Annotated in this window: 109 protein-coding genes (2 of these 109 running past the window's edge); 62 read left to right on the top strand and 47 right to left on the bottom strand. The window is 69.4% G+C overall.

The genetic code is table 11. The annotated features are described in order from the left end of the window. Positions 1-851 carry the 5' end (the start) of a glucans biosynthesis glucosyltransferase MdoH gene (gene mdoH / locus AL346_RS02775; protein WP_050996727.1) on the bottom strand. The gene continues 979 nt to the left of window position 1, outside the view, so 851 of the gene's 1,830 nt are visible here — the first part of the coding sequence; it begins with the start codon at positions 849-851; the stop codon falls past the left edge of the window. A 56-nt stretch (positions 852-907) separates the two neighbouring features. Between mdoH and AL346_RS02770 the strand changes: the two genes are divergently transcribed. From AL346_RS02770 to AL346_RS02755, 4 genes are read left to right on the top strand one after another with little or no spacing between them, the layout of a single operon-like run. Continuing rightward, a complete protein-coding gene (locus AL346_RS02770; RefSeq protein ID WP_026015439.1) occupies positions 908-1,906 on the top strand; it encodes a zinc-binding alcohol dehydrogenase in 999 nt (332 codons plus the stop codon). A gap of 24 nt (positions 1,907-1,930) precedes the next feature. Further along, positions 1,931-2,338 (top strand): 6-carboxytetrahydropterin synthase, encoded by a 408-nt coding sequence (locus AL346_RS02765; protein WP_019403953.1) that lies wholly within the window; start codon positions 1,931-1,933, stop codon positions 2,336-2,338. Further along, positions 2,331-3,392, top strand: a complete 1,062-nt coding sequence (locus AL346_RS02760; protein ID WP_019403954.1) for a glycosyltransferase family 4 protein — start codon at positions 2,331-2,333, stop codon at positions 3,390-3,392. The genes AL346_RS02765 and AL346_RS02760 overlap by 8 nt, the downstream gene beginning before the upstream one ends. Further along, positions 3,389-4,243: a class I SAM-dependent methyltransferase gene (locus tag AL346_RS02755; RefSeq protein WP_019403955.1), complete on the top strand. Its 855-nt coding sequence runs from the start codon at positions 3,389-3,391 to the stop codon at positions 4,241-4,243. Before AL346_RS02760 ends, AL346_RS02755 begins: the two co-directional genes overlap by 4 nt. On the opposite strand, the gene AL346_RS02750 is transcribed toward AL346_RS02755, so the two are convergent. Beyond that, positions 4,237-4,773 (bottom strand): cytochrome b, encoded by a 537-nt coding sequence (locus AL346_RS02750; RefSeq protein ID WP_019403956.1) that lies wholly within the window; start codon positions 4,771-4,773, stop codon positions 4,237-4,239. The two genes, AL346_RS02755 and AL346_RS02750, sit on opposite strands and share 7 nt — an antisense overlap. Then, complete coding sequence (locus AL346_RS02745) at positions 4,745-5,506, bottom strand: RibD family protein (RefSeq protein ID WP_026015440.1); 762 nt, start codon at positions 5,504-5,506, stop codon at positions 4,745-4,747. Before AL346_RS02745 ends, AL346_RS02750 begins: the two co-directional genes overlap by 29 nt. A gap of 273 nt (positions 5,507-5,779) precedes the next feature. Between AL346_RS02745 and ribA the strand changes: the two genes are divergently transcribed. From ribA to AL346_RS02695, 10 genes are all read left to right on the top strand, one after another. Next, on the top strand, positions 5,780-6,889 hold the full coding sequence (gene ribA, locus AL346_RS02740) for a GTP cyclohydrolase II RibA (RefSeq protein ID WP_019403958.1): 1,110 nt from the start codon (positions 5,780-5,782) through the stop codon (positions 6,887-6,889). Between the two features lie 155 nt (positions 6,890-7,044). Beyond that, positions 7,045-7,755 carry a fumarylacetoacetate hydrolase family protein gene (locus AL346_RS02735; protein ID WP_019403959.1) on the top strand — a complete coding sequence of 237 codons (711 nt, stop codon included), beginning with the start codon at positions 7,045-7,047 and terminating at the stop codon, positions 7,753-7,755. A gap of 196 nt (positions 7,756-7,951) precedes the next feature. Further along, positions 7,952-8,866 carry a branched-chain amino acid ABC transporter permease gene (locus AL346_RS02730; protein ID WP_053193228.1) on the top strand — a complete coding sequence of 305 codons (915 nt, stop codon included), beginning with the start codon at positions 7,952-7,954 and terminating at the stop codon, positions 8,864-8,866. A 60-nt stretch (positions 8,867-8,926) separates the two neighbouring features. After that, positions 8,927-10,030 carry an ABC transporter substrate-binding protein gene (locus tag AL346_RS02725; protein ID WP_019403961.1) on the top strand — a complete coding sequence of 368 codons (1,104 nt, stop codon included), beginning with the start codon at positions 8,927-8,929 and terminating at the stop codon, positions 10,028-10,030. Between the two features lie 83 nt (positions 10,031-10,113). Beyond that, positions 10,114-11,409, top strand: coding sequence for a high-affinity branched-chain amino acid ABC transporter permease LivM (livM, locus tag AL346_RS02720; protein WP_019403962.1), 1,296 nt, complete (start codon positions 10,114-10,116; stop codon positions 11,407-11,409). A 254-nt stretch (positions 11,410-11,663) separates the two neighbouring features. Next, entirely contained in the window at positions 11,664-12,722 is a 1,059-nt protein-coding gene (locus AL346_RS02715) for a Glu/Leu/Phe/Val dehydrogenase (protein WP_019403964.1), read from the top strand. Positions 12,723-12,751: 29 nt separating this feature from the next. Continuing rightward, the gene (locus AL346_RS02710) at positions 12,752-13,711 is read left to right on the top strand and encodes an ABC transporter substrate-binding protein (RefSeq protein ID WP_040405294.1); all 960 of its coding nucleotides are present in this window, start codon (positions 12,752-12,754) and stop codon (positions 13,709-13,711) included. Between the two features lie 176 nt (positions 13,712-13,887). Further along, positions 13,888-14,793 (top strand): ABC transporter permease, encoded by a 906-nt coding sequence (locus tag AL346_RS02705; protein WP_040405296.1) that lies wholly within the window; start codon positions 13,888-13,890, stop codon positions 14,791-14,793. After that, entirely contained in the window at positions 14,790-15,584 is a 795-nt protein-coding gene (locus tag AL346_RS02700; RefSeq protein ID WP_019403967.1) for an ABC transporter ATP-binding protein, read from the top strand. Before AL346_RS02705 ends, AL346_RS02700 begins: the two co-directional genes overlap by 4 nt. A 310-nt stretch (positions 15,585-15,894) precedes the next feature. Continuing rightward, entirely contained in the window at positions 15,895-16,641 is a 747-nt protein-coding gene (locus AL346_RS02695) for an SDR family oxidoreductase (RefSeq protein ID WP_019400306.1), read from the top strand. A 3-nt stretch (positions 16,642-16,644) separates the two neighbouring features. On the opposite strand, the gene AL346_RS02690 is transcribed toward AL346_RS02695, so the two are convergent. After that, entirely contained in the window at positions 16,645-17,133 is a 489-nt protein-coding gene (locus AL346_RS02690) for a YbaK/EbsC family protein (protein WP_019400307.1), read from the bottom strand. Between the two features lie 105 nt (positions 17,134-17,238). On the opposite strand from AL346_RS02690, the gene AL346_RS02685 reads away from it, so the two are divergent. Beyond that, the gene (locus AL346_RS02685; RefSeq protein ID WP_019400308.1) at positions 17,239-17,787 is read left to right on the top strand and encodes a hypothetical protein; all 549 of its coding nucleotides are present in this window, start codon (positions 17,239-17,241) and stop codon (positions 17,785-17,787) included. A gap of 31 nt (positions 17,788-17,818) precedes the next feature. On the opposite strand, the gene AL346_RS02680 is transcribed toward AL346_RS02685, so the two are convergent. Both AL346_RS02680 and AL346_RS02675 read right to left on the bottom strand, forming a co-directional pair. Then, a complete protein-coding gene (locus AL346_RS02680; RefSeq protein ID WP_019400309.1) occupies positions 17,819-18,865 on the bottom strand; it encodes a methyl-accepting chemotaxis protein in 1,047 nt (348 codons plus the stop codon). Positions 18,866-18,997: 132 nt separating this feature from the next. Continuing rightward, positions 18,998-19,891 carry a metallophosphoesterase gene (locus AL346_RS02675; protein ID WP_019400310.1) on the bottom strand — a complete coding sequence of 298 codons (894 nt, stop codon included), beginning with the start codon at positions 19,889-19,891 and terminating at the stop codon, positions 18,998-19,000. 362 nt (positions 19,892-20,253) lie between these two features. On the opposite strand from AL346_RS02675, the gene AL346_RS02670 reads away from it, so the two are divergent. Then, positions 20,254-20,742 carry an NUDIX domain-containing protein gene (locus tag AL346_RS02670; RefSeq protein ID WP_019400312.1) on the top strand — a complete coding sequence of 163 codons (489 nt, stop codon included), beginning with the start codon at positions 20,254-20,256 and terminating at the stop codon, positions 20,740-20,742. A gap of 3 nt (positions 20,743-20,745) precedes the next feature. On the opposite strand, the gene AL346_RS02665 is transcribed toward AL346_RS02670, so the two are convergent. Then, entirely contained in the window at positions 20,746-21,732 is a 987-nt protein-coding gene (locus AL346_RS02665; RefSeq protein WP_019400313.1) for a glutathione S-transferase family protein, read from the bottom strand. Positions 21,733-22,039: 307 nt separating this feature from the next. Between AL346_RS02665 and AL346_RS02660 the strand changes: the two genes are divergently transcribed. Then, positions 22,040-22,549: a GNAT family N-acetyltransferase gene (locus tag AL346_RS02660; protein WP_053193225.1), complete on the top strand. Its 510-nt coding sequence runs from the start codon at positions 22,040-22,042 to the stop codon at positions 22,547-22,549. Here AL346_RS02660 and AL346_RS02655 read toward each other — a convergent pair. Genes AL346_RS02655 through AL346_RS02640 form a run of 4 tightly spaced genes read right to left on the bottom strand, consistent with a single transcriptional unit; the run spans position 22,524 to position 29,462 of the window. Then, positions 22,524-24,626, bottom strand: coding sequence for a hypothetical protein (locus AL346_RS02655; protein ID WP_019400315.1), 2,103 nt, complete (start codon positions 24,624-24,626; stop codon positions 22,524-22,526). The genes AL346_RS02660 and AL346_RS02655 overlap by 26 nt on opposite strands. A 9-nt stretch (positions 24,627-24,635) precedes the next feature. Continuing rightward, positions 24,636-27,485: a DUF4159 domain-containing protein gene (locus AL346_RS02650; protein WP_053193222.1), complete on the bottom strand. Its 2,850-nt coding sequence runs from the start codon at positions 27,483-27,485 to the stop codon at positions 24,636-24,638. A 1-nt stretch (position 27,486) separates the two neighbouring features. Further along, on the bottom strand, positions 27,487-28,428 hold the full coding sequence (locus tag AL346_RS02645) for a DUF58 domain-containing protein (protein WP_019400317.1): 942 nt from the start codon (positions 28,426-28,428) through the stop codon (positions 27,487-27,489). Between the two features lie 8 nt (positions 28,429-28,436). Beyond that, positions 28,437-29,462, bottom strand: coding sequence for a MoxR family ATPase (locus AL346_RS02640; protein ID WP_019400318.1), 1,026 nt, complete (start codon positions 29,460-29,462; stop codon positions 28,437-28,439). A gap of 186 nt (positions 29,463-29,648) precedes the next feature. Between AL346_RS02640 and AL346_RS02635 the strand changes: the two genes are divergently transcribed. From AL346_RS02635 to AL346_RS24925, 7 genes are all read left to right on the top strand, one after another. Then, the gene (locus AL346_RS02635) at positions 29,649-30,290 is read left to right on the top strand and encodes a DUF1285 domain-containing protein (RefSeq protein ID WP_053193221.1); all 642 of its coding nucleotides are present in this window, start codon (positions 29,649-29,651) and stop codon (positions 30,288-30,290) included. 77 nt (positions 30,291-30,367) lie between these two features. Further along, on the top strand, positions 30,368-30,994 hold the full coding sequence (locus tag AL346_RS02630; RefSeq protein ID WP_019400320.1) for a CoA pyrophosphatase: 627 nt from the start codon (positions 30,368-30,370) through the stop codon (positions 30,992-30,994). Then, positions 30,991-31,248, top strand: coding sequence for a DUF6111 family protein (locus AL346_RS02625; RefSeq protein WP_019400321.1), 258 nt, complete (start codon positions 30,991-30,993; stop codon positions 31,246-31,248). The genes AL346_RS02630 and AL346_RS02625 overlap by 4 nt, the downstream gene beginning before the upstream one ends. After that, positions 31,245-32,498, top strand: a complete 1,254-nt coding sequence (locus AL346_RS02620) for a CCA tRNA nucleotidyltransferase (protein ID WP_053193220.1) — start codon at positions 31,245-31,247, stop codon at positions 32,496-32,498. The genes AL346_RS02625 and AL346_RS02620 overlap by 4 nt, the downstream gene beginning before the upstream one ends. 90 nt (positions 32,499-32,588) lie before the next feature. Next, positions 32,589-32,858: a hypothetical protein gene (locus AL346_RS02615; protein WP_026014796.1), complete on the top strand. Its 270-nt coding sequence runs from the start codon at positions 32,589-32,591 to the stop codon at positions 32,856-32,858. Between the two features lie 448 nt (positions 32,859-33,306). Further along, the gene (locus AL346_RS02610) at positions 33,307-34,266 is read left to right on the top strand and encodes a hypothetical protein (protein WP_019400324.1); all 960 of its coding nucleotides are present in this window, start codon (positions 33,307-33,309) and stop codon (positions 34,264-34,266) included. Next, positions 34,266-34,796 (top strand): hypothetical protein, encoded by a 531-nt coding sequence (locus tag AL346_RS24925; protein ID WP_156332662.1) that lies wholly within the window; start codon positions 34,266-34,268, stop codon positions 34,794-34,796. Before AL346_RS02610 ends, AL346_RS24925 begins: the two co-directional genes overlap by 1 nt. Positions 34,797-35,079: 283 nt before the next feature. Here the strand turns inward: AL346_RS24925 and AL346_RS02600 are convergent, their stop codons facing one another. From AL346_RS02600 to AL346_RS02590, 3 genes are all read right to left on the bottom strand, one after another. Next, on the bottom strand, positions 35,080-35,289 hold the full coding sequence (locus tag AL346_RS02600; protein WP_019400327.1) for a hypothetical protein: 210 nt from the start codon (positions 35,287-35,289) through the stop codon (positions 35,080-35,082). 103 nt (positions 35,290-35,392) lie between these two features. Further along, on the bottom strand, positions 35,393-36,304 hold the full coding sequence (gene hemF / locus AL346_RS02595) for an oxygen-dependent coproporphyrinogen oxidase (RefSeq protein WP_019400328.1): 912 nt from the start codon (positions 36,302-36,304) through the stop codon (positions 35,393-35,395). A gap of 54 nt (positions 36,305-36,358) precedes the next feature. Then, positions 36,359-36,856, bottom strand: coding sequence for a tRNA (cytidine(34)-2'-O)-methyltransferase (locus AL346_RS02590; protein ID WP_019400329.1), 498 nt, complete (start codon positions 36,854-36,856; stop codon positions 36,359-36,361). Between the two features lie 278 nt (positions 36,857-37,134). On the opposite strand from AL346_RS02590, the gene petA reads away from it, so the two are divergent. The 4 genes from petA (at position 37,135) to AL346_RS02570 (ending at position 40,582) form a co-directional block, all read left to right on the top strand. Beyond that, complete coding sequence (gene petA, locus AL346_RS02585; protein ID WP_019400330.1) at positions 37,135-37,662, top strand: ubiquinol-cytochrome c reductase iron-sulfur subunit; 528 nt, start codon at positions 37,135-37,137, stop codon at positions 37,660-37,662. 55 nt (positions 37,663-37,717) lie between these two features. Continuing rightward, the gene (locus AL346_RS02580; protein ID WP_026014797.1) at positions 37,718-39,001 is read left to right on the top strand and encodes a cytochrome b/b6; all 1,284 of its coding nucleotides are present in this window, start codon (positions 37,718-37,720) and stop codon (positions 38,999-39,001) included. Positions 39,002-39,044: 43 nt separating this feature from the next. Further along, positions 39,045-39,914 carry a cytochrome c1 gene (locus AL346_RS02575; protein ID WP_019400332.1) on the top strand — a complete coding sequence of 290 codons (870 nt, stop codon included), beginning with the start codon at positions 39,045-39,047 and terminating at the stop codon, positions 39,912-39,914. Between the two features lie 128 nt (positions 39,915-40,042). Continuing rightward, complete coding sequence (locus AL346_RS02570; RefSeq protein WP_019400333.1) at positions 40,043-40,582, top strand: adenine phosphoribosyltransferase; 540 nt, start codon at positions 40,043-40,045, stop codon at positions 40,580-40,582. Between the two features lie 3 nt (positions 40,583-40,585). Here the strand turns inward: AL346_RS02570 and AL346_RS02565 are convergent, their stop codons facing one another. From AL346_RS02565 to AL346_RS02535, 7 genes are all read right to left on the bottom strand, one after another. Beyond that, entirely contained in the window at positions 40,586-42,898 is a 2,313-nt protein-coding gene (locus AL346_RS02565) for a mechanosensitive ion channel domain-containing protein (RefSeq protein ID WP_019400334.1), read from the bottom strand. A 108-nt stretch (positions 42,899-43,006) separates the two neighbouring features. Next, entirely contained in the window at positions 43,007-44,026 is a 1,020-nt protein-coding gene (locus tag AL346_RS02560) for a MaoC family dehydratase (RefSeq protein ID WP_019400335.1), read from the bottom strand. A gap of 144 nt (positions 44,027-44,170) precedes the next feature. After that, entirely contained in the window at positions 44,171-44,833 is a 663-nt protein-coding gene (gene nfi / locus AL346_RS02555; protein WP_019400336.1) for a deoxyribonuclease V, read from the bottom strand. Between the two features lie 259 nt (positions 44,834-45,092). Further along, on the bottom strand, positions 45,093-46,190 hold the full coding sequence (ychF, locus tag AL346_RS02550) for a redox-regulated ATPase YchF (protein WP_019400337.1): 1,098 nt from the start codon (positions 46,188-46,190) through the stop codon (positions 45,093-45,095). Positions 46,191-46,193: 3 nt separating this feature from the next. Then, positions 46,194-46,808, bottom strand: coding sequence for an aminoacyl-tRNA hydrolase (gene pth, locus AL346_RS02545; protein ID WP_053193218.1), 615 nt, complete (start codon positions 46,806-46,808; stop codon positions 46,194-46,196). Positions 46,809-46,962: 154 nt separating this feature from the next. Further along, positions 46,963-47,583 (bottom strand): 50S ribosomal protein L25/general stress protein Ctc, encoded by a 621-nt coding sequence (locus AL346_RS02540; RefSeq protein WP_019400338.1) that lies wholly within the window; start codon positions 47,581-47,583, stop codon positions 46,963-46,965. 165 nt (positions 47,584-47,748) lie between these two features. Continuing rightward, a complete protein-coding gene (locus AL346_RS02535; RefSeq protein ID WP_157672204.1) occupies positions 47,749-49,842 on the bottom strand; it encodes a mechanosensitive ion channel family protein in 2,094 nt (697 codons plus the stop codon). Between the two features lie 162 nt (positions 49,843-50,004). Here AL346_RS02535 and AL346_RS02530 point away from each other — a divergent pair, with 162 nt between their 5' ends. From AL346_RS02530 to AL346_RS02495, 8 genes are all read left to right on the top strand, one after another. Further along, complete coding sequence (locus AL346_RS02530; protein ID WP_019400340.1) at positions 50,005-51,156, top strand: Xaa-Pro peptidase family protein; 1,152 nt, start codon at positions 50,005-50,007, stop codon at positions 51,154-51,156. Between the two features lie 536 nt (positions 51,157-51,692). Next, positions 51,693-52,637, top strand: a complete 945-nt coding sequence (locus tag AL346_RS02525; RefSeq protein ID WP_019400341.1) for a ribose-phosphate pyrophosphokinase — start codon at positions 51,693-51,695, stop codon at positions 52,635-52,637. Between the two features lie 7 nt (positions 52,638-52,644). Then, a complete protein-coding gene (queC, locus tag AL346_RS02520; protein ID WP_019400342.1) occupies positions 52,645-53,379 on the top strand; it encodes a 7-cyano-7-deazaguanine synthase QueC in 735 nt (244 codons plus the stop codon). Continuing rightward, positions 53,376-53,951: a VUT family protein gene (locus tag AL346_RS02515; protein WP_019400343.1), complete on the top strand. Its 576-nt coding sequence runs from the start codon at positions 53,376-53,378 to the stop codon at positions 53,949-53,951. Before queC ends, AL346_RS02515 begins: the two co-directional genes overlap by 4 nt. Before the next feature lie 57 nt (positions 53,952-54,008). After that, positions 54,009-56,276: an excinuclease ABC subunit UvrC gene (gene uvrC / locus AL346_RS02510; protein ID WP_050996432.1), complete on the top strand. Its 2,268-nt coding sequence runs from the start codon at positions 54,009-54,011 to the stop codon at positions 56,274-56,276. A 48-nt stretch (positions 56,277-56,324) separates the two neighbouring features. Next, on the top strand, positions 56,325-56,933 hold the full coding sequence (gene pgsA, locus AL346_RS02505) for a CDP-diacylglycerol--glycerol-3-phosphate 3-phosphatidyltransferase (RefSeq protein ID WP_019400345.1): 609 nt from the start codon (positions 56,325-56,327) through the stop codon (positions 56,931-56,933). After that, positions 56,930-57,181 (top strand): molybdopterin converting factor subunit 1, encoded by a 252-nt coding sequence (moaD, locus tag AL346_RS02500; protein ID WP_019400346.1) that lies wholly within the window; start codon positions 56,930-56,932, stop codon positions 57,179-57,181. The genes pgsA and moaD overlap by 4 nt, the downstream gene beginning before the upstream one ends. A 4-nt stretch (positions 57,182-57,185) precedes the next feature. Next, positions 57,186-57,665: a molybdenum cofactor biosynthesis protein MoaE gene (locus AL346_RS02495; protein ID WP_019400347.1), complete on the top strand. Its 480-nt coding sequence runs from the start codon at positions 57,186-57,188 to the stop codon at positions 57,663-57,665. A gap of 172 nt (positions 57,666-57,837) precedes the next feature. Here AL346_RS02495 and AL346_RS02490 read toward each other — a convergent pair whose 3' ends face one another. Next, on the bottom strand, positions 57,838-58,725 hold the full coding sequence (locus AL346_RS02490; RefSeq protein WP_019400348.1) for a branched-chain amino acid aminotransferase: 888 nt from the start codon (positions 58,723-58,725) through the stop codon (positions 57,838-57,840). Between the two features lie 158 nt (positions 58,726-58,883). On the opposite strand from AL346_RS02490, the gene AL346_RS02485 reads away from it, so the two are divergent. Genes AL346_RS02485 through AL346_RS02475 form a run of 3 tightly spaced genes read left to right on the top strand, consistent with a single transcriptional unit; the run spans position 58,884 to position 61,521 of the window. Next, positions 58,884-59,408: a MarR family winged helix-turn-helix transcriptional regulator gene (locus AL346_RS02485; protein WP_019400349.1), complete on the top strand. Its 525-nt coding sequence runs from the start codon at positions 58,884-58,886 to the stop codon at positions 59,406-59,408. A 31-nt stretch (positions 59,409-59,439) separates the two neighbouring features. Beyond that, the gene (locus tag AL346_RS02480) at positions 59,440-60,150 is read left to right on the top strand and encodes a response regulator (protein ID WP_019400350.1); all 711 of its coding nucleotides are present in this window, start codon (positions 59,440-59,442) and stop codon (positions 60,148-60,150) included. Between the two features lie 27 nt (positions 60,151-60,177). Continuing rightward, entirely contained in the window at positions 60,178-61,521 is a 1,344-nt protein-coding gene (locus AL346_RS02475; RefSeq protein ID WP_245258831.1) for an ATP-binding protein, read from the top strand. 6 nt (positions 61,522-61,527) lie between these two features. On the opposite strand, the gene AL346_RS02470 is transcribed toward AL346_RS02475, so the two are convergent. From AL346_RS02470 to AL346_RS02450, 5 genes are all read right to left on the bottom strand, one after another. After that, a complete protein-coding gene (locus AL346_RS02470; RefSeq protein WP_019400352.1) occupies positions 61,528-61,884 on the bottom strand; it encodes a tRNA-binding protein in 357 nt (118 codons plus the stop codon). A 177-nt stretch (positions 61,885-62,061) separates the two neighbouring features. Then, positions 62,062-62,808, bottom strand: coding sequence for a TetR family transcriptional regulator (locus tag AL346_RS02465; RefSeq protein WP_019400353.1), 747 nt, complete (start codon positions 62,806-62,808; stop codon positions 62,062-62,064). A 146-nt stretch (positions 62,809-62,954) separates the two neighbouring features. Next, positions 62,955-63,776, bottom strand: coding sequence for a pyrroline-5-carboxylate reductase (gene proC / locus AL346_RS02460; protein ID WP_019400354.1), 822 nt, complete (start codon positions 63,774-63,776; stop codon positions 62,955-62,957). Positions 63,777-63,884: 108 nt separating this feature from the next. Further along, the gene (locus AL346_RS02455) at positions 63,885-64,385 is read right to left on the bottom strand and encodes a YbjN domain-containing protein (protein ID WP_019400355.1); all 501 of its coding nucleotides are present in this window, start codon (positions 64,383-64,385) and stop codon (positions 63,885-63,887) included. A gap of 497 nt (positions 64,386-64,882) precedes the next feature. Beyond that, complete coding sequence (locus AL346_RS02450) at positions 64,883-65,338, bottom strand: helix-turn-helix domain-containing protein (protein WP_019400356.1); 456 nt, start codon at positions 65,336-65,338, stop codon at positions 64,883-64,885. A gap of 160 nt (positions 65,339-65,498) precedes the next feature. Between AL346_RS02450 and AL346_RS02445 the strand changes: the two genes are divergently transcribed. After that, complete coding sequence (locus AL346_RS02445; protein ID WP_053194011.1) at positions 65,499-66,683, top strand: MFS transporter; 1,185 nt, start codon at positions 65,499-65,501, stop codon at positions 66,681-66,683. 316 nt (positions 66,684-66,999) lie between these two features. Here AL346_RS02445 and AL346_RS02440 read toward each other — a convergent pair whose 3' ends face one another. Then, positions 67,000-67,278 (bottom strand): accessory factor UbiK family protein, encoded by a 279-nt coding sequence (locus AL346_RS02440; protein ID WP_019400358.1) that lies wholly within the window; start codon positions 67,276-67,278, stop codon positions 67,000-67,002. A 209-nt stretch (positions 67,279-67,487) separates the two neighbouring features. Between AL346_RS02440 and lgt the strand changes: the two genes are divergently transcribed. Genes lgt through pgeF form a run of 3 tightly spaced genes read left to right on the top strand, consistent with a single transcriptional unit; the run spans position 67,488 to position 70,278 of the window. After that, positions 67,488-68,360 (top strand): prolipoprotein diacylglyceryl transferase, encoded by an 873-nt coding sequence (gene lgt / locus AL346_RS02435; protein WP_019400359.1) that lies wholly within the window; start codon positions 67,488-67,490, stop codon positions 68,358-68,360. Further along, positions 68,357-69,469: a class I SAM-dependent methyltransferase gene (locus AL346_RS02430; RefSeq protein WP_019400360.1), complete on the top strand. Its 1,113-nt coding sequence runs from the start codon at positions 68,357-68,359 to the stop codon at positions 69,467-69,469. Before lgt ends, AL346_RS02430 begins: the two co-directional genes overlap by 4 nt. After that, on the top strand, positions 69,466-70,278 hold the full coding sequence (pgeF, locus tag AL346_RS02425) for a peptidoglycan editing factor PgeF (protein ID WP_019400361.1): 813 nt from the start codon (positions 69,466-69,468) through the stop codon (positions 70,276-70,278). The genes AL346_RS02430 and pgeF overlap by 4 nt, the downstream gene beginning before the upstream one ends. Here pgeF and AL346_RS02420 read toward each other — a convergent pair. Then, complete coding sequence (locus AL346_RS02420; protein ID WP_053193217.1) at positions 70,268-71,062, bottom strand: glycosyltransferase family 2 protein; 795 nt, start codon at positions 71,060-71,062, stop codon at positions 70,268-70,270. The genes pgeF and AL346_RS02420 overlap by 11 nt on opposite strands. Positions 71,063-71,652: 590 nt before the next feature. Between AL346_RS02420 and AL346_RS02415 the strand changes: the two genes are divergently transcribed. Then, positions 71,653-72,330, top strand: coding sequence for an outer membrane protein (locus tag AL346_RS02415; protein WP_026014801.1), 678 nt, complete (start codon positions 71,653-71,655; stop codon positions 72,328-72,330). A 134-nt stretch (positions 72,331-72,464) separates the two neighbouring features. On the opposite strand, the gene AL346_RS02410 is transcribed toward AL346_RS02415, so the two are convergent. The 8 genes from AL346_RS02410 to AL346_RS02375 all read right to left on the bottom strand — a co-directional run bounded on the left by AL346_RS02410 (position 72,465) and on the right by AL346_RS02375 (position 79,081). Further along, a complete protein-coding gene (locus tag AL346_RS02410; RefSeq protein ID WP_019400364.1) occupies positions 72,465-73,067 on the bottom strand; it encodes a glutathione S-transferase in 603 nt (200 codons plus the stop codon). A 146-nt stretch (positions 73,068-73,213) separates the two neighbouring features. After that, positions 73,214-74,059 (bottom strand): 23S rRNA (adenine(2030)-N(6))-methyltransferase RlmJ, encoded by an 846-nt coding sequence (locus tag AL346_RS02405; RefSeq protein ID WP_019400365.1) that lies wholly within the window; start codon positions 74,057-74,059, stop codon positions 73,214-73,216. 13 nt (positions 74,060-74,072) lie between these two features. Next, the gene (locus AL346_RS02400; protein ID WP_019400366.1) at positions 74,073-74,771 is read right to left on the bottom strand and encodes a ribonuclease T2; all 699 of its coding nucleotides are present in this window, start codon (positions 74,769-74,771) and stop codon (positions 74,073-74,075) included. A gap of 10 nt (positions 74,772-74,781) precedes the next feature. Further along, positions 74,782-75,225, bottom strand: a complete 444-nt coding sequence (locus AL346_RS02395) for a hypothetical protein (RefSeq protein ID WP_156332660.1) — start codon at positions 75,223-75,225, stop codon at positions 74,782-74,784. Positions 75,226-75,348: 123 nt separating this feature from the next. After that, positions 75,349-75,903: a winged helix DNA-binding protein gene (locus tag AL346_RS02390; RefSeq protein WP_019400368.1), complete on the bottom strand. Its 555-nt coding sequence runs from the start codon at positions 75,901-75,903 to the stop codon at positions 75,349-75,351. 18 nt (positions 75,904-75,921) lie between these two features. After that, positions 75,922-77,229 carry a TRAP transporter large permease gene (locus AL346_RS02385; RefSeq protein WP_019400369.1) on the bottom strand — a complete coding sequence of 436 codons (1,308 nt, stop codon included), beginning with the start codon at positions 77,227-77,229 and terminating at the stop codon, positions 75,922-75,924. 3 nt (positions 77,230-77,232) lie between these two features. Then, positions 77,233-77,790 carry a TRAP transporter small permease gene (locus tag AL346_RS02380; RefSeq protein WP_019400370.1) on the bottom strand — a complete coding sequence of 186 codons (558 nt, stop codon included), beginning with the start codon at positions 77,788-77,790 and terminating at the stop codon, positions 77,233-77,235. Between the two features lie 316 nt (positions 77,791-78,106). Then, complete coding sequence (locus AL346_RS02375) at positions 78,107-79,081, bottom strand: TRAP transporter substrate-binding protein (protein ID WP_019400371.1); 975 nt, start codon at positions 79,079-79,081, stop codon at positions 78,107-78,109. A gap of 224 nt (positions 79,082-79,305) precedes the next feature. Here AL346_RS02375 and AL346_RS02370 point away from each other — a divergent pair, with 224 nt between their 5' ends. After that, the gene (locus tag AL346_RS02370) at positions 79,306-82,902 is read left to right on the top strand and encodes a hydantoinase B/oxoprolinase family protein (RefSeq protein ID WP_053193215.1); all 3,597 of its coding nucleotides are present in this window, start codon (positions 79,306-79,308) and stop codon (positions 82,900-82,902) included. A 97-nt stretch (positions 82,903-82,999) separates the two neighbouring features. Beyond that, a complete protein-coding gene (gene dapB, locus AL346_RS02365) occupies positions 83,000-83,803 on the top strand; it encodes a 4-hydroxy-tetrahydrodipicolinate reductase (RefSeq protein ID WP_026014804.1) in 804 nt (267 codons plus the stop codon). Here the strand turns inward: dapB and AL346_RS02360 are convergent, their stop codons facing one another. Both AL346_RS02360 and AL346_RS24920 read right to left on the bottom strand, forming a co-directional pair. Beyond that, positions 83,804-84,835 carry an extensin family protein gene (locus tag AL346_RS02360; RefSeq protein ID WP_019400374.1) on the bottom strand — a complete coding sequence of 344 codons (1,032 nt, stop codon included), beginning with the start codon at positions 84,833-84,835 and terminating at the stop codon, positions 83,804-83,806. Between the two features lie 905 nt (positions 84,836-85,740). Then, positions 85,741-85,899 (bottom strand): hypothetical protein, encoded by a 159-nt coding sequence (locus AL346_RS24920; protein WP_019400376.1) that lies wholly within the window; start codon positions 85,897-85,899, stop codon positions 85,741-85,743. 378 nt (positions 85,900-86,277) lie between these two features. Here AL346_RS24920 and AL346_RS02355 point away from each other — a divergent pair, with 378 nt between their 5' ends. Together AL346_RS02355 and AL346_RS02350 are read left to right on the top strand one after the other, a co-directional pair. Further along, a complete protein-coding gene (locus AL346_RS02355) occupies positions 86,278-87,261 on the top strand; it encodes a TIM44-like domain-containing protein (RefSeq protein ID WP_026014805.1) in 984 nt (327 codons plus the stop codon). Positions 87,262-87,344: 83 nt separating this feature from the next. Beyond that, entirely contained in the window at positions 87,345-88,580 is a 1,236-nt protein-coding gene (locus AL346_RS02350) for a lytic murein transglycosylase (RefSeq protein WP_019400378.1), read from the top strand. A 3-nt stretch (positions 88,581-88,583) separates the two neighbouring features. Here the strand turns inward: AL346_RS02350 and AL346_RS02345 are convergent, their stop codons facing one another. Together AL346_RS02345 and AL346_RS02340 are read right to left on the bottom strand one after the other, a co-directional pair. Continuing rightward, positions 88,584-88,853, bottom strand: coding sequence for a hypothetical protein (locus tag AL346_RS02345; RefSeq protein ID WP_019400379.1), 270 nt, complete (start codon positions 88,851-88,853; stop codon positions 88,584-88,586). A 161-nt stretch (positions 88,854-89,014) separates the two neighbouring features. Further along, entirely contained in the window at positions 89,015-89,290 is a 276-nt protein-coding gene (locus AL346_RS02340; RefSeq protein WP_019400380.1) for a hypothetical protein, read from the bottom strand. A gap of 265 nt (positions 89,291-89,555) precedes the next feature. Here AL346_RS02340 and AL346_RS02335 point away from each other — a divergent pair, with 265 nt between their 5' ends. After that, the gene (locus tag AL346_RS02335) at positions 89,556-90,380 is read left to right on the top strand and encodes a sulfurtransferase/chromate resistance protein (protein ID WP_019400381.1); all 825 of its coding nucleotides are present in this window, start codon (positions 89,556-89,558) and stop codon (positions 90,378-90,380) included. Then, positions 90,377-91,783: a chromate efflux transporter gene (gene chrA / locus AL346_RS02330; protein WP_053193213.1), complete on the top strand. Its 1,407-nt coding sequence runs from the start codon at positions 90,377-90,379 to the stop codon at positions 91,781-91,783. The genes AL346_RS02335 and chrA overlap by 4 nt, the downstream gene beginning before the upstream one ends. A gap of 1 nt (position 91,784) precedes the next feature. On the opposite strand, the gene AL346_RS02325 is transcribed toward chrA, so the two are convergent. From AL346_RS02325 to uvrB, 3 genes are all read right to left on the bottom strand, one after another. Next, positions 91,785-92,345, bottom strand: coding sequence for an NADPH-dependent FMN reductase (locus AL346_RS02325; protein ID WP_026014807.1), 561 nt, complete (start codon positions 92,343-92,345; stop codon positions 91,785-91,787). 142 nt (positions 92,346-92,487) lie between these two features. Continuing rightward, positions 92,488-93,768, bottom strand: coding sequence for an adenylate/guanylate cyclase domain-containing protein (locus AL346_RS02320; protein ID WP_019400384.1), 1,281 nt, complete (start codon positions 93,766-93,768; stop codon positions 92,488-92,490). 107 nt (positions 93,769-93,875) lie between these two features. Beyond that, positions 93,876-96,467 carry an excinuclease ABC subunit UvrB gene (uvrB, locus tag AL346_RS02315; protein WP_019400385.1) on the bottom strand — a complete coding sequence of 864 codons (2,592 nt, stop codon included), beginning with the start codon at positions 96,465-96,467 and terminating at the stop codon, positions 93,876-93,878. A 258-nt stretch (positions 96,468-96,725) separates the two neighbouring features. Here uvrB and AL346_RS02310 point away from each other — a divergent pair, with 258 nt between their 5' ends. Further along, positions 96,726-97,424 carry a bifunctional 2-polyprenyl-6-hydroxyphenol methylase/3-demethylubiquinol 3-O-methyltransferase UbiG gene (locus AL346_RS02310; protein ID WP_019400386.1) on the top strand — a complete coding sequence of 233 codons (699 nt, stop codon included), beginning with the start codon at positions 96,726-96,728 and terminating at the stop codon, positions 97,422-97,424. A gap of 4 nt (positions 97,425-97,428) precedes the next feature. On the opposite strand, the gene AL346_RS02305 is transcribed toward AL346_RS02310, so the two are convergent. Continuing rightward, the gene (locus AL346_RS02305) at positions 97,429-97,863 is read right to left on the bottom strand and encodes a Dabb family protein (RefSeq protein WP_245258829.1); all 435 of its coding nucleotides are present in this window, start codon (positions 97,861-97,863) and stop codon (positions 97,429-97,431) included. Between the two features lie 191 nt (positions 97,864-98,054). Here AL346_RS02305 and AL346_RS02300 point away from each other — a divergent pair, with 191 nt between their 5' ends. The 3 genes from AL346_RS02300 (at position 98,055) to AL346_RS02290 (ending at position 99,811) form a co-directional block, all read left to right on the top strand. Then, the gene (locus AL346_RS02300; protein WP_019400388.1) at positions 98,055-98,330 is read left to right on the top strand and encodes a SemiSWEET family sugar transporter; all 276 of its coding nucleotides are present in this window, start codon (positions 98,055-98,057) and stop codon (positions 98,328-98,330) included. Between the two features lie 180 nt (positions 98,331-98,510). Then, a complete protein-coding gene (locus AL346_RS02295; RefSeq protein WP_019400389.1) occupies positions 98,511-99,374 on the top strand; it encodes a hypothetical protein in 864 nt (287 codons plus the stop codon). 74 nt (positions 99,375-99,448) lie between these two features. Beyond that, complete coding sequence (locus tag AL346_RS02290) at positions 99,449-99,811, top strand: DMT family protein (RefSeq protein ID WP_019400390.1); 363 nt, start codon at positions 99,449-99,451, stop codon at positions 99,809-99,811. Here AL346_RS02290 and AL346_RS02285 read toward each other — a convergent pair whose 3' ends face one another. Both AL346_RS02285 and AL346_RS02280 read right to left on the bottom strand, forming a co-directional pair. Next, positions 99,812-100,966, bottom strand: a complete 1,155-nt coding sequence (locus AL346_RS02285) for a PQQ-dependent sugar dehydrogenase (RefSeq protein WP_019400391.1) — start codon at positions 100,964-100,966, stop codon at positions 99,812-99,814. Between the two features lie 143 nt (positions 100,967-101,109). After that, complete coding sequence (locus tag AL346_RS02280) at positions 101,110-101,328, bottom strand: hypothetical protein (RefSeq protein WP_019400392.1); 219 nt, start codon at positions 101,326-101,328, stop codon at positions 101,110-101,112. Between the two features lie 302 nt (positions 101,329-101,630). Between AL346_RS02280 and AL346_RS02275 the strand changes: the two genes are divergently transcribed. The 8 genes from AL346_RS02275 to msrP form a co-directional block, all read left to right on the top strand. After that, entirely contained in the window at positions 101,631-102,833 is a 1,203-nt protein-coding gene (locus AL346_RS02275; protein WP_019400393.1) for a pyridoxal phosphate-dependent aminotransferase, read from the top strand. A gap of 152 nt (positions 102,834-102,985) precedes the next feature. Next, the gene (locus AL346_RS24465; RefSeq protein ID WP_026014809.1) at positions 102,986-103,498 is read left to right on the top strand and encodes a DUF992 domain-containing protein; all 513 of its coding nucleotides are present in this window, start codon (positions 102,986-102,988) and stop codon (positions 103,496-103,498) included. Between the two features lie 130 nt (positions 103,499-103,628). After that, positions 103,629-104,711, top strand: a complete 1,083-nt coding sequence (locus AL346_RS02265; protein ID WP_026014810.1) for an ABC transporter substrate-binding protein — start codon at positions 103,629-103,631, stop codon at positions 104,709-104,711. A gap of 259 nt (positions 104,712-104,970) precedes the next feature. Then, positions 104,971-105,765, top strand: coding sequence for an ABC transporter ATP-binding protein (locus AL346_RS02260; RefSeq protein ID WP_019400396.1), 795 nt, complete (start codon positions 104,971-104,973; stop codon positions 105,763-105,765). Further along, positions 105,758-106,582: an ABC transporter permease gene (locus tag AL346_RS02255; RefSeq protein ID WP_019400397.1), complete on the top strand. Its 825-nt coding sequence runs from the start codon at positions 105,758-105,760 to the stop codon at positions 106,580-106,582. The genes AL346_RS02260 and AL346_RS02255 overlap by 8 nt, the downstream gene beginning before the upstream one ends. A gap of 116 nt (positions 106,583-106,698) precedes the next feature. Beyond that, positions 106,699-108,753 (top strand): elongation factor G, encoded by a 2,055-nt coding sequence (locus AL346_RS02250; protein ID WP_026014811.1) that lies wholly within the window; start codon positions 106,699-106,701, stop codon positions 108,751-108,753. Between the two features lie 246 nt (positions 108,754-108,999). After that, positions 109,000-110,730 (top strand): AMP-binding protein, encoded by a 1,731-nt coding sequence (locus AL346_RS02245; RefSeq protein ID WP_019400399.1) that lies wholly within the window; start codon positions 109,000-109,002, stop codon positions 110,728-110,730. A 93-nt stretch (positions 110,731-110,823) separates the two neighbouring features. Beyond that, positions 110,824-111,191: the beginning of a protein-methionine-sulfoxide reductase catalytic subunit MsrP gene (msrP, locus tag AL346_RS02240; protein ID WP_026014813.1), read on the top strand. The gene runs 580 nt beyond the window's last position; only the first 368 of its 948 coding nucleotides appear in the window; the start codon lies at positions 110,824-110,826; its stop codon lies off the right edge, out of view.

The raw sequence follows: 111,191 nt of genomic DNA, 5'->3' as shown, positions 1-111,191 counted from the left end.
CAGGCGCTTCCAATGGTGTAGGGCCGCATGCCGTGGCGCATGCCGAACTGGAAGATGCGCGCGAAGCCGCTCGCGGCCGGCATGCCCGTGACGAGGCTCTGCAGGATGCCGAGGCGGGGATAGGCCTGCATCATACGCACCATGGCGACGATCGTCTCGCCCGCCATCAGGCTGTCGGCATCGAGCGGCAGCATCAGCTCGTACTCGCCGCCCCAGCGGGCGCAGAAATCGCGCAGGTTGCCGGCCTTGTAGCCGACATTGTCCTCACGTCGGCGATAGATGGCCCGGGCACCATCCGCGAGCGTTGCGCGGAAGGCCGCGAAGGCCTCCTCCTCGGCGGCGGCGATGTCGGGACGGGAGGTGTCGCTCAGGACGAAATAGGCGAAGTGGTGCCCGTGCCCGGTGCGGGCGATGCTCTCGGCGACGGCCGAGAGGCGCGAGAAGGCGCGCGCCGGATCCTCGTTGCGCAACGTCATCAGCACGGCGGTGCGCAGGAAGACGGCCTCGCCCGAGGTGCCGGCGCTGGCGAAGGGCGCGACTTCCGCAAGCGCCCCGCGCCGGCCATGCAGCAGCCACAGGCCGATGGCGGCATTCCAGAAGCCGAGCGCGGTCCAGGGCATGACGAGGAGAAAGCAGGCGAGGAGGAGGCCGTCGAGAAGGCTCCACCCGCCGGCGGAGAGGATCCATGCCATGGCCGCGGCGAGAGCGCCGCATGTGGCGAGGTTCAGCACGCCCACCAGGGTCCGGCGCCGCCGCAGCGCGGTGGTGGACTGCATTCCGCCCGGTGTCGTAGATGAGGAGGGTGACCCCTCGATGAGAGTCAGGGTCACAGGATCGAGCCGTTCCGTCATCTGGCACCGTCCGCTGTCGCGCCGCGGCGATATAGAGCAAAACGAAGAGAAGTGCGATGGGCATTAACGCAAGGAACCGCGAGGGTTCCGGCATTTTCGCACTGTGGTACGTGGAGCCGCGCCGCACCGAACTGCGTCCCGTCGCGCCGATCGAGCCCGGGCCCGGCGACGTCATGGTCCGCACCCTGTTCAGCGGCATCAGCCGCGGCACGGAGCGCCTCGTCTTCAACGGCCTGTGCCGCCGGAGCCATCGCCGGCGCATGTGCGCGCCGATGCAGGAGGGGACCTTTCCGTTCCCGGTGAAATACGGCTATTGCGCCGTCGGCTTGGTGGAGGCCGGGCCGGCGGACCTCGTCGGCCGCACGGTCTTCGCGCTGCACCCGCACCAGCAGATGTTCGCCGCGCCGGCCGCTGCCGTCGCCATGGTGCCGGAGAGCGTGCCCGCCCGCCGCGCCGTGCTCGCCGCCAACATGGAGACGGCGCTCAACGCCGTCTGGGACGCCGGGGCGGGACCGGGGGACAGGATTGCGGTGGTGGGGGCCGGCGTCGTCGGCCTCCTGGTCACGTTCCTGTGTGCCGGCCTGCCCGGCGCGGAGGTGACCGTCGTCGATACCGACCCGTCGCGCGCGGCGGTGGCGCGGCGTTTCGGCGCCGGTTTCGCCCTGCCGGGCGCGGCCCCGGGGGAGGCGGACGTCGTCTTCCATGCCAGCGGCACGCCGGCCGGCCTTGCGACAGCGCTGACGCTGTGCGGCGACGAGGCCATGCTCGTCGAGCTCAGCTGGTACGGGGACGAGGCGGTGCCGGTTCACCTCGGCGGCGAGTTCCACGCCCGCCGCCTCAGGCTCGTGTCCTCGCAGGTCGGGCAGGTCGCGGCCTCGCGCCGTCCGCGCTGGGAGGCGGGGCGGCGCCTCGCCAAGGCGCTCTCGCTGCTCGCCGACGCGCGGCTCGACGACCTGATCACCGGCGAAGTCGCCTTCACCGATCTGCCGGAGGCGCTGCCCGCTATCCTCGACGAGGAGGCGGGCGGGCTGATGACCGCGGTGCGCTATCAATGACAAGTCCGATCGAGGGAGGGTGCCATGTATGCCGTCGAGGTTCGTGACCACGTCATGATCGCCCACAGTTTCCGCGGTGACCTGTTCGGGCCGGCGCAGGCCCTGCACGGGGCGACCTTCATCGTCGATGTGGCTTTTTTCCGGAAGGAGCTGACGTCGGAGGGGGTGGTCGTCGACATCGACCGCGCCCACGAGGCGCTGAAGGCGGTGCTCTCGCCGCTCAACTACCGCAACCTCGACGACCTGCCGCAGTTCGCCGGCCGCAACACGACGACCGAGTTCCTGAGCCGCCACATCTTCGATGCCATGGCGGAGGCGGCGCGCAGCGGCGCGCTCGGGCCGGGCGGGGAGGGCATCGATCACATCCGCGTGACGCTGCACGAGAGCCACGTGGCCCGGGCGTGGTTCGAGGGGCCGGTGGCCCGTGCCTGACGTCGTCTTCGCCATTCCGGGCGACCTCGCCAGCCCGACGGGCGGCTACGCCTATGCGCGACGGATGCTCAACGACCTGCCTGCGCAGGGCGTCGACATCGTCCACCTGCCACTGGCGGCGGGCTTTCCCTTTCCGACCGAGGCCGAGCTTGCGGCAACCGCGGCGGCCTTCGCGGCTACGCCGCGCGACGCCGTGCTCCTGATCGACGGGCTCGCCTGCGGCGCCCTGCCGGCCTCCCTGCTGCGCGGCTGCGGCAGGCGGTGCGTGGCGCTGGTGCACCATCCGCTCGGCCATGAGACCGGCCTTTCCGACGCGGCGCGGCGGCAGCTCCTCGCCAGCGAGCGTGCGGCGCTTGCGGCGGTCGATGCCGTCGTCGCCACCAGCGTGCCGACGGGCCGGGTGCTCGCGAGCGAATTCTGTGTTGCCGCCGATCGGCTGACGATCGCGGAACCGGGCACCGATCGGGCCTCTCGCGCGCCGGCCGATGGCGAGCCGCCGCATCTCATCGCCGTCGGTGCCGTCTCGCCGCGCAAGGGCTATGACGTTCTTGTCGCGGCGCTCGCGCGCCTTTCCACGCTGCCGTGGCGCGCCACCATCGTCGGCAGCCTCGACCGGGCGCCGGAGGAGGCGGCGCGGCTGCGGGCGCTGATCGCCGGGGCGGGGCTCGCCGAGCGCATCGCGCTGGCCGGCGCCTGCGACGACGCGGCGCTGGAGCGCGCCTACGCGTCCGCCGACCTCTTCGTCATGGCCTCGCATTACGAGGGCTACGGCATGGTCCTGACGGAAGCGCTGGCGCGCGGCCTGCCCGTCGTGACGACGCGCGTCGGGGCGGCGGACGAGCGCGTGCCCGATGCCGCCGGGCTCAAGGTGCCGCCGGGCGATGCGGCTGCCCTTGCCGCAGCGCTGGAGACGGTCCTTGGCGACCGGGAGAGGCGTTCGGCCATGGCGGATGCCGCCTGGCGCGCCGGACAGGCGCTGCCGCGCTGGGACGATGCCGCGGCCGCGATCGCCGGCGTCATCCGCTCGCTGGCCGGACGGGGGAGGGCGGCGTGAGCGGCTTTTCCGCCGAATGGCTCGCCCTGCGCGAGCCGGCCGACCATGCGGCGCGCAACCGCGATCTGCTGACGGCGGCCGCCGCGGCGGTGGCGGACCGGCAGCCGGTGCATGTCCTCGATCTCGGCTGCGGCACGGGGTCCAACCTCCGGGCGACGGCGCCACAGCTCGGCCCGGAGCAGTACTGGCGGCTCGTCGATCACGATGTCCTCCTGCTCGCGAAAGCGCGCGAGGAACTGCGCCGCTGGGCCGATGCGACCCTCGCCGAGGATGCCGGTGCCCTGGTGCTGTCCGCCGCCGGGCGGCGCGTCGCGGTTTCCTTCATCGCGCACGACCTTTCCGGCGGTATCGGACCGCTCCTCGTGGTGCCCACCGATCTCGTGACGGCGGCCGCCTTGTTCGATCTCGTGTCGCCGGCGTGGATCGAGGCCTTCGTGCAGGCGGTCGCGGCGGCAAGGCTGCCCTTCTATACGGCGCTGACCTACGACGGCCGGGAGGCTTGGGAGCCGCCGCACCCGCACGACGAGGCGGTGCACGGCGCTTTCCTCGCCCACCAGCAGCGCGACAAGGGCTTCGGTCCGGCGGCCGGGCCGCGTGCAACCGGGCTTCTCGCGGACGGCTTTCGTGGTGCGGGCTATACCGTCAGCGAGGCGGCGAGCCCCTGGCGACTGACCGAGCGCGAACGGTCGCTCGTCGCGATGCTTGCCGACGGCACGGCTGCCGCGGTGGGCGAGACCGGACAGGTGGCGGCGGACCGGCTCGCCGCCTGGCGCGCTGCACGTGCTCAGGCATCGCGCTGCCTTGTCGGTCACGCCGATCTCCTCGCCGTGCCGACGTCAGGCGATCAGTAGCGGCGGGCGGGCAGCATCCGCTCCAGCACCCCGTCGCGGCGCACGAAGCCGTGCCAGAGGCCGGCGCCGATATGCAGGGTCGCGAGCGCCGCCAGCGTGAAGGCGGCGAGCTTGTGCAGGCCGAGCAGCGTCTCCGACAGGGCCTCGTCCTTGGGGAGGATCGGTGGCAGCACGAAGAGGCCGAAGACCGTGATCTGCGCCCCGAAGGCCGAAGTCCCGGCCCAGCCGAGCAGCGGTACCAGGAAGATGAGCACGTAGAGCGCCCGGTGCACCGTGAGGGACAGCGCCTGCAGCAGGCGGCCGAGCGAGGGATGGGGCGCCGGCGCTCCGCGCACGAGGCGGACCGAAAGGCGCACGGCCGCCAGCGTGAGCACCGTGACGCCGAAGGAGCGGTGCAGGTCGTAGAGGGTGTTCTGCGTCGGGCCCGGCGCCGCGTTGACCATGGCGATGCCGAGCGGGATCGTGGTCAGGATGGCGAGGGCGGTGAGCCAGTGCAGCCACTTAGCCGCCGGGCCGTAACCCTCGTGCATCGGTCTCGGCGACAAGGCTGGCCTCCACGTTGCGGCGCCTCATGTCACAGTCGAACAGAACGTCGCCATCGGCAAGCAGATAGATGTCGGTTGCCGGCCTGAGCGCCTCGCTCAGCGGGCCGATGGGCGCAAGCTCGAGCCCGGCCCGTCCCGAGCCGATGATGATGGGCGCGACGAGGAGGTGCAGCCGGTCGATGCAGCCGGCATCGAGGAAGGCCGAGATGGTGCGCGCGCCACCCTCGATCAGCAGGCGGCGCAGCCCGCGGGCGGCGAGCGCCGCGACGATGGCGTGCGGATCGAGCCGGCTGCCGGCAAGCGGCAGGACGACCTCCTCGACCCCGGCCGGGCGCGGGACGGAGGCGGCGCCCACCACGAGGCGCCGCGCGTCCGGGCTCGTCATGCAGCGGGCGTCCGGCGGCAGGCGCCCGCGCGGGTCGAGCACGACGCGGGCGGGGTTGCGGCCGGCAACGCGCCGGACGGTGAGCTGCGGATCATCCGCGATGACCGTGCCGACGCCGACGACGACCGCATCGACGGCCGCCCGCAGGCGATGGAGGTGGTCGAGCGCCGCAGCGCGGTTGATATAGCGGGAATCGCCCGTCGGCGTCGCGATGCGCCCGTCGAGCGACTGTCCGAGCTGTGCGACGACGAGGCTGGCGCCCTCCGGTACATCGGCTATGCGCGCAAGCGCGCGATGTGATAAGCAATCCACCGGCGTGGAACTCCCGTCCATCTCGTCGGGTGTGGTCACAGGGCCCTCTTGCTGCTGCATGGTTTCCCGCCGGGTGGGGCATCGTCGTTCGTCGAAGGCATGCCCTGTTCATACATCCGCAACGGCCGTGCCGCCATGGCATGGCCGGCGCCGCAGGAGACATATCAGCCGTCGCGCAGCAGGAAGAACCTTGCCGGACCTCGTTTCAATACACATGTGTCGCATGTTTTGCGGTTCGTGAGGACCGGCAGGTTTCACGGCCACAGAGCGACGGCCCACGAGAGTTCACCGCCGATGAGTTCAGATTTTATCAAGGATCGCGGCCAGATCAGCGTCGAACGGGCGCTGGCGGAGTTCCGTGCAGGCCGTCCCGTCCGCATCACCGGACGCGGCACCTCGGTGCTGGCTGTGGGGATCGAGGGCCTCGACGGGGAACTCGCGGCGGCGCTGGAGCGCAAGGCGGCCGATCGGGCCCGGCTCGTGCTGCCGACAGCGCGCCTGCGGCGTCTCGGGGCGGAACGGGCGAGCGCCGGCATCATCGCCCTGCCCGAGATCGACCTGCGGCGGGTGATGCATCTGTCGCTCGCGAGCGATGCGCGGCTCGATGCGCCCGTCGGCTGCCTGCAGCCGCTCGACGAGGCGGCGCTCGAGTTGGCGCGCCTGTCACTCGTCCTGCCGGCGGTCGTCACCGTGTCGGTCTCGCCGGAAGACCCGGCGCTGGCCGATGTGGTGGCCGTCTCTGAAGACGACATCGCCGCCTTCCGCCTCAGCCAGGTGCGCTCGCTGCGCATCGTCGGGCGCGCGCCGGTGCCGCTCGAGGGGGCCAGCGAGACGGAGTTCGTCGTCTTCCGCGGCGGCGAGGGGCTGCGCGACCAGGTGGCCATCGTCGTCGGCCGGCCGGACCTCGCGCAGACGGTGCCGGTGCGCCTGCACTCGGCCTGCCTCACCGGCGACCTCTTCGGCAGCCTCAAGTGCGACTGCGGCGACCAGTTGCGCAATACCGTGCAGTGGATGGCGGAGAACGGCGGCGGCATCCTGCTCTATCTCGACCAGGAAGGGCGCGGCAACGGCATCGCCAACAAGATGCGCGCCTACAAGCTGCAGGCGCAGGGCTTCGACACCTATGACGCGGACGAGATCCTCGGCTTCGGGCTCGACCAGCGCCGGTTCGACTTTGCCGCCGAGATGCTGCGCCAGCTCGGCGTCGCGAGCGTCAGCATCATGACCAACAACCCGGAGAAGATCGCGGCCCTGAAGGCGGCGGGCCTTGCCGTCGTCGACGAGCAGCGCGTGATCGGCCGGCCGACCAGCGAGAACATCCGCTATCTCGCGGCCAAGCGCGAGCGTGCCGGCCACTTCATTGACATCGACGCGCTGTCGGCGCATCTGCCGCCGCGCGACTGACCGGGCGAGGGCACCTCGCCTAGAGCAACGGCGCCGACAGACCTCACGGTCCGTCGGCGTTCTTCGTTCCGGCCCGGTCGGCCGCCGGCGGGCGTCGACGCGCCCTTGTCCATGGCCTATAGCAGGGGCGTTGCGACGATTCCGAGAGGCCGCCGATGAAGACGCTGTTCGCCCTGCCGCCGACGCCCGTCATTCCCGTGGTCGGCCGCGAGGCCGGCTTCCCGGTGCGCCGCGTGTTCTGCGTCGGGCGCAACTACGCCGAGCACGCACGCGAGATGGGGCGCGACCCGGACCGCGAGCCGCCCTTCTTCTTCACCAAATGGGCCGAGACGGTGGTGCCGGGGGGCGGCGAGATCGCCTATCCGCGGCAGACGAAGAACTATCACTTCGAGCTCGAGATGGTCGTCGCCATCGACGGGGCGGGGCAGGACCTCGACGAGGAAGCGGCGGCGAAGATCGTCTTCGGCTATGCCGTCGGCCTCGACATGACGCGGCGCGACCTGCAGGCGGCGGCGAAGGATCTGGCCCGGCCGTGGGACTTCGCCAAGAACGTCGAGCAGTCGGCGCCGGTCGGCGCCATCACGCCGGCCGCGGAGATGGGCCCCTTCGAGCGCGCGGCGATGGAGCTCAAGGTCAATGGCGCAACGCGCCAGCGCGGCGACATCGCCGACATGATCTGGCCGGTGGCGCCCATGCTGTCCATCCTCTCGCGCTTCTACCGGCTGGAGCCCGGCGACCTCGTCATGACGGGGACGCCGGCCGGCGTCGGGGCGGTGGTGCCGGGGGACGTCATCGAGGCGACGATTGCGGGCCTCACGCCGCTGACGGTGACGATCACGCAGCCGTCTTCGCCCGACGGAGCCTGAGAGCGATCGGCGAAGGCTGCGCCAGACACCTGCGCCCATTGCCTCGTGGCGGCGGGAATGCTCCTCTAGGCAGCCGGCTGGTGCCTTGCACATGCGGTGTTGGTCAGTTGCACTGACCCATCCCCTTGCAAAAGCGCGGGCCGCGAGTAGTCTCGTGGCAGCTCATAAGGCCGCATAATAAAAGGGGGGAAACGCCGTGGGCTATTTTGTGGACCAGCTCATCAACGGGCTGACCCTCGGCTCCGTCTATGGCCTCATCGCCATCGGCTACACGATGGTCTACGGCATCATCGGCATGATCAACTTCGCCCATGGCGAGGTGTTCATGATCGGCGCCTTCATCTCCCTCATCGTGCTGCTGCTGCTCGCCCAGCTCGGGGTCGCGGCGGTGCCCGTGGCCATCCTCGTGGCGCTCGTGCTCACGGCGGTCTTCACGGCCTTGTGGGGCTTCGTCGTCGAGCGAATCGCCTACCGGCCCCTGCGTGGCTCCTTCCGCCTCGCGCCGCTGATCTCGGCCATCGGCATGTCGATCTTCCTGCAGAACCTCGTGCAATTGCTGCAGGGCGCGCGGGTGAAACCGCTGCCGCCGGTGCTCACGGGGCGCATTTCGCTCGGCTCGATCGGCGATCATCAGCTTTCGGTGGCCGTGGTGCAGGTCGTCATCGTCGTCGTCACCGTGGTGCTGATGGCCGGCTTCAGCCTGCTCGTCTCCCGCACCGCGCTCGGCCGCGCCCAGCGCGCCTGCGAGCAGGACCGGCGCATGGCCGAGCTCGTCGGCGTCAATGTCGACCGCACCATCTCGCTGACCTTCGTCTTCGGGGCCGCGCTCGCCGCCGTCGCCGGGCTGCTCTACACGATCTACTACGGCTCCATCGACTTCTTCATCGGCTTCTTCGCCGGGCTCAAGGCCTTCACCGCCGCCGTCCTCGGCGGCATCGGCTCGCTGCCCGGCGCCATGCTCGGCGGGCTGCTCATTGGCCTCATCGAGGCGCTGTGGTCGGCCTATTCCGACATCCAGTACAAGGACGTGGCGGTGTTCGCCATCCTCGTCCTCATCCTCCTCTTCCGGCCGACGGGTCTGCTCGGCCGGCAGGAGGTGGAGAAGGTGTGAGCGCGCGAGACCTGCGCACCGCCGGCGCTGCCGGACGGGGCGGTTAAGGGAGGAAAGACCATGAATGCGATGACGAAACTGATGCTGTCCGCCTGTGCCGCCGCGCTTCTGGCGGCGGCGCCCGCGCGGGCGGACGTGACCTTCGCCCTCGGCATCCCCGCCACCGGCGGGCAGATCGCCGCCATCGGCGCCCAGGCGCGGCTCGGCGCCGAGGCTGCGGTGAAGGCCATCAACGACAAGGGCGGCATCAAGGGCGAGAAGCTGGTGCTCGAGATCGCCGACGACCAGTGCGACCCCAAGAGCGCGGTGAGCGCCGCCAACCAAGTGGTGTCGAAGGGCATCCGCTTCGTCGTCGGCCACCTGTGCTCCGGCGCTTCGATCGCCGCCTCCGGCGTCTATGACGAGGAAGGCATCCTGATGATGACCGCCTCGGCGACCTCGCCGGAGCTGACCGAGCGCGGCATGAAGCTCGTCTTCCGGGCCTGCGGGCGCGACGACCAGCAGGGTGTCGTCGCGGCCAAGTACATCGCCGAGAAGTTCAAGGACAAGAAGGTCGCCATCGTCCACGACAAGCAGGTCTATGGCCAGGGCCTTGCCGAGGCGGCCAAGAAGACGCTCGCCGAGGCCGGCGTGAAGCCCGCCTACGAAGGCTCCGTCAACGCGGGCGAGCGCGACTTCTCGGCGCTCGTCGCCCGCCTGAAGCAGGAGGGCATCGATGTCGTCTATTACGGCGGCTATCACACCGAGCTCGGCCTCATCGTGCGCCAGGCGCGCCAGGCCGGCCTCGAGACGCGCTTCGTCGGCGCGGACGGCCTCGCCACCAACGAGTTCTGGTCCATCGCCGGCGAGGGCGGGGCGGGCACGCTCTTCACCTTCAGCGCCGACGTGAAGGCGAAGCCTTCGGCCCAGAGCGTCTACGAGGAGTTGAAGAAGAGCGGCGAGCCGGACAACTTCGCCTTCTACTACTATGCCGCCGTGCAGGCGCTGGCCGATTCCGTCGCGCGGGCCGGCAAGGAGCCCGAGGCGGTGGCCGCGGACCTGCGCGCCAATGGCTTCGAGACGGTGGTCGGCACCTTCCGCTTCGACGCCAAGGGCGACCTCATCGACCCCGAATACGTCATCTTCGAGTGGCGCGACGGCGCCTATGCGCCGACGAAGCTCTGATCCTTTGCCGGAGCGGGCCGCCGGCCCGCTCCGTTCCCTTTCCCTGCCGCCTTCCTGAATTCCGTCGGCATCGAGAGCCCGCGATGCAAGCCTCCTCCGCTTCCCCGGTCACCGACAGGCTGCGCGCAGCGCTGCGCGAGGCGGCGATCGCCGGCATCATCATGATCGGCATCGCGCTTCCGCTCGTCGGCTTTCGCCTGCAGGAGACGCCGGGGCAGGGGCTCGGCATCGTCTATCGCTTCGACCAGGTGGTGATCGCCGGGCTCGTCGTGGCCATCGGCCGCTTCCTGCTCGCCCTGTTCAGGCCCGAGCTCAGGGAGCTGCGCGGGCGCCTCGCCCAGGGCGGCGCGCGCACGGTGCGCGGCGGGCTCGTGTCGCAGACGGCCATCGGGGTCGCGGCCTGCCTTCTTGCCTTCGCGCTGCCCTTCCTGCCGATCGCCGACCGCTACATCGTCGACACGGCGACGACGGTGCTCATCTATACGATGCTCGGCCTCGGGCTGAACATCGTCGTCGGCCTCGCCGGGCTGCTCGATCTCGGCTACGTCGCCTTCTACGCCATCGGCGCCTATTCCTTCGCGCTCCTTGCGGCGCACTACGACTTCTCGTTCTGGATGTGCCTGCCGATCGCCGGCATCATGGCCGCCTTCCTCGGCGTCATCCTCGGCTTTCCGGTGCTGCGCCTGCGCGGCGACTATCTCGCCATCGTGACGCTCGGCTTCGGCGAGATCATCCGCATCATCCTCATCAACTGGGGTGCGCTGACCGGCGGGCCGAACGGCATCACCAACATCCCGCGGCCGAGCTTCTTCGGCGCGCCCTTCGCGCGTACGGCCCCCGAGGGCGAGGTGCCCTTCCACGAGCTCTTCGGCCTCTCTTTCTCCTCCATGCACCGGGTGCTGTTTCTCTACTACCTCATCCTGGTGCTCGTGGTGCTGACGGCGGTGATCGCGGCGCGCCTGCGGCGCCTGCCCATCGGCCGCGCCTGGGAGGCGCTGCGCGAGGACGAGGTGGCCTGCCGGGCGCTCGGGGTGAACGCGACGCGCGTCAAGCTCTCCGCCTTCGCCATTGGGGCGATGTTCGGCGGCTTCGCGGGCACCTTCTTCGCCACGCGCCAGGGCTTCATCAGCCCCGAGAGCTTCACCTTCATCGAATCCGCCCTGGTGCTCGCGATCGTCGTCCTCGGCGGCATGGGCAGCCAGCTCGGCGTCGCGCTCGCCGCCATCATCGTCGTCGCCCTGCCGGAGATGACGCGCGAATTCGCCGAACTGCGCATGCTGCTCTTCGGCGCCGCCATGGTGCTCGTCATGGTGTGGCGCCCGCGCGGGCTCATCGGCACGCGCCGGCCGAGCGTGACGCTGGCGCGCTTCACCGGCTGAGCCGGCGTCCCCGGTCACTCATCAATTGTCGTGATGTTGTGAAGTGCCGTGCGGCCCGGCATGTCATAAAATTGCCCGGACAAGAGCGTGCCGGCAGCGATGAAGTCGGGCCAGGTGGCTTCCAAGTACGATCGTTGCGCGGTCGCGGTTTCCTGTAAATTATTGAGATATAAAGGCTTTATTTCTTCTTTTTGTGTGCTTCCGCGCCGTCGCGCGCTATTATTCCGACCAATCGGGAGGAAAATATCGTGCTGATGACATCGACCGCATTTCGGGATCACGAGGAGGTCGCGTTCTTTCGCGACCCGCACAGCGGGCTCAAGGCGATCATAGCAGTGCATTCGACGGCGCTCGGGCCGGCGTGCGGCGGCGTGCGCTTCCATGCCTATGGGGACGAGCAGGAGGCGATCGACGATGTCCTGCGCCTCAGCGCCGCCATGAGCCTCAAGAGCGCGCTTGCCGGCCTGCCGCTGGGCGGCGGCAAGTCCGTCATCATCGGCGATCCGGACAAGGACAAGACGCCGGCGCTGCTCGCCGCCTTCGGCCGCGCGGTCGAGCGCCTCGGCGGGCGCTACATCGCCGCCGAGGACGTGGGCATGAGCCCGTCCGACATTGCCGTCGTCGGCGGCGAGACGCGCCATGTGGCGGGGCTCGACCAGGGCCCGGCGGCGAGCGGCGATCCCTCGCCGGTCACGGCGCGAGGGGTGTGGCGCGGCATCGAGGTGGCGGTGCGCCACCGCCTCGGCCGCAACAGGCTCGAGGGGATCACTGTCGGCGTGCTCGGCCTCGGCCATGTGGGCGGGGCGCTGGCCGGCCTCCTCAGCGACGCCGGCGCCCGGCTCGTCGTGGCGGACATCGCCGAGGAGCGGTGCCGGACCGTTGCGGACCGGTGTGGCGCGCGCATCGTCGATGTCGATGCGATCGCCGGCGAGCGGCTCGACGTCTTCGCCCCCTGTGCGCTCGGCGGCATCCTCAATGCCGAGACCGTCGGGCGGCTCGAGGCGCCGGTGGTCGCCGGCGCGGCGAACAACCAGCTGGCCGACGAGGTGATCGCCGATGCGCTCCACGCGCGTGGCATCCTCTATGCGCCGGATTTCGCCATCAATGCGGGCGGCATCGTCAATGTCTCCGCCGAGATCGCCGGCAATTACGACCGGGCTCAGGTGATGCAGCGGGTGGACCAGATCGGCGACACGCTCGACGAGATCTTCGTGCGCGCGGCGCGGGAGGGGCGCTCGCCGCATTTCGTCGCTGTCGATCTGGCGCAGGAGCGTCTTGACGCGGCACGCACGGCGCGGCAGCAAACGCGGTGAGGAACATTTCTGAACCGGGAGGGGTGAGGATGCATAAGGGAACAATCGTCGGCGCATTGGCCGGCTTGCTGCTGGGGGCCGGTCTGGCCCAGGCCCAGACGCCGAAGGTCGCCATCACGGCGATCGTCGACCATCCCGCCCTCGAGGCGGTGCGCGACGGGGTGAAGGAAGGCCTCGCCAAGGCCGGCTACGCCGAGGGCAAGGACGTCACCTTCGTCTACGAGAGCGCCCAGGGCCAGGCCCCGACGGCGGTGCAGATCGCGCGCCAGTTCGTGGGCGACAAGGCCTCCGTCATCGTCGCCATCTCGACCCCGTCGGCCCAGGCCGTGGCGTCGGCGACGAAGTCGATCCCGGTGATCTTCAGCGCCGTCACCGACCCAGTGGGCGCGCAGCTCGTGAAATCCGCCGAGAAGCCGGGCGGCAACGTCACCGGCGTGTCGGACATGGCGCCGTTTGCCGACCAGCTCGCCCTCGTCAAGGAGATCACGCCGAACGTGAAGACCATCGGCGTGCTCTTCAACCCGGGTGAAGCCAATTCCGTCACCTCGCTCGCCATGATCAAGGTAGCCGCCGAGAAGCTCGGCCTTGCCGTCGTCGAGGGGCCGGCGACGAAATCTGCCGAGGTGCAGGCCGCGGCGCGCGGGCTCATCGGCAAGGCCGACGCCCTCTTCGTGCCGACCGACAACACCATCGTCTCGGCTTTCGAGGCGGCGGTGGGCGCGGCCCAGCAGGGCAAGATCCCGGTCTATGCCGCCGATACGGACAGCGTGGCCCGCGGGGCGCTCGCCTCCGTCGGCTTCAATTACAAGCAGATCGGCCTCGAGACGGCGGAGCTCGTCGCGAAGGTGCTGAAGGGCGAGAACCCCGGCGACTTGCCGGTGGTCTTCGCCCAGGGCACCGACCTCTACCTGAACAAGGGGATGGCGGCCAAGCTCGGCATCACGCTGCCGGAGGCGCTCGTCGCCCGGGCCACCAAGGTCGTCGACTGACGAAGCGGACCGTCGGCCAAATTTCACGGGGGCGCACGCCGCGGCTGTGGCGTGCGCCCCGATTTGCGAGAAAGCGTTGCGGGGCGGCGCCCGGCACGCCACAGTCAGGAGCCCTGCAGCGGGCGAGAGGCCGGGGGCGGTCCCGGCGCGCCGGTGCAGGTTGAACAGGTCATCGCATGAGTCAAATCGCCCTTGTGGGTGCCGTCGAGCTGGGGCTCGTCTATGCGCTCGTCGCCCTCGGCGTCTATCTCTCCTTCCGCGTGCTCGATTTTCCCGATCTGACGGTCGACGGTTCGTTCCCGCTCGGCGCGGCCGTGGCGGCGACGATGATCGTGTCCGGCTTCGATCCTTGGCTCGCGACCTTCGTCGCCATCATCGCCGGGGGGCTCGCGGGCTTTGCCACCGCCTTCGTCAGCGTGCGCTTCGGCGTGCTGCACCTGCTCGCCTCGATCCTCACTATGATCGCGCTGTTCTCGGTGAACCTGCGCATCATGGGCCGGCCGAACGTGGCGCTCCTGACGCAGGAGACGGTGCTGACGCCCTTCCTCGACCTCGGGCTCGACGACCTGTGGGTGCGCCCGTTGTTCCTCGCCGTCATCGTTCTCGTCGCGCTCATCGGCCTTGCCTGGTTCCTGCGCAGCGAGACGGGTCTCGCCATGCGCGCCACCGGCGCCAATCCGCGCATGGCGCGGGCGCAGGGCGTGCGCGTCGGCGCGCAGGTCATCGCCGGCGTCATGCTGTCGAACGCGCTCGTCAGCCTCGCCGGGGCGCTCTTCGCGCAGACCAACGGCTTTGCCGACGTCACGTCCGGCGTCGGCACCATCGTCGTCGGCCTCGCCGCAGTCATCGTCGGCGAGACGGTGATGCCGTCGCGGCGCCTGTGGGTGGCGCTCGTCTCCTGCATCGCCGGCGCGGTCATCTATCGCCTTGCGGTGCAGCTTGCGCTCAGCGCCGATTTCCTCGGCCTGCAGGCTTCCGACCTCAACCTCGCGACCGCCCTCCTGGTGCTCGTCGCGCTGGTGCTGCCGAAGCTGCGCGGCCGCGCGCTTGGCCGGACCCTTGGCCGGAGGGCGCGGGCATGATCGCCGTCGAGAATCTCTCCGTCGTCTTCAACGCAGGCACGCCGCTGGAGCGGCGGGCCCTGCGCGGCGTGTCGCTCGCCCTCGCCGATGGCGAGTTCGTCTGCGTCATCGGCTCCAACGGCGCCGGCAAGTCGACGCTCCTCGGTGCCATCGCCGGCGACGTGTCGGCGGCTTCGGGCCGCATCCTCGTCGCCGGCCAGGACGTGACGCGCCAGCCGGCGGAGGCGCGGGCGCAGCACGTCGCCCGCGTGTTCCAGGATCCGCTGGCCGGCAGCTGCGGCAATCTCTCGATCGCGGAGAACCTCGCCCTCGCCGCGGGCCGCGGCAGCCGGCGCGGCTTCGGCAACGCCCTGCGCCGCGAACGGGCCGAGATGCTGCACGCGCGCATCAAGGAGCTGGCGCTCGGCCTCGAGGACAGGCTCGACCAGCCGATGGGCTCGCTCTCGGGCGGGCAGCGGCAGGCATTGTCGCTCGTCATGGCGACGCTCGCTCCCTCGAGCGTGCTGCTGCTCGACGAGCACACGGCCGCGCTCGACCCGCGCAACGCCGATTTCGTGCTCGACCTCACGCGCACGCTCGCCGCGCGCTTCGGGCTCACCGTGCTCATGGTGACCCATTCCATGCGCCAGGCGCTCGACCTCGGCACGCGCACCATCATGCTGCACGAGGGCCAGATCCTGCTCGACGTCTCCGGCGAGCACCGCAGCAAGCTGACCGTGGAGGACCTCATCGACGCCTTCCGCAAGGCGCGGGGCGAGGAGCTGGCCGAGGACCGGCTGCTGACGAGCTGAGCGGGAAAAGACATCTCGTGGGACTGCGAGCGGGCTTGATCCTCCCCCGTATGGGGGAGGTGGCGCTGCGAAGCAGCGACGGAGGGGGCCATCGGCTGAAAACTCGCGCGTCGTTCCCAGCCTTGACCCCACCCGTCTCGCGCCTTCGGCGCGATCCACCCTCCCCTGAAGGGGAGGGATCAACGGCGCTTGTCTTCGTTGTGACTGTCCAGCGGCACGCCGCTCGAGCGGCGCTCCACCGCTGCGGCGAGACAAGCCGGTCGCAAAATGCTAGCCAGCAGCGATTCATTCGCACTCAAACGGAGGCGTCATGAGACTGAACGGCAAGGCGGCGCTGGTGACGGGCGCCGCGTCGGGTTTCGGCAAGGGCATTGCGGCCACCTTCGCGCGTGAGGGCGCGCGCGTCGCCGTGCTCGACCTCAACCTGGCGGCGGCCGAGGCGACGGCGGCCGAGATCGGCGGCGGGGCCATCGCCGTCGCCGCCGACGTGTCGCGGTGGGACGAGGTCGAGGCCGCGGCAAAGACGGTCCTTGCCGCCTTCGGCCGGCTCGACATCCTCGTCAACAACGCCGGCGTCAGCCACCGCAACCAGCCGATGCTCGATGTGAGCGAGGCGGAGTTCGACAAGGTCTTCGCCGTCAACGTCAAGTCGATCTACCTGATGGCGAAGGCCTTCGTGCCGCAGTTCCGGGCCCAGGGCGGCGGCGCCATCCTCAACATCGGCTCGACGGCGGGCATCCGGCCGCGGCCGGGCCTTGCCTGGTACAACGCCTCCAAGGGCGCCGTGAACCTCCTGTCGAAGTCGATGGCCGTCGAGCTCGCGCCCGAGGGCATCCGCGTCAATGCGCTCGCGCCCGTCGCCGGCGAGACGCCGCTGCTCGCCACCTTCATGGGCGAGGACACGCCCGAGAAGCGGGCGGCCTTCCGCGCCTCGATCCCGCTCGGGCGGCTGTCGACGCCGCAGGACATCGCCAATGCGGCGCTGTTCCTGTGCTCGGACGAGGCGTCGATGATCACCGGTTCGGTGCTCGAGGTCGACGGCGGGCGCTGCGTCTGAGGATCAGGCGACCGTGATGGCGGTGGCGCCGGTCGCTTCGGCGAGGCGCCGCGGATCGACGGGGAAGACGGTCGTCGGCGTGCCGGCGGCCGCCCAGACGATGTCATGGGCGAGGAGATCCGCGTCGATGAAGGTCTGCAGCGTCTCGGCATGGCCAAACGGCGGGATGCCGCCGATGGCGTAGCCTGTCAGCGCCCGCACCTTGCCGGCATCCGGCCGGCGCAGCGCCTCGCCGAGGGTCGCGGCCGCCTTCTTCTCGTCGACACGGTTGTTGCCGGCGACGAGGAGGAGATACGGCCGGCCGCTGTCGGCGCCCTCGAAGACGAGCGACTTGATGATGCGCTCGACGCCTGTGCCGCAGGCCTCCGCCGCCTCTTCCGCCGTGCGGGTCGGCCGGTCGTGCACGGCGATGGTAATGGCGAGGCCGAGCCTGCGCGCCGCCTCGGCCACGCGTGCCGAACTCGCCGGCAGTTCCTGTGTCGTCTCGCTCATTCCCTTCGCCTCCTTTGCCTCGTCCCGGCTTTCTGCCGCATTCGCAGCGGCTAGGTGATGGTCTACCATGGCCGCCGGGCGGCCGACGCCGTGCATGGAAGAGAGATGAACGAGCACCCTCCGTCAACGCAAGGGGAGAAGGGCGACCTCAGGGAGGCCGTGCGCCGGGCACGCCTCGAGGACGCCGAGCGCTCCGACGTGGTCGCGGAGCTGAGAAGCGGGGCGCTGGCACGTCTCGAACTCGTCGCGGCGGCGCTCGCGCCCGTGCTGGCTGACCTGCCGGAGGGCATCGACCTCTTCGACCACGGCCTCGTCGCGGGCGAGCAGCCGCGCTTCTATGTCGACGTGCTCGCCTTCGTCGAGGTCGACCGCGACCGGCGCACCTACCGCTTCCTCGTCGATACGCGCCACGGCCGCCGGGTGCTGGCCGCCAGCGAGGATGTCGACACCATCCGGCGGGCGGTGACGGATTATGTGGCACGGCGGCTCGTCGAGCGCGAGAAGGCGCTGGCCGCCGACGGCGGCCTCGCGGCAACACCGCAGCCGCAGGCGGCCGGCGGCCATGGCGGCGACCTTCTCTTCGCCTTCGTCATGGGGGCGATCGTCGGGGCGACGCTGTTCTACCTGGCGCTGTGGTGGAAGGTTCTGGGATAGCCGCCCGTGATGAAGCCGGATCAGGGCGAGCTTAGGGTTCTTGGCGGATGACGCCATGCCAGCCGAGGCCGGCATAGGTCTCGTAGCCGGGGGTCTTGTGGAAGGCGACGGTGGCGCCGCCGGCCTCCGTGTAGAAGCCGGATTCACGATCGCCGGTGACGAGGTTGAAGCGCTCGCTCAGCACGCCCTTGCCGTCGCTTGCCGCGATCACCCTGTTGTGCGCATCGAGGAGCAGGACGCGCGAGCGCTGGCGCTCCTCCGGGCGCAGGCGCACGCCCTCGACGATGGTGCGTGCCTGGGGTTCCCAGTCGAAATGGATGGCGAGGAGGCCGAGCGGCCGGCCGTTTGCCGTGCCGCCCTCGCGCACGCTCGCGGCATAGGTCGCGGTGCGGGCGCCGCCGAGCAGAGGCTCCACGGCGATGTCGCCGGCGTAATAGTCGTCGCCGCTGGCGAGCGCCTTGCCGCGGACGAACCAGTCGCGGTCGCGCACCTCACGGCCGGCGACGGCGAAGCGGTCCGGCCGGCCGGAGGCGAGGATGCGCCCGTCGAGGTCGCAGAGCCACAGGTCGAGATAGACGGTGTAGGCCGAGAGGATCACGCCCATGCGCTTGCCGGCGTGGCGGCAGCCCGCATCGGTCGGCTGCCCGGCGGCATCGACGATGGCGGAATCGGTCGCCCACCAGCGCACGTCGCAGGTGCGCTCATAGAGATTGCGGTCGATGATCTCGATGGCGTTGAGGGCGAGATCGACGAGGCGCTGGCCCTGGGCCTCGCCCGCCATCAGCCGCGTCAGCTGCTCCAGGGCCGCGATCTCGCCGGCGAGTTCCCGTTCGAGCGAGCTGGCGATGCCTTCGACCTGCGAGGAGGTGCCGCGCACCTCCTGCGCCACCACGGAGAAGCCGCGTCCGGCATCACCCGCCCGGGCGCTCTCGACGAGCGCGTTGAGGGCGAGGATGCGCAGGCGCTGCGTTACGGAGCGGATCTGCCCCACCTTGGCATTGGTGAGGTCGCGCGCGGTCGCCGTGCGCGCCGCGATGTCGCTGAGCCGGATGGAGCTGTCGCCGTTGACTTCCGCCATGACGTGTTCCCGTTGAGCGACCGGCCCGCCGGATGACCGGCTGGACAGCCGGAGGCGTGACGGCCGGTAAAACGGACGGAATCTAGGCCGCCGCGCTTGTGCAGGGCTGTCGGCGCGGGAGGGTGGCCTGCGTCAGGGGGCCGGCGTGAAGTCGAGCCTGCCGATTTCCTCGATGGCGCCTTCGCGCGTCAGGCCGCGGGTGAGGCCGGTGATGCGCGAGCGTGCTCCGTCCGGCTCGATGGTGAGGAGATGATAGCCGGCCCGGTGCGTCCACGTGCCCTTGATGGCCGAGCAGGACGGCACGCCGAGGATCGGCACCGGCCCGTGCTTGCCCTTGATATGGGTGAGGGAGGTGCGGTGATTGTGGCCGTGCAGCACCAGCTCCGCGCCGACGCGGGCGATGACCTTCTCGAAGGCGGCGGCGTCGGTGAGGCTGCGCCCAACGGCGGTGCCGCCGCGCAGGGGCGGGTGGTGCAGCATGACGATCCGGCACAGGCCCTCGCGGTCGAGGTCGTCCATCATCGCCTCGAAGGCGGCGAGCTGCGGCTTGCCCAGCGTGCCGCTGGCGACGAAGGGCATGGTCGGCACGGCGGAGGACAGGCCGACGAAGGCGATGCCGTCGCGGCGGCGCAGATAGGGGAAGGCGCTGGAGGAGGCGCCGTCGCTCGCCATCCACGGCCACAGGGCATTGGCCAGCGGCTTCAGCGAGCCGCGCACATAGGCATCGTGGTTGCCGGGGACGAAGGAGACGAAATCCGGTGCGCCGAGCCGCTCGAGGAAGGCGCGGGCGATGGGGAATTCCGAGGCGAGGCCGATGTTGGCGATGTCGCCGGTGAAGGCGATGTGGTCCGGCCGGTGCTCCCGCATGTCCTCGATCAGCCGCTCCAGCACCGTCATGTCGTGCGCGACCTTGCGGCCGCGGCGCCAGTTGACATAGCCCGTCATGCGCTTGCCGACGAGCTCGCGCAGCCTGGGCTGTGGAATGGGGCCGATATGCGGATCGGAAAGGTGGGCGATGAGATACATTGGCAATCCAGGTGGACTGCCAAGGCATCGCCGCTCAGAGCCCGCGCGTCAAGCCGCAGGCGCTGACAAAGCGCGGTTGTGACGCGCTGTCAGTGCTGCGCGTCGGGAATGAGGGTCGAAATGATCTGCGGATCGTCGAGCTGGACCGCAGGCTGCCACGCATAGCTGCGGAGCCGCGAGAGCCGCGAGAGAATGAAGGTGAGAAGCATTGGCCCTGTCCTTGCCGTATGGTTTCCCGTCTCATATGGCGATTCTCTTTCGTGTCTGCACGTCATATCGTCGGGCAAAGAGGCAATTGAGATATGCGCTGGGCGCATGGGGATAGCGGGCGGCGTTAACGACTTGTTCAGGAGATCTTCCCGATGGGCGGCATCGCGCTTCCGCACCGGATGAACGGGCTGGAACCCGTGACCCGACGCATGATGCACACCTGGTGGCGCTTCTCGCGGCCGATGACGCTCGGCGTCCGCGCCGCCGTCATCGACGAGGACGAGCGCGTCTTCCTGGTGCGCCACAGCTACACGCCGGGCTGGCACCTGCCCGGCGGCGGGGTGGAAGCCGGCGAGAGCATGCTCGAGGCGCTCTACCGCGAGCTTGCGGAGGAGGGCAACATCGTGCCCGGCGGCGAAATCGCGCTGCACGGCATCTTCTTCAACCGCAAGGTGTCGCGGCGCGACCACGTCGCCATCTATGTCGTGCGCGAGTTCGAGGCGGGGCCGCGCCCGCCCGACAAGGAGATCGTCGAGACGGGCTTCTTCCCCGTGACGGCGCTGCCGGAGGGCGTGACGCCCGGCACGCGCGCCCGCATTGTCGAGATCGTCGAGGAGCGGCCGCCCTCGCCCGACTGGTGAGGCTCAGCCCGTCCCGAGCCGCTCGCGGCCGTGCGGGGCGTCGAGGTCGAGCGCCGGGCCGCGCGGCACGATGCCCGTCGGGTTGATGGTCCTGTGGCTCTCATAATAGTGCCGCTTGATGTGCTCCATGTTCACCGTCCCGGCGATGCCGGGCACCTGGTAGAGGTCGCGCAGGTAGGGGCCGAGGTTGGGATAGTCGGCGATGCGGCGCAGGTTGCACTTGAAGTGGCCGACATAGACGGCATCGAAGCGCACCTGCGTCGTGAACAGCCGCCAGTCGGCTTCGGTGAGGCGGTTGCCGAGGAGGTAGCGGCGCGTGGCCAGCCGGGCATCGAGCTCGTCGAGCGCGGCGAAGAGAGCGTCGAAGGCCTCTTCATAGGCGGCCTGCGTGGTGGCGAAGCCGGCCTTGTACACGCCGTTGTTGACGGCGTGGTAGATGCGCTCGTTGATGCGGTCGATCGCCTCGCGCAGCGGCTCGGGATAATAGTCGTCCGCGACGTCGGTGAAGGCGGCGAAGGCCGCGTTGAACATGCGGATGATCTCGCTCGATTCGTTGTTGACGATCGTTCCGCGCTCCTTGTCCCACAGCACCGGCACGGTGACGCGGCCGCTGTAGTGCGGGTCGGCCTTCAGATAGACCTCGTAGAGGCGCCTTGCGCCATTGACGGTGTCCGGCACCGTGCCCTGGCTGTCGCCGAAGACCCAGCCTTCCGAGCCCATGTAGGGATCGACGACCGAGACGGAGACGATGTCCTCGAGTTTCTTCAGCTTGCGGAAGATGAGCGTGCGGTGCGCCCAGGGGCAGGCGAGCGAGACATAGAGATGGTAGCGCCCGGCTTGGGCCCTGAAGCCGCCTTCGCCGCTTGGCCCCGGCGCGCCGTCCGGCGTCACCCAGTTGCGGAAGGCCGAATCCTTGCGCACGAAGCGCCCGCCGGTGCTCTTCGTGTCGTACCATTCGTCGTGCCACACCCCATCGACGAGCAGACCCATGACGTCATCCTTTCGCGTGTCCTTCGCTTCAACCATGACATAGGCGGCGCCGGGCGGGAGGGGCAGGCGTGCAAGACCGGTCTTGCACGGATGGGAAGAAGCAGAGCGGCCCTACCAAGGCCATGGACGGTGCGGCGAGGTGTGTGGTAGAGCGGCAATCCTCACGAGAGCGGATGGCGACGTGCGCATCTTTGCTGCCCAGCGACGACGATAACGACACGGCCGCGCCGAGCGGCCGCAGCATCATGCGCGCCGCCGCTCCCTCCTGGAGCGGCACCGATGGAAACATCCTTCCGCAAGACCCGTCATGACCGATCTCAAGCTCACCATCCGGCGTGAGTTGCCCGCCGATGCCGAGGCCGTGGAAAAGCTGCACGAACGCGCCTTCGGGCCGGGGCGCTTCTCCCGCACCGCCTTTCGCCTGCGCGAAGGCGTGCCGCCGCTCGCGGAGCTCTCCTTCACGGCCCTCGTCGGCACGCTCATCGTCGGCTCCGTGCGCGTCTCGCCGGTGATGGCGGGCGAGGAGCCGGCGCTCGTGCTCGGCCCGCTCACGGTCGATCCCGCCTTCGAGAACCGCGGCATCGGCGCGGCGCTGATGAACGCCTCGCTCGACGCGGCCCGCAAGGCCGGCCACAGCCTCGTCCTTCTCGTCGGGGATGCGCCCTATTATGCGCGCTTCGGCTTCGCGCCGGTGCCGCCGGGCCAGTTCACGCTGCCGGGGCCGGTCGATCCGCGCCGTTTCCTCGCCTGCCCCTTGCAGGAGGGAGTGATGGAGCGGGCGCGGGGACCTGTCAGCGCACTGCGTCGGGATCGTTGAGGCCGCGGCGCCGGCCCTCGACGAGCCAGACGACGAGCACGGCGCCGAGCAGCAGCGCAAGGCCGAGGAAGCCGTAGCCGAGCGGCATCACCGAGACGCCGCGCACCACGGCGCTGCCGCTGGCCCGAAGGCCGATCCAGTCGCCGCCGGCAAAGCGCGAGCCGCTGGAAACCAGCGTCAGGCGCGGCAGGTCGACGGCGCCCGTCGTGCCGGACGCGATGCGGCGCACGGAGCCGCGCGTCGCCTCCGCCAGCGGGCGCAGGCGCTCGGTGTCGCTGAACACGTCGGTGAGCTCGCGCGGGTTCTCTGGCCCGACATTGACGAAGGCCGCGAGATCGCCGCTCGCGAGCCGGTAGAGCCCGAGCTGTTCGGCGGGGGCGACGGCGTTGAACAGGCCCGGCTCGCCGCCGGTGAGCGTGACCTCGCGCGTTGTGCCGTCCGGGCTCGTCACGACGACCGGGCCGGGCGCGTCCGACATGGTCTGGCGCTCGATGAGGATCTCGCCGCCGCGGGCGTTGGCCCTGAGCGCCTCCTCCTCGAGAGCAGGCTCCTTCATCAGCCAGTGGGCGAGGCGGCGCAGCAGGTCGAGATGCGGGCCGCCGTTGCGGTAGCCGCGCGCCCACAGCCAGGCGTGGTCCGACAGCAGCATGCCGACGCGGCCCTCGCCCTCGCGCAACAGCACGAGGAGGGGACGCTCCTCCGAGCCGGACATCAGCACAGAGCCCGTGTCGACATGGGCGCCCACGAGGCGCAGCCATTCGCCCCAGGTCGGCGGCGTGGTCTCGCTGCCCGGCAGGGCACGCGTGACGGGGTGGCGGTTGCCCGTATCGGTCACCTCGGCCTTGTAGGGGGCCTCGAGCACCCGCCCGTCCGGCGCCGCGGGCAGGACCGGGCCGAGCGCGGTGCGGGCGATGCTGCCGGCCGTGGCGAACTCGGGGCCCGCGGCAACGAGCAGCGCGCCGCCCTCGCGCACATAGCGGGCGATATTGTCGTAATAGATGTTCGGCAGGATGCTCTGGTTGGCGTAGCGGTCGAAGATGATCAGGTCGAACTCGCTGATCTTCTGCTGGAAGAGTTCGCGCGTCGGGAAGGCGATGAGCGACAGTTCGTTGATCGGCGTGCCGTCCTGCTTCTCCGGCGGGCGCAGGATGGTGAAGTGGACGAGATCGACATTGGCGTCCGACTTCAGGAGGTTCCGCCAGGTGCGTTCGCCCGCGTGCGGCTCGCCCGAGATCAGCAGCACGCGCAACTTCTCGCGGATGCCCTCGATGGTGAGGACGGCGCGGTTGTTGGCGCTCGTCAGCTCGCCGTCGAGGCCGTCGACCTCGAGCTCGACGACGTTCGGCCCGCCGTGGTCGATGGTGATCGGCAAGGCGAAGGGGCGGCCGGTCGCGACGGTGAGGGTGCGCAGCAGCTGGCCGTCGCGGCGCACGGTGAGCGTCGCATTGCCGGTGCCGCCGCGCTCCTCCACCATCAGGCGGATGGTCTGGTCCTTGCCGACGAGGCCGAAGCGCGGCGCCTCCAATAGGGCGATGCGGCGGTCGCGCTCGCCCTCGTGGCCGGTGACGAGGGCGTGCAGCGGCGCATTGAAGCCGAGGAGGGCGGTCGAGCCCGGAATGTCGTGCACCACGCCGTCGGTGACGAGCAGGGCGCCGGCGATGCGCTCGCTCGGCACGTCGGCCAGCAGGTCGGAGAGGGCGGAGAAGAGACGGGTCCCGTCGCCGCCGCCGACATTGTCGGTCACCGTGGCGAAGCGCGCCTCGATCTCCCGGTCCATCGCGCCGAGGCGGCTCTGCAGTTCTTCCACCGCCGCGCTCGTCTGGGCGGCGCGGGGCCCGAGCGTCTGCGAGGTGGAGCGGTCGACGACGACGGCGACGATGTCCTTCACCGGCTCGCGCTCCTCGCGCACGAGCGAGGGATTGGCGAGGGCGATGACGAGGCAGGCGAGCGCCAGGGCGCGCACGATGCCGGCGAGGCCGCGGGTCAGGACGGAGACGAGGGCCGCCACCGCCGCGAGCACGGCGACGGCCGCGAGCACGAGGGTCGGAACGAGCGGGGTGAAGGAGAGGCTCAGCATGCCGTGACCCTATTGCCCCAGCCGCTCGAGCAGCGCCGGGACATGCACCTGGTCGGCCTTGTAGTTGCCGGTCAGCGCATACATCGTGATGTTGATGCCGACGCGATAGGCGATCTCGCGCTGGCGCGGATCGGGGCCGACGACGGGAAACAGCGGCTCGCCCCGGCCGCCGACGGCCCAGGCCGCGGCCAGGTCGTTGCTGGTGATGATGAGCGGGCTCACGCCGTCGCCGGCGCGTGCCGGGCGGCGGCTCGCCTCGTCCTCCGGCGGCAGCGCCTCCACCCAGGTCTCGCCCGTGGCGTAGCGGCCCGGGAAATAGTCGAGGATGTAGAAGGCCCGGCTCAGCACATGGTCGCGCGGCACCGGCTCGAGCTCGGGAATGTCGAGCGTCGCGAGCATGCGGCGCAGCTGCTGCCCCTCCGGCGTCACCGCGCCGTCGAAGCGCAGCGCCATGGCGTCGCGGGTGTCGAAGATGACCGTGCCGCCGCCCTTCATGTAGGCGTCGAGCCGGCGCAGCGCCGCCGGCGAAGGCAGCGCATTGCCCGCCACCACGGGCCAGTAGAGCAGGGGATAGAAGGCGAGCTCGTCGCGCTCCACGTCGACGCCCACGGGCTCACCCGGCTCCAGCGCGGTGCGCATGACGAGGGCGCGCGTCAGGCCGTCGAGCCCGGAGCGGCTCGTGCCGTCGATGTCGGCATTGCCGGTGACGACGTAGGCGAGGCGGGTGATCGCCGCGCGCTCCACCTCTTCGGCCGAGATCGGCGGCAGCTCGCGTGCGGTCTCCTGCGGCGCTTCTCCCGTCGCCCCCTGGGCGCGCACCTGTCCGACGGGCACGGCGATGGCGGCGAGGGTGGCGAGGGCAAGGATCGCCGCGGCGGCGCCGCGCGGCCTCGGGCGCCGGCGCAAGCCGCCGAGTCCCCCGAGATGCCCCCCGAGGAGGAGCGAGGCGATGGTGTCGGCGATGAGGAGGAGGGCCGCGATGAGGAGAAGAGATGGCCTCAGGTCGACGGTCGCGGCCCGCTCGATGGGAACGAGGCTGCCGGCGAGCGGCCCGTAGTCGAGCGCCGTCGGCCGGTCGTCGGGCAGGAGCGTGTTGAGCGCGATACTCGCCTCGCTCGGCCCGTAGAAGCCGGGCGGGTGGTCGAGCGTGGCGCGGCCGGTGTGGCTGCGGAGGATGGGCTTGGCCGTCGCCGGCGGCGAGCGCCAGATGCCGAAGCCGTCGAGCGTGCGCTGGGGCGCGGCCATGTCGGCGCCGTTGTTCCCCTCGCCGTTGGCCGCGACGCTCCGGCCGGCGAGCGCGATCGTGCGCCGCATCATGTCGACGAAGACGCCGGAGAGCGGCAAGCTCGACCAGCCCGGATCGGCGGTGACGTGGAAGAGCACGATCAATCCCTCGCCCCGCTCGGCGGCGGTGACGACCGGCGTGCCATCGGCCAGCGCCGCCCAGGTGCGGCGCGAGAGCTCGCCGTCCGGCTCGGCCAGGATCTGGCGCGAGACGGTGATCTCGTCGGGCACCGGCAGGCCGGCGAAGGGGCTCGCCTCCGGGAAGGGGGCGAAGGTCTTCGGCGCATCCCAGGAGAGGGAGCCGCCGAGGCTGCGCCCGCCGCGCCTGAGGCGCACGGGCACCAGCTCATCGTTGCCCGCGGCGAGGCGCGTGCCGGCGAAGCGGATGAGCAGGCCGCCCTCCTCGACGAAGCGGGCGAGCTTCGCCTCCGTCTCGCTGTCGAGCGAGCCGACATCCGCGAGCACGAGGACGTTGACGCCCTGGTCGACGAGATCGCCGACGGGATCGGGGATGCCGCGCCGCGCCTCGCGCAGCTCGGCATAGGGGGCGAGGGCGCGCGAGACGTAATAGGTCGGCGCCAGGAGCGGCTGGGCCGTGTCGACCGTGCCGCCGGAGACGAGGCCGACCCGCCGGCGCTTGCCGCTCTCGTCGATGAGGCCGACGGCGCCGGCGGAAGTCTCGCCCGCGATCTCCAGCCGCGCCGCGGCATTGTTGAGCTCGACCGGCAGGTCGAAGCGCGCCGTCGTCTCGCTGGCGCCGGCAGGGAAGCTGAAGGGCATCTCGGCGAGGAGCAGGCCCTTGGTGTCGAGGGCGCGCAATGTGCCGGTGTCGCGGCCGTTCGGCCCCGCGCGCACCAGCCGTACCTCGATGCCGCTCGGGCCGTTGTGGGCGCCGGCGATCATCAGCGGCTCGGCCACGCGGTTGCGATAGATGGTGACGGCGCCCGTACGTCCGGCGAGCGCCTCGCCGAGGTCGGCCGCAAAGCCGTCCGCGCCGAAGGCGATGCCGTCGCTGATCCAGGCGATCTCGGCGTCACCATGCTGCGAGAGGAAGGCGCCGAGCGTGGCGAGATGGCTCGCGCGGTCGGGCACGTGCGGCTGGGGCGCGAGCGCGCGCAGCCGGTCCATGGCGGCGCCGGGGGCGAGCGCCTCGACGGTGTCCGGCCGGTCGGCGAGGCCGACGACGGCCACGGGCCGGTTCTGGCGCTCGGCCGACATGATGCGCTCTTCGGCGAGCGCCGTGCGCTCGTCCCAGTCCCGCGCGGCGGCGAAGCCGTTATCGATGGCGAGCACGAGCGGGCCCGAGGCGGGCACGCCGCCGGAGATCGGGTTCCACACGGGGCCCGCGACGGCGAGGATGAGGGCCGCGGCGAGCGCCAGGCGCAGGGCGAGCAGCCACCAGGGCGTGCGCGCCGGCGTTTCGCGCCGGGGCATCAGGTCGGCGATGACGCGCAGCGGCGGGAAGGGAATGCGGCGCGGCTGCGGCGGCGTGATGCGCAGGATGAGCCAGATCGCCGGCAGGGCGGCGAGGGCGATGAGGACGAGGGGGGCTCCGAAGCCGAGGCCGGCGAACATGTCAGCCTCCCCGTGCCGCGATGAGGCCGCTGCGGCCGCCGCGCGCGGCCGAGAGCTGGGTGAGCACCCGCAGCGCCGCTTCGCTCGCCGGGCGATCGGTGTGGTGGAGGGTCAGCGTCCAGCCGCGCCGCTTGAGCGCCGCGCCGATGGCGTCGCGGTGGATGGCGATGCGGCGGCGGTAGTCCTCCCCCCACAGGGCGGCATCGCCGATGCGCAGGCGCAGGCCCGCCTCAGGATCCTCCAGCTCCGCCTGGCCCGTGAACGGGAAGGTCTCCTCGACGGGATCGATGATCATGATCGCATGGCCCCGGGCGCCGCGGGCGGCAAGTTGACCCACAACGGCATCGAAGGCGGGCGGTTCCACGAGAAAGTCGCTGACGAGCACGGCTTCGCTCAGCGGCGGCAGCGCCTCGGCGGCCGGCAGGTCGGCGCCGTGCCCGGTGGTGTCCTTGGCCATGAGCTCGGCGAAGCGCTCGACGATGTTGCGGCTGGCGCGCGGCGGCACGAGGCCCATGAGGCCCACGCGCTCGCCGGCATCGACGAGGGTCTCGGACAGGGCGAGGGTGAGGACGAGGGCGCGCTCCACCTTCGACTGCGCGGCGAGCGAGGAGATAAAGCCCATGGAGGCCGAGCGGTCGGCCCACAGATAGATGCTGTGCGCCGCCTCCCATTCGCGCTCGCGCACGTAGAGCCGCCCGTCGCGCGCCGAGCGTCGCCAGTCGACCCGCGACGCCGATTCACCCGACATGAAAGGGCGGAACTGCCAGAAGCTCTCGCCGGGGCCGGCACGCCGGCGGCCGTGGATGCCGTGGCTGACGGAGGCGGCGACGCGCCTTGCCTCCAGCACGAGATGCGGCAGCCGGGCCGTCAGCTCGTGGGCCGCCAGGGCATGCGGAACACCGGGGGAGCGCTCGGCCTCGGAGAGGGTGTGGACGCGGGCCATGGACGCTCCTAGCCGAGCCGCTCCACGAGGCGGGCGATGACCTCGGGCATGGTGCGGCCGTCCGCGCGCGCCGTGAAGGTCAGCGCCATGCGGTGCTTCAGCACCGGTTCGGCGAGGGCCGCCACGTCGTCGAGCGAGGGCGCGAGGCGCCCCTCGATGAGGGCCCGGGCGCGCACGGCGAGCGCCAGCGCCTGGCTGGCGCGCGGGCCGGGGCCCCACGACAGGTCCCGCGTCAGCTCGTCCGGCCCCTCGCCGGGGCGGCCCGAGCGCACGAGCGAGACGATGGCCTCGAGGACGCTCTCGCCCATCGGCAGGCGGCGCACGAGGCGCTGGATGCCCATGAGCGCCTCGGCGTTCATCGCCGCCGTCGGGCGATGCTCCTCGAGGCCCGTCGTCTCGAGGACGATGCGGCGCTCCGCGTCGCGGTCGGGATAGCCGATGTCGATCTCGAGGAGGAAACGGTCGAGCTGCGCCTCGGGCAGCGGATAGGTGCCCTCCTGCTCGATGGGGTTCTGGGTCGCGAGCACATGGAAGGGGCGCGGCAGGTCGTAGCGCACGCCGGCCACCGTCACGTGATATTCCTGCATCGCCTGCAGGAGGGCAGACTGGGTGCGCGGGCTCGCGCGGTTGATCTCGTCCGCCATCAGCAGCTGGGCGAAGATCGGCCCCTTGATGAAGCGGAAGCTGCGCTGCCGGTCGGCGCTCTCGTCGAGGATCTCGGTGCCGAGAATGTCCGAGGGCATCAGGTCGGGCGTGAACTGGATGCGTTGGCCGTCGAGGCCGAGCACCGTGCCCATCGCCTCGACGAGCTTGGTCTTGGCGAGGCCCGGCACGCCCACGAGCAGGCCGTGCCCGCCGGCGAGCACCGTGACGAGGGCGAGCTCGACGACGTGCTCCTGACCGAAGATGACGGAGCCGATGGCGCTGCGCGCCTTGGCCACATGGTCGAGGGCCGCCTCGGCCGCCTGGATGACGGCATCGTCGATGGTCGTCGGCGTCTGGGCCACAGCGGTACGGTCGGTGCCGCTCGTCATCGGCAACTCTCCTTCTGTGCCCCCGTCGGAGCAGTCTGCATCGGTGATCATGTCTTATTCAAGCCGCTTGAAGGGCGGACGCCTTCGGTTCCCTGGCGCGCCCATTCTTGCGATAGTAGTGCCGCGAACCAGATTACAAGCGGTGCGCGCCGAAATCGGCTGCCAAGGTTGCGAGGACACAAACACGTGAGCGGCGAGCGGGGCAAAACGGGCAGAACGGCCGGCGTCGGGGCCCAGGCTGCGCCCGAGGGCCTGCCGTCCGGCCTCGCCGGGCTCTTCGCCTCCGCCGGCCCGGCGGCGAAGGCGCGGCCGGTGGAGAAGTGGAACCCGCCGCATTGCGGCATGATCGACATGCGAATCACGGCCGACGGCGCCTGGCACTATCGCGGCTCGCCCATCGGCCGGCCGGCCCTCGTGAAGCTGTTCGCCTCCATCCTGCGGCGCGACCCGGAGGGCTACGTGCTGGTGACGCCGGTGGAGCGTGTCGGCATCACGGTCGAGGACGTGCCCTTTCTCGCCGTCGAGATGGCGGTGAGCGAGACGGCGGGCGGGCGCGTGCTCACCTTCCGCACCAATGTCGACGACGTCGTGCAGGCGGGGCCGGATCATCCCCTGCGGTTCGAGACGGATGCGAAAGGTGGGATGAAGCCCTATGTCCATATACGCGGCGGCCTGTGGGCGCGGCTGACGCGCACCCTGGCGCTCGACATCGCCGATCTCGTCGAGGTGCGCCCGGATGCCGCGGGCGGAGAGATCATGGGCGTCGCCTCGGCCGGCGCCTTCTTCGCCATCGCGGCCGCAGACGATGGAGAGGACGGCGGGACGTGACGGCGACGATCGACGAGGCTCGCGTGGACCGAGAGACATTGGTGGATCAAGAGACATTCGTGGATCAAGAGACATTCGTGGACGAAGAGACGTTTCTCGACCGGGCGCGCCGGCGCCTCTATCCGCAGCCGCACGGGGCCGTTGGCGTGGTGCGGCTGCGTGGCGACCACGACATTGCCGGCGTCCGTCCCGACGTTGCCGCGGAAGTCGCGCGCCCGGCGGCGGTGCTGGTGCCCATCGTCACCCGCTCCACGGGCGTCAACCTGCTCCTCACCCAGCGGGCGGCGCACCTGCGCCAGCATTCGGCGCAGATCGCCTTTCCCGGCGGCAAGATGGACCCGGAGGATGCGACGCCGCTGACGACGGCGCTGCGCGAGGCGCAGGAGGAGATCGGCCTCGACCGGGGCCACGTGCGCCCGCTCGGCTATCTCGACGAATATCTGTCCGCGACCGGCTATCGCATCGTGCCGGTGGTCGGGCAGGTGACGGCCGGCTTCACCCTCACCGTCAACCGGGAGGAGGTGGACGAGGCCTTCGAGGTGCCACTCGACTTCCTCATGGATGCCGCCAACCATCAGCGTCATTCGCGCGAGTGGCGCGGCACGCTGCGCCACTATTACGCCATGCCCTTCGGCGAGCGCTACATCTGGGGCGTGACGGCCGGCATCATCCGCAACCTCTACGAGAGGCTCTACGGTCCATGACGCGGGCGATCCTCCAGCAACTGGTCCTCTTCTTCGTTCCCTTCCTCCTGTTCGGGGTCTATTTGCTGCTGCGCAGGCGCAATCCCTTCACCCGGCACGAGTGGGACGGGCATGTGCCGTGGCTCGTCATCGCGGGGCTGCTGCTGGCGATCGGTGCCTTCGTCTATCTCGGCATCACGGCCGAGCGGCACTCGGGCGCCTATGTGCCGACGCATCTGGAAGACGGGCGCCTGGTGCCGGGACAGTTCCAATGACGGTCGACCGGGCGGCCGTTGCCGCGCTCGTCGCGCGGCCCGCGCTGCAGCGGCTGCTCGCCGTGCTCGACGGCGACGGCGAGACGACCTGGATCGTCGGCGGGGCCGTGCGCGACGTGCTCATCGGCCGGCGGGTCAGCGACGTCGACTGCGCGACGACCGCGACCCCCGAGGAGACCATGCGGCGGGCGGGCGAGGCGGGGTTCCGCGTGGTGCCGACGGGCATCGACCACGGCACCGTGACCGTCATCGTCGAGGGCACGCCCTTCGAGGTGACGAGCCTGCGCGAGGACGTGGAGACGGACGGGCGGCGGGCGAAGGTCGCCTTCGGCCGCGACTTCGCGGCCGATGCGCGCCGGCGCGACTTCACCATGAACGCGCTCTATGCCGACCGCACGGGGCAGGTGCACGACTTCGTCGGCGGGCTCGCGGACCTTGCGGCGCGGCACGTGCGCTTCATCGGCGATCCCGGCCAGCGCATCGCCGAGGACTACCTGCGCATCCTGCGCTTCTTCCGCTTCCACGCCGCCTACGGCGCGGGCGACATCGATGCGGCCGGCTTCACGGCGTCGGTCAGGGCGCGGGCCGGGCTCGACCTTCTGTCGCACGAGCGGCTGCGGACGGAGATCGCCAAGCTGCTCGGCGCCGCCCGGGCGCTCGAGACCTGCCGCATCATGATCGACGCCGGCCTCCTGCAGCGCATCTTCGCCGGCGTGACGCACGACATGCGCCTTGCGCGGCTCGTCGCCTGGGAGGCCGCCTTCGGCCGCAGGCCGGACCCGGTGCTGCGGCTCGCGGCGCTCGGCACCGACATCCCGGAGGATGCGGCCCGCCTGCGCGACCGCCTGCGGCTGTCCAATGCCGAGACGCGGCGCATCCACGCCTTCGCCGCGCTGGTCGCACGCCTCAACGGCACCGCCGGCCCCTGGAACCTGCGCGATCTCAGGGCGCTCGCCCTGTCCTTCGCGCCCGAGATCGTCGCCGCCGCCTTCGCGGCGGCCGCGCCGCAGGCGGATATCGACGCACGCGGGCGCGACTTCCTCGCCGCCGTGGCGCGCGGCGAGGCCATCGTGCCGGTCTTCCCGCTGTCGGGCGAAGAAGTCGTCGCCGCCGGCGTGCCGAAGGGGCCGCGGGTCGGCGCCGTGCTTGCGGCCGCGCGGGAGCGCTGGCTCGACGAGGACTGCCCGGCGGATGCGGCAGCGCTAAAGCGCATCCTGCAACAGGCGGTTGCCGCTGGGCGAGGCGGCTGACCGTTCCCTCGCCCGCCTTCCTGCTCTAGCATCGACCCGCTGGCATCACTTGCCGGCATCGCTTGCCGACGCTCTCTGAGAGGGATCGCGATGGCACGGGCAGGGCGGGGACCGGCGGATGTGGCCGAGCGCCTGGCGCAACGGCGCGACAAGGCGCAGTCCGGCCGCGCGCGCGACGACACCGGCGCCACCTGGCGGCGCGAGACCTTCGTGCTGGAGCGCGAGGCCGCCCGGGCCAAGGCGCGCGAATGGTTCCGCCGCTTCCCGAAGGCGGCCTACATGACCGAGGTCGAGAGCTGGCGCGACCTCGGCGACGGCCGCATCGAATTTACGATGCGCCGGCTGCCGAGCGCGGATTGAAGGGGTACGGGACGGTCGATGGGCGTTGGCGGGTAGTGGATCAGTCCGAATTCGGCTTTTAGCCTGAAGGTGAGTTACTGGGCCAAGGTATCGACGACTGCTTTGCGCCGCAAATCGGCCAGCAAAGTGGTTGTTTCAAGAGCCCGAAAGCGGCCGCTCGGGAAGGTAGCCATCGATGTCCAAAATAGGGTGGGAAGCGGAATGGCGGGTTCTAAGCGTCCTCTTCGAGAAAGCTGCCCCTGGCCTGGTCAAACATCTTCGATTGGAAAATGCCCCATGCCCGCTATTCAGGCCATCGGCCTCCGCTTAGAAATGGACATCCTCGGATAAGCATCTGAGGGTCCGGCGAACGTCGGAAACCCATCGCCGCAATGAAGATTAAACAGTTTCCGCACTGGTGAGCCAGACATAGGGATCGACGCGGAATCGGTAAAGCAGCGGGACGCTGATGGACATTTTCGACAATGCAGTAGCATCGATCACTCTCGGGATTGAGGATTTCCGCGAGGGCACGGATGCCCGCATGCTAAGTGCAGTGAGAAACTACTATGCTGGGCTTCTCCTGCTGGGCAAGGAATGTCTGGTGCGTGCCGCGCCCGACGCTGATCCGATGCAAGTGATTGGCGCGAAGTTCGAGCCAGTCCCCGATGGCGACGGCGGAGTCGACCATGAGGTCGTTGGCTTCACGACAATTGACCTTGATCAGTTGAAGGGCCGTTTCAAGAAGTTCGGTCTGTCATGGCCGGATGTCGATATCCGCAAGCTTCAGCGTCTTCGCAACAGCCTTGAACATTTCCATCTGCAAGAGCCGGTAGGGGCACTGAAAGAGGCGATCGCATCATCCTTCCCGATGGTGATCGAGTTTTTTGAAATCCTGGCTGAGAACCCACAAGACGTTCTCAGCAATGTCTGGGAAACAATCCTTGAGGAGACCGACGCCTTCAACAAGGTTCAGAAGAACTGCATCGCCAGCATCGAACGCCTGAATTGGCCAGGACACGTCAGTCGACTGGATCGCATGGCTTGCAGCAACTGCGGATCGTCCCTGATTGGCCAAGCTGATCGTGACAATGACGAGTCCGAATCGGCCGTTGGGAAGTGCTTTCAGTGCGGGGAGGAGTTCGATCAGCAACAGCTCGCCGAAATGGTGGTCGAAGCCAGCTATGGGATTGACGCATACTATGCCATGAAAAATGGGGAGTTCTCGCCGGTTGCTACCTGCCCCGAATGCGGTGCTGAGGCGTATGTAGAGAATGGCGAGATCAGCGTCTGCTTTGCCTGCAAGGAAACTGTAGGTGGAGAATGCAGTCGCTGCAGCACAGACATCATCGTGCATGAATACAACCCCGACTACCCCGATCTTTGCAGCTATTGCGTCCATACCTGGGAAAAGGTGATGCGGGAATAATGGCGCGAGAGGAACTAATCGTCCGGGCCGTTGGGGAGGCCGATCATCTACTGGCTGCCCTCCGCGCGTCGGCGGCCCGTGCGCAAGCATGGATCGCTTCGCAGTCGGGTGACCCGCTCGACCTTCTTCGCCGGATGAAATTTGAGCAAGTTGGGTTCCATCCGCTCGAGGATCGCCCGCTGAATATCATCGAGCAGATCAATCAGACTTGGACCTTCGCCGTCGCGATTGCCGCTGCGCGGCAACTGCTTGAACTTCATCCTGATGCCGGTGGAATGCGTCTGGCTCCCGGCGCGCACGCTTCACTCGATCTCGACATTATGAGCGAGGTCGAAGGCTATGTCGGTGCCGAAACCTTCGCAGCCGTCAGTCCGCGAAACAACGGCAAGCTGGCAGCCGACCTGTCGAAGCTGGCACAGCGTCATGAACGATATCGCTACGTCTTCTTCATGTCGCCGCTCTTTCCCGGAAACGAACGAAGGCAGCAATTCGAGCGCGATGGTGTCGAGGTTTGGTCAATCGACTTCTGAACTCGTGATTGAGCGAACGCGGGGGATGAACGCGGAGTTCTGCTCAACCTGACCTCGTGGAAAGTCGCTAGGCGAGCAAAGCAGCTGCCTCAGAGAGGTGCTCTTCGCCAGAGCCGGCATAAACGTCAAAAAGCGGCAGCTTCTGGCAGCGACGGTAGGTCGGGGAACGTCCATCCCGAGGTCGAAAGTGGTCGTGCACAGCGCTTTCCAACTAACGGCAGCCATTCACTGCAATTCGCCGAAGCCAGACTATCCGCTCCCGGCCCAAACGCGACATTGCGTATTACCCCACGCCGCCAAATCCTTCCTCATCCTCATCATCCACCTCATGCGCGGTCGTGACGAGGCAGTCGGCTGGCAGGATGGCGGAGTGGAAGGTTTCCTCGGTGTCGGCGTACCAGGTGAGGGCGATGCCCTCCTCGGTGGCGCGGACGACGGTGAGCGGCACGCTGCCGGACTTGAGCATCACGACATCGCCGGGCGAGAACTTCATGGCAGGCTCCTTCGATATGGGATCCTGCGAGGCTAGCCCGCGTGCGTGACAGGCGTGATGATTGCCGGCTCCGGATGTCGGGCAGACCGGCCGTTTTTCCGGCTCAGGGCCAGCGCACCGTCGGCGGCATCGAGGACAGGATGGAGGCGACGTTGCCGCCGGTCTTCAGGCCGAAGATGGTGCCGCGGTCGTAGAGCAGGTTGAACTCGACATAGCGGCCGCGGCGCACCTGCTGCTCGTGCCGGTCCTCCTCGGTCCAGGGCGTCGCCCAGTTGGCGCGCACGATGCGGCCGTAGACCTCGCGAAATGCCTCGCCCACGGCGCGGGTGAAGGCGAGGTCCGCGTCCGGGTCTCCCGACCAGTGATAATCGTAGAAGATGCCGCCGATGCCGCGCGGCTCGTTGCGGTGCTTGAGGAAGAAGTACTCGTCGCACCAGGCCTTGTATTTCTCGTAAGGCGCGACGGCGGCATGGGCCTCGCAGGCGCCGCGCATGGCGCCATGGAAGGCTACCGCGTCCCTATCCTCCTGGTGGCGCCGGCGCTCCAGCACCGGCGTCAGGTCCGCCCCGCCGCCGAACCACGGTTTCGTGGTGACGACGAAGCGCGTGTTCATGTGCACCGTCGGCACGTTCGGATTCCACGGATGGGCGATGAGCGAGATGCCGGCGGCGAAGAAGCGCGGGTCCTCGGCCGAGCCGGGGATCTGGCCGCGGAACTCGGGCGCGAACTCGCCGAAGACGCTCGAGACGTGCACGCCGACCTTTTCGAAGACGCGGCCGCGCATCATCGCCATGGTGCCGCCGCCGCCCGGCGCGCCGCTGTGGTCGGTGCGCTGCCAGGGCGTGCGCTCGAAGCGCCCCGGCCCGCCCGCCTCAGGGAAGAACGGGCCCGGCGCCTCGTCCTCGATCGCCTCGAAATCGGCGCAGATGGCATCGCGCAGGGCCGCGAACCAGCTGCCCGCCTCGTCCTTGAGGCGTGCGATCAGGGCGGGGTCGATGGGCGGGGCGTCGGTCATGGCTTGTCCTTCCTCGGCTCCTGGCGGGCGCTGCGGCATCCGGCGGGAACCCGTTCAGCTGTCCGCCGGTGTAGAAGTCTCCCCGCCGGCGGGGAAGGCGTCCAACTGGCGCAGGGCCTCGCCGAGGATCATGGCCGCCGTGACGGCGACGTTGAGCGAGCGCAGGCCGGGCCGCATCGGCACGAGGATGCGCGCATCGGCGGCCTCGTGCACCTCTTCCGGAACGCCGGCCGATTCCCGCCCCATCAGGACGATGTCGCCGGGCGCGAAGGAGAAGGCGTGATAGGGCAGGGCCGCCCGCGTGGTGGCGAGCACGAGACGCGCGCCGGCGGCGGCGCGTCCGGCCGCGAAGGCGCGCCAGCTCGCATGGCGGACGATCTCGACCGCATCGAGATAATCCATGCCCGCCCTGCGGAAGGCCCTGTCGGACACGGGAAAGCCCGCCGGCTCGATGATGTCGACGGCGACGCCGAGGCAGGCCGAGAGGCGGACCATCGTGCCGGTGTTCTGCGGAATGTCGGGCTGGTAGAGGGCAAGGCGCAGCGGGGGCATGGGGGCGTCAGGTTCGAGGGCATGAGGCCGGATGGCCGGGCAATGCACGTAGCGCACGGCTTTGTCTGCCGAAAGTATGGACATGGTTCTGGAACCATGCCAAACAGCCGCCGCGCGGCGACTCCCGGTCGCATTGCGGGGCTGTCGCGTCCGTGCTTTGAAGTCGGCGCGCCGCCATGATCGACGGTTTTTCGCTGGACCCTGCCTCGTGCGGGGGGCGGCGGGGACCATCGCGGCGGCGAAACGTCGAGCCAGGATTGTGAGACTGGGGAGCCAACGTGGCTGAGACCGCTACCGCCGAACCGACCCGGCGAGACTTTCTCTTCATCGCGACCGGCGCCGTGGGCGCCGTGGGTGTTGCCGCGGTGGCATGGCCCTTCATCGCGCAGATGAACCCGGATGCGGCGACCGTCGCCGCCGGCGCGCCGGTCGAGGTCGACCTCACGCCGATCGCCGAGGGGCAGATCGTCAAGCTCTTCTGGCGCGGCAAGCTCATCTTCGTCCGCCACCGGACGGCCGAGGAGATCAAGGAGGCGGAGGACGTCAACGTCGCTTCGCTGCCGGATCCGGAAGCCGATTCGGCCCGCGTCAAGGAAGGCCACGCCCAGTGGCTCGTGGTCTACGGCAACTGCACCCACCTCGGCTGCGTCCCGCTCGGCAATGCGGGCGCCTATGACGGCTGGCTGTGTCCGTGCCACGGCTCGGTGTTCGACACCTCCGGGCGTATCCGGCAGGGGCCGGCGCCGACCAATCTGCCGATCCCGCCCTATGCCTTCGTGGACGACACGAAGATCCAGATCGGCTGACGCGCCCACCAGCATCACGCCCGCGATACCGAGCAACATCAGGCGACCCAAGACCATGAGCGGACATTCCACCTACGTTCCGAAGAGCGCAGTGGCGAAATGGTTCGAGAGCCGGCTTCCCCTCGTCGGCCTCGTCCATTCGTCCTTCGTCGCCTACCCGACGCCGCGCAACCTGAACTACTTCTGGACGTTCGGGGCGATCCTGTCCTTCATGCTCGTGGCGCAGATCGTGACGGGCATCGTGCTCGTCATGCACTACACGCCGCATGCGACGCTGGCCTTCTCGTCCATCGAGCACATCATGCGCGATGTGAACTACGGCTGGCTGCTGCGCTACCTGCACGCCAACGGCGCCTCGATGTTCTTCATCGCGGTGTACATCCACATCTTCCGCGGCCTCTACTACGGCTCCTACAAGGCCCCGCGCGAGATCCTGTGGATCCTCGGCGTCATCATCTTCCTCCTGATGATGGCCACCGCCTTCATGGGCTACGTGCTGCCGTGGGGGCAGATGAGCTTCTGGGGCGCCACCGTCATCACGAACCTCTTCTCGGCGCTGCCCATCGTCGGCGAGCCGATCGTGACCTGGCTGTGGGGCGGCTACTCGGTCGACAACCCGACGCTGAACCGCTTCTTCTCGCTGCACTACCTGCTGCCCTTCATGATCGTCGGCGTCGTGGCGCTGCACATCTGGGCCCTGCACGTCGTGGGGCAGAACAACCCGGCGGGCCTCGACGTCAAGAACCTGAAGAAGGATACGGTGCCCTTCACGCCGTATGCGACGATCAAGGACTTCTTCGCCGTCATCTGCTTCTTCGTCTTCTTCGCCTGGTTCGTGTTCTACATCCCGAACTATCTCGGCCATGCGGACAACTACATCGAGGCGAACCCGGCGGTGACGCCCGCGCATATCGTGCCGGAGTGGTACTTCCTGCCGTTCTACGCGATCCTGCGCGCCATCCCGGACAAGCTCGCCGGCGTCATCGCCATGTTCGCGGCGATCGCGGTGCTCGCCTTCCTGCCGTGGCTCGACACCTCGCGGGTGCGCTCGGCGACCTACCGGCCGCTCTACAAGCAGCTGTTCTGGGTCTTCGTGCTGTGCTGCATCGGCCTCGGCTATCTCGGCGCCAAGCCGCCGGAGGGTGGCTATGTCATCGCCTCGCGCGTGCTGACCGCCTACTACTTCCTGCACTTCATCGTGATCCTGCCCATCCTCGGCCTCATCGAGAAGCCGCGTGCCATGCCGGGCAGCATCGCCGAGGACGTGCTGCGCAAGCACGGCGGTGCGCCGGTCGGCCTCGCCTCGGGCGCCAGTGCCGAGCCGAATTCCAAGGGCTGAGATTGGGGCTGATCGCGCCTTGCGGCGCGGGGGAAATGACGACATGAAAAAGACGACCCTTCTCATCGCCGGCTTCCTCGCAGCCGCCGTCGTTGCGGCGGTGCCGGCCTCCGCGGCCGAGCAGGTGAAGCCGCCGCGCGAGAGCTGGAGCTTCGCCGGTCCCTTCGGCACCTTCGACCGGGCGCAGCTGCAGCGCGGCTTCAAGGTCTATCGCGAGGTCTGCGCCAGCTGCCACGGCCTCAGCCGCGTCGCCTTCCGCAACCTTTCCGAGCCGGGCGGGCCCGAGTTCACCGAGGGCCAGGTCAAGGCGCTCGCCGCCGAGTACCAGATCCAGGACGGGCCGAACGACTCGGGCGACATGTTCGAGCGTCCCGGCCGTCCGGCCGACCATTTCCCGTCGCCGTTCCCGAACGAGAATGCGGCGCGCGCGGCCAACGGCGGCGCCTATCCGCCGGATTTCTCGCTGCTCGCCAAGGCGCGCACCTATGAGCGCGGCTTCCCGCTGTTCATCGTCGATGCCATCCCGTTCTTCGAATATGCCGAGCACGGCGTGGACTACATCCACGCGCTGCTGACCGGCTATCGCGAGGCGCCGGCGGGCACCAACCTGCAGCCGGGGCAGTACTGGAACGAGTACATGCCGGGCCATGCCATCGCCATGCCGCCGCCGCTCAGCGACGGGCAGGTGGAATACCCGAAGGACGAGGCCGGCAACCCGGTGGTGCCGGAGACGATCGACCAGTACTCGCGTGACGTCTCGGCCTTCATGATGTGGGCGGCCGAGCCGCATCTCGAGGCCCGCAAGGCCATGGGCTTCAAGGTCATCATCTTCCTCATCGTCTTCGCGGCGCTGCTCTATTTCACCAAGAAGAAGATCTGGGCCCGCGCCCATGCCGAGGAAGCGCACGGCTGATCTGCCGGCTTCCCGCACGGAAAGGCGCCTTCGGGCGCCTTTTTCATTGGCCGGTGGGCCCTGGCGCTGCTTGACGCGCGGGGCGGCCGGGTTGATGACTTGACCGAACCGGACGGTGGAACAGCGACATGGACGAGCGCAGCGATCTCAGGGCGGCGGTGCGGACGATCCCGGACTATCCAAGGCCCGGCATCCTCTTTCGCGACATCACGACCCTGCTCGGCGATGCGCGCGCCTTCCGGCGCGCCGTGGACGAGCTGGTGCAGCCGTGGCCCGGCTCCAAGATCGACAAGGTCGCGGGCATCGAGGCGCGTGGCTTCATCCTCGGCGGGGCGGTGGCGCACCAGCTCGCGTCCGGCTTCGTGCCCATCCGCAAGAAGGGCAAGCTGCCGCACGAGACGGTGACGATCGCCTATTCGCTCGAATACGGCATCGACGAGATGGAGATGCACCGCGACGCGATCGCGCCCGGCGAGCGCGTCATCCTCGTCGACGACCTCATCGCCACCGGCGGCACGGCGACGGCGGCCGTCGAACTGCTGCGCAAGATGGGGGCGGAGGTGGTCGCGGCCGTCTTCGTCATCGACCTGCCGGATCTCGGTGGCGCCAAGCGCCTGCGCGACATGGGCGTCACCGTGCGCACGCTCATGTCCTTCGAGGGCCACTGAGCCTCACAGCCTGCCGGTGTCGTCTCCATTGCCGGATGCCGGCATGTCCGGCCCGTACGGGGGGCGTTCGGGGCGGCGGCGGGCCGGTCTCGGCCGCCGCGGCTTCTTCGCCCGGGCTGCGGCCGCGTCCGTTCCGGCGGCCTCGTCGCGCGGCCCGTCGTTCACGAGGTGCAGGGGCGGGGCGTTGCCCTTCTTGTCGCGTCCCATGTAGACGGTGATGTGCGGGTAGGGGATCTCGATGTCCCGCTCGTCGAAGACGGCCTTGAGGATCTCGTTGTAGGCCCGGCCGACGTTCCACTGCTGGCCGGCGAGGGTACGGATGCGGGCCCGCACCTTCACGGCCGAATCGTCGAAGCCCGTGACGCCCTGCATGTCGAGCGGCCCGATGATGGCGTTGCCGTGCTCGGTCTTGGCCAGCCTGTCGAAGGCCTCCTGCATCGCTTCCTTCACCTGCGGGATGTTCTCGCGGTAGGCGACGCCGATCTCGGCGACGTGGAAGGCGAAGCCGCGCATGAAGTTCGATACCGTGGTCACGGCGCTGAACGGCACGAGGTGGTAGATGCCGTCGAGGTCGCGGATGCCGACGGAGCGGATGGTGAGCTTCTCCACCACGCCCGAGACCGAGCCCAGATTGACCACGTCGCCCTCGTTCATGGCGTTCTCGATCTGGATGAAGGCGCCGGTGATGATGTCCTGCACCAGCTTCTGCGAGCCGAAGCTGACGGCGAGGCCGATGACGCCGGCGCCGGCGAGCAGGGGGCCGATGTTCACCCCGAGCTCCGACAGGGCGAGGAGGCCGACGAGCACGAGGAGCACGATGGTGAAGGCGTTGCGGAAGAGGGAGAGCAGGGTGCGCTCGCGCGCGCTCGGCACGCGGCCGAAGTCGTTCGACAGCCTGTATTCCACCCAGCTCGACACGGCGACGTAGACGAGCCAGCCGATGACGAGAACCAGCGAGGTGGAGATCAGGGCGCCCACGAGGTTGCGGCCCGTCTCGCTCGCGAGCCATGCACCGAGGTCGAGGACGGCCCAGGCGTCGGCGATCGCCAGCAGCACGATGAGGAGCACCACCGTCCGGGCAACGCGCAGCACTGAGGGAATGAAGGCGTTGAGCCTTGCCTCGAGCAGGGGCAGGCGCGCCTTCACGTCGTCCGGCAGGGACATGCCGCCCCGCAGGGCACGCGTGATGAAGGCCGTGACGAGGCTGCCCACGAGCACCGCGATGCCCGTCTCCACCGTCGCCTTTAGCATGAAGGGCAGGACGGTGAAGGGGTTCGACAGCCAGGCCGCGAAGAGGGCGGTGAGATAGACGATGGCGAGGACGTGCCAGATGCGGCTGAGGACGATGAGGACCTGCCGCGTCGCGTGGCCCCATTCACGGCCGGTCGTCGACAGGCGGGCACGCACGGCGTCGCGGTTCTGCAGGATGATGGCGATGCCGATGAAGAGTGCCGCCAAAAGCACGATGACGCGCACGGACCGGGCGGCGGCGAAGGTGGTGGTCGCCGCGACGAGCGGCGCGATGAACAGGAAGGTGTAGCCGATGAGGCTGACGAGGCGGCTCAGCCAGAAGTACCAGTAGTTGGCGTCGGTGTCGTCGAGCGGCAGCGGGCGCAGGGCCGGATGGCGGGGCGCCAGGAGAAAGCGCAGGCCGACCTTGCCGAGCTCGAGCACGATGAGCGCATTGAGGAACAGCGTCTCGCCGAAGCTGAGCGCCGCCTCGCTGCCGAGCTGGAGCGCGATGAGATAGCCGGCGCCCCAGGCGACGACGACGGCGAGCGCATCGATCAGCGCTGCGACGACCGCGAGGGCGAGGCGCGTCACGAGCGGGGCGCCCTCGGCCCGCAGCGCCGTCCTGTCGAGGAAGCGGTTGGTGATCAGCCGCGCGGCGAAGAGCAGCAGGAAGGCGACGAGCATCACGGAGCCGAGGCTCGCGATGACATCCCACAGCCGGGGCAGGTCGAGCGAGGCCGTCCCCGCCAGCACCTCGCCGAGGCGCTCGGTGAAGGCCCAGGCGGAGGCGAGCGCCTCCTTGAGGGCGGTCGTCGCCTGGGTCGTGTGCTCGGCCAGCCAGCGGGCGAAGGTCGGCGCCTCGGCCGGCGGCGCGGGCTCCGCGGCTGCGCTCCGCAGCCGGTCGATCAGCGCCTGGCGGGCGGCATCATCCTCCAGGATCTTGATGAGCGCATCGACGCTCGTGTTCGCCGGAGCCTCGCCCGTGCTTGCCGCCGGCGCGGGGGTCGTCTGGGCGGACGACGGGCCGGCTGCAGTGAGGAAGGACGCGAGGCAGAGACAGACGAGCGCGATGAAATGTTTCATGAATCCCGGAGAAGGTCCCCTGTTGAAAGGCTGATGCGCAGCCGGCTGCGCCGCCTTAAGGGGACCACATCGGGGGCCGGCTTTCAACGCCGGCCATGGCGATCAGCGTCAGGCGGCAGGCGCTCGCTGCCACATCACGGTGCCGGTGAAGGCGAAAACCGGCTCGCCGTGCTGGTTCACGGCCGTGCTGTGCTGGGTCACGAGGCCCCAGCCGGGGCGGGATGCGGAAGGCCGCGCCTCCACGATGCGCACCGCATAGGTCAGCGCGTCGCCGGCGAAGACCGGCTTCAGCCATTTGAGGTCGCGAAAGCCGGGGGAGGGGCCGAGGCTGGGGACGGGCAAGCGCAGGGAGAGGGCGGCCTGCCGCTGCCGCTCCCAGTGCGCCACCATCAGCTTCATCCACACGGCGGCCGTGTGCCAGCCCGAGGCGCACAGCCCGCCGAACAGGGAGCGCCGGGCCGCCTCCGCATCGACATGGAACGGCTGCGGGTCGTAAGCGCGCGCGAAGGTGACGATCTCCTCGGGGGTGAACCGATAGGTGCCGAGCGAAGCCGTCTCGCCGGGCACGAGATCGTCCAGGAAACGCGCATGGTCCGGGGAGGGGCGGGCTTCGGGCAGATCCGGCGTCGCGCCCTGGTGGCCCCGCGCGGCGGTCGAAGCAGGGACCTCGGCCTCCCGGCCGGGATCGCGGCGCCGGAACATGACCCAGTTGGTCTGCTGCAGCAGGTCCTCGCCCGCCCCGTTGGCAAGCACCATGCGGAAGCGGACCATGCCGATCTCCGGCCTGCTGCGCAGGGGCCGGCGCTCCAGCACCTCGACGGTGAGCGTGAGATCGTCGCCCGGCCGCACCGGCCGCAGCCAGCGCACTTCCTCGATGCCCGGCGCGCCCTGGCCCGTGGAGGCGAGGATGAAGCCGTCGGCGATCATGCGCATGACGATGCCGCAGCTGTGCCAGCCCGAGGCAATCAGCCCGCCGGCGAGGCTCTCCTTCGCCGCCTCGGGGTCCGTGTGCATCGGCTGCGGGTCGTATTGCCGCGCGAAGGCGACGATCTCGTCCATGGTGATGCGGCGGGGGCCGAGGGACAGGCGGATGCCGGGTTCGAAATCCTCGTAATGGGTGAGCGCCATGAACACCTCGCCGATCGTAAAGCCCGGCGGACGAGGTCGCGCCGGGCAGCGGGCCCCAACTTGGGCTATAGCGGAAAGGCCGCGCCTCGACGACGGGCGCCGGAGCAATTCTGCCCTTGGCCAAATGCACGCGCCCGCGCTAGCTCACAGCGTGCCGGCGGCGGCATGGGCGAGGCGGATCGGCTCAGGCAGCCGGAAGCGTGTCGTCGCGGCGAGCGTCACGGCGACGGCGCTCGCAAGGTCGATGCGGTGGCCCGGGGAGATGAAGACGGGGCTGACGCGCTCGCGCGTGCGCAGGGCGACGCCGATCGTCTCCCCCTTGTCGACGAGCGGTGCGGCGGCGCCCTTCTCCGGCTCGAGCGCCTCGAAGCGGCCGACGAGCAGCGTCTTGCCGCAGCCGATGGTCGGCTTCTCGAGCCACAGGCCCATGTGGCTGGCGATGCCGATGCGCCGCGGATGGGCGATGCCCATGCCGTCGAAGATGAAGACGTCCGGCTCGGTGCCGAGCTTGTGGAAGGCTTCTTCCAGCACCGGCCCCTCGCGGAAGCTGAGGAGGCCGGGCACATAGGGGAAGGGTGTCGGCCGCGTGGCGAGCACCGTCTCGACGACGGCGAAGTCCGGCAGGCGGGTGACGACGACGGCGGCGCGCGAGAGGCCGTTCTTGACGCTAACGTCGACACCGGCGACGAGCCGGACATCGGGCAGGGCGAGCGGGCGGCCGGTGTCGATCTCACCCTTGAGGTCCTGCTGCAGGGCAATCGCCTCGCGCGGCGTCACGGCCCAGGCATGGCGGGGATGGAGTTGCATGGCCCCTTCATGGCAGGCGGGGACGTGCGCTGCAACGGGGGCGGGACGAGCCGGCCATGTCCTCCCCGATGGACCTCGTGCCCCGGATGCACTGCAGCATGAAACGCTGCGGTGCTGATCCGGGGCCTATTCACTTGGTGCCTTCGGCCGATTCATGGGCTGGTACCCGGCGCGCATTCCGCTTCGCTGCATGCGTCCGGGAAACGAGGTTGTGCCTGGCGGCGGCGGTCTGCAATTCCGCCGACCGCCGACCAAGACCTCAGTTCGCGAAGCGGAAGTGCAGGACGTCGCCATCGGCGACCTGGTAGTCCTTGCCTTCGAGGCGCAGCTTGCCGGCGTCGCGGGCGCCGGCCTCGCCCTTCAGCGTCACATAGTCGCCATAGGCGATGGTCTCGGCCCGGATGAAGCCCTTCTCGAAGTCGGTATGGATGACGCCGGCGGCCTGCGGCGCCCTGGTGCCGCGGGTAATGGTCCAGGCGCGCGCCTCCTTGGGGCCCACCGTGAAATAGGTGATGAGGCCGAGCAATTCATAGCCGGCGCGGATCACGCGGTTGAGGCCGGGCTCCTCGAGCTCGATGGCGGCGAGATATTCCGCCTGTTCCTCGGCCGGCAGAACCGCGATCTCGCTCTCGATCTTGGCCGAGACGACGACGGCCTTGGCCCCTTCCTCCGCGGCGCGGGCGAAAACGCGGGCGGAGAACTCGTTGCCTTCGTGGGCCGAGCCCTCGTCGACGTTGCACACGTAGAGGACGGGCTTCGAGGTCAGGAGGCCGAGCATGTCGAAGGCGCGCTCTTCCTCCGGCTTGCGCTCGACGAGCCGGGCCGGCTTGCCGTCGCGCAGCAGGGTGAGGGCGCGCGCGACGAGGTCGAGCGCCTCCTTCGATTCCTTGTCGCCGCCGCGGGCCTTCTTCTCGAGGGCGGTGACGCGCTTCTCGAGGCTGTCGAGATCGGCGAGCATCAGCTCGGTCTCGATCGTCTCGATGTCGGCGATGGGGTCGACCTTGCCCTCGACATGGGTGACGTCACCGTCCTCGAAGCAGCGCACCACATGGGCGATGGCGTCGACCTCACGGATGTTGGCGAGGAACTGGTTGCCGAGGCCTTCGCCCTTGGAGGCGCCGCGCACCAGGCCGGCGATGTCGACGAAGGTGAGCCGCGTCGGGATGATCTGCGCCGAGCCGGCGATCCCGGCGAGGGCCGTAAGGCGCGGGTCGGGAACCGCGACCTCGCCGACGTTCGGCTCGATGGTGCAGAAGGGATAGTTGGCCGCCTGGGCCGCCGCCGTCTGCGTGAGCGCGTTGAAGAGCGTCGACTTGCCCACGTTCGGCAGGCCGACGATGCCGCATTTGAAACCCATCACCTATCCTCCGGCGCGTTCGCCCGGGCGCTTCACGTCGCCCCAACCCCGCGCATCCATGGCCAGATGCACCTTGTTCTGGAAACTGGCGTCCTCGCCCCTGGCAAGGAACGTCGCGAATTCAGCCACCGCGCCCGTGAGATCCTCGACCCAGGGCTCCTCCGCCTTGGCGAAGTCGTTGAGCACATAGGTGTGCACGAGCGCCTTGTCGCCGGGATGGCCGATGCCGAGGCGCACCCGGCGGTAGTCGTTGCCGACGTGGGCGGAGATCGACCGCAGGCCGTTGTGCCCGGCGATGCCGCCGCCCGTCTTGATGCGCAGCTTGGCCGGCGCGAGGTCGAGCTCGTCGTGGAACACGACGATGTCCTGAAGGGCGACCTTGAAGAAGCGCTGCGCCTCGCCGACCGCGCGGCCCGATTCGTTCATGTAGGTCTGGGGCTTCATGAGCAGGAGGCGCTCGCCGCCGACGACGGCCTCGGCCACCTCGCTCTGGAAGCGACGGCGCCACGGGCCGGCATTGTGCCGGCGGGCGATCTCGTGGACGGCCATGAAGCCGATGTTGTGGCGGTTGCGCGCATAGCGCGCGCCCGGATTGCCGAGCCCGACGAACAGCAGCATGGCGAAGCCCCGTGAGCGAAGGGAGCACATGATGCTCCCGGAACCCGGCGCGGCCGGCAAGGCGCGGCCGTCATGCGCCGGATTCGAACCCCGGGCCGCGGCGCGGGGAAAGGCAGCCGGGGCGGACGAACAGGCCCGCCCCCGCGTGGGAGAATTACTTCTCCTCGGCCTCGCCGGCGGCCGCTTCCTCGGCCGCCTCGGCGGCGAGCTTCGACGGCGCGACCAGGGTCGCGATGGTGAAGTCGCGGTCCTGGATGACGGGCGAAGCGCCGGCCGGCAGCTTGACGGCCGAGATGTGGATGGAATCGCCGATCTCACGGCCGGTGAGGTCGATGTCGATCGCATCCGGGATGGCATCGACCGGCACGACGAGCTCGACCGTGTGGCGCACGACGTTGAGCGTGCCGCCGCGCTTCAGGCCGGGCGAAGCTTCCTGGTTGAGGAAGTGCACCGGCACCTCGACGTTGACGGTGGCGTCGCGCGTCACGCGCAGGAAGTCGACGTGGAGGGGCGTGTCCTTCACCGGGTCGAGCTGGAAGTCGCGCGGGATGGCGCGGGTCTTGCTGCCGTCGACGTCGATCTCGAACAGGGTCGTGAGGAAACCGCCGGAGAAGATCAGGCGCTTCGTCTCGTTGAAGTCGAGCGCGATCGGCTGCGGCGCTTCGCCGAGACCGTAGATGACTGCGGGAACACGGCCTTCACGGCGAACGGCACGGGCGGCCCCCTTGCCGACCCGCTCGCGAGCCGAGGCCTTGAGCTGCTTGACAGCGGACATGGCTTCGATCCTTTGTGGTCACGGAACAGAAACGGCCGTGCTCGCGCACGGCCATTCACGTTCATCCGAACATGTGTGGCGCACCCGTGCCTCCAGGGGTGTCTGGCGGGCGCGCGTTGCCTTTAGCAGCAAGTCCTCGATTTTGCAACGCTGCGTGGCCGGGCGTCAGCCCTGCGCCTGTGCCCGTTCCTCGGCGAGATGGCGCGACAGGTCGGCCGCCGCGGCGGCGGAGGTGTCGCCCCGGCCGTCACCGCCCTGCACGACGACCGCATTGGAGGCGAAGCGGATGCCGGCGTCGGTGAAGCTCTTGAACAGGCGCTTGACGGCCTCGCGCTGGATGAGGGCCTGCCGGCCGGGCTTCACGGTGAACTTGAAGCGGCAGACGAGGGCGTTCTCCTGCACGTCGGCGACGCCCTGCATCTTCACGGGTCCGATGAAGTCCTTGCCGTATTCCTCGTGGGCCAGGAGGTCCTGGCCGATCTTCTTGGCGATCTTGCGCGCCTGCTCGACGTCGGCATCACGGGCGAGGCGCAGGTTGAACTTCACCGTCGCCCAGTCGCGGCTGAAGTTGGTGACGGCGCCGAGCTGGCCATAGGGAATGGTGTGGAACTGCCCGTTCTGGTGGCGGATGCGCAGTGAGCGTACGGAGATGCGCTCGACCATGCCCTTGTGGCTGCCGGCCTGGATGTATTCGCCGACGCGGAAGGCGTCGTCCGCGAGATAGAAGATGCCGGAGACGATGTCGCGCACCAGGGCCTGCGAGCCGAAGCTGAAGGCGAGGCCGAAGATGCCGGCGCCGGCGAGGATCGGGCCGATGTTCACGCCGAGATGCGACAAGGCGACGAGGATGGCGGTGGCGACGATGAGCGCGCCGACGAAGCCCTCGAGCAGCGGCAGGACCGAGGCGAGCCGCCCCGCCGGCCGCGGCAGGCCGGCGGCATCATGATCGTCCGCCGATCCGTGCGTCCGCGGGGCGAACTTGAGGCGTGCCCAGCCGCGCAGCAGCTCGAACAGGATGTAGCCGACGACGAGGATGCCGACCGCCGTCAGGAGCGCCTCGCGCCAGGCGTACCAGAGCTCCTGGCTGACGAGCGCGAGGATCTCGACCACCCAGAGCCGGACGAAAAAGGTCGCGAATACGGTGATGGTGACGGCGAGCACGATACGCCGCGCCGTGACCAGGATCTGCATGAGATGCGGCGAACCGGGATCGGGCACGGCGGCCTCCGCCTCGGCTGCATCCGCCGCCTCCGCATCCGCCACGAGGGCGAGTTCGGCCGAGGGCTCCTCGGCCGCGGCCGTCTGCGGAGCTTCCCGTGGGCGGCAGCAGGCGATGGCATAGGCGAGGAAGCGGTCGAGCGCCGCCACGACAAGGGCGAGCAGCGCCGAGAAGGCAGCGGCGTGATAGAGGTCGAAGTCGAGCGCGACGATGCCGTAGATCCACGCCACCCAGACGAGGACGACGATCGCATCGGTGCCGAGGACGACGGGACGCGGCACCTCGGCGGCGTGGGCGAAGAAACGGGCGAGCGTCGCGCCGGCGGCCGCGGCGGCGAGCGTGCCGACGAGCACGCCGAGGGCCTGTGCCGGCGGAGGGGCCATCCCGGCGCGGACGAAGACCGGCATGAGCGTGTAGAAGGCGAGCAGGATGGCGAGCGTCGCGCCGGCGCCGACGAGCACGGCGCGCACCCGCTCCTCTCCGACGGCCACGAGGCGCAGCTGCGGCTCCCGAGGGCGCAGGAGGATGAGCGGCAGCAGCATCGCCAGCCGCCAGCGAGCGGCCGTGCCGACAATGGCGACGGCAAGTGCATGCACCGGTGTGTCGCCACGCAGGAACAGCCGGGCGAGCAAGGCGGCGGCCGCGACCATGGCGATGAGGCCGGCGGCGTCGACGACGAGCCGGCGCACGGCCTTCTTCAGCCGCGCCCGCCCGTCGTCATCCGCATGAACCTCCACCCCTCCGGCGAGGCGCCACACCAGGGTGGGAACGAAGAGCACCGCGGCACCGATGAGGACGGCGAGGGCGAGGAGCGTGCCGGCGTCGGGGACGCCGGCCGCCATGGCGCGCCAGATGTCGGCAAAGGCGGAAGGGATCTGCGGCGTCGCAACGAGCACGTCCCACAGGGCGCGCCCCGCCTGGCCGATGTGCATGGCAAGTGCGTCGATGAAGCCTTCGCCGCCACCGGCAAGGGGGCCGGCATGCGCATCGGCGGTGTTGCCGGCGATCAACCCCGATCCGAGCCCTGCCGCTGCACGCATTCCCGTCCCCGAAACATCAGTTGCCACAGGATGATGCCTGTAGCGTGCAGAAGACAAGGAATTCTTACTGCTGAAAGCGCCATGCGGCCTCGACGGGGCGGGGCCGAAGCTGGCATTGATGAGTGGATCGCATCCGCCCGGTCCACCCCGCGAGGAACCCGTATGGCCCTGCATTTCTCGCCAGCCGAATTCGCCCGCCGCAAGGAGAGCCTGCTTGCCGCGATGGAACGGGAGAAGCTCGACGCGCTCCTCCTGTTCCAGCAGGAATCGATGTACTGGCTGACCGGCTACGACACCTTCGGCTTCTGCTTCTTCCAGAGCCTTCTCGTCACGGCCGGCGGCGACATCGTCCTCCTCACGCGTTCCGCCGACCTGCGGCAGGCGGAGCTGACCTCGAATATCGAGGACATCCGCATCTGGAAGGACGGCCGGGATGCCGACCCGGCGGGCGAGCTCAGCGCCATCGCGGCCGAGAAGGGCCTCGCCGGCAAGCGCATCGGCGTCGAATACGAATCCTACGGCCTCGTCGCCGCCAACGGCCGCAGGCTCGACGTGGCCTTCGATGGCGTTGCGCAGCTCACGGATGCCTCGCTCGTCGTCACGCGCCTGAGGGCGGTGAAGTCGCAGGAGGAGCTCGCCTATGTACACCGGGCGGCGGCGCTCGCGGATGAGGCCGACCGGGCGGCCATCGCCCTGACGCGGGCCGGGGCCGACGAGGGCGAGATCCTCGCCGCGCAGCACGCGGCGATCTTCCGCGGCGGCGGCGACTATCCCGCCAACGAATTCATCATCGGCTCCGGGCGCGAGGCCCTGCTGTGCCGCTACAAGAGCGGCCGCCGCGTGCTCGATGCGCGCGACCAGCTGACGCTCGAATTCGCCGGCGTCTACCGGCACTACCATGTCGCCGCCATGCGCACGCTCGTCATCGGCGACCCGCGGCCCGAGCATCTCACCTATCACCGGGCGGCGCAGGAGGCGCTGCTCGCCTGCGAGGCGGCCATGCGGCCGGGCAAGACGGCCGGGGACGTCTTCACCGCCCATGCGAAGGCGCTGGACGCGGCGGGGCTCGCCCGCCACCGCCTCAACGCCTGCGGCTATTCGCTGGGCGCCAAGTTCACCCCGTCGTGGATGGACTGGCCGATGTTCTACGAGGACAACGACTGGCCGCTCATGCCGGGCATGGTGATGTTCGCGCACATGATCCTGATGGATTCGCAAAGCGGGACTGCCATGTGCCTCGGCCGCACCTATCTTGTCACCGATGGCGCCCCCGAGGCGCTGAACCTGCCCTCGCTCGACCTCGTGCTGCGCTGAGAGCGGGTGTTGCTCCATCTGCTGGAGCAACTGCAAATGACGCGAGCGGCGGTGATCCCTCCCCTTCGCAAGTCGGGTGTTCCCGACTTGCGCATACAAGTGCGGAACTCGGGCAAGCCCGAGTCCCGGCAGAGGGTGGATCGGTCCGAAGGACCGAGACGGGTGGGGTCGAGGACGGGAACGACGCGCACAATGCGGTTGCGTGTCCCCCTCCGTCGCTGCTTCGCAGCGCCACCTCCCCCTCGAGGGGGAGGATCGCCGCAGCTCTCCTGCCTAACGTGGGCGCCTCCCGCACGCGGGGAGAGTAACGTGCTGTGGTCCATGTCCCGCCGGCCTTGCCATCCACCGATAGCCCCGCGCGTGCCGAGCATGGCCGCCATCCAGATGCCGCGCCGCAGCACAAGTGCTATTGTTCACCCGCGCCATCGCTGATAAGAGCCGCGCAGACCAATATGTCCGGGTTGTGACAGCGCGACCCGTGGCAGACGGCCAGGCTCTAGTTCCACAGCTCCGCTCAAACTACGGGAACGCGCTGGATGAAACCCTCGATCAAGCTCGTCGCGGGCAACTCGAACCGTCCGCTCGCCGAGTCCATCTCGAACTATCTCGAGGTGCCGCTCGCGACCTGCCAGGTCAAGCGCTTCGCCGACATGGAGGTGTTCGTCGAGATCCAGGAGAACGTGCGCGGCGAGGATGTCTTCGTCATCCAGTCGACCTCGTTCCCGGCCAACGACCACCTGATGGAGCTGCTCATCATCATCGATGCGCTGCGCCGCTCCTCCGCCCGCCGCATCACGGCGGTGCTGCCCTATTTCGGCTACGCCCGGCAGGACCGCAAGCCCGGCCCGCGCACGCCGATCTCGGCCAAGCTCGTCGCCAACCTCATCACCCGCGCCGGCGCCGACCGCGTGCTGACGCTCGACCTGCATGCCGGGCAGATCCAGGGCTTCTTCGACATCCCGACCGACAACCTCTACGGCGCGCCGGTGATGGTGCGCGACATCCGCGAGCACATGGACCTCGCCAATGTCATGGTGGTCTCGCCGGACGTTGGCGGCGTGGTGCGCGCCCGTGCGCTCGCCAAGCGCATCGACGCGCCGCTCGCCATCGTCGACAAGCGCCGCGAGCGGCCGGGCGAGTCGGAGGTGATGAACATCATCGGTAATGTCGAGGGCCGCTCCTGCATCCTCGTCGACGACATCATCGATTCCGGCGGCACGCTGTGCAACGCCGCCGATGCGCTGCTCGCCAAGGGCGCGCGCGAGGTCTACGCCTATTGCACGCACGGCGTGCTCTCCGGCGGCGCCGTGTCGCGCATCTCCTCCTCGCGCCTCAAGCAGCTCGTCATCACCGATTCCATCCAGCCGACCGAGGCCGTGAAGGTGGCGCCGAACATCCGCGTCATCACCATCGCCCCGCTCATCGGCGAGGCCATCGGCCGCACGGCGACGGAATCGAGCGTCTCCAGCCTGTTCGACTGATCGTTCGATGCCGGGGCTCGCCGACGACAAGGCCCTCGTCCTCTTTTCCGGCGGGCAGGATTCCACCGTCTGCCTCGGCTGGGCGCTTCAGCGCTTCGCCCATGTGGAAACGATCGGCTTCGACTACGGCCAGCGCCATGCGGTGGAGCTGAGCTGTCGCGGGGTGATCCGCGAGCGCCTCGCCCGGCCGGGCGCGATGGGGGAGGGGCGGCTCGGCCCCGACCATCTCGTGCCGCTTGCGGCGCTCGGCGCCATCTCCGACACGGCGATGACGCGCGAGGTCGCGATCGCGACGGGCGAGAACGGCCTGCCGACGACCTTCGTCCCCGGCCGCAACCTCATCTTCCTCACTTTTGCCGCGGCGCTCGCCTATCGGCGCGGGACGCGCCATATCGTGCTCGGCGTGTGCGAGACGGATTATTCCGGCTATCCCGACTGCCGCGACGATACGATCAAGGCCATGCAGGTCGCCATCAATCTCGGCACCGACAGCCGCTTCGTGCTGCACACGCCGCTGATGTGGCGCGACAAGGCGGAGACCTTCGCGCTCGCCGAGAGGCTCGGCGGCGCGGACTTCCTCGACCTCGTCGTCGAGGAGACGCACACGTGCTACCTTGGCGAGCGCTCGCGCCGCCACGACTGGGGCTATGGCTGCGGCACCTGCCCGGCCTGCGAATTGCGCGCCGCCGGCTGGGCGAAATGGCGCGCCGGGCGCAACGCGGAAGACAACGACGGACCATGAACCCGACGACCGACAGGATCCGGCAGAAGCATTTCGAGGGCATCATCGCCCTCCTCCTCTTCGGCCTCACCATCCCCGCCGCCAACTGGCTCATCGGCAATGCCGGCACGGTCTGCGTGCCGGAGGGGCCGTGCCTCATCCCGGTCGCGCCGGGCATCATGGCGCCGAGCGGCGTGCTGATGATCGGCCTCGCGCTCGTCGCGCGCGACATCGTGCAGCGGCGCCTCGGCGCCAAGGCGGCGCTCGGGGCGATCGTCGTCGGCACGGCGCTCTCGGCGCTGCTCGCGCCGCAGGCCATCGTCATGGCCTCGGCCGCGGCCTTCCTCCTGTCGGAACTGGCCGATTTCGCCGTCTACACGCCGCTGCAGCGCAAGCGCTTCGTCACGGCGGTGGTGCTGTCGAGCGTGGTCGGCCTCGTCGTCGACAGTGCCGTCTTCCTGCAGCTCGCCTTCGGCAGCCTCGACTTCTTCGCCGGCCAGGTCATCGGCAAGGCGTGGATGGTGCTTCTCGCCGTACCCTTCATCCACTGGCTGCGCCAGCGCGACGCCCGCATCGGCCTCGCGCCGGCGTGATGCCGCATTCCCCGGCGGCCTCTTGACCTTCCGTCCGCGCGGCGTCACCTCATCGCTATGACGGCGGACGACTCGAAGAGTGGAAGGGGGCCCGCGCCGCAGGACGAGGCTGTCCTGGTGGAGGTGGGCGAGAACGGGGGCGAACTGCGCGAGATCGAGCATCTCGTCGCCGATGCGCCCGCCTCCGTGCGCGCCGGCGCCGAGGTCATCCGCGATTTCTGGAAGACATTGCCCAACAGCCCCGGCGTCTATCGCATGATCGACGCCGCCGGCGACGTGCTCTATGTCGGCAAGGCGCGCAGCCTCAAGAAGCGCGTCGCCAACTACATGCGCGGCATCGGCCACGGCGGCCACCGCACCATGCGGATGATCGCCGAGACGGCGGCCATGGAATTCGTCACCACGCAGACGGAGACCGAGGCGCTGCTGCTCGAGGCCAACCTCATCAAGCAGTTGCGGCCGCGCTACAACGTGCTGCTGCGCGACGACAAGTCCTTCCCCTATATCCTCATCACCGGCGACCACGCGGCGCCGCAGCTCGTCAAGCACCGGGGCGCACGCACGCGCAAGGGCAACTACTACGGCCCCTTCGCCAATGCCGGGGCCGTGACGCGCACCGTCAACGCCCTGCAGCGCGCCTTCCTCCTGCGCACCTGCACCGACAGCTATTACGAGAACCGCACGCGCCCCTGCCTGCTGTTCCAGATCAAGCGCTGTGCGGCGCCGTGCACCGGGGAGATATCGCTCGCGGATTACGGCCATCTCGTCGAGGAGGCGCGCGGCTTCCTCTCCGGCCGCTCCAGCGCGGTGAAGGAGATGCTGGCGGGCGAGATGCAGGCGGCCTCCGAGGCGCTCGAATTCGAGCGCGCGGCCCGCTACCGCGACCGTCTCGCGGCGCTGTCGGCCGTGCAGACGAGCCAGGACATCAACCCCCAGGGCGTCGAGGAGGCGGACGTCTTCGCGCTCGACGAGCAGGCCGGGCAGTTCTGCGTGCAGGTATTCTTCTTCCGCAATCACCAGAACTGGGGCAACCGCGCCTATTTCCCGAAGGCCGACAAGAGCCTGCCGCCGGAGGAGGTGCTGACCTCCTTCATCGCCCAGTTCTACGACGACAAGCCGTGCCCGCGGCTCGTGCTCGTCTCGCACGAGCCGGCCGAGCGCGACCTGCTCGTGGACGCCCTGTCGGCCCGCGCCGGCCAGCGCGTCGAGATCGCGGCGCCGAAGCGCGGCGAGAAGCGCGACCTTGTGGCGCATGCGGCGCAGAACGCACGCGAGGCCCTCGGCCGGCGCCTGGCCGACACGAGCTCGCAGCGCAAGCTGCTCGCCGCGGTGGGCGAGGCGCTCGGCCTTGCCGAGGCGCCGCGGCGCATCGAGGTCTACGACAACTCGCACATCTCCGGCACAAACGCAGTCGGCGCCATGATCGTCGCGGGCGCGGACGGGTTCATGAAGAGCCACTACCGCACCTTCAACATCCGCTCGCAGGACCTCACGCCCGGCGACGACTACGGCATGATGCGCGAGGTGATGCAGCGGCGGTTCGCGCGGTTGCTGAAGGAAGCGCCGCGGGGGGAGGCGGGCGAGCCGGGCATTTTCGAGCAGACAGGTGCCGGTGCCGATCCCTCCCCTTCGCAAGTCGGGTATTCCCGACTTGCGCATACAAGTGCGGAACTCGGGCAAGCCCGAGTTCCGGCGGAGGGTGGATCGGTCCGAAGGACCGAGACGGGTGGGGTGCTCTCTGCGGCGCCCGCGGCCCCCTCCGTCGGCCTGCGGCCGCCACCTTCCCCTGTGGGGGAGGATCAGGTCGCGCCCGGCCTTCCGGACCTCCCGCCGGAAACGGACGGGGATGAGGACGAAGCCTTTCCCGCCTGGCCGGACCTCGTGCTCATCGACGGCGGCAAGGGCCAGCTCGAGGCCGCGCGCCAGGTGCTCGCCGAGCTCGGCATCACGGACGTGCCGCTCGTCGGCGTCGCCAAGGGAGCGGATCGTGATGCCGGGCGCGAGACCTTCGTCATCCCCGGGCGCGAGCCCTTCCGCCTGCCGCCGCGCGATCCGGCGCTCTATTTCATCCAGCGCCTGCGCGACGAGGCACACCGCTTCGCCATCGGCACCCACCGGGCCAAGCGCAAGCGCGACATCGGCCGCAATCCGCTCGACGAGATCGCCGGCGTCGGCCCCGCGCGCAAGCGGGCGCTGCTGCACCACTTCGGCACGGCGAAGGCCGTCTCGCGCGCCTCGCTCGACGACCTGCAGCGCGTGCCCGGGATCAATGCCGCCACCGCGCGACTCGTCTATGATTTCTTCCACGAGACGGACGGGCGATAAGCTGCCCGAGGTTGACGCACCGCAACAGAAAAGGTTTGCTCGCCCCCGATGAGTGAGACCACCACCACGCGCCGGAATGGCGCGCTGAGCCTGCCGAATCTCCTGACCTATGGCCGGATCGCGGCCGTGCCGGCGGTGGTCGTCTGCCTTTTCTGGCCGGAGGACGTGTGGACGCGCTGGATCGCGCTCGGCCTCTATATCGCAGCGGCGGTGACGGATTATCTCGACGGCTGGCTGGCGCGTGCCTGGTCGCAGCAATCGGCGCTCGGGCGCATGCTCGACCCCATCGCCGACAAGCTCCTCGTGGCGGCGTGCCTCCTCATGCTCGCCTCCGACGGGACCATCCGCGGCTGGAGCATGTGGGCGGCCATCATCATCCTGTGCCGCGAGATCCTGGTCTCGGGCCTGCGCGAATTCCTGGCCGAGCTGCGCGTCAGCGTGCCGGTGACGCGCGTCGCCAAGTGGAAGACGGCCTTCCAGCTCCTCGCCATCGGCTTTCTCGTCGCCGGCCCGGCCGGCGAGCGGGTGCTGCCCGGCACGGTCACGGTGGGCATCGTGCTCCTGTGGCTCGCCGCGATGCTGACGCTCTACACCGGGTGGGACTATATGAAGGCCGGGATCAAGCATCTCCTCGAGGAGGACGCGCGGCGGTCATGAAAATCGTCTATTTCGCCTGGGTGCGCGAGCGGGTCGGCAAGACCGAGGAGATCGTGACGCCGCCCGACGACGTGCGCACGGTGGCCGAGCTTGCCGGCTGGCTCAAGGGCAGGGGCGAGGAATATGCCCATGCCTTCGCCGAGCCGGATATCGTGCGCGCGGCCATCGACCGGCGCCACGTCAAGCCCGATGCGCCGATCGCGGGGGCGGGCGAGATCGCCTTCTTCCCGCCGATGACGGGCGGCTGACGCCATGGCCGATATCCGCGTCCAGTCGGCCGATTTCGATGTCGCGGCGGAAGTGGCGGCGGTGCAGGCCGGCGGGGATGCGGGTGCCCGGGAGACCGGCCCTCATGACATTGGCGCCATCGTCACCTTCACCGGCGTGTGCCGGAACGACGGCGGGCGCCTCGCGGCGCTCGAGCTCGAGCATTATCCCGGCATGGCGGAGGAGGAGATCGCGCGCGTGGCCGCGGAGGCGGAGCGGCGCTGGCCGCTGAAGGGCCTTTGCGTCATCCACCGCTACGGCCTCATCCGCCCCGGCGAGAACATCGTGCTCGTCGTCACCGCCTCGGCTCACCGGCAGACGGCCTTCGAGGCGGCGTCGTTCCTTATGGACTACCTGAAGACCCGCGCGCCCTTCTGGAAGAAGGAGCATCTCGCCGACGGCACCAGCGGCGGCTGGGTGGCGCCGCGGCAGGAGGACGACGAGGCGACGACGCGCTGGGATTGAGGGAACGGCGTAACCCGCTCGTCATGCCCCTCGCTCGTCGCGGGCATTCGCGTCTTCAGCAGGCCGTGCCGGGTTAAAAAACGTGGATGGCCGGGACAAGCCCGGCCATGACGCTGGATATATCGTTCATCGCAGAGGCGGGCGGGCGTCCGGAGGCGCCCGCTGCAATTTCTTACGCCGCCTTGGCCTTCGGCTGCACCTCGGCCATATAGTCCTCGAGCAGCGCCTTGGTGATGGCGCCGGGCACGAAGTTGTAGGGGCCGATCTCGGCGACCGGCGTCACCTCGGCGGCCGTGCCGGTGATGAAGCACTCCGAGAAGCCCTCGAGCTCGCCCGGCAGGATGGCGCGCTCGACGACCTCGAAGCCGCGGCGCTTGGCGAGGTCGATGACCGTGCGGCGGGTGATGCCGTCGAGGAAGCAGTCCGGCGTCGGCGTGTGCAGCGCGCCGTCCTTCACGAAGAAGACGTTGGCGCCCGTGCACTCGGCCACCTGGCCGCGCCAGTCGAGCATCAGGGCGTCGGCATAGCCCTTGCGCTCGGCCTTGTGCTTGGAGATCGTGCAGATCATGTACAGGCCGGCGGCCTTGGACTTGCACGGGATCGTCGCCGGATCCGGGCGGCGGAACTCGGCCATGTCGAGCCGGATGCCCTTGAGGCGCTGGGCCGGGTCGAAATAGCTCGGCCATTCCCAGGTGGCGATGGCGAGGTGGATCTTGTTGTGCTGGGCCGAGACGCCCATCATCTCCGAGCCGCGCCAGGCGACCGGGCGCACATAGGCGTCGACCTGGCCGTTCTTCTCCAGCACCAGGCGCTTGGCGGCGTCGATCTCCTCGACCGAGAACGGGATCTCGAAATCGAGGTATTCCGCCGACTTCTTCAGGCGCTGCGAGTGCTCGGTGGATTTGAAGATGGCGCCGCCGTAGGCGCGCTCGCCCTCGAACACGCAGGAGGCATAGTGCAGGCCGTGGGAGAGTACGTGCAGCGTCGCGTCCTGCCAGGGGACGAGCTTGCCATCGAACCAGATGACACCTTCACGCTGATCGAACGGAATGACTGACATTGGGAGATTCTCCTCACGACCTCGTCCGCTTTCAGTGCCGGAGGGTCAGAATGCTACCCAAAAAAGCCCGGCAAAGTTCATTCGTTTCGCGGATCGCGCTTGACGAGTAACAATCAGCTTGAGATATGTCAATAAGGCTGACGTAACGGAGTGACGCATTGTCTGGAGCCCTTGCCGAGGCGCCGCCCGCGGCTGCGACCGACCCCGCCGAGACGCAGTCGTGTTTCGACGTCATCGAGCTTCTGTTCTTCGCCTATCGCGACTTCGTCAGCGATCCCGACCGCATCCTGACGGACTACGGCTTCGGCCGGGCCCATCACCGGGTGCTGCATTTCGTCAACCGCCAGCCGGGCCTGACCATCGCCGAGCTGCTCGACATCCTGCGCATCACCAAGCAGAGCCTCAACCGCGTGCTCAAGGAGCTGGTCGAGAAGGGCTTCGTCGAACAGCGCACCGGCGTGCAGGACCGGCGCCAGCGCCTCCTGTTCCCCACCGTCAAGGGCCGCGACCTGGCGCTCGCGCTCTCCCGGATGCAGGGCGAGCGCATCCGCCGGGCGATCGACCGGTGCGGCGAGGATGACAGGCAGGCGGCGCTGCGCTTTCTTTTCGCCATGATCGACGAAAACGATCGCGACCACGTGGCGCGCCTCGTGTACGGTGCGGGCGAACGGAAGGGGCAGTGACGGGCGGGTGCCGCCTGTCGGGGATTGACGGATGCGAAGGGCGATTTCGCTGGCGGACGATGCGCCGCACATTCTCGTGGTCGATGACGACAGGCGCCTGCGCGATCTCCTCACACGCTTCCTCAGCGAGAACGGCTACCGCGTGACGCCGGCCGCCAATGCGGCCGAGGCCGAGACGCGGCTCGGCCACATGGTGTTCGACCTGATGGTGCTCGACATCATGATGCCCGGCGAGAACGGCTTCGACTTCGCCAAGCGCCTGCGGCTGCTGTCGGGCATGCCGATCCTGATGCTGACGGCGCGGGCGGATGCGGGCGACCGGGTGAAGGGGCTCGAGATCGGGGCGGACGACTATCTGTCGAAGCCCTTCGAGCCGCGCGAGCTCCTGCTGCGCGTCGGCAACATCCTCAGGCGGGCGGGCAACGGCGAAGGCGCCCAGGCGCCGGCCGATGCCATCCGCTTCGGCGAGTTCACCTTCCGCCTCGACCGCGGCGAGCTGCGCCGCGGCGACGAGATCATCCGCATCACGGACCGGGAGCGGGAGATCCTGAGCATCCTCGGCTCGCGCCCCGGCCAGCAGGTGCCGCGCGAGGCGCTCGCCGGGCTCGGGGCCGGTGCCAGCGAGCGCACCGTGGACGTGCAGATCAACCGGCTGCGCCGCAAGATCGAGCGTGACCCGGCCAACCCGGTGCATCTGCAGACCGTCCGCGGCATAGGCTACCGGCTGCTCGTGGACGAATGACGTGACCTCATGAGCCTGATCAGTGCGATGGGTCGACCGTCGGCCTTCTTCCACCGGGCCTTGCGCTGGGTCGGCTCGATGATGCCGAAGGGCCTCTATGCCCGCTCGCTCATCATCATCATCGCGCCGGTCGTCATCCTGCAGTCGGTCGTCGCCTATGTCTTCATGGAGCGGCACTGGCAGCTCGTCACGCGGCGGCTGTCGTCCGCCGTGTCGGGCGACGTCGCGGCGCTCATCCACGTCTACGAGAGCTATCCGCAGGATGCGGAGGCGACGATCCTCACGCGCATCGCGGCCCAGGACCTCGGGCTCGACGTCGACATCCTGCCGGGCGAGGAGCTGCCGCCGCCGGGGCCGAAGCCCTTCTTCTCCATCCTCGACAGCGTGCTCTCCGACGAGATCCGCAAGCAGGTGGCGCGCCCGTTCTGGATCGACACCGTCGGGCGCTCCAACCTCATCGAGATCCGCATCAAGCTCGACAAGGTGGTGATGCGCATCATCGCACGGCGCAGCCTCGCCTATGCGTCGAACTCCCACATCTTCCTCGTGTGGATGGTGACGGCATCGCTCGTGCTGCTCGCCGTCGCCATCCTCTTCCTGCGCAACCAGATCAAGCCCATCCTGCGCCTCGCCGACGCCTCCGAGGCCTTCGGCAAGGGCCGCGAGGTCGAGTTCCACCCGCGCGGGGCGCGCGAGGTGCGCCGGGCCGGCCAGGCCTTCCTCGAGATGAAGCAGCGCGTCGAGCGGGCCATCGACCAGCGCACGACCATGCTGAACGGCGTCAGCCACGACCTGCGCACCATCCTGACGCGGTTCAAGCTGTCGCTCGCCATGCTGGAGGACACGCCCGACGTCGAGGCCCTGCGCAAGGACGTCGACGAGATGACGCGCATGCTCGAGGCCTATCTCGCCTTCGCGCGCGGCGATGCCGGCGAGCAGCCGGCGCCGACCGACATGCGGGACCTGCTCGAGGACCTGCAGGCCGATCTCGAGCGCCAGGGCCATGCGACGAGCGTGACCGTGGCCGACGACCTCGTCGTCACCGTACGGCCGGACGCCTTCCGGCGCCTCCTCGTCAACCTGGTCGCCAATGCGGCGCGACACGGCGAGAACATCGCCATCAATGCCCTGCGCGACCTGCGCTGGCTCATCATCACGGTGGACGACGACGGCCCCGGCGTGCCGAAGGAGCTGCGCGAGGAGGTGTTCAAGCCCTTCGTGCGCCTCGACGAGGCGCGCAACGTCGACGACGGCGGCACCGGCCTCGGCCTTGCCATCGCCCGCGACATCGCCCGCTCGCACGGCGGCGACGTGACGCTGATGGACAGCCCGCTGGGCGGCCTCCGGGCGATGGTGCGCATACCCGTCTAGCAGGCCTCAGTACAGCCGCCCGCCGTTCGGCACAGCGCGGTCCGGGCCGATGAGCATGACGTTGCCGGCCGCGTCCGGCACGCCGAGCGTCAGCACCTCGGACATGAAGGGGCCGATCTGGCGCGGCGGGAAGTTGACGACCGCCAGCACCTGCCGGCCGACGAGATCCTCGGGCCCGTGGTTCTGGGTGATCTGGGCCGACGACTTCCTGCGCCCGATGTCACCGCCGAAATCGATCACGAGCTTGAATGCCGGCTTGCGGGCCTCCGGGAAGGGGGCGACCTCGACGATGGTGCCGACGCGGATGTCGATCTTGAGGAAATCGTCGAAGGTGATGCGTTCGCTTGCGAGGGCAGTCGACATCGGCAGGAATTCTCCATCGGTTGCGGGCGTCGCCGCATGTGCCGCCGGCGACGCTCCAATGCAAGAGCATCGCGCAACGCATCCCAACGTCGGCGTGGAGAAACGGCCGATGGTGACAGAAGATGCCGCATCCGGGCCCGCCGCAGCAGATCCTGCGGCGGGCCCGAATGATGCGGGTCAGATGGCCGGGGCGAAGGATTCGTTGTCGTCGCCGTCGATGTCGCGGCGGCTGCGCGCCCGCTCGCGCCAATAGCGGCGATTGCGGGCGCGGCCCTCGCAGAAAACGCGTGCGGCGGCCCGGAACGGGGCGGCGAGACGGTAGGCATCCTCGGCGCAGCGCAGCATGCGCTCCCCGCGCGTCAGCTCCCGGTCGAGGCGCGCCATGGTCGCGGCGAGCGCCGGATCGTCGTCGTCGTACCAGGTGTCGAGCACGCGCGCGTAGACGAGGACGGCGCCCTGCAGGCGCACCTGCCCCATAGAGCCTTCCGTGTCGATGCCCGCAGCCTCCAGCATGAAGCGCTGGGAATTGAGCGTCAGCCGCGCCAGCTCCGGCAGGGCCGTCAGTTCGCGCCGGAGACTGCGGGACAGGCGCTTGAGGGCGGCCCGGTAGGGGGTCAGCGCATCGAGCCGGCGCATCATGACGTCGAAGACGCGCTCGCGGGCCGGCTGGTCCGCCATGCTGTCGGGCGCATCGGGCGCCGGCATGGCCTCAAGCACCGCCTTGTCGATGCGGCGGCTGAACTCGGCGAGGACGGCGCCCTTGGAGCCGAAGGCGCCGCGGAACTCGGCGAGCGTCACGCCCGCCTCGGCGGCGATGTCGGAGAGGCGGATCGCGTCCCAGTCCCGCTCGGCGGCGAGGCGCATGAGGGCCTCGACGATGTCACCGCGGATGTCGCGCGCCTTTTCGGTGGCCTTGGCTGCCATGTCGTCCTCCTCGATGCACGGTCTATCTTCAAGATAGGCATTGCTGCCGGCATCGGAAGGGGAATCGTGCCTGCAGGGCGCGATTGCGCGCCCCGACAGCCCGTCGACTGCCGGCGATGGCGGCCGGCAGCGTTCTCATATCTCTGTCAGCCGGACAGTTCGCCGGCGCGTTTCCTGGCTGCCGCGACGGCCTTCGTCAGCAGCGGCTGCAGCCCGTCCTTGGCCATCAGCACGTCGAGGGCGGCGGCCGTGGTGCCGCCGGGGGAGGTGACGTTCTGGCGCAGCTTGGCCGGGGCGAGCTCCGTCTGGCGCAGCATCTCGCCGGCGCCGACCACCGTGGCGCGGGCGAGCCGGGCGGCGAGGTCCGGCGGCAGGCCGGCGGCCGCGCCCGCCTCGGCGAGGCATTCGGCGAGATGGAAGACATAGGCCGGGCCGGAGCCGGACACGGCCGTGACCGCGTCGATCAGGCTCTCGTCGTCGAGCCATTCCACGGTGCCGACGCCCTTGAGCAGGCTGTCGGCAATGATGCGCCGCTCGCGGCTGGTCTCGCGGCCGGTGACGGCGGCGGTGACGCCGCGGCGCACGGCGGCCGGCAGGTTCGGCATGGCGCGCACGATGGCGCCGGCCGCGGGCAGGCGCGCACGCAGGTTGGCGATGGTCTTGCCGGCGAGAATGGAGACGACGAGCGTCCCGGCGTCGGCGAGCCGCGCGATGGTGTCGGCGCTCGCATCGAGCGACTGCGGCTTGATGGCGAGGACGAGGGCGGCCGGTGGATCAACCTCGGCGAGCGGCGGGTTGAGCCTGAGGCCCTTCTCGCGCGCGAGCGCCGTCATCTCCGGCGCGGGGTGCGGGTCGAGAATGGTCACGGCCTCCGGCGCAAGGCCGTTGGCGAGCCAGCCGTCGAGCATGGCGCCGCCCATCTTGCCGGCGCCGACGAGAACCAGGGTTTCGGGAAATACGAGAGACATCGGGCCCCTATCCGAAGAAGATCGACCTGCGCCGAGGGCGCGGCCTGATGCCCGCTGTTGTAGGCCGCGGCGGCGCAACTTGCCACCGCGACCTGTCCGGCTGCGGCGTCAGGCCTCGCCTTCGGTTTCGAACAGGACGCTCTCCAGCGCCTCGCGGGCGCTCTTGCCGGCCCAGAGCACGAACTGGAAGGCCTGGTAGTGGCGCTCGCAGGCCTCGAGGGCGGTGCGCAGCATGCTTTCGCACTGGCTGCGCGTCGGCTCCGCACCGCCGCTCAAGAGCAGGGCGTGACGGAACATGACGACGTTCTGCGCGCTCCACAGGTCGAAATGGCCGACCCAGAGCTGCTCGTTGATGAGCGAGACGAGCTGCAGCAGCTCCGCCTTGCGCCGCTCGGGCACCTTGAGGTCGAAGGCGCAGGCGACATGCACCGCCTCGACGGCCTCGATCCAGGTGAAGGCGATATGATACTCGGCCCAGACGCCGGCCACCGAGATCGACATTTCGTCGTCCTCGGCCCGGTCGAAGGCCCAGTCGTTGATGGAGGCGAGCCGCTCGACGACATCGAGCGGGTGTTCGCTGCGTTCGTAATCAAACTCGACGTGGGTCATTGCCGATACCTCGGCTCGCTCGGACGGTTCGGGCAACCGGCCATGAGCCCGGCTGCCGTGAAGCAACGCAGTACACGGGCGACGCGACCACGCCGTTGCCGCTATATTTCGAAGAGATATCGCGCCAACGACGTATTCGTTACAGGCACTGATCCGAATAGACCGAACGCCTGCGACGAATCACCTTTCTCTTCGACTATAGCGCGCTGGAGTCCCGACGCACAGAACACGTTTGAACGCTCGGAGATTCGGGCCCGGGCCACAACCGGTGCCGCCGGCCTGTCCACAACGGATGAGGGGGCGGCCGGGCGGTGGTATGCACGCGCTCGGCGATTGGTGGCAGTGCAGCGTAAATGCCGCAGCGCAAGGCGGGGCGCCGGCGTGTGCAGTCCGCCTTCACCCTGCGCTGGGGGCCGGTTCACGTTCCGCTCGCCTTGCGCAGGCCGGAAAGCGGAACCGCGACCTGCGACAGCTGGCGAAACCGTCAAGCCCGGACGTCAGGGCTGGCCTGCTTCCGGGACCTTGATGATGACGGCTTCATCCGGGCCGATCGGGCGCCCGTCCTCGGTGCGGATGTCGAGCCGCACCGCCTGGCCGGTGGCGCGTTCGACGAGCTGCGAATGCTTTTCGCCCGGCGCGAAGAGGTGCCGCTCGCCGAACTGCCGCAAGGCGACCATGACGGGGAAGAGATCGCGCCCCCTTTCGGTCAGCCGGTATTCCTGGCGGGTGCCCTCGGCGGCGGGCACGGTCTCGAGAATGCCCCGCTCCGTGAGGGCGCGCAGGCGGGTCGCCAGGATATTCCTGGCGATGCCGAGGCTCCTCTGGAATTCGCTGAAGCGTGTCAGCCCGTCGAAGGCGTCACGGACGATCAGCAGCGACCACCAGTCGCCGATCACGTCGAGCGAGCGGGCGCTCGGACAATAATCGCCCTTGTGACTCTTGCGTTTGACCATGGCACTGCGCGGGCTCTCGTGACTGCCGTCATGATGATGGTTGCATAATAAAACCGATCTTGGTATCGATCAATCGGTTTCATATTGAAACTCATCCTGCACGGAGCTCGACATGCAACCGGATCCCGCAGCGGCGCACTCCGGCGCCGCCGGCGCTTGCATGCGCCTCGATGGAATCGCAACAGACGGGACTGCCGGCGCGCCGCTCTCCCGCGCCCTCGCCCTGCTCTTTGCGGCGGCGAGCGGGCTCGCCGTCGCCAACGCCTATTTCGCCCATCCGCTTCTCGATGTGATGGCTGACGACCTCGACCTGCCGCGCGCGACCGTCGGCCTCGTCGTGGGTGCGACGCAGGTCGGTTACGGGCTTGGACTGATCCTCCTCGTGCCGGTCGGCGATCTCGTCGATCGCCGCAAGCTGGTGATCATCCAGTCCCTCCTGATGGTCCTCGCGCTTCTTTCGGTCGGCTTCGCCCCGACCGGAGCCGCGCTGCTCGCCGCGATGGCGGCCATGGGCTTCTTCGCCGTGATCACGCAGGCTTTCGTCGCCTATGCGGCGAGCCTCGCCCGGCCCGACGAGCGCGGCACGGTGACGAGCGGCATCGTCATCGGCATCCTGCTTGCCCGCACCGTCGCAGGCGCTCTTGCCGACGTCTCCGGATGGCGCACCGTCTATCTCCTGTCGGCGGCCCTTACGCTCGTCATCACCGCAATCCTCGTTCGCGTCCTCCCGGCACAGCCGAAGCAGGGCGCCCACGTCCCGTATCCGCGGCTCATCGCCTCGCTCGCCACGCTCTTCCGCGAGGAACCGGTACTGCGCGTCCGCGCTATTCTCGCCATGTTGATCTTCGCGGATATCACGACGCTGCTGACGCCCTTGGTTCTGCCGCTGAGCGCGCCGCCCTATTCGCTCTCCCACACGATGATTGGCCTCTTCGGGCTCGCCGGGGTCGCGGGCGCGCTCGGCGCCGCGCGGGCCGGGCACTGGACGGACCGGGGGCTCGGACAGCGCGTCACCGGGATCGCGCTCGCGCTCATGCTCGTCTCGTGGCTGCCGATCGCGCTTCTCCCTTACTCCATCCTGTGGCTGGTCCTCGGCGTCATCGTCCTCGACTTCGGCCTGCAGGCGGTGCACGTGACCAACCAGGGCCTCATCTATCGTGTGCGGCCGGAGGCGCAGAGCCGGCTCACCGCCGCCTACATGGTCTTCTATTCGATCGGCAGCGCACTGGGCTCCTCGTCCTCGACGGCCATATACGCCTATGCGGGCTGGACCGGCGTCTGCCTGCTAGGAGCCGGCATCGCGGCGGTGGCCCTCCTCCTCTGGGCCTTCACGCTGCAGCGGTGACGGAAGCGGCTGTGTCTCGCCCGTTCCTTGCCTGCTTGCCGCGCCCCTTGCCAGGGCGGGCCCCGCCGGCTCAAGCGGGACTGGCCAGAGCGTGTGGCCCGCCTTTACCTCCAGGCACGCGCTCGTTCCCCGGATGCACCGCGGCATGAAATGCTGCGGTGCTGATCCGGGGCCCATCCTAAGGTGCCTTCGGCAGATTCTTGTGCTGGGTCCCGGGTCCCATTCCGCTTGCGCTGCATGCGCCCGGGACACGAGGTTGCTCTTGGAAGCGACGGCGTGCGATCGGCTCGACTGCCGACTGCCGACTGCCGACTGCCTATTCCCGCTCCGCCGCGTCCTGCTCGTCGCGGGCGAGGCGCGCCTCGAGCTCGGCGATCCGGGCGGCGAGGCGGTCGTTCTCGTCGCGGGCGGCGGCGGCCATGTCGCGCACGGCGTCGAACTCCTCGCGGCTGACCACGTCCATGCTGCGGAGCATGCGCTCCATCTGGGCGCGGACGATGGTTTCCAGCTCGCGGCGGGCGCCCTCGGCCATGCCGGCGGCATCGGTGACGAGGCGGGCGATGTCGTCGAAAATCCGGCCGGTGGTCTGGGTCATGGCTGCCTCCTCGCGCAGTTTGGCTTGGCTATAGCACAAGTGCGGCGGTGCGAGCGGCCCTTCCCACGAAAAGATTGTCGCACTCAGGCCCCGTTTCCCGTGCTATGGCCGGTGATGTCGTCGCGGGCCGCCGCGGCGGGGTTGACGCCGCGTCCCCGGTCGGGAAAGTCGCGCGAAGACCGCCCGGACGATCCGCTGACGAGATCGAGATGCCCACCTTCGCAATCGCCTTCCCCATGATCGATCCGGTGGCCATCAGCATCGGTCCGCTCGCCATCCGCTGGTATGCGCTGGCCTATATCGCCGGGCTCCTCGGCGGCTGGTGGTATGCGCGCGCCCTGGTGCGCAAGCCGGGCCTGTGGGGCGGGATGGACCGGCGGCCGACGCAGACCGACCTCGACGACCTGCTCGTCTATGCGGCGATCGGCGTCGTCGTCGGCGGGCGCCTCGGCTATGTCCTCTTCTACAACCTGCCGCACTATCTCGCGCAGCCGGCGGAGATCCTCGCGGTGTGGAAGGGGGGCATGTCCTTCCACGGCGGCCTTCTCGGGGCGGCGCTCGGCGTCGTCGTGCTGGCGCGCCGGCGCGGGCTTCCGGTCCTGACCATGTTCGACCTTGCCGCGACGGTGGCGCCCATCGGCCTCTTCTTCGGCCGCATCGCCAATTTCATCAATGCGGAGCTGTGGGGGCGGCCGGCACCAGACTTTCCCTATGCCGTCATCTTCCCGGGCGGCGGGCCCGTGCCGCGCCACCCGAGCCAGCTCTACGAGGCCTTTTCGGAGGGGCTCCTCCTGTTCGCGCTGCTGGCCCTCGTCGTGCGCGTCGCCGGCTTTCGCCGGCCAGGCCTCGTCGCCGGCGTCTTCGCCGCCGGCTATGCGGTGGCGCGCAGCGTCTGCGAGTTCTTCCGCGAGCCGGATCCGCAGCTCGGCTTCCTCTTCGGCCGCGAGGTCTCGGCGCTCGAGGGCGGGGTGACGATGGGCATGCTGCTCAGCCTGCCGCTGCTCGCCGCCGGGCTCTTCCTCATCTGGCGGGCCCTGCGGCGCGAGCCGCTGCCGGCCGGCGGAACGGGAGCAGCGGCATGAGCCAGCTCAAGAGCGAGATCGCCGCCATCATCGCCGCCGAGGGGCCGATCTCGGTCGAGCGCTTCATGGCGCTCGCCCTCGGCCACCCGCGCCACGGCTATTACATGACGCGCGACCCCTTCGGCCGGGCGGGGGATTTCATCACGGCGCCGGAAGTCTCGCAGATGTTCGGCGAGCTCATCGGTCTCTGGGCGGCGTCCGTCTGGCAGACGATGGGCGCCCCCGACAAGCTGCGCCTCGTCGAGCTCGGCCCCGGCCGGGGCACGCTGATGGCGGATCTCCTGCGCGCCGGCCGCGTGCTGCCCGGCTTCTCCGAAGCGGTCGATGTCCATCTCGTCGAGACGAGCCCGGTGCTGCGCGCCGCGCAGAAGGCCTCGCTCGCCGGGCGCGTCGCGGCGCTCCACTGGCACGACCGGGTCGAGGACCTGCCGCCGGGGCCTGCCGTCATCGTCGCCAACGAGTTCTTCGACGCCCTGCCGGTGCGCCAATTCGTGCGCCAAGGCGGCGTCTGGCGGGAGCGGCTCGTGGGCCTCGATGGGGAGGGGCGCCTCGTCTTCGGCCTTGCGGCGGAATCGGAGCCGCGCCTCACGCAGCAGGCGGGGGAGGGGGCGGTGCTGGAGGTGCCGCTCGTCGGTCACGGCATCATGCGCGCCCTCGCCCAGCGGCTCGCGGCCGACGGCGGGGCGCTGCTCGCCATCGACTACGGCCATCTCGCGACGGCGCCGGGCGACACGCTGCAGGCGATGAAGAATCACAAGCCGGTCGATCCGCTGGCCGAGCCGGGCGAGGCGGACCTGACGGCGCATGTGGATTTCGCCGCCCTCGGGCGGGCGGCGCTCGCCGCCGGCGCCGTGCTGCAGGGACCCGTCACGCAGCGGGTGTTCCTCGAGGCGCTCGGCCTCGGCACGCGGGCGGAGCGGCTGCAGCGCTCGGGGAGCCCCGATCAGGCCCGGGCCATTGCCGGCCAGCATCAGCGGCTGGTGGAGGGCGGGCGCACCGGGATGGGCGAATTGTTCAAGGTGATGGCGGTGACGCATCCGGACCTGCCGATGCTGCCGGGCTTCGACCGCCTGACGACACCGGCCGAGGCAAGCGGGGAAGAGCCATGAACGCACCGGACAGGGCCTTTGCGGACAGTGCGACGGCGGAGGCGATCGAGGCGGAGGCGCTCGCCGCGCTCGGCGGCATCCGCCACGCCTTCTTCACGCGCCGTGGTGGCGTCTCTGGTGGCATCTACGGCACGCTCAACGGCGGCACCGGCTCGCGCGACGAGGCGGCCGCCGTGCGCGAGAACCGCCGCCGCATGGCGGCCAGGCTTGGCCTGTCGGCCGAGCGGCTGCTGGGTCTCCATCAGGTCCACTCGCCGGATGTGGTGACCGTCGAAGCACCATGGCCGGCGGACGCGCGGCCGAAGGCCGACGGCTGCGTGACGCGGGTACCGGGCATCGGCCTCGGCATCTCCACGGCCGATTGCGGGCCGCTGCTCTTCGCCGATCCCGAGGCGCGCGTCATCGGCGCCGCCCATTCCGGCTGGCGCGGCGCCTTTTCCGGCATCGTCGAGGCGGTGGTCGCGGCGATGGAGGCGCTCGGCGCGGAGCGTGGGCGCATCACCGCCGTGCTCGGGCCGACGATCAGCGCATCGGCCTATGAGGTCGGGCCGGAGTTCGTCACGCAGTTCCGCACGGCCGACCCGGCCTACGAGCGCTTCTTCACGCCCGCGCAGCGGGCGGATCATGCCATGTTCGACCTGCCGGGCTTCATCGGTGCGCGCATGGCGGCGGCCGGCGTCGGCCGTTTCGTCGACCTCGGCCTATGCACCTATGCGGACGAGGATCGCTTCTACAGCTACCGGCGGGCGACCCACCGGGGCGAGCCGGACTACGGCCGGCTGATCGCGGCGATCACGCTCACTTCGTGAGCCGGCCCTTCGCGGCGGCCTCGGCGAGCAGGCGCCGCTCGATGTGCTTGGCGACGCGCAGGTAGCGGTAGAAGGCGAAGTTCATCGCCGTCATGAAGCCGTAGACGCCACGCACGAAGTGGCGGCGGCCGAAATAGGCCTTGATGAAGGCTGCCGGAAACTCGAGGTAGAGCCGCAGCATCGAGACCCGCTCGCCGCGTTCCTCGAGATTGTCCGCCTGGGCGTCGGTGTAGCTGTTGAGCTTGGCGAGCTGGTCGCCGAGCGAGCGCACCGAGAAGTGGTGAATGGTGCCCTTGAGCCGGCGCACGCGCGCGCCGGGGGCGAGCACGACCCGGTCGTGCACCGTCGAATCGGAATAGCGACCCATGCTGCGCCGGTAGAGCCGGACCGGCGCCAGGGCGTAGGCGAGGCGATGCGGCGCCGCCTCGCCCGGGAAGATCTCGGCGATCCGCGTCTCATAGGCATCGGCGGCGGGATCGCCGGCGGCGAACAAAGCCGCGATCTCGGCGGCGAGATCCGGCGGCACGACCTCGTCCGCATCGATGTTGAACAGCCAGGGATGGCGGCACTGGTCCTCGGCGAAGCGCTTCTGCGGGCCGTAGCCGGGCCAGGGATTGAAGACGACGCGGGCCCCGTGCGCCTCGGCAACCGCGACGGTCGCATCCGTCGAGCCCGAATCGACGACGACGAGGTCATCCGTCAGGTGCCGCACCGCCTCGAGCGTTCGGCCGATGCGGTCCGCTTCATTATGCGCGATGACGAAGATGGAGAGAGGCAGGCTCACGTGTCACACCCTGAGTTCCAGCCTGCCTTTGGCACGCGGGTGCGCGCGCGGCAAGACTCCCGCGCCGTGCAAGGCCGCCCTGCGAGTCGCTTTTCGGCGCAACGCGAGCCTGCGAAGCGGGCGCCCTCCGGCAGCGGGGTTGGGGCTGGCGATGCGGGTGCGAGCGATCGCGCTTCCACCCTCGCTTCACGCGCCCGCATTTCCGGCGACAAGTGCCGCGCGGCGGCCTCTTAAGTGTTCGTTAGGCATAGCTGCAATGCAGCAACCGGGCAGGCATGCCGCGAAGGCTGCGCCATAACGCCCGGAATGGGGCCGAGAAGGGCATGATGAACGGTTGGTTAACACCGCCGTCCGGCTACGAAAATGAAATAAACACAATAGGTTGATGCGCACGCGCGGAGGATGCCAGCCGCCCTTGCGCCGCCTGCCTGAAGGTGGTCCCACATTTCTCCCGGCTTCCGTCACTTTTCAGCCATAGTCGCCGAAGGGGCCTGTGGCGGCGCAGCAACAGACAGCCGGGAGAGGTTCGGTTAGAAGGATGCAACTTCCGGGCGGGCCGCGGTCCGTGGGAAGCATTAAGGAGTTAAATGATGAAAAAGATTCTTCTCGCGGGTGTTGCTGCTGCCGGCCTCATCGCTTCCGGCGCCGCGGCGTTCGCTGCCGACCTTCCGAGCCGCAACGTCGCCCCCGTCGCTCCGGCTCCGGTCGTTCCGATCTTCACCTGGACCGGCTTCTACGTCGGTGTGAACGCCGGCTACGGCTGGGGTGAGTTCTCGAAGGCTCCGGGCTTCGATGATCCGGACGGCTTCGTCGGTGGTGGCCAGATCGGCTACAACTACCAGATCGGCCAGTTCGTCGTCGGTCTCGAGACGGACATCCAGTACGCCGACCTCAAGGGCAGCACCTCCGCCACGACGTTCGCCAACGGCAACATCGGCACCGGCCGCGGCGAGGTCGAGTACTTCGGTACCGTCCGTGCCCGCGTCGGCGCTGCCTTCGACCGCGCCCTCATCTACGTGACGGGTGGTCTTGCCTACGGCGAGACGAAGTTCTCGGGCATCGACGCCACGGCTGGCCTGTCGTTCTCGAAGTCGGAGACGAGCGTCGGCTGGACGCTCGGCGCCGGTCTCGAGTACGCCTTCACCAACAACATCACTGCCAAGGCCGAATACCTCTACGTCGACCTCGGCGACAACCGTTACTACGGTGCCAACAAGGCGGAGACCCAGTTCTCGGTCGTCCGCGCCGGCCTGAACTACAAGTTCTAGTCGGCTTCCGGTTCACACCGGTTCCTCACGACCCGGCGACTTCGGTCGCCGGGTTTTTTATTGGCCGGGGCGGCAGCGCACCCACAGCGTGAAACGCCCGGCCCCGGAGCGTCCAGGCCGGGCCGTGGCGTGCGTTACGCCGAAACCTTCGTCTTCTCGAAGGCGGGGACGCGCTCCGCGAAGTCGTCGAGCCAGGCGACGAGTGCCGGATGCTCGTTGCGCCAGGCGCCGCCGAAGCGCAGGTCGAGATAGCCGAGGGCACAGGCCAGCGCGACATGGCCGATGTCGAGGCCGGCGGCGAGGCTCGGCGGGGCGGCGGCAACCGAGGCGAGGGCGCGCGCGACCTTGCCGGCCTGGTGTTCCACCCACTTCGGCTCGTGCTTGTCCGGGCCGCGGAAGCGGCTCTCGTAGACCTGCAGGATGGCGGCATCCATGATGCCATCGGCGAGCGCCTGGCGGACAAGCGCATCGAAGCGCTTCTCACCCGCGGGATAGAGGCCGCCGCCGGCGAGGTGGTCGAGATATTCCGCGATGACGCGCGAATCATAGAGGACGCGTCCATCCTCGAGGACGAGGGCCGGGATCTTGCCGAGCGGGTTCTGCCGGCGCAGCGAATCGCCCGGGTCGGTCGTGTCGGCCGGCACGATCTCGATACGGTCGGAGAGGCCCAGAACGGCGGCGGCGATCTTGACCTTGCGGCCGAAAGGGGAGGCGGGGGACGAGCGCAGGACGAGCATGGGCTAAGCTTCTCCTCGGGCGGTCTGAAGGCGAATCGGCAGCGGCTGACGTGTCGGCAGCCGTGGCAAGCTTTGTGACGGGCCGGCCTTGTGCGGGCAAGCGCCCGCGGCGCATGGCTGCGGGATGAGGCCGGCGGTGCGGGCCGTCACTCGCCGGCGATCCATTCGGCGCGGAAGCCGGCGCGGGCGCCCTGCGCCAGGCGCTCGGCGAGGGCCGGCAGCAGGATTTCGGCCTCCTCCTTGAGCGTCCACGGCGGGTTGACGACGACGAGGCCGGAGCCGTTGAGGCGAGCCGCATCGCGCCCGTCGGTCACCATCAGTTCGAGGCGCAGCACCTTGCGCGTGCCGCTTGCGGCGAGGCGCGCGGCGAAGGCGTCGATGGCGCGCACGTCCTTGATCGGGTACCAGCCGGCGAAGAGGCCGGTCGGCCACTTCTTCCAGGCGCGGGCGATCTCGTCCGCCAGCCGCTCGAGCTCGCCCGGCTCCTCGAAGGGGGGGTCGATGAGCACGAGGCCGCGCCGCTCGGGCGGCGGGATCATGGCGTTGAGCGCGGTCCAGCCGTCGAGCGCGATCGCCTTGATGCGCTGGTCGTAGGTCAGGATGCGGGTGAGCGTTTCGGCGTCCTTCGGGTGTTTCTCGATGGCGATGGCGCGGTCCTGCCGGCGCAGCATGGCCGAGACGAGCATCGGCGAGCCGGGATAAGTGCTTTCCCCGTGTCGGGCACGCACGGCTGCGATGGCGGCCCGGTAGGGAGCGATCAGCGCCTCGGCCTCCTCGGGCAGCGGCGCCTCGAGCCGGCCGATGCCGTTGCGCCATTCCGCGGTCTTCTCGGCCTCCTCGCCGGCAAGATCGTACAGCCCGATGCCGGCATGGGTGTCGATGACGCGGAACGGCGCGTCCTTCTTCAGAAGATGGACGAGGATGCGCGCGAGCAGCGCGTGCTTCATCACGTCGGCGAAATTGCCGGCGTGATAGGCGTGGCGGTAGTTCATGTCGGCAAGATCCTCACCGCGGCGCCTCGACCTTGAGATCGCCGAAGCGGCAGCCGCTGCGGTCGACCTCTGGACAGGTGCGGAAGCCGCGCAGGTCCTTCGTCAGGCAGATGCGCACCTCCTGCAGCACGCCGCGGCGGCAGACGATCGACATCATGTCGGTCCTGAGGCCCTTGTTGACGGCGACGAAGGCGCGTTCGAGGTCGATGGGCGTGAAGGCCTGGTCCCCGGCCGGGCTCTGCAGCTGCGGCGGGATCGTCACCATGTCGCGCGCGCGCTTCACGTCGGCGAAATAGTCGCTCGGGCTCCTGCCGGAGCAGGTGCCATGCCTGCGCCACTGATAGCGCGCGAGGCCCTCGTCCGGATAGAGCCCCGCGGCTTCGGCGATGGCGGCGCGCGAGGGATTGCGTGGCACGTTGGCGCAGTCGGTCGGATAGCCCCGCTCATGCTGCGGCCACAGGCCGTGCACGACGAAGCCGAGGCCAGCCCCGTCACGGCACTGCTCGCGCTCGTCGGCCTTGTCGGACAGCGCGCAGAAGCCCGGCGACCAGGAGAGGGCAAGCACGTAGAAGTCGAACGCGCCGGGGCGGCCACCCCGCTCGGGCCCGGCGGCATCGGCACCGCCCGCGAGCAGAAGGGCGCTCAGGCTCGCGCAGATGGCCAGCCCCGCTCTGCGGCCGGTGAGGCGGGGCCGCCCGTTCGATCTCGGCATCGGCGCTCTTTCAGGGGCGGGCGGCGCGGCAGTGGCCGCCATAGGCATAGGAGCGGTCGAGCCCGCTGACGCACCATTCGACGTTCCAGCCCCAGCCGGCAAGCCCGAGATCCTCGCGCACCGAATAATAGACCGTGCGCTTGCGCCCGTCGGACGTCCAGGAGCGGGCCGCGCAGAAGCGGCGTGGAATGTAGCTCGCGCCCCACGGGCGATAGCCGAGGGAGCGGATGTGCTCGAAACTGGTGATGCTGAGCGAGGAGGCCCAGTAGCGCGCCTCGGTGGTGGCGAAGCGCTCCCGGATGTCGGAGAGCACGGCCGGATCGTCGCAGGCTGGCACGCGGCCCGTCCAGGGCACCTCCCGACGCTCGGCCGGGACCGTGTCGGAAAGATAGGCCGGGCCGGCGCGATAGGCGACGGTCCGGTCGTAGTCGGCGGCAAGGGCCATGGAGCTCATGGTAACGGCTGCGACTGACAAGGCGAACAAGGCGCGCATCGCTCTCCCCACACGCAATGAGTGAAGGTCGTGTGGCGGACGATGCGCGGCGCGACGGCGAAGGTCAAGCGGCGCGGCGCCGTCTCAGAGCGAAGCGGCCGAGCGGGCGGCCTGGTCGTAATGGCCGGACAGGGCCCGCATGTTGCTCGCGATCTGCGACAGGGCGCCCTCGTCGAGGCCGAGGCCGCGCACCGCGCGCACGAGCAGCTGCTCGCGGATGGCGCGATAGCGCAGGCAGGCGGCCTCGCCCTCGGGCGTGACGGCGACCGTCTTCTCCTTGCCCGTGCGGCCGCTCTTCACGAGCTTGAGGCGCTCGAGCTTCTTGACGGCGTAGGTCACGAGGTGGGTGTCCTCGACATTGAGGACGAGGCAGATGTCGGCGAGCTTCTTGCCCTTGCCGCGGTGGTTGACGGAGTGCAGCACGAGCACGTCGAGCGGCGACAGGTCCGGCACCCCCGCGGCGGCCATGCCGCGCACCATCCAGCGATGGAAGGCATGGCTGACGAGGATGAGGCCGAACTCGAACTCCGAGAGCGCGGGCAGAGCGCCGGAGGCGAGATGGGCCGAGGAGACGATGGGGCCGAGCACGGGCAGGTCCCGTGCCTCCGCCGGGGCGCTGTCGGTGCTGTTCTTCGTCATGGCGACCTCCGCAAGCCCTCAGCCTGCCTCGAGCATGGTGCGCGGCAGCCACAGCGCGAGATCGGGAAAGATCGCGAGCAGGGCCACCACGACGGCGAGGATGAGGAAGAAGGGCAGGGCATAGAGGCCGATGCGGAAGATGCTCCGCCCGGTCATGCCCTGCAGCACATAGAGATTGAAGCCGACGGGCGGCGTGATCTGCGCCATCTCGACGACGATGACGATGTAGATGCCGAACCAGATGAGGTCGAAGCCCGCGGCCTGGACGAGCGGCATGATCACCGCCGTCGTCAGCACCACCATCGAGATGCCGTCGAGGAAGCAGCCGAGCACCATGTAGAACAGCGTCAGCGCCAGCAGCAGCTGCCACGGGCTGAGGTTCATGGCGCCGATCCATTCGGCGAGCGCCCGCGGGATGCCCGTGAAGCCCATCGCCGTCGTCAGGAAGGCCGCGCCGGCGAGGATGAAGGCGATCATACACGAGGTGCGCGTGGCGCCGAGGAGCCCGTCGCGGAAGCTCGCCCAGTCGAGCGTGCCCATGGCGCGCGACATGACGAGCGACAGCGCGACGCCGACGACCGCGGCCTCCGTCGCCGAGGCGAAGCCGCCGTAGATGGAGCCGATGACGCCGAGGATGAGGAGGATGACCGGAATGAGCCGCCAGCCTGCGACGAGGCGCTCGCGCAGCGGCATCTTCGGCTCGCGCTCGGGCATGCGACCGGGGTTGAGGAGCGCCCAGCCGCCCACATAGGCCATGAAGAGGCCGGCGACGATGATGCCGGGCACGACGCCGGCGATGAACAGGCGCGCGATCGACTGCTCCGTCGCCGCGCCGTAGACGATCATGATCAGCGACGGCGGGATGAGCAGCCCGAGCGTGCCGCCGCCGGCGAGCGTACCGATGGCGAGGCGCTCGTCATAGCCGCGCTTCTTCAGCTCCGGCAGCGAAATGCGGCCGATGGTGGCGCAGGTCGCGGCGGAGGAGCCGGAGACGGCGGCGAAGATCGTGCAGCCGACGACGTTGACGTGGAGCAGCCGGCCCGGCAGGGCGCGCATCCACGGCGCGAGGCCGGAGAACATGTCCTGCGATAGGCGCGTGCGGTAGAGGATCTCGCCCATCCAGATGAACATCGGCAGGGCGGTGAGGTCCCACGACGTCGCCGCGCCCCAGACGGAGGTGGCGAGCACCTGGCCCGGCGGCGCCGAGACGGCGATGACCATGCCCGAATAGGCGACGATGCCGAGGGCCAGCGCGATCCAGGTGCCGGTGCCGAGGACGAGGAAGAGGACGACGATGAGCAGGCTCGCGAGCGTGACGGCGTCCATCGCTCAGGCCTCCTTGCCGACGGCGATGGCGTCTTCCGACGAGCGGAAGGACGGGCGTCCGCGCACCGCGGTCTCGTGCAATTCGTCGAGGATTGCGATGGTCAGGATGGCGAGGCCGATAGCGAGGCTCGCCTGCGGGATGACGAGCGGCACGGGCACGATGCCGTAGGATTTCTCGTTGAAGGCCCACGAATCGAGGGCGAGCTTGGCCGTGTACCAGGTGCCGTAGCCGCTCGCGAGGGCGGAGAGGCCGAGCGCGAACAGCTCCATCGGCCTGCGCAGCCTTTCCCCGACGAGGGACAGCAGCATGGTGACGCGGATATGGCTGCCAGCCTTGAGGCTGGCGCCGAGCGCGAGGAAGCTGCCCGCCGCAAGAAGGAACCCGCCGATCTCGGCGAGCGAGGGCACGATGAATCCGGTCTGCTCGAGCCCGACCGTGCGCAGGGCGCTGTCGAGCAGGCGGGCACCGACCTGCAGGCCGACGAGGACGGCGATGGCGACGAGGCAGAGGCCAGCGAGCCAGAGCGACAATGAATAGAGACGGTCGAGGGCCGCGCGCATGAGGCCTCCTCCTGCCGGCAGGATGATGAAAGGCGGGCGTCACCGCCGCCGGGGCGGTGCGGATCATTGCATCGAGGGCGCCGGGTCATGCGGCGGTGAGATGCAAGCCGGTGGTGCTGTTCCCCTCCCCCCGCTTGCGGTGGGGAGGGGCTAGGGGTGGGGGGCGATGCACCGTCCCAACCCCTGCCACCGTCAGCCTGCGGCACCGCTCCCTACCCCGAGCCTCCCCACCACTGCGTGGGGGAAGGGGGAATGGCTCCCGGAGCCCTTGGAGCGATCTATCCGCGATCGGCTCCGATGCGGGACAGCCCTGTCCTCAATTGCGGTAGGCGTCGAGGATGGCCTTGCCGTCCTCGCCTGCGGCCTTCTCCCACTCGGCGGTCATCGTGGCGCCGATCTCGGCGAAGCCCTTCTTCATGTCCTCGGAGGGGGCGGTGACCTTGATGCCGTTCTTGGCGAGCAGGTCCGTCTTCTCCTTGGTCTCGACGGCGCTCATCTCCCAGCCGCGCTCCTCGGCCTTCTTGGCCGCCTCGAGCACCGCCTGCTTCTCGGCGTCGCTGAGCTTGTCGAAGGCGGCCTTGTTGACGATGACCATGTTGCGCGGCAGCCAGGCCTGGGTGTCGTAGTAGTGGCTGAGGAAGTCCCACACCTTGGAATCGGTGCCGGTGGAAGGCGAGGTGATCATCGCGCCGACGCGGCCGGTGGCGAAGGCGGTGGCGATGTCCGAGGCCTCGATCTGCACCGGGACCATGCCGGCGAGCTGGGCGACGCGCTCCGTCGACTTCGAATAGGCGCGGAACTTGACGCCCTTGAGGTCGGCGAGCGTGTCGAGCTCCTGCTTGGCGAAGATGCCCTGCGGCGGCCAGGCCACCGAGAACAGCAGCATCAGGCCCTGCTCGCCGAGCTTCTTCTCGAGGATGGGCTTCTGGGCCGCATAGAGCTTCTTCGAGGCGTCGTAGCTCGAGGCGAGGAAGGGAACCGAATCGACCTCGAAGATCGGGCTCTCGTTGGCGAGGCGCGAGACGAGCAGCTCACCGGCCGGCACCGTGCCGCTGCGAACGGCATTCTTGATGTCGGGGTGCTTGATCAGCGACTGGTTGGCGTGGACCGTGATCTGCAGCGAGCCGCCGGTCGCCGCCTTCACGTCCTCGGCGAACTGGACGATGTTCTTGGTGTGGAAGTTGCCGTCCGGATAAGGCGTCGGCAGGTCCCACTTGTTCTGCGCCACGGCCGGCGAGGCAAGAAGCGCCGCAAGGCCGAGGCCCGCGGCAGCGCGCGTCAAAACGTTCATGACAATCTCTCCCGTGCGGCGCGCGCCCCTTCGCGCGCCGATATTCGCATGCTAGCGGGGCCGGATTTCATGTCAACAAATTGTTGACGTTTTATCATCGTCCTGCTTCTCTCATCCCATGCGCTGCGGCCCGGGAGGGCCCGACGGCGCCGGCAGGAGCGCCTCGGCAACGGCCGACGCGAGGCCGGCACGAAGCCCAGCGTGATTTCGGACATCGGGAGAGCATGATGGCAGGTCGGTGGGATTTCTGGATCGATCGCGGCGGCACGTTCACGGACGTCATCGCGCGTGACCCGCAGGGCAGGCTGCATGCGCGCAAGCTCCTCTCCGAGAACCCGGAAGCCTACCGCGATGCCGCCGTCCAGGGCATCCGCGACCATCTCGGCCTCGCCAGGGGCGAGGCGATCCCCGCCGGCCTCATCGGCGACGTGCGCATGGGCACGACGGTGGCCACCAATGCGCTGCTCGAGCGCAAGGGCGACCGGGTCGCGCTCGTCACCACGAAGGGCTTTCGCGATGCCCTGCGCATCGGCTACCAGGCGCGGCCGAAGATCTTCGCCCGCAACATCCTCAAGCCCGAGGAGCTCTACGAGAGCGTCGTCGAGATCGAGGAGCGCGTGCTGGCCGACGGCACCGTCGAGGCGGCGCCCGACCTGATGCAGGTCGAGGTGCAGCTCGCCGGCATCCGGGCCAAGGGCATCGATGCGCTCGCCATCGCCTTCATGCATGCCTACCGCTATCCCGCCCACGAGCAGGCGGTGGCGGAGCTCGCCCGCCGCATGGGCTTCACGCAGGTCTCGGTCAGCCACGAGGTCTCGCCGCTCGTCAAGCTCGTCGGACGCGGCGACACCACGGTGGTCGACGCCTATCTCTCGCCGATCCTGCGGCGCTACGTGGCGCAGGTGTCGGAGGAACTCGACATCGCCCGCACCGGCGCACGCCTCATGTTCATGATGTCGTCGGGCGGCCTCACCGCCGCCGAGCTGTTCCAGGGCAAGGACGCCATCCTCTCGGGGCCGGCCGGCGGCGTCGTCGGCATGGCCGAGACGGGCAAGTCCGCAGGCTTCGACCGCGTCATCGGCTTCGATATGGGCGGCACCTCGACGGACGTCGCCCATTTCGACGGCGAATACGAACGCGCCTTCGAGACCGAGGTGGCCGGCGTGCGCATGCGTGCGCCGATGATGCTCATCCACACGGTCGCTGCGGGCGGCGGCTCGATCCTGCATTTCGACGGCTCGCGCTTCCGCGTCGGGCCCGATTCGGCCGGCGCCAATCCGGGTCCCAAGTGCTATCGCCGCGGCGGGCCGCTCGCGGTGACCGACGCCAATGTCATGCTCGGCAAGCTGATGCCGGAGTTCTTCCCGAAGATCTTCGGCCCGGCGCAGGACGAGGCGCTCGACGCCGAGGCGGTGCGCGCGGCTTTTGCCGCCATGGCGGCGGAGGTCGGTGACGGGCGCAGCCCCGAGGAGGTGGCCGACGGCTTCATCCAGATCGCCGTCGCCAACATGGCCGAAGCCATCAAGAAGATCTCGGTGCAGCGCGGCTACGACATCACGGCCTATGCGCTGAACTCCTTCGGCGGGGCTGGCGGCCAGCACGCCTGCCTCGTGGCCGATGCGCTCGGCATGACGAAGGTGCTGATGCATCCCTTCTCGGGCCTGCTCTCGGCCTATGGCATGGGCCTCGCCGACGTGCGCGCCACGCGCCAGAAGGCGCTCGACGTGCCGCTCGATGCCGCGGCTCCGGCCGCCGTCGCGGCGCTGGGCGATGGGCTCGCCGCCGAATGCCTCGCCGAACTCGAGGGCCAGGGCATCGCGCGCTCCGACATCGAGACCTTCGTGCGCGCCCATGTGCGCTATGCCGGCACCGACACGGCGCTCGCCGTGCCGGCGGGGGACGTTGCCGCCATGCAGGCGGCCTTCGAGGACGCGCATCGCCGCCGCTTCGGCTTCATCGACGACACCAAGGGGCTCGTCGTCGAGGCGGTCGAGGTGGAGACCGTCGGCGGCGGCGCCCGCTTCGCGGAGGAGGCGGCGGGCGACGAGCAGGCCGCCCCGGCCGAGCCGCACCGCACGACGCGCTTCTTCAGCCAGGGCCGATGGCACGAGGCCGGCGTCTTTCTGCGACAGGAGATGAAGGCGGGCGCCCGCGTGCCGGGGCCGGCCGTCGTCATCGAGCCGAACCAAACGGTGGTCGTCGAGGACGGCTGGGAGGCGCAGCTGACCGGCAAGGACCACCTCGTGCTCGAGCGGGTGAAGGCGCTGCCCAAGCGCACCGCCATCGGCACCGAGGCCGACCCGGTGATGCTGGAGATCTTCAACAACCTCTTCATGTCCATCGCCGAGCAGATGGGCGTGACGCTGCAGAACACCGCCTATTCGGTGAACATCAAGGAGCGGCTCGACTTCTCCTGCGCCGTCTTCGACCGCGAGGGGCGGCTCGTGGCCAATGCGCCGCACATGCCGGTGCACCTCGGCTCGATGGACCGCTCGGTGGAGACGGTCATCCGCCAGAACCCGGTCATCCGCCCCGGCGACGTCTATGTGCTCAATGCGCCCTACAACGGCGGCACGCACCTGCCGGACATCACGGTGTGTACGCCCGTCTTCGACGAGAAGGGCGAGAACATCCTCTTCTGGGTGGCGAGCCGCGGGCATCATGCCGACGTCGGCGGCACGGCGCCGGGCTCCATGTCGCCGCGCGCCCGCACCATCGAGGAGGAGGGGGTCTATATCGACAACTTCAAGCTCGTCGACGAGGGCCGCTTCCGCGAGAAGGAGCTGATCGACCTCTTCCTCGGCGCCAGATATTCGGCCCGCAACGTCGTGCAGAACGTCAACGACCTCAAGGCGCAGATCGCCGCCAACGAGAAGGGCGTGGCCGAGCTCAGGAAGATGATCGGCCACTTCGGGCTCGACGTGGTCGAGGCCTACATGGGCCACGTACAGGACAATGCCGCCGAGAGCGTGCGCCGCGTGCTCGACCGGCTGCACGATTCATCTTTCGAATACGAGATGGACCAGGGCTGCTTCATCCGCGTGAAGATCACGGTCGACAAGGAGAAGCGCGAGGCGACCGTCGACTTCACCGGCACCTCGCCGCAGCGCGACGACAACTTCAACGCGCCCGCGCCGGTGACGCGCGCCGCCGTGCTCTATGTCTTCCGCGTCATGGTGGATGACGAGATCCCGATGAATGCCGGCTGCCTCAGGCCCATCAACGTCGTCGTGCCGGAGGGCTCCATGCTGTCGCCGCGCTACCCTGCGGCGGTGGTCGCGGGCAATGTCGAGGTGAGCCAGGCCGTGACGAACTGCCTGTTCGGTGCGCTCGGGGCGCTCGCCGCCGCCCAGGGCACCATGAACAACCTCACCTTCGGCAACGACCAGTACCAGTACTACGAGACCATCTGCTCGGGCGCGCCGGCCGGCGAGGGCTTCAGCGGAGCCGACGGCGTGCACACGCACATGACCAACTCGCGCCTGACGGATCCGGAAATCCTCGAGACGCGCTTCCCCGTCGTGCTGGAGGACTTCCACATCCGGCCGAACTCGGGCGGAAAGGGGCGCTGGCGGGCCGGCAACGGCACGAGCCGCACCATCCGCTTCCGCGAGGCGATGGATTGCGCCATCCTCTCCGGCCACCGCCGCGTGCGGCCCTTCGGGCTCGCGGGCGGCGAGCCGGGCCAGGCGGGCCGCAACCTCGTGCGCCGCAAGGACGGGCGCATCGAGGAACTCGGCGGCTGCGACCAGACGTTGATCGAGGCCGGCGAGGCGATCACCATCATCACGCCGACCGGCGGCGGCTACGGCAAGGCCTGATCGGCCGTGCGGTGATGCCTGGCCGATGCGAATCGGCCAGGAGGAAGAGCCGGGCAGGCGCAGTGGGCGCCTGCCCCAGAAGGAGGAGCCGGAGCACATGATCAGGGTCATCATCGCCGGGGCGACCGGCTGGGTCGGCAAGGCGCTCGTCGCCGCCGTGCACGAGGCGCCGGATCTCGCGCTGGTCGCGGCGGTCGCGCGTTCGGCGGCCGGGCGCGATGCGGGCGAGGTGGCCGGCATCGGGCCGATCGGCGTCGAGATCCTGCCGGATGTCGACGCCGCGCTCGCGGCGCAGGCCGACGTGCTCGTGGACTATACCAAGCCGGGCGCCGTGAAGGCGCATGCGCTCAAGGCGATCGCCGCCGGCTGCCACGTGGTCGTCGGCACGTCGGGCCTCGGGGCGGAGGATTATGCCGAGATCGACGATGCCGCGGAGGAACGGGGCATCGGCGTGATCGCCGCCGGCAACTTCTCGATCACGGCCACGCTCATGAAGCGCTTCGCGCTCGAGGCGGCCAAATATGTCCCCGACGTCGAGATCATCGACTATGCGGCGGCGCAGAAGCCGGATGTGCCGTCGGGCACGGCGCGGGAACTCGCCGAGACGCTCTCCTTCGAGCGCCTGCATCCGACCTCGCGTCCGGTCGACGATCTCAGCGGCATCCGCGAGACGCGCGGCGGCGCCGTCGGCCTGTCGACGCCGGTGCAGGTGCATTCGGTGCGCATGCCGGGCTACCGCCTGTCCTGCGAGGTGCTGTTCGGCCTCGATGACGAGCGCCTGGCGCTGCGGCACGACGCCGGGTCCTCGGCCGCCCCTTACGTCGGCGGCACGCTGCTCGCCGTGCGGAAGGTGGCGGAGAAGCCGGGGCTCAGGCGCGGCCTCGACAGCATCATGGACTGATCAGGAGCCGCCGACGAGGCCCGGCGGCCGCAGCACGCCGAGCGTGCCGTCGGTCCGCGGGCGCGGAGGCGGGGCATAGTCCTGTGCCCGATAGGCGGGCGGAGCCTGATAGGTGGCCGGCCGGTCCTGGTGTCCGTAGACCGGCGCGGCGTGGCTCGTCGCCATCGGCGGCGCGTTGGCCGGCGCCGGCCCGACCTGCCATCCCGGCGGCGTCCGGGTGGACGACATGCCGAGATATTCCTCGTCGATGACGGCGCCGCCCTCGTCCTCTCCCTCGCCGAGCGGCTGGTCGTGGATGGTCATGGGGCTGCCACCGGGGCGGTCGTAGCCCTTGTAGACCGGGCCGGCCGGCCGGGGCGTGTAGGCCGGCTCGCCGCCATAGGGAGCGGCCTGCCGGGGCCTCGCGTCATACTGCCCGGGCACGAGGCGCGGCGTGAACTTGATGACCGGCTTGCAGATCGTCCGGCCCTTGGCATGCCGGGCGAGATCGAGATGGAAATGGTCGTAGTGGAATGCGTCCGAGCCCGGGCCGAGCACCGTCGAGAAATAGCGGCAGGAGCCGACGAAGACCTCGCGCAGGAATTCCTGCTCCACCGGATCGCCCTTCCACCCTTTGGCGACCGTGATCTTGCGTCCGTCCGACAGGTGGAAGGCCATGACGTCGACGGCGTTGCCGTAGGAGTGCTCCGACTTGCGCGCGCCCGCCTGATTGTTCATCGAGCGGCACGAATAGGACCCGGCCCGCAGCTCCGTCACCGGCGCGCCGAAATAGAGCGAGGCGGCGGGCTGGACGACCTCGATCAGCCAGGTGTCGAAGGTGGAGATCGCGGGGCAGGCGAGCACCGCCTTGGACGTCAGGCCGATCTCGCCGCCGGCGAAAGCCTTCACGCGGAAGGGATAATCCATGCCGCAGGAGCCGGGTCCGGAGATCGACTTCATCGGCTCGACATAGGCCGACGGCTGCACGAGCTTCTGCGCGAGGCAGGCCGATTCCGCCTCGCTGCGCCAGGCTTCGCGTTTCTCGAATGTCATCAGCCCGCAACCGGCGACGCCGGCACAGGCCAGTATCGCCGCGGCGAATGTCGCAAATCTGCGCGCCATTAACGCAACTCTCCGCGCGCCCCCTTATGCGGCGGAGGATGCAGGGATTGTCCTAACGTTTCTTCAACGTTGACAGAACCTTGGCGGAAATGGGCAACGTCTCGTATGACGGGTTTGCGAAGCAATATTGCTGCCTCTGCTCGAAGTGCTTTTCAGAAGTACTGGAATCGAGCTGATGGAGTGCCTCCGCCGGGTATCGTAATCCCCAGCCTGTAGCTGGCGAAAAGCGAAAGGGAATGAACCATTTAACGAACGATAAAGGATGTTGTACGGAGGCCATGCCGCGTTGCACAACATTTGGCGCTTCGCAAGGCCGCCCGTTGCTGCTAGATTCCGTCCCCTAGGTCAAACCCATGGAGGTCACCTATGGGCCTGACGCTGCTGTCACGTTTGAACATCGTGGCGATGAGTGCCGCCTTCCTGTTTGTCGGCGCCATCATCATCGGGGCTTTCTGACCGGCGGCTTCGCCGCCTTTGTCGATAGTGTTCCCGTTGCATAGCGTTCAAAACAAGCCATCGAGAACGGAGATCCAGGTGCGAGGGATCTTCCTTCTTCGAAAAGCCTCGTGACCGTTCCCTTTCGGGCGGTGCGTGCAATCAAGCCCCAACCAAGCCCAAGGGTCGCCGTCTCCCGACGGCGACCCTTTCAACTGGGAGATCCGGTCGCCGTCTCCCGACGGCGACCCTTTCAACTGGGAGATCCGGTCGCCGTTTCCCGACGGCGACCCTTTCAATTGGAAGATCCGGTCGCCGTCTCCCGACGGCGACCCTTTCCGGTTCATGACCCGATCGCCGCCAGGGAGACGCGGTCCTGCCATTTCGGCTGTTCGGCCGTTTCAGCTGTCGGGACAGGGCTCGCTCGTCACGTGCCAGGAGGTGTTGTTCAGCTCCATGCCGCAGGTGGCAAGGCGCGGGCCGGCGCTGGTGGGCAGGCAGACGACCTCGCCGAGCTCGTAGTCGCGCCCCTTGGCCCGGCAGGTGCAGGGGATGGTCATGGGGGCCGCCGCTCCAGGGGCGGCCGAATGGCCGGCGGCACCGTGCGCGGGCGGTCTCGACATGACCTGCGCCCCGGCGATGGGCACCGGAAGCGCGGTACAGCCGAGGATCAGGCTGCAGGCAAAGAGGCGAGCGAGGCGGCACAGGCCCGCCCTTGATGGGCCTCCCATGCCGGATGCCTGTCCCGGCTTGCCGACGGAGCACAGAGCCATGGCGTTCTCTCGCCTTGCAGCCCGGCGTCGAGCGTCGCGCCGACCCGCCCCCGGGTCAAGATGTCCACTGCTCCCGCGCGCCGAAATAATACCGCCGGACCTGTTGGCCCCGGCGGGCCATGCCTATATTGCAGGCACCATCATGAACGGGAGGCCATGCTGACGATGCTTTCTTCTTTCGCGCGTTTTGCCCGCGTTGCCGCCATTGCAGTGGCGGCCGTCTTTGCGACGGCCGAGCTGGTCGAGGCCAGGGCGGGGCGGGGAGGCAGCTTCGGCAGCCGTGGCGTACGCACCTTCAGCGCCCCGCCGCCGACCAACACGGCGCCGCGCCCGACCCAGCCCATCGAGCGGTCGATGACCCAGCCCGGCCAGACGACGCCCGGCGTCGCCGCGCAGCGCCCCGGCGCCGCCCAGGCCGCGCCACAGCGGCGTTTCGGCACGGGGTTCTTCGCCGGCCTCGTGGGCGCGGGTCTTCTCGGCGCGCTCTTCGGTGCGGGCTTCTTCGGCGGCCTCGGCGGTCTCGGCTCGATCCTCGGCATGCTGCTGCAGATCGCGCTCATCGGCGGCCTCGTCTGGCTTGCCCTGTCATTCTTCCGCCGCCGCCAGCAGCCGGCCTTCGCAGGCGCAGGCGCCGGTCCCGCGAACGGTGCCGCACGCTCGTCGCTGCCCGGCCTCGCCGGCCTTGGCGGTGGGCCGGCGGGCGGCATGACCGGCGGCAGCATGGCCGCCGGTGCGGGGGACGGCTCGCTCGCCCTCGGTGCGGAGGACTTCGACGCCTTCGAGCAGGCCCTGCAGGATGTCCAGAAGGCCTTTTCGGACGAGGACCTGGCGGCGCTCCGGCGCCTGACCACGCCGGAAATGGTCTCCTTCCTCGCCGAGGACCTGGCGGACAATGCCAAGGAGGGCGTCGTCAACCGCCTCGCCGATCCCAAGCTCCTGCAGGGGGACCTCGCGGAAGCCTGGCGCGAGGGGGCGGAGGACTACGCGACCGTCGCCATGCGCTTCTCGCTGATCGACTACAAGGCGGACCGCACGAGCGGCGCCGTCGTCGAGGGCAGCACGAGCGAGCCCGTGGAGGCGACGGAGCTGTGGACCTTCCGGCGCAGCCGCGGCGGTCCGTGGCTGCTGTCTGCCATTCAGCAGGCATGATCCGCCCCGCCGTGGGCTGAGCGGCGCCTTGGCGCCAGCCGCGTGAGGCCGTAGCATCGCTTCCGCCGAGAAGGAGGGGAGCGATGCCACAGGCATTCCGGGGTGTCTCGCGACAGGTGCAGGCGGCGGCCATCGCCGCCGTTTCGGTGTTTGGCCTCGCGCTGGCCGGTGCCGCGCCAGCGCAGGCGCAGAGCTGCGGGCGGGACGGCAGCGGCTTTTCCGCCTGGCTCGCCGCATTCCGCCAGCAGGCGGTGGCCCAGGGCATTCCGGCCGAGGTGGTGGCGGCCGGCCTCGACGACGTCTCCTACGACCGGGCGATCATCTCGCGCGATCGGGGACAGGGCGTCTTCCAGCAGAGCTTCCTGCAGTTCGCCGGGCGCATGGTGGCCGATTACCGCCTGAAGACGGGCGCCAACCGCATCCGCCAGCAGGCCGGCCTGTTCTCCGCCATCGAGCGCCAGTACGGCGTGCCGGCGGAGCCGATCGTCGCCTTCTGGGGGCTGGAAACCGACTTCGGCGCCAACACGGGCAAGGATCCGACGCTGAAGGCGCTGGCGACGCTCGCCTATGACTGTCGGCGGCCCGAACTCTTCCGCGGCGAACTGATGGATGCGCTGCGCATCGTGGCGCGGGGCGATCTCCGGCCGTCGGAGATGCGCGGCGCCTGGGCCGGCGAGCTCGGCCAGATGCAGTTCATGCCGTCCTTCTACTACAAGTACGGCGTCGATGCGGATGGCGACGGGCGCGTGGACCTGCTGCGCTCGACCCCGGACGCGCTCGCCTCGGCCGCCAATTTCATGAGCAGCCTCGGCTGGCGGCGCGGCGAACCGTGGCTCGTCGAGGTGCGGGTGCCGGCGAGCCTACCCTGGCATGAGGCGGATCTCGAGATCCGCCATTCGGCCTCGCAATGGGCGAGCTGGGGCGTGACGCCGCGGGCGGGCGCCCTGCCGCCGGGCAACGCCTCGCTGCTGCTGCCCATGGGCCGCAACGGCCCGGCCTTTCTCGCCTATGACAATTTCCGCGTCTTCCTGCGCTGGAACCAGTCCTTCGTCTACGCGACGACGGCGGCCTATTTCGCGGCGCGGCTCGCCGGCGCGCCGGCGGTGGCGCGCGGCAACGGCGAGGTGGCCATGCTCGGTGCCAAGGAGATCGCGCGGCTGCAGCGCCTGCTGGCGCAGCGCGGCTACGATCCGGGGCCGATCGACGGCAAGCTCGGTGCGGCGACGCGCGCGGCGGTGAAGAAGGCCCAGATGGAGTTCGGACTACCGGCCGATTCCTTCCCCACCGCCGAACTCATCGCCCGCCTCGGCGGCGGCTGACGGTCAGCGGCAGCTGTAGCCGACGAAGCACTGGGCGGTGTCTCGGGTCGCCAGGTATTCCGGCACGGGGAAGTCGCGCGCGGAGCAGTTGTTGACGTAGGTGCTGAACAGGTGGGGGCCGCGCGAGATCATGACGCGTCCCTGCCGCTGCACCATCTCCTGCAGCTCGGCGCAGCTGTGCGCTTGGGCGGGGACCGGGGTCTGCTGGGCAAGGGCGGGCGTCGCGGCGCCCGCGAGAAGGACCGAAGCAATCAATACGTTACGCAAGTTCATTGCGCCGTCTCCTTGGCGTTTCTCAGGTGCCTCGGTGCCCCGCCTCACATGGGGTGTCGCGGTCGTGACGTCACGAGCGCAAGCCATGCCCGCCCCGCATGGCGGGCTGCGCCGGTCGAATGCTTCTGAAGCTGCAGGTGGATGCGGGGGAGCCCGCGACGCTATTTGCTGAGGCAGCTGTAGCCGATCAGGCATTGGGGATTGTCGCGCGCCGGCACGTAGGCGGGGCTCGGGATGTCGCGGGGCGCGCAATTATTGGCGTAGGTGCCGAACATGTAGGGCGCGGTCGAGATCACGACGCGGCCCTGACGCTGCACCAGCGCCTGCAGCTCGGCGCAGGTGAGGCTACGGGAAGGAACGGGGCTCTGCTGGGCGAAGGCGGGAACGGCCGTGATCAGGACGAGCGCGGAAGCGGCGAGCAGGTTTCGCAGCGGCATCGGGATCTCCCTGGGGGCGCTGTTCCGTCCCCCCGCGGGAAGATGGGTTGCGTTCTCAACGGCGTCATCCGGCAACCATGCCGTGCGTGCCATCGTCGCGGCATTCCGGCCGTCTCCTCACGCAGATGTGACGGCATGCGCCGGCGACATTGACAAGCCGCGGATCTTGTCGCCTCATCTGCGCATGGGGGTTCTGCGATCCCCTCACGAGGCGACAGGCCGAAGCATCGCGTTCCGCTCCTCTTGATTGAGAAGGGACGCTGTCATGCCGTCGTTCAATGCCATTTCTCCGGACAAGCTCTTCCGTCTCATCGGCACGCCGAAGTGCCCGGTTCTCGTCGACGTGCGCACCGACGAGGATTTCGCCGCCGAGCCGCGCCTCGTGCCGGGGGCGATACGCCGGCCGGGAACGGAGGCGGCCCGATGGGCGCAGGAGTTCATCGGCCGCCAGGTCGTCGTCATCTGCCAGAAGGGGCTGAAGCTCAGCCACGGCGCGGCAGCCTGGCTGCGCCAGGCCGGCATCGCCGCCGAGGTGCTGGAGGGGGGCACGCAGGCCTGGAGCACGGCGGGCCTGCCGATGGTGCCGGCCGAGAAGCTGCCGGCGCCGGACGCGCAGGGCCGCACGCTGTGGGTGACGCGCTCGCGGCCGAAGATCGACCGAATCGCCTGCCCCTGGCTCGTCCGCCGCTTCGTCGATCCCGCCGCCGTCTTCCTCTTCGTCCCGCCCTCCGAGGTGCTCGCCGTCGCCGACCGTTTCGGCGCCACGCCCTTCGACGTGGAGGAGGTGTTCTGGAGCCACCGCGGGCCCTTGTGCACCTTCGACGTCATGGTCGAGGAATTCGGCCTCACCGTCGGGCCGCTGTCACATCTGGCCGCCATCGTGCGCGGCGCCGACACGGCCCGCCTCGACCTCGCGCCGGAGGCGGCGGGGCTGTTGGCGGTTTCCCTCGGCCTGTCGCGCATGTATGCGGACGACAACGAACAGCTCGAGGCGGGCCTCGTTCTCTATGACGCGCTCTACCGCTGGTGCCGCGACGCGACGGACGAGACGCACAACTGGCCGACGAACAAGATGAAGGGCACGTCATGACCGAGACATTGCGGACCGCGCGGGACGAGGACGCGGCGCCCGCCGGCCGCTTTCCAAGCTTCTCGGAAGGCGTGCGCACCTGGGCGCGAATCGCGGCGCTCAGCTTCGGCGGCCCGGCGGGGCAGATCGCGGTCATGCATCGCATCCTCGTCGAGGAGAAGCGCTGGCTCGGCGAGAAGCGCTTCCTGCACGCGCTCAACTTCTGCATGCTGCTGCCGGGGCCGGAGGCGCAGCAGCTCGCCGTCTACATCGGCTGGCTGATGCACCGCACCGCCGGCGGCATCGTCGCCGGCGTGCTCTTCGTGCTGCCGGGGCTCGTCGCCATCATGGCGCTGAGCGTGATCTACGCGCTCTACGGCAATGTGGGCTTCGTGCAGGGGGTGTTCTTCGGCCTCAAGGCGGCGGTGCTCGCCATCGTCTTCGAGGCGGTGCTGCGCATCGGCCGGCGGGCCCTGCGCAACGCCACGATGGTGTGGCTGGCCGCGGCGTCCTTCATCGCCATCTTCGTCTTCGCCGTGCCGTTCCCGCTCATCATCGCCGCGGCCGGCCTCATCGGCTACATCGGCGGCCTGAGGCGGGTGGCGGCCTTCTCCGGCGGCGGGCACGGCCCGGCCGCCAAGGCGGGCGTGGACGACGCGCGGACGGTGCTCGGCGAGACCATTCCCGCCCATGCCCGGCCCGGCGGCACGCGGGCGCTGACGGTCGCGGCCGTGCTGCTCGTGCTGTGGCTCGCCCCCACCGCAGCGCTCCTCGCCGCCTTCGGGACGGGCAACGTGTTTGCCGACATCGCGGTCTTCTTCAGCCAGATGGCCGTGGTGACCTTCGGCGGGGCCTATGCGGTGCTCGCCTATGTGGCGCAGGAGGCGGTCGGCACCTACGGCTGGCTGGCGCCCGGCGAGATGCTGGACGGGCTCGGCATGGCCGAGACGACGCCAGGGCCGCTGATCATGGTCACGCAGTTCGTCGGCTTCATGGGGGCCTTCCGCGATCCCGGCACCCTGTCGCCGCTCACGGCCGGCATCCTCGGCGGGCTGTTGACGACCTGGGTCACCTTCACGCCGTGCTTCCTGTGGATCTTCCTCGGCGCGCCCTATGTGGAGCGGCTGCGCGACAACCGCGGGCTCGCGGCGGCGCTGTCCGCGATCACGGCCGCCGTGGTGGGCGTCATCCTCAACCTCGCCGTATGGTTCGCCTTGCACGTCGTCTTCGGCGAGGTCGGCACGTTCGAGGGCTTCGGCATGAAGCTCGCGGTGCCGGAGCTCGAGAGCATCCGGCCGATCGCGGCGGCCCTGTCGGTCCTCGCCGTCCTCGCCGTCTTCCGCCTGCGGTGGGGCATGATGACGGTGCTCGGCCTCAGCGCCGCCGCCGGCGTCGCCCTGCAGCTCGCCGGCCTCGGGGCGTAGCTCAGCCGCGCAGCGGCTTCAGCGCCTCGGCCCAGCGCTTCAGCTCGACGAGGAGCGCCTCGGCGCTCTTGATGTGCAGTTCGTTGGGCTGGAAAACGCCGTCCTTGACGTGCTGGGCGACCATCGGGACCGTGACGGCCTCGACGATGGGTACGAGGCGCATGGCGGACAAGGTCTGCTTCGTCATCTGCACCGCCCTGAGGCCGCCGGAGACGCCGCCGTAGCTGGCGAAGGCGCAGGGCTTGTAGCCCCATTCGTTGTAGACGTAGTTGAGCGCGTTGAGGAGCGCGGGCGTCGGGCCGTAGTTGTACTCCGGCGTGACGAAGACGAAGGCATCGGCGGCTTTGACGCTCTCGCTCCAGCGCTTCGTGTGCTCGTGCTCGTACTTGCCCAGGCGCGGGTGGTGCGGCTCGTCGTAGATGGGCAGGTGGAAGTCGGCGAGATCGACGAGGTGGGTGTCGAACGTGCCCTGCTTGACGGCGAGCTCATGAAACCACTTGGCGACGGACGGGCCGACGCGGCCCGGACGGGTGCTGGCAATGATGACGTTGAGACGCAGCATGAAGTCTCCCATGGCGAGAATCGGCGGGGTTCGACCGTGAAGACGGCTGCGGACAGGATTAGGCCGCCCCCGTGACGCCGGCAAGGCGCGGGCAGGCGGGCCCGGCGGCGGGGCCGGCGAACCTCACGCCTTCGTGTGCGTCTCAGGCGGCGCGATGATTGGCGGCATGGGCCGCGAGCCAGAACAGGTCGTTGGGCAGCGTGCCTGCCTCGTCGGCGGAGAACTCCGGCCGGATCCGCCGCAGGTAGTGCATCGGCAGCGGGCCCTTGTTCTTCACCGCGACGGAACCGCGCGGCTCCGTCTCGAACAGGGCGGCGACATAGAGGCAGGTGCGGTCGGAGATGTTGATCTCGTCCGGCGTGCAGGCTGCTTCCATGCGCTCGGCGAGATTTACGGTATCGCCCCAGATGTCGAAGGTGAACTTGTGCCGGCCCACGACGCCGGCGATGAGGGGCCCCGTGTGGATGCCGATGCGCAGCGGCCAGGGGCGCATGTGCAGCTTGGCGCGCGCGCGATTGGCTCGGGCCGTCGCTGCCCGGATCTGCAGGGCGGCGAGGCAGGCGTCGATCGGGTGGGAGCGGTTGGCGACAGGCACCCCGCCGACGCACAGGTAGGCATCGCCGATGGTCTTGAGCTTCTCGATGCGATTGCGGGCGGCGATCTCGTCGAAGCAGCTGAAGACACGGTCGAGCTCACCGATGAGACCGGCGGGCTCGGTCTGCTCCGTCAGATGCGTGAAGTTCTCGAAGTCTGTGAAGATGACCGATGCGGATTCGTAATAGCGGGGCTCGACGCGGTGATCGCGCTTCAGTTCCTCGGCAATCGCCGCCGGCAGGATGTCGAGCAGGAGGCTGTCGGCCTTGTCCTTTTCCGCGATCAGCGCTGTGCGCGCCTCCTCGAGCGCGCGCAGCATCTCGTTGCGCTCGATGAGCTGCCGGCGCAGCTCCAGCTGCGCCACTGCCTGGCGGGCGAGCTGGCGGATGGCCTCCTGCTGGCCCGCGCTGATCTCATGGGCCGTGAAGTCGATGACGCAGAGGGTGCCGAGGGCGTAGCCCTCCGAATTGATCAGGGGCATGCCGCAATAGAAGCGCACATGCGGTTCGCCGGCGACGGTGCCGAGGTTGCGGCAGCGCTCGTCCGCCATCGTATCGGGGATGTAGAGCAGGTCGTTGCGGGACAGCTTCTGCGAGCAGATGGTGATGTCGCGCGGGCATTCCGTCAGCTCCGGCGGCAGGCCGTATTTCGCCTTCAGGAATTCGCGCCGCTCGTCGATGAGGCCAATGAGGGCGGCGGGGCAGTCGCAGATCTGGGCCGCAAGCTCGGTCAGGGCGTCGAAGGGAAATTCGGGCGGCGTGTCGAGGACCGCGTAGCGGGCAAGGGCAGCAAGGCGTGCCTCCTCGCCGGGCTGGGCGGAGATGGCCATGGCTGTTCTCCTGTGCTGGTCTCGACCGGCAGGAGACATTTATACACCATCTCGTCCCGGGGCTGGGGCGCTCTTGGGGCGCCCGCGCGGAATTGGCCCGGCGCCCGTCAGCCCTTGCGGCGGCGCCCGCCCTTCTTGACCTTGGTCGAGCCGGCCCAGTCGTCGTCGAGGTGCGGGGCGGGGCCCGCCGCGCGGGGCAGGGTCTCGCGGCCGGGGCCCATCTCGTCGAGCGTCGGCTTGCGGGCGCGGGACCCGCTCTCCGGCGGCGGCAGGTTGGCCTTGGCGCCATACTTGCGCTGGCCGGCATAGCTGCCGGCCTTGTCGGCCACCTCCTCCTGCCGCGCCAGCGGATCGTTGGCGATGGCGAGCTCGGTCGCCTGCAGGCGCTTCAACTCGTCGCGCAGGCGGGCCGCCTCCTCGAACTCGAGGTTGGCGGCGGCCTCGCGCATGCGTTTCTCGAGGTCGGCCATGACGGCCTTGAGGTTGTGGCCGACGGCCCCCTTCTCGGCGAGGCCGGTATCGACGCGCACGTGATCGCGCTCGTAGACCGAGTCGAGGATGTCGGCGATGTTCTTCTTCACCGACTGGGGCGTGATGCCGTGCTCGGCGTTGTAGGCGAGCTGCTTCTCGCGGCGCCGGCTGGTCTCGGCCATGGCCCGCTCCAGGCTGCCGGTCATGGCATCGGCATAGCAGATGACGCGGCCGTCGACGTTGCGCGCGGCGCGGCCGATGGTCTGGATGAGCGAGGTCTCCGAGCGCAGAAAGCCTTCCTTGTCGGCATCGAGGATGGCGACGAGGGCGCATTCGGGAATGTCGAGGCCCTCGCGCAGCAGGTTGATGCCGACGAGCACGTCGAAGGTGCCGAGGCGCAGGTCGCGGATGATCTCGATGCGCTCCAGCGTGTCGATGTCGGAATGCATGTAGCGCACGCGCACGCCGTGCTCGTGCAGATATTCCGTCAGATCCTCGGCCATGCGCTTGGTCAGCACGGTGACGAGGGCGCGGTAGCCCTGGGCGGCCACCGCCTTCACCTCGCCGAGGAGGTCGTCCACCTGGCTGCGCGCCGGGCGGATCTCGACCGGCGGATCGACGAGGCCGGTCGGGCGGATGACCTGCTCGACGAAGACGCCGCCGGTACGCTCCATCTCCCAGTTGGCCGGCGTCGCCGAGACGTAGACCGACTGCGGCCGCATGGCGTCCCATTCCTCGAAGCGCAGCGGCCGGTTGTCCATGCACGAGGGCAGGCGGAAGCCGTATTCGGCGAGCGTCGCCTTGCGGCGGAAGTCGCCGCGGTACATGGCGCCGATCTGCGGCACGGTGACGTGGCTCTCGTCGACGAAGATGAGGGCGTTGTCGGGCAGGTATTCGAACAGCGTCGGCGGCGGCTCGCCCGGCTTGCGGCCGGTGAGATAGCGCGAATAATTCTCGATGCCGGCGCAGGAGCCGGTCGCCTCCATCATCTCGAGGTCGAAGGTGGTGCGCTGCTCGAGCCGCTGGGCCTCGAGCAGGCGGCCCATGCGGTTGAGCTCCTCAAGGCGCCATTTCAGCTCTTCCTTGATGCCCTTGATGGACTGGATGAGCGTCGGGCGCGGCGTCACGTAGTGCGAATTGGCGTAGACCTTGACGAAGGAGAGGTCGGCCGTCTTCTCGCCGGTGAGCGGATCGAACTCGACGATCGATTCCACCTCGTCGCCGAAGAGGCTGATGCGCCAGGCCCGGTCCTCGTAGTGGGCCGGGAAGAGCTCGATGACGTCACCGCGCACGCGGAAGGTGCCGCGCGCGAAGTCGAGCTGCGTGCGCTTGTAGTGCAGGGCGACGAGGTCGGCGATGAGCTGGCGCTGCTCGATGGTCTCGCCCACCTTCACCGAGAAGGTCATGGCGGTGTAGGTCTCGACCGAGCCGATACCGTAGATGCACGAGACCGAGGCGACGATGATGACATCGTCGCGCTCCAGCAACGCGCGCGTCGCCGAGTGGCGCATGCGGTCGATCTGCTCGTTGATCGAGGATTCCTTCTCGATATAGGTGTCCGAGCGCGGGACGTAGGCCTCCGGCTGGTAATAGTCGTAGTAGGAGACGAAGTACTCGACGGCGTTGTCCGGGAAGAAGGACTTGAACTCGCCGTAGAGCTGGGCCGCCAGGGTCTTGTTGTGGGCGAGGATGAGCGCCGGGCGCTGCGTCTCCTCGATGACCTTGGCCATGGTGAAGGTCTTGCCCGAGCCGGTGACGCCGAGCAGCACCTGGTCGCGCTCGGCGGCCTCGACGCCGCCCACCAGTTCCTTGATCGCCTGCGGCTGGTCGCCGGCGGGCTCGAAGTCCGACTTCATGCGGAAGCTGATGCCGCCTTCGGACTTCTCCGGCCGGGGCGGGCGATGCGGCGTCCACAGCTTGCCGTCCTTGAAGAGTGGATTGCCGCTTTCGAGCAGGGCCGACAGCGCCGCGACCGTCGCCGAGACACCGCCCGGCGCAGCCTCGGCATCCGCTGGCCTATCCGTCCGCTTGCCGGCGCGCCGCGACGGCGCGTCGCCGGCCTCGGGAACGAAGCGTGCCTGGGGCGCCTCGCCGAAGCCGGCGGCTCCGCCCGGCCCGGCGGTGCCCTTGTTGAGGGCCGGGTTGAGCAGATCCGCGAGAAACGGGTCGAGCGGTTTCAGCTCCGGCTTTGCGGCCTTGGAGCGGGGGGAAGACGACTTGCGGGCCATGAGAACGAATATGGTACGAGTCTGCGCGTGACGGAAGGGGGTCGTGCGGCGGGCGGAGCCAGGCGACTCGTCTGGAGCCTTCGGCGCGTTGCCGGCGCTGGTTCCCGGGCCGCATTCCGCTTCGCTGCATGTGCCCGGAAAACGAAGCTGCTCCTGAAGAAGGCGATGTGCGATCCGCCCGCTGCCGGCCTTCCCGTTGCCCCTGCGACAGGACCGGTGCACAAAGGCGCGGCCGTGGGGCAGGGAGATTGATGATCGATGCGTTGCAACATCTGCGGCGGCACCGCCTTCGAGGACATGCCGAAGCGCCCGTTGGCGCGCTGCACCACCTGCCGCTCGCTGGAGCGCACACGGGTCGCGGCTCTGAAGATCACGGAACAGGTGCGGCCGCAGCCGGGCGCGCACGTGCTGCATTTCGCGCCCGAGCAAGGGCTGTCGCAGCTCCTGCGCGGCATCGCCAGAGAGAACTACCGCGCCGTCGACATCGACCCGCCGCGCTATGCCCATCTCGGCCTCGACGTCGAGCCGTTCGACCTGTGCCGCGACGTGTTCACCCTGCCGCGCAGCCGCTACGATCTCATCGTGCACAACCATGTGCTCGAGCATATCGAGTGCAATTATTCGGTCGTGCTCATCCGTCTCGCCCAGTCGTTGAGCGAGAACGGCGCGATGCTGTTCAGCGTACCGATCGTCGGGGACGATTTCACCGATGCCATCGTCGATGCGAGCGACGAGGAGAAGGCCGCGCGCTTCGGGGCCTTCCGCCACTACCGCCATTTCGGCCGCAGGTTCATCGCCGAGACCCTCGGCATGATCTTCGACATGGCCCCGAACTATGACCTGACAAGGGATTTTCCGCCCGAGGTGCTGCGCGAGGCCAATATTCCCGAGCATCACTGGCGTGACTTCACCGGCACCAGCATCTTCGTCGTACGGCGGCGCGACCTGCGCGTGTGACGGCTCAAACGTCCGACAGCTCGAAGTCGAGCACGAGGATGCCGTCGATGCCGCCTTCGCACAGGGCGACCAGGGCGGCACCCGCGACCTTGTGATCGGGATGGGCGAGATAGGCGTCGCGCGCCGCGGCGTCGGCGAAATCGACCACGAAGCCGTGCGTGTAACCGCGCGCCAGCCCTTCCGGGCTGGTGTCGTGCCCGCCCTCGAAGCCGAGCATGCCAGGGACGACCGCCCGGAGGTTGGCGAGCGCGTCGAAGACGGCCTCGATCTCGCCCTGTTCCGTCCCGGTCGCGAACCTGACGAGGACGACGTGCCGCACCCGCGGTCCGCCCGCCGTGGCCGCTGCAGGCATGGCAAAGGCGCCAACTGCCGCCGCGCCGATCGCCGGCAGCATCAGCGCGCGTGTCAGCGAACGTCTGGAGATCGGTTGTGTCGTCATCAGCGCGGCCTCGATCTGTTTGGGCGACCTTAGCCGCGGCGGCGGCCTCGCGACTTCGCGCCGACGGCGCACGGCTATGCGAAATCGGCGTCCCGTCATGCGTGGCGCGCCGTTGACTGGACGGGGCTGCACGGGCATGCCGAAGATCGGGCTGGCAGTATCAGAACAGTCTCTCCGAAAGCGCCGCAGCGATGGCCGACGGTCTCCTTTCCGTTTTCTCGATCGAAGCCGTCGGCGCCGTTGCCGCCGTGCTCACGACGCTGTGCTGGATCCCGCAGGCGGCCCGCGTCATCCGCACGCGCGAGACGCGGGCGATCTCGCTGACGACGCAGGTGGCGCTGACCTGCGGCGTCGTGCTGTGGCTCGTCTACGGCCTGTTCATCGGCAGCTGGCCGCTGATCGGCTCCAATGCCGTCACCCTCGTCCTGCTCGGCGTCATCCTGACGATGAAGCTGCGTTACGGGTGACGGCGCGCCCCGCAGGCGTTAAGATTTCGTTCATCACGACGCGTAACGGTTCGGGACCGTTCCGCTCCGCCCGACAGGCGAGACCGCCGGTCCCCGGACGGGGCTGGCGACGTGCTGCCAACGAGATGACCGGATATGACACGGCGAACCCGAAGCTGCGGACAAGGTCGCTTTGCGCGCATGCGTTCGGCATGCGCGCGGCGCCGGCTGCGCCTGCTTTCGGCCGCTGCCGTCGTCGTTGCCGCCGCCAGCGCGCCCGCCTCCGCATCCGAGGCGATGCCTGCCACCGCGCCGCTGCCTCCGGTGCGGCCCCCGCCCGAGGGCCAGGCCATGCCGCTCGAGGAATGGCAGGCATTCGACCAGTCGTTCTCCTTCAATGCCGAGATGTGGACCGACAGCCCGCAGGAGCCGATCTGGGCCGAGATGTCCGCGATCGCCGCGCAGTTGCTGAGGCGCGGCAACCGGCGCGCCATCGCGCCGATCCTGACGCTGGCGCCGGTGGCGAGAGGCATCAAGGAGACCGACGCGGGCCTCAGCGGCCCGTTGGCCGTGCGGCAGGAGAAGGCCTTCGGCCTGCGGCTGAGGACCGGGCAGGGTGTGTCGTTCGCCACCGAATTCAAGAGCGGTGAGGGCACCTGGCAACCCGTCGATACGCGCCTTGCCTGGCGCGTCGCCCGGCAGATGCCGGCGGACGAGGGCTGGGTGTGGTCGGCGGGCTTCGGCGGCGGCCTGCCGGTCGGCCACGCGCCATACTCGCAGACGCTCGATGTGGCGCTCGGGCGGCGTTTCCGCGGCGGGGAGGGCGCCTGGTCCGTGATGCCGGAGCTCGCCGTCAACACGGTCTACACCAGCCACGGGGCCGAGCGCTGGCAGACCACCTTGAGGCCGCAGGTCAAGGCCAAGGTGGACGTGCTCAAGTCGGCCGACGACCGGCTCAAGCTCTATCTGGAATCGTCCGTCGGCTATGCGCTGCCGGTCGGCGCGGACGCGGCCGGGCTGTCGGCGGGGACGCGGCTCAACCTCATCTTCCGGCCCGGCGGCTGAGGCCTATCGAATATCCTTGCCTGGAGGGCGCGGATGGAGCATGAGGGCGCGCTCCAACCACCTCGGTCCCGTTCATGCTGCCTGCCGTCTCAACTCCCCACGTCGCGCCGGTCGCGCTCCTCGTCCTCTCCAACGTGTTCATGACCTTCGCCTGGTACGGGCACCTGAAGTTCAAGACCTCGCCCCTGTGGATCGCGGTCTCGGCGAGCTGGGCCATCGCCTTCATCGAATACTGGTTCGCCGTGCCGGCCAACCGCATCGGCCACGAGGTCTATTCGGCGGCCGAGCTCAAGACGATGCAGGAGGTGATCACCCTCGTCGTCTTCGCGCTGTTCTCGGTGGTCTATCTCAAGGAAGCGCTGACGCTGAACCACCTCGTCGGCTTCGCGCTCATCGCCGCCGGGGCCTTCTTCATCTTCCGCGGGCCGCTCGGCTGATCAGCCCGCCGGGCGCAGCCTGAGCACCCGGCCATCGGAGGAATCCGTCAGGAGGTAGAGGAAGCCGTCCGGCCCCTGCCGCACGTCGCGGATGCGTTCGCCGAGGTCGCGCAGCATCCGCTCCTCGCCCAGGATGCGGTCCCCGTTGCGCTCGATGCGCACGAGCATGCGGCCGGCGAGCGCGCCGGTGAACAGGCTGCCGCGCCATTGCGGGAAGGCGTCGCCGGTGTAGAAGGCCATGCCCGACGGCGCGATCGAGGGATCCCAGTAGTAGAGCGGCTGCTCCATGCCTTCTTTCGCCGTGCCCTCGCCGATCTTGGCGCCGGAATAGTCGACGCCGTAGCTGATCACCGGCCAGCCGTAGTTGCGGCCCTTGCGGGTGATGTTGATCTCGTCGCCGCCGCGGGCGCCGTGCTCGATGGTCCACAATTCGCCGGTATCGGGATTGATCGCGGCGCTCTGCGCATTGCGGTGGCCGTAGGACCAGATCTCCGGTCGCGCATCCTGCCGGCCGACGAAGGGATTGTCCCCGGGCACGGAGCCGTCGGTCCCGATCCGCACCACCTTGCCGAGATGGGTCGTGAGATCCTGGGCCTTGTCGCGCAGGTTGAAGCGCTCGCCGAGCGTGACGAAGAGCGTGCCGTCCGGCGCGAAGGCGAGGCGCGAGCCGTAGTGGTTGGCGCCGGAATAGGATGGCTCCTGCCGGAAGATGACCGTGACGTCGCCGAGCGCGCTGGCGTCGTTGTTCAGCCGGGCGCGCGCGACGGCCGTGCCCGCGCCGCCGCCCCGGCGTGGCTCGGCATAGGTGAGGTAGAGCGTGCGGTTGCTAGCGAAGCCGGGATCGAGCGCGATATCGAGGAGGCCGCCCTGGCCCCGGGCGGCGACGTCGGGCGTGCCGGCAAGCGGGTTCGAGACCGTCCCGTCGGCGGAGATACGGCGGATGTTGCCGGGCCGCTCGGTGACGAGCATGGCGCCGTCGGGCAGGAAGGCGAGGCCCCAGGGATGGGCGAGGCCCGACGCGACCGTCTCGACAACGATCTCGCCCTGGCGGGTCTTCGCGCGCAGAGGCTCGGCATTCTGAGCCGCCGCGTCGAGGGCAGGCAGGAGGGTCAGCGCGGCTGCCGCCGAGAGCCGGCCGCACAAGCCGATGGACATGGTCGTCTCCGTGATCGCGCAGGCCCGTCGGGCCGGAAAGGCTGCCCGTCAGGCTAAGAAGCGGTCACGGACGGTCAATGGCTGCAAGGTCACGTTGCTGCGAGGCGGCGCCCGCAGCGGTCCATCGATCAGGGTGATTGCCGTCAGGAAACGGGATGCACGATGACGGCCGGCTCGCGGGCGACGGTCTGGCCCGTGCCGATGCCGGTGCCGATGGCGACGGCCGCGGTGCCGAGCGTCAGGATGACGAGAAGCGCGAGGGAGAACTTGAACTGGCGTTCCGCTTCGACGCGCGTGACGGAAGCCGCCACGGCGCGGGGCCGGCGGATGTCCGAGAGGCGGATCGGATCGTTGACGTTCATGGCTCTTACTCCATGTCCACGACTTGTGGACGAGTGAGATTTTGCTGCCGTATACACGGGGCCGCGGTGCGTTGGCGCACACGGGTTCAGCAATTCAGTCTTCCCCGCGGGAGCCGGGCGGCGTGATTGTCCAATGCCGCCCCGGCCGCATTTGTTCCCGCCGGCCGCTTCTCCGGCGCCGACCCATTCGGCCAATTCATCGATGCCATGAGCACGTTTGGCTTGCTCTCGGCGGCCGGCGGCACTACACGAACGGCGCCCGTGCGCGCGGGCTCGACACCAGTCCAATCCGGAGACGTTCCATGGCCTTCCTCGCCGACGCTTTGTCCCGCATCAAGCCGTCCGCGACCATCACGCTCACGCAGAAGGCGAGGGATCTCAAAGCCGAGGGGCGGGACGTGATCTCGCTGTCTGTCGGCGAGCCGGATTTCGACACGCCCGAGAACATCAAGCGGGCGGCCATCGCGGCCATCGAGCGCGGCGAGACGAAGTACACGCCCGTCTCGGGCATCCCGCAGCTGCGCGAGGCCATCGCCGCCAAGTTCAAGCGCGAGAACGGGCTCGACTACAAGCCCTCGCAGACCATCGTCGGCACCGGCGGCAAGCAGGTCATCTACAACGCCCTGCTCGCCACGCTGAACCCCGGCGACGAGGTCGTCATCCCGGCGCCCTACTGGGTGAGCTATCCGGAGATGGTGGCGCTCAACGGCGGCACGCCCGTCTTCGCCGAGGCCAAGCTCGAGGACAACTTCAAGCTCCGGCCGGAGGCGCTGGAGCGCGCCATCACGAAGAAGACGAAGTGGGTCATCCTCAACTCGCCGTCGAATCCCTCCGGCGCGGCCTACAGCTTCGCCGAGATGAAGGCGCTGACGGACGTGCTCGTCCGCCATCCGCACGTGTGGGTGCTGACCGACGACATGTACGAGCACCTCGTCTACGGCGACTTCACCTTCGTCACCCCGGCGCAGGTGGAGCCGGCGCTCTACGAGCGCACGCTGACCATGAACGGCGTCTCCAAGGCCTATGCCATGACCGGCTGGCGCATCGGCTACGCGGCCGGTCCGGAGCAGCTCATCAAGGCCATGGACCTCGTGCAGGGCCAGCAGACCTCGGGCGCCTGCTCGATCGCGCAATGGGCCGCGGTCGAGGCGCTCGCCGGCCCGCAGGACCACCTGCCGCGCTTCCGCAAGGCCTTCGAGGAGCGTCGCGACCTCGTCGTGTCCATGCTCAACCAGGCCAAGGGCCTCTCCTGCCCGACGCCGGAGGGCGCGTTCTACGTCTATCCCTCCTGCGCCGAGCTCATCGGCCGGACCGCGCCCTCGGGCAAGAAGATCGAGACGGACGAGGACTTCGTGCTCGAGCTGCTGGCGACGGAGGGCGTCGCGGCCGTGCACGGCTCGTCCTTCGGCCTCGGCCCGAACCTCAGGATCAGCTACGCCACCTCGAACGAGAAGCTCGAGGAGGCCTGCCATCGCGTCCAGCGCTTCTGCGCCAGCCTGCGCTGAACGCGGCTCGTCCTGCCGGAATGCGACGGGGCCTTCGGGCCCCGTTGTCGTTCCGGCCGGTGATCGGCTCCACACGTGCGGCAGGTGAGGGAACCGTCGGTCGGGCCGCGCGTTGTTGTCCCATCCTGTCCTCAGACAATGGGAGCCAAGCCGTGAGCAAGCGACCCACAGCGGCCACAACCCTGGCCGCCATCGCGATCGTCGGCATAGGGGGCATCGGCGCGCATCATGCCTTCGCACAATCGAGCCCCGTACGAGCATCGCCCAAAACCGAGGTGGGCCGCCTCGCCTGCAACGTCTCCGGCGGGGTCGGTTTCATCATCACCTCCCAGCGCGCTCTGAACTGCCGCTTCACGGACAACCGCGGCCGCACGGAGCAGTATGTCGGCACGATCCGCAAGTTCGGGCTCGACATCGGCGCAACGACGGGCGGCGTGCTTGTCTGGGCTGTCGCGGCCTCGACGAGCCGGCTCGGCCGCGGCGCCCTGCAGGGCGAATATGCCGGCGCGAGTGGTGAGGCGACGGTGGGCGCAGGTGTCGGCGCCAATGTCCTCGTCGGCGGCTCCAACCGTGCCGTCAGCCTCCAGCCGCTCTCCGTGCAGGGCCAGACCGGCCTCAACCTCGCGCTCGGCGTCGCCGACATGCGGCTCGAACTCGCCCGCTGAGGACCCGCGTCCACAACCGGAGCAAACCCCGGCACGAGCCGGGGTTTTCCTTGTTTACGGCAGCCGGCCGGCCCCGTATTGGTGTGCCCAACGCATCAGCGCCGAAGGCGCATCAAACGGGGGATGCTCAATGACAGGGGTTGCTTCTCGGCCGTCGGCGCGCTGGCGTCTGGCATCGATCGGGCGCAAGGCCGCGGTGGCGGCTTTCGTCGTCGCGGGCCTTGCAGGATCCGTGCTGCCGGCCGCGGCGCAGGAGAAGGTGACGGTCGGCGTGCTGCGCTTCGTCTCCTCGGGCGGGCTCTTCCTCGCCGTGGAGAAGGGCTATTTCAAGGACGAGGGGCTCGATGTCGAGCTGAAGTTCTTCGAGGCCGCGCAGCCCATCGCGCTCGCCGTCGTCTCCGGCGACACCGAGTTCGGCGTCACGGCCTTCACGGCCGGCTTCTACAATCTCGCCGGCAAGGGCGCGCTCAAGGTCATCGCCGCCCAGGCGCGTGAGAAGAAGGGCTACGAGGGCAACCTCGTGCTCGCCTCCAACGCCGCCTACGAGAAGGGCCTGACGAGCCTCGACAAGCTCTCCGGCAAGTCGGTCGGCATCACGCAGGTGGGCTCGTCCTTCCACTACCAGATGGGGCAGATCGCCGCCGCCAACGGCTTCGCGCTCAAGAGCGTCGAACTCAAGCCGCTGCAGTCGCTGCCCAACATGGTGGCGAGCATCAAGAGCGGGCAGGTCGACGCCATCATCATCGCGCCGCATCTTGCCAAGCCGCTCGCCGCCTCGGGCGAGGCCAAGCTCATCGGGCGCGTCTCCGACGTCACCGAGTACCAGTTCGGCGGACTGTTCACGAGCACCAAGATGACCACGGACAAGCGCGCCACGGTCGAGAAATTCGTGCGCGCCTACCAGAAGGGCGCCGAGGACTACGCCAAGGCGTTCCTCGCCAAGGATGCCTCGGGCAACATCGCCTATGCGCCCGACAGCGACGCCACGGCCGCGCTCGTCGCCAAGCACGTCTACCCGTCGGAGGAGCCGGCCCAGGCGGCTGCCAAGGTCAAGGGCGCGGCCTTCTTCGTCGACGAGAAGGCCCGGCTCGACGTCGCCGACATCCTGACCCAGGTGCAATGGCTGAAGGACGAAGGCCTCGTCGATGCGTCGGTGGACGCCAAGTCGATCCTCGACCTCAGCTTCATCGACGGGCACATCAACGCCAACTGAAAGCGGCCGCTCCGATTTCACAACCGTCATGCCCGCGCTTCTCGCGGGCATCCACGCCGCGACACGCGAGCAAGGTCCGAAGGCGTGGATAACAATAGCAACGCGCTTGCGTGTTGCGTCTCTTAAGGGTGGCACAAGTCGGACAAGCCTTGGCCAGCGTGTGAGCATGTCGTTTTTCGCCGCCCTTCTGAGAGGCCTTTTTCGGGTGTGATTACCTGCGGCGGCGCTCCCGCCGCAGCAATTGTTTGAAAGACCGGACATGCAGCTCATCGCCGACCATATCGCCCATGCCTACGGCCCCCTGCCGGTGCTGGACGACATCTCCTTCACCGTCGGGCCGGGCGAGGTCGTCGCCATCGTCGGCCCGTCGGGCTGCGGAAAGTCGACGCTGCTGCGCATCCTCGGCGGGCTCGAGAAGCCGCAGGCGGGGCGGGCGCTCGTCGCCGGCGCGCCGCCCGCTGCCTCGCTCAACCCGCTGACCTTCGTCTTCCAGGACTTCGCCCTGCTGCCCTGGCGTACCGTGGAAGGCAACGTGCGTCTGGTGCTGGAGGGGCACGGCCTGTCGCAGGCCGTCGTGGCGGAGACGATCCGCGACGTCCTCGCCCGCACAGGCCTCACCGATTTCGCCAGGGCCTATCCCAAGCAGCTCTCCGGCGGCATGCGCCAGCGCGTCGGCATCGCCCGCGCGCTCGCGGCGCGGCCGGCGGTGCTGCTGATGGACGAACCTCTGTCGGCGCTCGATGCGCAGACACGCGAACTGCTGATGGACGACCTCGTGGAACTCGTCTCGGGGGAGGGCAGCGCCGAGGCGCTCGGCATGGTCTATGTCACGCACAATCTCGACGAGGCGGTGCGGCTCGCCGACCGCATCCTCGTCCTGTCGCGCCGCCCCGGGCGCGTGCGCGAGACGGTCACCGTCGCCGGCGACCGGCGGGCGCGCCGCTCGGACGACCCGGAGCTGGTGCGCCGCGCCCGCGAGCTGTGGGAGCTGATCCGGGCCGATGCCGCCGAGGCGGACCGGGAACTCGCCGATGTGGAGACGATCAATGGCTGATGTGGCTCATGACCTGCGCCCGGCGGCCACGGCCGACAACCGTCCCGTCACCTTCCGCGGCGGGCTTTTCCTGCCGCGCACCCATCGGCTCGTCGGCTTCGCCGCCCTCGTCGCGCTCATCCTCCTGTGGCAGGCCGCCTCCAGCTTCGGCTGGATGAGCCCGGTCCTCGCCCCGAGCCCGGGCGAGGTGATTGACGCCCTCAAGCGCATGGCCCTCAGCGGCGAGCTCGCCACCCATCTCTCCGCCTCGCTCGTGCGGCTTGCGGGCGGCTTCGCCATCGGCGGCACGGCGGGCATCGCCTTCGGCATGGCCATCGGCCTGTCGAGCCTGGTGCGCTCGCCGGGAGCGACGCTGGTCGCGGCGCTCTTCCCCATCCCGAAGATCGCGCTCCTGCCGCTCTTCATCCTGTGGTTCGGCATCGGCGAAAGCTCGAAGGTGGCGACCATCGCCTTCGGCACCTTCTTCCCGATGGTGATCGCGACCTACGGGGCCGTGGACAATGTCGACCGCTCGCTCGTGCGCATGGGCCGCAGCTTCGGGCTGTCCTCCTTCGCCATCATCTCGAAGATCATCCTGCCGGGGGCCCTGCCGGGCATCCTGTCGGGCATGCGCATCGCCTCCTCCATCGGCATCGTCCTGCTCATCGCCGCCGAGATGATCGGCGCCAACGAGGGCGTCGGCGCCATGGTGCTGGCCGCCGGCAACCTCATGCAGTCGGACCGCCTGCTCGCCGGGGTCGTCGTGCTCTCGCTGCTCGGCCTCACCGTCGCGGGCGTCATCGGGGCCGTCGAAAAGCGCCTGCTCGCCTGGCGTTGAGCCGCGTCGCCCGCGCCGTTGCGGGCGCCGCCTCACCTCGACCCTTGATTCGCACGCTCGACGGCGTGACGATCACATGACGGCCCGAGCAGCCGTCATGTCAGGGAGAGGCGGCCATGGATGCCAACGGTAGAGAACGAGCGGGGCCCCGGTGCATCGCCATCGTCGGCCCCTACCAGAGTGGCAAGACCAGCCTGATGGAGGCCTGTCTCGCCCGCATGGGGGCGATCGACCGGCAGGGGAAGGTTGCGGACCGGAACACGACCGGCGATGCCTCGCCCGAGGCGCGGGCGCAGGGCATGAGCATCGAGCCCAACGTCGCGAGCGGCGATTTCCTCGGCGAGCGCTTCACCTTCGTGGATTGCCCGGGGTCCGTCGAGTTCCTGCACGACATGCGCACCGTCCTGCCGGCCTGCGATGCGGCCGTCGTCGTCTGCGAGGCGGACGACCGCAAGGTGCCGGCGCTCGAGCTCGTGATGCGCGAGCTCGAGGAGGCGGACGTGCCGCGCTTCCTGTTCCTCAACAAGATCGACGCGGCGAGCCGGCGCGTGCGCGAGACGCTCGCCAGCCTGCAGCGGGCGTCGCGCACGCCGCTCCTGCTGCGCCAGATCCCCATCTGGAAGGACGGCATCGCCATCGGCTTCATCGACCTCGCCCTGGAGCGGGCCTTCGTCTACCGCGAATATGCCGCGAGTGAGGTGATCGACCTGCCCGTCACCGAGGTCGGCCGCGAGAAGGAGGCGCGCTTCTCGATGCTCGAGCGGCTCGCCGACTATGACGACGAACTCATGGAGGATCTCGTCGAGGAGATCGAGCCGCCGCGCGACAGGGTGTTCGACGACCTCTCGCGCGAGGTGCGCGACATGCATGTCGTGCCGGTCCTGTTCGGCTCGGCCGAGCGCGGCAACGGTGTCACGCGCCTGCTCAAGGCGCTGCGCCACGAGGCGCCGCGGCTCGCCCAGACGCGGGTCCGCCTCGGCGTGCCGGAGGAGGGACCGCCGCTCGCCTTCGCCATGAAGACGATCCACAACGGCCAGGGCGGCAAGCTGACGCTGGCGCGCGTGCTGCGCGGCGCCATTTCCGAGGGCGACACGGTCGTGTCCTCGCGCGGGGGAGAGGCGCGCGTTGCCGGTATCGTCGACCTGAAGGGCCAGGGCCAGAGCCGCCGCGCCACGGCGGAGGAAGGTGAGACGGCGGCTTTCGCACGGCTCGACAATGTCGCGACGTCCGACGCCTTTGCCGCCGGCAAGGAGCGCCCGACGGCGATCGTCTCCGTCGCTCCGCCCGATCCCGTCTTCTCGCTCGCGCTCGTCGTGCGCGACCGCAAGGACGACGTGCGGCTGACGACGGCGCTCGCCAAGATCGTCGAGGAGGATCCCTCGCTCGTGCTCGAGCAGCGTGCCGACCTCGGCGAGATGCGCCTGTGCGGGCAGGGCGAGATGCACCTGCGCGTCGCCATGGCGCGGCTCGCCTCGCGCTTCGGCGTCACGGTCGACGTGCGCAAGCCGCAGATCGCCTATCGCGAGACCATCCGCCACGCGGCCCATGCCCGCGGCCGCCACAAGAAGCAGTCGGGCGGGCACGGCCAGTTCGGCGACGTCGTGCTGCATGTCGAGCCGCTGCCGCGCGGCGAGGGCATCGTCTTCACCGACACCATCGCTGGCGGCGTCGTGCCCAAGCAGTACATTCCCTCGGTGGAGATCGGCGTGCGCGAGGCGGCGGAGCGGGGACCGCTCGGCTTTCCCGTCGTCGACATGAAGGTGACGCTGACGGACGGCTCGTACCACACGGTCGATTCCTCCGACATGGCCTTCCGCGCCGCGGCAAGGCTCGCCATGGCCGAGATGCTGCCGAATGCCAAGCCCGTGCTGCTCGAGCCGATGCTGGCGGTGGAGATCGCCGTGCCGACGGAGGCGATGTCGAAGGCGACCGCGATCATCTCGGCGCGGCGGGGGCAGATCCTCGGCTACGACGGGCGGCCGGGCTGGCTCGGCTGGGACCTGGTGAGCGCCATGATCCCGGAGGCGGAGATGGACGACCTCATCGTCGAACTGCGCTCGGCCACCGCCGGTGTCGGCAGCTTCTCGGCGCGCTTCGACCATCTCGCCGAACTCAGCGGCAAGTCGGCCGATCAGGTCGTCACGGCCCGCGCCACGGCGGTCAGCGGCTGAGGGGCTGAGCGGACCAGACCATCTTCCCCCCTCTTCGTCCACGCGAGGAGGGGGAAGATGATTCTCCTGCGCTTTTGCGCCGTTCTCGCGGGCCGTCGATGCGCCGAAGCGGCCGGGCCGCGGCTGCAGGCGCTTTCATGCGGTCATTTCGGCGCCGAATCCCGCGTCTATCGACAGTCTTTCCCGCCTGAATGAGAATGGGCGAAGAGCCGGCGCAACCGGCCGGGACAGGAGAGGGAGAACGTCATGGTGGAGGCGACCGAGGCGCGGCACGGGACCAACGAGCAACTGATGGCGAGGCGGCCGTGGCTGCGATCCTATCCGCCAACGGTTGCCGCGGAGATCGATACCGACGATCTCGGCACGCTCGCCGACCTCTTCTACGATGCGACGCGCGACTTCGCCGACCGGCCGGCCTTCGAGAGCTTCGGCAAGGCGCTCTCCTACGCTGAACTGCGCGTCGCCGCCGAAGCGGTAGCCTCCTGGCTGCAGGCCCGCGGCATCAACAAGAGCGATCGCGTGGCGCTCATGATGCCGAACGTGCTCGCCTATCCGGCGGCGATGTTCGGCGCGCTCATCGGCGGCTGCACGGTGGTCAACGTCAACCCGCTCTATACGCCGCGCGAACTCGCGCACCAGGTGAACGACGCCGGGGCGCGCGTGCTCGTGGTGCTGGAGAACTTCGCCCATACGGTGGCCGAGGCGCTGCCGCAGATGAAGCTCGACCACGTCGTCATCGCCACGCCGGGCGACCTGATGGGCCTCAAGGGCACGATCGTCAATCTCGTGTCCCGGCACGTGAAGAAGGCGGTCAAGCCCTACAGCATTCCGGGCGCCGTGCGCTTCGCGGCGATCCTTGCCGAGGGCCGGCGCCGCGCGCCCGATCCGGTCGCCCTGACGCCGCAGGACGTCGCTTTCCTGCAATATACGGGCGGAACGACCGGTGTCGCGAAGGGCGCGGTGCTCACGCACGGCAACATCACCGCCAATGTCGCCCAGATGAAGGCCTGGCTCGGGGGCTGGGTGAAGACGGACGGGAGCCGCCACGTCATGGTGACGGCCCTGCCGCTCTATCACATCTTCTCCCTCACCGTATGCTGCATGATGATGATGCGCATCGGTGCCTGCGGCCTGCTCATCGCCAATCCGCGCGACATCCCCGGCTTCGTGAAGACGCTGAAATCGCGACCCTTCACCATGATCAGCGGCGTCAACACGCTCTACAACGCGCTTGCGCACAACCCGCAGATCGGGGACGTCGACTTCTCGCCCGTGCAATTGTGCATTTCAGGCGGCATGGCGACCCAGGCGGCGGTGGCCAAGCGCTGGAAGGACATTACCGGCAAGCCGATCATCGAGGGCTACGGCCTGTCCGAGACATCGCCGGTCGTCTCCGCCAACCGGCTCGACATCGAGGAATTCACCGGCACCATCGGCTTTCCCCTGCCGTCGACGGATGTCGCCATCCGCAGCCTCGACAACACCGACGCTCCCTTTGGCGAGGTCGGGGAATTGTGCGTGCGCGGCCCGCAGGTCATGGCGGGCTACTGGCAGCGCCCGGACGAGACGGCGAAGGTGATGACCGCCGACGGCTATTTCCGCACCGGCGACCTCGCCGTCGAGGACGAGGAGGGGTCCTTCCGCATTGTCGACCGCATGAAGGACATGGTGCTGGTCTCCGGCTTCAACGTCTATCCCAACGAGGTCGAGGATGTCCTCGTCCGGCATCCGAAAGTGCTGGAGGCGGCGGTCGTCGGCCAGCCGGACGAGCATTCGGGCGAGGCGGTGCTGGCCTATATCGTCAAGCGGGACGAGAGCCTGACGGAGGAGGAACTGCGCGCCTTCGCGCGCGAGAACCTCACCTCCTACAAGGTGCCGCGCCGCGTCGTGTTCCGCGACAGCCTGCCCAAGACCAATGTGGGCAAGGTGCTGCGCCGGGCGCTCAGGGACGAGGCGCAGGCCGACGGGCAGCCGTGAGCCGACGAGCGCTCCCGAAGGCGTGAGTTGTCGCCGGCCGCGCGTGGCTCTACCCCTGTGCACGGAGGGCGGATCTGCCTCGGGAGCGCATCCATGCTGATCAGGACACCACCCGGCTGGCGCATGCCGGAAGCGGCCGCCACACCGGAGGCGATTTTCTTCAACCGCCGTGCCTTCCTAGCGGGCGCCGCCGGTCTTGCCCTCCTCGGAGCCGGCCGCACGGCGCGGGCCCAAGATGCGCCCGCCGGGCCTTATCCCGCGCCGCGCAACGAGCGTTTCGTGCTCGACCGGGGCGTGACCCCGGAGGAGATCAACACCTCCTTCAACAATTTCTACGAATTCGGCTCGCACAAGCGCGTCGCCGCCGGGGCCGAGGCGCTCGCGACCGATCCGTGGACCATCAAGGTCGACGGGCTCGTCGAGCAGCCCTTCGAGATCGGCTTCGACGAGCTCCTCAAGAC

The organism is Chelatococcus sp. CO-6 (assembly GCF_001271345.1).
In the GTDB taxonomy this organism is placed as follows: domain Bacteria; phylum Pseudomonadota; class Alphaproteobacteria; order Rhizobiales; family Beijerinckiaceae; genus Chelatococcus_A; species Chelatococcus_A caeni.
Note: the sequence above shows the minus strand (reverse complement) of the source record. Positions and strands in the feature narration are given on the sequence as shown.

Excerpts from the sequence above, each read along its gene's own strand:
- AL346_RS02770 (WP_026015439.1), top strand. The coding sequence starts at position 908 with ATGGGCATTAACGCAAGGAACCGCGAGGGTTCCGGCATTTTCGCACTG.
- AL346_RS02765 (WP_019403953.1), top strand. The coding sequence starts at position 1,931 with ATGTATGCCGTCGAGGTTCGTGACCACGTCATGATCGCCCACAGTTTC.
- AL346_RS02750 (WP_019403956.1), bottom strand. The coding sequence starts at position 4,773 with ATGCACGAGGGTTACGGCCCGGCGGCTAAGTGGCTGCACTGGCTCACC.
- AL346_RS02745 (WP_026015440.1), bottom strand. The coding sequence starts at position 5,506 with ATGGACGGGAGTTCCACGCCGGTGGATTGCTTATCACATCGCGCGCTT.
- ribA (WP_019403958.1), top strand. The coding sequence starts at position 5,780 with ATGAGTTCAGATTTTATCAAGGATCGCGGCCAGATCAGCGTCGAACGG.
- AL346_RS02735 (WP_019403959.1), top strand. The coding sequence starts at position 7,045 with ATGAAGACGCTGTTCGCCCTGCCGCCGACGCCCGTCATTCCCGTGGTC.
- AL346_RS02725 (WP_019403961.1), top strand. The coding sequence starts at position 8,927 with ATGAATGCGATGACGAAACTGATGCTGTCCGCCTGTGCCGCCGCGCTT.
- livM (WP_019403962.1), top strand. The coding sequence starts at position 10,114 with ATGCAAGCCTCCTCCGCTTCCCCGGTCACCGACAGGCTGCGCGCAGCG.
- AL346_RS02715 (WP_019403964.1), top strand. The coding sequence starts at position 11,664 with ATGACATCGACCGCATTTCGGGATCACGAGGAGGTCGCGTTCTTTCGC.
- AL346_RS02710 (WP_040405294.1), top strand. The coding sequence starts at position 12,752 with ATGCATAAGGGAACAATCGTCGGCGCATTGGCCGGCTTGCTGCTGGGG.
- AL346_RS02705 (WP_040405296.1), top strand. The coding sequence starts at position 13,888 with ATGAGTCAAATCGCCCTTGTGGGTGCCGTCGAGCTGGGGCTCGTCTAT.
- AL346_RS02700 (WP_019403967.1), top strand. The coding sequence starts at position 14,790 with ATGATCGCCGTCGAGAATCTCTCCGTCGTCTTCAACGCAGGCACGCCG.
- AL346_RS02695 (WP_019400306.1), top strand. The coding sequence starts at position 15,895 with ATGAGACTGAACGGCAAGGCGGCGCTGGTGACGGGCGCCGCGTCGGGT.
- AL346_RS02690 (WP_019400307.1), bottom strand. The coding sequence starts at position 17,133 with ATGAGCGAGACGACACAGGAACTGCCGGCGAGTTCGGCACGCGTGGCC.
- AL346_RS02685 (WP_019400308.1), top strand. The coding sequence starts at position 17,239 with ATGAACGAGCACCCTCCGTCAACGCAAGGGGAGAAGGGCGACCTCAGG.
- AL346_RS02680 (WP_019400309.1), bottom strand. The coding sequence starts at position 18,865 with ATGGCGGAAGTCAACGGCGACAGCTCCATCCGGCTCAGCGACATCGCG.
- AL346_RS02675 (WP_019400310.1), bottom strand. The coding sequence starts at position 19,891 with ATGTATCTCATCGCCCACCTTTCCGATCCGCATATCGGCCCCATTCCA.
- AL346_RS02670 (WP_019400312.1), top strand. The coding sequence starts at position 20,254 with ATGGGCGGCATCGCGCTTCCGCACCGGATGAACGGGCTGGAACCCGTG.
- AL346_RS02665 (WP_019400313.1), bottom strand. The coding sequence starts at position 21,732 with ATGGGTCTGCTCGTCGATGGGGTGTGGCACGACGAATGGTACGACACG.
- AL346_RS02660 (WP_053193225.1), top strand. The coding sequence starts at position 22,040 with ATGACCGATCTCAAGCTCACCATCCGGCGTGAGTTGCCCGCCGATGCC.
- AL346_RS02655 (WP_019400315.1), bottom strand. The coding sequence starts at position 24,626 with ATGCTGAGCCTCTCCTTCACCCCGCTCGTTCCGACCCTCGTGCTCGCG.
- AL346_RS02650 (WP_053193222.1), bottom strand. The coding sequence starts at position 27,485 with ATGTTCGCCGGCCTCGGCTTCGGAGCCCCCCTCGTCCTCATCGCCCTC.
- AL346_RS02645 (WP_019400317.1), bottom strand. The coding sequence starts at position 28,428 with ATGGCCCGCGTCCACACCCTCTCCGAGGCCGAGCGCTCCCCCGGTGTT.
- AL346_RS02640 (WP_019400318.1), bottom strand. The coding sequence starts at position 29,462 with ATGACGAGCGGCACCGACCGTACCGCTGTGGCCCAGACGCCGACGACC.
- AL346_RS02625 (WP_019400321.1), top strand. The coding sequence starts at position 30,991 with ATGACGCGGGCGATCCTCCAGCAACTGGTCCTCTTCTTCGTTCCCTTC.
- AL346_RS02620 (WP_053193220.1), top strand. The coding sequence starts at position 31,245 with ATGACGGTCGACCGGGCGGCCGTTGCCGCGCTCGTCGCGCGGCCCGCG.
- AL346_RS02615 (WP_026014796.1), top strand. The coding sequence starts at position 32,589 with ATGGCACGGGCAGGGCGGGGACCGGCGGATGTGGCCGAGCGCCTGGCG.
- AL346_RS02610 (WP_019400324.1), top strand. The coding sequence starts at position 33,307 with ATGGACATTTTCGACAATGCAGTAGCATCGATCACTCTCGGGATTGAG.
- AL346_RS24925 (WP_156332662.1), top strand. The coding sequence starts at position 34,266 with ATGGCGCGAGAGGAACTAATCGTCCGGGCCGTTGGGGAGGCCGATCAT.
- AL346_RS02600 (WP_019400327.1), bottom strand. The coding sequence starts at position 35,289 with ATGAAGTTCTCGCCCGGCGATGTCGTGATGCTCAAGTCCGGCAGCGTG.
- hemF (WP_019400328.1), bottom strand. The coding sequence starts at position 36,304 with ATGACCGACGCCCCGCCCATCGACCCCGCCCTGATCGCACGCCTCAAG.
- AL346_RS02590 (WP_019400329.1), bottom strand. The coding sequence starts at position 36,856 with ATGCCCCCGCTGCGCCTTGCCCTCTACCAGCCCGACATTCCGCAGAAC.
- AL346_RS02580 (WP_026014797.1), top strand. The coding sequence starts at position 37,718 with ATGAGCGGACATTCCACCTACGTTCCGAAGAGCGCAGTGGCGAAATGG.
- AL346_RS02575 (WP_019400332.1), top strand. The coding sequence starts at position 39,045 with ATGAAAAAGACGACCCTTCTCATCGCCGGCTTCCTCGCAGCCGCCGTC.
- AL346_RS02570 (WP_019400333.1), top strand. The coding sequence starts at position 40,043 with ATGGACGAGCGCAGCGATCTCAGGGCGGCGGTGCGGACGATCCCGGAC.
- AL346_RS02565 (WP_019400334.1), bottom strand. The coding sequence starts at position 42,898 with ATGAAACATTTCATCGCGCTCGTCTGTCTCTGCCTCGCGTCCTTCCTC.
- AL346_RS02560 (WP_019400335.1), bottom strand. The coding sequence starts at position 44,026 with ATGGCGCTCACCCATTACGAGGATTTCGAACCCGGCATCCGCCTGTCC.
- nfi (WP_019400336.1), bottom strand. The coding sequence starts at position 44,833 with ATGCAACTCCATCCCCGCCATGCCTGGGCCGTGACGCCGCGCGAGGCG.
- ychF (WP_019400337.1), bottom strand. The coding sequence starts at position 46,190 with ATGGGTTTCAAATGCGGCATCGTCGGCCTGCCGAACGTGGGCAAGTCG.
- pth (WP_053193218.1), bottom strand. The coding sequence starts at position 46,808 with ATGCTGCTGTTCGTCGGGCTCGGCAATCCGGGCGCGCGCTATGCGCGC.
- AL346_RS02540 (WP_019400338.1), bottom strand. The coding sequence starts at position 47,583 with ATGTCCGCTGTCAAGCAGCTCAAGGCCTCGGCTCGCGAGCGGGTCGGC.
- AL346_RS02535 (WP_157672204.1), bottom strand. The coding sequence starts at position 49,842 with ATGCGTGCAGCGGCAGGGCTCGGATCGGGGTTGATCGCCGGCAACACC.
- AL346_RS02530 (WP_019400340.1), top strand. The coding sequence starts at position 50,005 with ATGGCCCTGCATTTCTCGCCAGCCGAATTCGCCCGCCGCAAGGAGAGC.
- AL346_RS02525 (WP_019400341.1), top strand. The coding sequence starts at position 51,693 with ATGAAACCCTCGATCAAGCTCGTCGCGGGCAACTCGAACCGTCCGCTC.
- queC (WP_019400342.1), top strand. The coding sequence starts at position 52,645 with ATGCCGGGGCTCGCCGACGACAAGGCCCTCGTCCTCTTTTCCGGCGGG.
- AL346_RS02515 (WP_019400343.1), top strand. The coding sequence starts at position 53,376 with ATGAACCCGACGACCGACAGGATCCGGCAGAAGCATTTCGAGGGCATC.
- uvrC (WP_050996432.1), top strand. The coding sequence starts at position 54,009 with ATGACGGCGGACGACTCGAAGAGTGGAAGGGGGCCCGCGCCGCAGGAC.
- pgsA (WP_019400345.1), top strand. The coding sequence starts at position 56,325 with ATGAGTGAGACCACCACCACGCGCCGGAATGGCGCGCTGAGCCTGCCG.
- moaD (WP_019400346.1), top strand. The coding sequence starts at position 56,930 with ATGAAAATCGTCTATTTCGCCTGGGTGCGCGAGCGGGTCGGCAAGACC.
- AL346_RS02495 (WP_019400347.1), top strand. The coding sequence starts at position 57,186 with ATGGCCGATATCCGCGTCCAGTCGGCCGATTTCGATGTCGCGGCGGAA.
- AL346_RS02490 (WP_019400348.1), bottom strand. The coding sequence starts at position 58,725 with ATGTCAGTCATTCCGTTCGATCAGCGTGAAGGTGTCATCTGGTTCGAT.
- AL346_RS02480 (WP_019400350.1), top strand. The coding sequence starts at position 59,440 with ATGCGAAGGGCGATTTCGCTGGCGGACGATGCGCCGCACATTCTCGTG.
- AL346_RS02475 (WP_245258831.1), top strand. The coding sequence starts at position 60,178 with ATGGGTCGACCGTCGGCCTTCTTCCACCGGGCCTTGCGCTGGGTCGGC.
- AL346_RS02470 (WP_019400352.1), bottom strand. The coding sequence starts at position 61,884 with ATGTCGACTGCCCTCGCAAGCGAACGCATCACCTTCGACGATTTCCTC.
- AL346_RS02465 (WP_019400353.1), bottom strand. The coding sequence starts at position 62,808 with ATGGCAGCCAAGGCCACCGAAAAGGCGCGCGACATCCGCGGTGACATC.
- proC (WP_019400354.1), bottom strand. The coding sequence starts at position 63,776 with ATGTCTCTCGTATTTCCCGAAACCCTGGTTCTCGTCGGCGCCGGCAAG.
- AL346_RS02455 (WP_019400355.1), bottom strand. The coding sequence starts at position 64,385 with ATGACCCACGTCGAGTTTGATTACGAACGCAGCGAACACCCGCTCGAT.
- AL346_RS02450 (WP_019400356.1), bottom strand. The coding sequence starts at position 65,338 with ATGGTCAAACGCAAGAGTCACAAGGGCGATTATTGTCCGAGCGCCCGC.
- AL346_RS02445 (WP_053194011.1), top strand. The coding sequence starts at position 65,499 with ATGCGCCTCGATGGAATCGCAACAGACGGGACTGCCGGCGCGCCGCTC.
- AL346_RS02440 (WP_019400358.1), bottom strand. The coding sequence starts at position 67,278 with ATGACCCAGACCACCGGCCGGATTTTCGACGACATCGCCCGCCTCGTC.
- lgt (WP_019400359.1), top strand. The coding sequence starts at position 67,488 with ATGCCCACCTTCGCAATCGCCTTCCCCATGATCGATCCGGTGGCCATC.
- AL346_RS02430 (WP_019400360.1), top strand. The coding sequence starts at position 68,357 with ATGAGCCAGCTCAAGAGCGAGATCGCCGCCATCATCGCCGCCGAGGGG.
- pgeF (WP_019400361.1), top strand. The coding sequence starts at position 69,466 with ATGAACGCACCGGACAGGGCCTTTGCGGACAGTGCGACGGCGGAGGCG.
- AL346_RS02415 (WP_026014801.1), top strand. The coding sequence starts at position 71,653 with ATGAAAAAGATTCTTCTCGCGGGTGTTGCTGCTGCCGGCCTCATCGCT.
- AL346_RS02410 (WP_019400364.1), bottom strand. The coding sequence starts at position 73,067 with ATGCTCGTCCTGCGCTCGTCCCCCGCCTCCCCTTTCGGCCGCAAGGTC.
- AL346_RS02405 (WP_019400365.1), bottom strand. The coding sequence starts at position 74,059 with ATGAACTACCGCCACGCCTATCACGCCGGCAATTTCGCCGACGTGATG.
- AL346_RS02400 (WP_019400366.1), bottom strand. The coding sequence starts at position 74,771 with ATGCCGAGATCGAACGGGCGGCCCCGCCTCACCGGCCGCAGAGCGGGG.
- AL346_RS02395 (WP_156332660.1), bottom strand. The coding sequence starts at position 75,225 with ATGAGCTCCATGGCCCTTGCCGCCGACTACGACCGGACCGTCGCCTAT.
- AL346_RS02390 (WP_019400368.1), bottom strand. The coding sequence starts at position 75,903 with ATGACGAAGAACAGCACCGACAGCGCCCCGGCGGAGGCACGGGACCTG.
- AL346_RS02385 (WP_019400369.1), bottom strand. The coding sequence starts at position 77,229 with ATGGACGCCGTCACGCTCGCGAGCCTGCTCATCGTCGTCCTCTTCCTC.
- AL346_RS02380 (WP_019400370.1), bottom strand. The coding sequence starts at position 77,790 with ATGCGCGCGGCCCTCGACCGTCTCTATTCATTGTCGCTCTGGCTCGCT.
- AL346_RS02375 (WP_019400371.1), bottom strand. The coding sequence starts at position 79,081 with ATGAACGTTTTGACGCGCGCTGCCGCGGGCCTCGGCCTTGCGGCGCTT.
- AL346_RS02370 (WP_053193215.1), top strand. The coding sequence starts at position 79,306 with ATGATGGCAGGTCGGTGGGATTTCTGGATCGATCGCGGCGGCACGTTC.
- dapB (WP_026014804.1), top strand. The coding sequence starts at position 83,000 with ATGATCAGGGTCATCATCGCCGGGGCGACCGGCTGGGTCGGCAAGGCG.
- AL346_RS02360 (WP_019400374.1), bottom strand. The coding sequence starts at position 84,835 with ATGACATTCGAGAAACGCGAAGCCTGGCGCAGCGAGGCGGAATCGGCC.
- AL346_RS24920 (WP_019400376.1), bottom strand. The coding sequence starts at position 85,899 with ATGACCATCCCCTGCACCTGCCGGGCCAAGGGGCGCGACTACGAGCTC.
- AL346_RS02355 (WP_026014805.1), top strand. The coding sequence starts at position 86,278 with ATGCTTTCTTCTTTCGCGCGTTTTGCCCGCGTTGCCGCCATTGCAGTG.
- AL346_RS02350 (WP_019400378.1), top strand. The coding sequence starts at position 87,345 with ATGCCACAGGCATTCCGGGGTGTCTCGCGACAGGTGCAGGCGGCGGCC.
- AL346_RS02345 (WP_019400379.1), bottom strand. The coding sequence starts at position 88,853 with ATGAACTTGCGTAACGTATTGATTGCTTCGGTCCTTCTCGCGGGCGCC.
- AL346_RS02340 (WP_019400380.1), bottom strand. The coding sequence starts at position 89,290 with ATGCCGCTGCGAAACCTGCTCGCCGCTTCCGCGCTCGTCCTGATCACG.
- AL346_RS02335 (WP_019400381.1), top strand. The coding sequence starts at position 89,556 with ATGCCGTCGTTCAATGCCATTTCTCCGGACAAGCTCTTCCGTCTCATC.
- chrA (WP_053193213.1), top strand. The coding sequence starts at position 90,377 with ATGACCGAGACATTGCGGACCGCGCGGGACGAGGACGCGGCGCCCGCC.
- AL346_RS02325 (WP_026014807.1), bottom strand. The coding sequence starts at position 92,345 with ATGCTGCGTCTCAACGTCATCATTGCCAGCACCCGTCCGGGCCGCGTC.
- AL346_RS02320 (WP_019400384.1), bottom strand. The coding sequence starts at position 93,768 with ATGGCCATCTCCGCCCAGCCCGGCGAGGAGGCACGCCTTGCTGCCCTT.
- uvrB (WP_019400385.1), bottom strand. The coding sequence starts at position 96,467 with ATGGCCCGCAAGTCGTCTTCCCCCCGCTCCAAGGCCGCAAAGCCGGAG.
- AL346_RS02310 (WP_019400386.1), top strand. The coding sequence starts at position 96,726 with ATGCGTTGCAACATCTGCGGCGGCACCGCCTTCGAGGACATGCCGAAG.
- AL346_RS02305 (WP_245258829.1), bottom strand. The coding sequence starts at position 97,863 with ATGACGACACAACCGATCTCCAGACGTTCGCTGACACGCGCGCTGATG.
- AL346_RS02300 (WP_019400388.1), top strand. The coding sequence starts at position 98,055 with ATGGCCGACGGTCTCCTTTCCGTTTTCTCGATCGAAGCCGTCGGCGCC.
- AL346_RS02295 (WP_019400389.1), top strand. The coding sequence starts at position 98,511 with ATGCGTTCGGCATGCGCGCGGCGCCGGCTGCGCCTGCTTTCGGCCGCT.
- AL346_RS02290 (WP_019400390.1), top strand. The coding sequence starts at position 99,449 with ATGCTGCCTGCCGTCTCAACTCCCCACGTCGCGCCGGTCGCGCTCCTC.
- AL346_RS02285 (WP_019400391.1), bottom strand. The coding sequence starts at position 100,966 with ATGTCCATCGGCTTGTGCGGCCGGCTCTCGGCGGCAGCCGCGCTGACC.
- AL346_RS02280 (WP_019400392.1), bottom strand. The coding sequence starts at position 101,328 with ATGAACGTCAACGATCCGATCCGCCTCTCGGACATCCGCCGGCCCCGC.
- AL346_RS02275 (WP_019400393.1), top strand. The coding sequence starts at position 101,631 with ATGGCCTTCCTCGCCGACGCTTTGTCCCGCATCAAGCCGTCCGCGACC.
- AL346_RS02265 (WP_026014810.1), top strand. The coding sequence starts at position 103,629 with ATGACAGGGGTTGCTTCTCGGCCGTCGGCGCGCTGGCGTCTGGCATCG.
- AL346_RS02260 (WP_019400396.1), top strand. The coding sequence starts at position 104,971 with ATGCAGCTCATCGCCGACCATATCGCCCATGCCTACGGCCCCCTGCCG.
- AL346_RS02255 (WP_019400397.1), top strand. The coding sequence starts at position 105,758 with ATGGCTGATGTGGCTCATGACCTGCGCCCGGCGGCCACGGCCGACAAC.
- AL346_RS02250 (WP_026014811.1), top strand. The coding sequence starts at position 106,699 with ATGGATGCCAACGGTAGAGAACGAGCGGGGCCCCGGTGCATCGCCATC.
- AL346_RS02245 (WP_019400399.1), top strand. The coding sequence starts at position 109,000 with ATGGTGGAGGCGACCGAGGCGCGGCACGGGACCAACGAGCAACTGATG.